Source organism: Akkermansia biwaensis (genome assembly GCF_026072915.1).
GTDB classification, from domain to species: Bacteria; Verrucomicrobiota; Verrucomicrobiia; order Verrucomicrobiales; family Akkermansiaceae; genus Akkermansia; species Akkermansia biwaensis.
The window spans coordinates 634388-749730 of record NZ_AP025943.1 but is presented as its reverse complement, the minus strand read 5'-3'; the positions used below and the strand labels follow the sequence as shown (position 1 = coordinate 749730).

The 115343-nt window shown below is 56.6% G+C and carries 107 protein-coding genes, 4 tRNA genes and 3 rRNA genes (2 of these 114 running past the window's edge); 72 read left to right on the top strand and 42 right to left on the bottom strand.

The features are described from left to right. Positions 1–178 carry the final stretch of a hypothetical protein gene (locus OQH67_RS03035; RefSeq protein ID WP_265145618.1) on the top strand. Its footprint begins 284 nt before the window's first position, so the window shows 178 of its 462 coding nt (coding positions 285–462); its start codon lies off the left edge, out of view; its stop codon occupies positions 176–178. Positions 179–193: 15 nt separating this feature from the next. Here the strand turns inward: OQH67_RS03035 and OQH67_RS03030 are convergent, their stop codons facing one another. Together OQH67_RS03030 and OQH67_RS03025 are read right to left on the bottom strand one after the other, a co-directional pair. Then, complete coding sequence (locus tag OQH67_RS03030) at positions 194–661, bottom strand: deoxycytidylate deaminase (RefSeq protein WP_215435716.1); 468 nt, start codon at positions 659–661, stop codon at positions 194–196. Continuing rightward, positions 654–3293, bottom strand: a complete 2640-nt coding sequence (locus OQH67_RS03025) for an MFS transporter (protein ID WP_067570894.1) — start codon at positions 3291–3293, stop codon at positions 654–656. The genes OQH67_RS03030 and OQH67_RS03025 overlap by 8 nt, the downstream gene beginning before the upstream one ends. 1183 nt (positions 3294–4476) lie before the next feature. Between OQH67_RS03025 and OQH67_RS03020 the strand changes: the two genes are divergently transcribed. The 9 genes from OQH67_RS03020 (at position 4477) to OQH67_RS02980 (ending at position 15560) form a co-directional block, all read left to right on the top strand. Further along, positions 4477–4710 carry a hypothetical protein gene (locus OQH67_RS03020; protein WP_265145617.1) on the top strand — a complete coding sequence of 78 codons (234 nt, stop codon included), beginning with the start codon at positions 4477–4479 and terminating at the stop codon, positions 4708–4710. A 12-nt stretch (positions 4711–4722) separates the two neighbouring features. Continuing rightward, positions 4723–5676: a prephenate dehydrogenase gene (locus OQH67_RS03015; RefSeq protein ID WP_215458890.1), complete on the top strand. Its 954-nt coding sequence runs from the start codon at positions 4723–4725 to the stop codon at positions 5674–5676. A 121-nt stretch (positions 5677–5797) separates the two neighbouring features. Next, complete coding sequence (locus OQH67_RS03010) at positions 5798–8011, top strand: TonB-dependent receptor (RefSeq protein WP_215458891.1); 2214 nt, start codon at positions 5798–5800, stop codon at positions 8009–8011. Between the two features lie 15 nt (positions 8012–8026). After that, a complete protein-coding gene (locus tag OQH67_RS03005) occupies positions 8027–8773 on the top strand; it encodes an ABC transporter ATP-binding protein (protein WP_215435720.1) in 747 nt (248 codons plus the stop codon). Next, on the top strand, positions 8770–11607 hold the full coding sequence (locus OQH67_RS03000) for an ABC transporter permease (RefSeq protein ID WP_215435721.1): 2838 nt from the start codon (positions 8770–8772) through the stop codon (positions 11605–11607). The genes OQH67_RS03005 and OQH67_RS03000 overlap by 4 nt, the downstream gene beginning before the upstream one ends. 492 nt (positions 11608–12099) lie before the next feature. Next, the gene (locus OQH67_RS02995; protein ID WP_215435722.1) at positions 12100–12660 is read left to right on the top strand and encodes a BACON domain-containing protein; all 561 of its coding nucleotides are present in this window, start codon (positions 12100–12102) and stop codon (positions 12658–12660) included. Between the two features lie 86 nt (positions 12661–12746). Then, positions 12747–13538 carry a DUF805 domain-containing protein gene (locus OQH67_RS02990; protein WP_215435723.1) on the top strand — a complete coding sequence of 264 codons (792 nt, stop codon included), beginning with the start codon at positions 12747–12749 and terminating at the stop codon, positions 13536–13538. Between the two features lie 688 nt (positions 13539–14226). Beyond that, positions 14227–14856, top strand: a complete 630-nt coding sequence (locus OQH67_RS02985; protein WP_215435725.1) for a CatA-like O-acetyltransferase — start codon at positions 14227–14229, stop codon at positions 14854–14856. Between the two features lie 11 nt (positions 14857–14867). Further along, complete coding sequence (locus OQH67_RS02980) at positions 14868–15560, top strand: four helix bundle suffix domain-containing protein (protein ID WP_215719980.1); 693 nt, start codon at positions 14868–14870, stop codon at positions 15558–15560. Positions 15561–15594: 34 nt separating this feature from the next. Here the strand turns inward: OQH67_RS02980 and OQH67_RS02975 are convergent, their stop codons facing one another. The 10 genes from OQH67_RS02975 to OQH67_RS02930 form a co-directional block, all read right to left on the bottom strand. After that, positions 15595–16569: an ABC transporter ATP-binding protein gene (locus OQH67_RS02975; RefSeq protein WP_215437088.1), complete on the bottom strand. Its 975-nt coding sequence runs from the start codon at positions 16567–16569 to the stop codon at positions 15595–15597. 18 nt (positions 16570–16587) lie between these two features. Further along, a complete protein-coding gene (gene der, locus OQH67_RS02970; RefSeq protein WP_251828203.1) occupies positions 16588–17991 on the bottom strand; it encodes a ribosome biogenesis GTPase Der in 1404 nt (467 codons plus the stop codon). 66 nt (positions 17992–18057) lie between these two features. Then, positions 18058–19155: an LptF/LptG family permease gene (locus OQH67_RS02965; protein WP_215437085.1), complete on the bottom strand. Its 1098-nt coding sequence runs from the start codon at positions 19153–19155 to the stop codon at positions 18058–18060. Between the two features lie 131 nt (positions 19156–19286). Continuing rightward, complete coding sequence (recO, locus tag OQH67_RS02960) at positions 19287–19832, bottom strand: DNA repair protein RecO (RefSeq protein WP_215437083.1); 546 nt, start codon at positions 19830–19832, stop codon at positions 19287–19289. Beyond that, entirely contained in the window at positions 19829–20608 is a 780-nt protein-coding gene (locus tag OQH67_RS02955) for a tetratricopeptide repeat protein (protein WP_215437080.1), read from the bottom strand. Before OQH67_RS02955 ends, recO begins: the two co-directional genes overlap by 4 nt. A 13-nt stretch (positions 20609–20621) precedes the next feature. Beyond that, positions 20622–22499, bottom strand: a complete 1878-nt coding sequence (gene dxs / locus OQH67_RS02950; RefSeq protein ID WP_265145615.1) for a 1-deoxy-D-xylulose-5-phosphate synthase — start codon at positions 22497–22499, stop codon at positions 20622–20624. Further along, on the bottom strand, positions 22480–22749 hold the full coding sequence (xseB, locus tag OQH67_RS02945; protein WP_067570868.1) for an exodeoxyribonuclease VII small subunit: 270 nt from the start codon (positions 22747–22749) through the stop codon (positions 22480–22482). Before xseB ends, dxs begins: the two co-directional genes overlap by 20 nt. A gap of 9 nt (positions 22750–22758) precedes the next feature. Beyond that, a complete protein-coding gene (locus OQH67_RS02940; protein ID WP_215437074.1) occupies positions 22759–24639 on the bottom strand; it encodes an ArnT family glycosyltransferase in 1881 nt (626 codons plus the stop codon). Then, positions 24636–26039: a sigma-54-dependent transcriptional regulator gene (locus OQH67_RS02935; protein ID WP_215437073.1), complete on the bottom strand. Its 1404-nt coding sequence runs from the start codon at positions 26037–26039 to the stop codon at positions 24636–24638. The genes OQH67_RS02940 and OQH67_RS02935 overlap by 4 nt, the downstream gene beginning before the upstream one ends. Next, positions 26036–27187, bottom strand: coding sequence for a sensor histidine kinase (locus OQH67_RS02930; RefSeq protein WP_067571043.1), 1152 nt, complete (start codon positions 27185–27187; stop codon positions 26036–26038). The genes OQH67_RS02935 and OQH67_RS02930 overlap by 4 nt, the downstream gene beginning before the upstream one ends. A gap of 129 nt (positions 27188–27316) precedes the next feature. On the opposite strand from OQH67_RS02930, the gene OQH67_RS02925 reads away from it, so the two are divergent. The 18 genes from OQH67_RS02925 (at position 27317) to rplN (ending at position 39100) form a co-directional block, all read left to right on the top strand. Next, entirely contained in the window at positions 27317–27748 is a 432-nt protein-coding gene (locus OQH67_RS02925) for an acyl-CoA thioesterase (protein ID WP_215437070.1), read from the top strand. A 5-nt stretch (positions 27749–27753) separates the two neighbouring features. Further along, entirely contained in the window at positions 27754–29295 is a 1542-nt protein-coding gene (gene gpmI / locus OQH67_RS02920) for a 2,3-bisphosphoglycerate-independent phosphoglycerate mutase (protein WP_215437067.1), read from the top strand. Between the two features lie 321 nt (positions 29296–29616). Next, positions 29617–30000, top strand: a complete 384-nt coding sequence (gene rpsL, locus OQH67_RS02915) for a 30S ribosomal protein S12 (protein WP_012419365.1) — start codon at positions 29617–29619, stop codon at positions 29998–30000. Between the two features lie 28 nt (positions 30001–30028). Continuing rightward, positions 30029–30502, top strand: a complete 474-nt coding sequence (gene rpsG / locus OQH67_RS02910) for a 30S ribosomal protein S7 (RefSeq protein WP_067570857.1) — start codon at positions 30029–30031, stop codon at positions 30500–30502. 63 nt (positions 30503–30565) lie between these two features. Further along, positions 30566–32713: an elongation factor G gene (gene fusA, locus OQH67_RS02905; RefSeq protein WP_067570856.1), complete on the top strand. Its 2148-nt coding sequence runs from the start codon at positions 30566–30568 to the stop codon at positions 32711–32713. 36 nt (positions 32714–32749) lie between these two features. Then, positions 32750–33058 carry a 30S ribosomal protein S10 gene (gene rpsJ, locus OQH67_RS02900; RefSeq protein ID WP_022397787.1) on the top strand — a complete coding sequence of 103 codons (309 nt, stop codon included), beginning with the start codon at positions 32750–32752 and terminating at the stop codon, positions 33056–33058. A 45-nt stretch (positions 33059–33103) separates the two neighbouring features. Continuing rightward, positions 33104–33739, top strand: a complete 636-nt coding sequence (gene rplC, locus OQH67_RS02895; RefSeq protein ID WP_067570855.1) for a 50S ribosomal protein L3 — start codon at positions 33104–33106, stop codon at positions 33737–33739. 39 nt (positions 33740–33778) lie between these two features. After that, entirely contained in the window at positions 33779–34387 is a 609-nt protein-coding gene (rplD, locus tag OQH67_RS02890) for a 50S ribosomal protein L4 (RefSeq protein WP_067570854.1), read from the top strand. 6 nt (positions 34388–34393) lie between these two features. Next, on the top strand, positions 34394–34678 hold the full coding sequence (gene rplW / locus OQH67_RS02885) for a 50S ribosomal protein L23 (RefSeq protein WP_022397790.1): 285 nt from the start codon (positions 34394–34396) through the stop codon (positions 34676–34678). Between the two features lie 26 nt (positions 34679–34704). Then, positions 34705–35541, top strand: a complete 837-nt coding sequence (rplB, locus tag OQH67_RS02880) for a 50S ribosomal protein L2 (protein ID WP_067570852.1) — start codon at positions 34705–34707, stop codon at positions 35539–35541. A 35-nt stretch (positions 35542–35576) separates the two neighbouring features. Then, positions 35577–35846 (top strand): 30S ribosomal protein S19, encoded by a 270-nt coding sequence (gene rpsS / locus OQH67_RS02875; protein ID WP_012419357.1) that lies wholly within the window; start codon positions 35577–35579, stop codon positions 35844–35846. A gap of 20 nt (positions 35847–35866) precedes the next feature. Next, positions 35867–36577 carry a hypothetical protein gene (locus tag OQH67_RS02870; protein ID WP_215437064.1) on the top strand — a complete coding sequence of 237 codons (711 nt, stop codon included), beginning with the start codon at positions 35867–35869 and terminating at the stop codon, positions 36575–36577. Between the two features lie 39 nt (positions 36578–36616). Further along, positions 36617–36955, top strand: coding sequence for a 50S ribosomal protein L22 (gene rplV / locus OQH67_RS02865; RefSeq protein WP_215437061.1), 339 nt, complete (start codon positions 36617–36619; stop codon positions 36953–36955). A gap of 40 nt (positions 36956–36995) precedes the next feature. Then, positions 36996–37685 (top strand): 30S ribosomal protein S3, encoded by a 690-nt coding sequence (rpsC, locus tag OQH67_RS02860; RefSeq protein ID WP_012419354.1) that lies wholly within the window; start codon positions 36996–36998, stop codon positions 37683–37685. Between the two features lie 49 nt (positions 37686–37734). Then, complete coding sequence (gene rplP, locus OQH67_RS02855; protein WP_022397796.1) at positions 37735–38157, top strand: 50S ribosomal protein L16; 423 nt, start codon at positions 37735–37737, stop codon at positions 38155–38157. Between the two features lie 14 nt (positions 38158–38171). Beyond that, positions 38172–38375, top strand: a complete 204-nt coding sequence (gene rpmC / locus OQH67_RS02850; RefSeq protein WP_067570843.1) for a 50S ribosomal protein L29 — start codon at positions 38172–38174, stop codon at positions 38373–38375. Positions 38376–38424: 49 nt separating this feature from the next. Continuing rightward, positions 38425–38697 carry a 30S ribosomal protein S17 gene (gene rpsQ / locus OQH67_RS02845; protein WP_067570841.1) on the top strand — a complete coding sequence of 91 codons (273 nt, stop codon included), beginning with the start codon at positions 38425–38427 and terminating at the stop codon, positions 38695–38697. Positions 38698–38734: 37 nt separating this feature from the next. Continuing rightward, positions 38735–39100: a 50S ribosomal protein L14 gene (rplN, locus tag OQH67_RS02840; protein WP_012419350.1), complete on the top strand. Its 366-nt coding sequence runs from the start codon at positions 38735–38737 to the stop codon at positions 39098–39100. 284 nt (positions 39101–39384) lie between these two features. On the opposite strand, the gene OQH67_RS02835 is transcribed toward rplN, so the two are convergent. The 4 genes from OQH67_RS02835 to OQH67_RS02820 form a co-directional block, all read right to left on the bottom strand. Then, complete coding sequence (locus OQH67_RS02835; RefSeq protein ID WP_215437058.1) at positions 39385–40230, bottom strand: hypothetical protein; 846 nt, start codon at positions 40228–40230, stop codon at positions 39385–39387. A gap of 18 nt (positions 40231–40248) precedes the next feature. After that, a complete protein-coding gene (locus OQH67_RS02830) occupies positions 40249–42921 on the bottom strand; it encodes a valine--tRNA ligase (RefSeq protein ID WP_215437055.1) in 2673 nt (890 codons plus the stop codon). Between the two features lie 155 nt (positions 42922–43076). Next, positions 43077–46037 carry a beta-galactosidase GalB gene (gene galB, locus OQH67_RS02825; protein WP_215437045.1) on the bottom strand — a complete coding sequence of 987 codons (2961 nt, stop codon included), beginning with the start codon at positions 46035–46037 and terminating at the stop codon, positions 43077–43079. 299 nt (positions 46038–46336) lie between these two features. Beyond that, entirely contained in the window at positions 46337–47458 is a 1122-nt protein-coding gene (locus OQH67_RS02820; protein ID WP_215437042.1) for a peptidylprolyl isomerase, read from the bottom strand. A gap of 186 nt (positions 47459–47644) precedes the next feature. Here OQH67_RS02820 and OQH67_RS02815 point away from each other — a divergent pair, with 186 nt between their 5' ends. From OQH67_RS02815 to OQH67_RS02795, 5 genes are read left to right on the top strand one after another with little or no spacing between them, the layout of a single operon-like run. Then, entirely contained in the window at positions 47645–48376 is a 732-nt protein-coding gene (locus OQH67_RS02815) for a UbiA family prenyltransferase (protein ID WP_215437031.1), read from the top strand. Positions 48377–48431: 55 nt separating this feature from the next. Further along, on the top strand, positions 48432–49082 hold the full coding sequence (locus tag OQH67_RS02810; RefSeq protein WP_215437028.1) for a MotA/TolQ/ExbB proton channel family protein: 651 nt from the start codon (positions 48432–48434) through the stop codon (positions 49080–49082). A gap of 25 nt (positions 49083–49107) precedes the next feature. Next, a complete protein-coding gene (locus OQH67_RS02805; protein ID WP_215437018.1) occupies positions 49108–49542 on the top strand; it encodes a hypothetical protein in 435 nt (144 codons plus the stop codon). A gap of 19 nt (positions 49543–49561) precedes the next feature. Then, positions 49562–50329 carry a hypothetical protein gene (locus tag OQH67_RS02800; RefSeq protein WP_215437015.1) on the top strand — a complete coding sequence of 256 codons (768 nt, stop codon included), beginning with the start codon at positions 49562–49564 and terminating at the stop codon, positions 50327–50329. Further along, complete coding sequence (locus OQH67_RS02795; RefSeq protein ID WP_215437013.1) at positions 50326–50544, top strand: hypothetical protein; 219 nt, start codon at positions 50326–50328, stop codon at positions 50542–50544. Before OQH67_RS02800 ends, OQH67_RS02795 begins: the two co-directional genes overlap by 4 nt. A 26-nt stretch (positions 50545–50570) precedes the next feature. Here the strand turns inward: OQH67_RS02795 and OQH67_RS02790 are convergent, their stop codons facing one another. The 4 genes from OQH67_RS02790 to OQH67_RS02775 form a co-directional block, all read right to left on the bottom strand. Beyond that, on the bottom strand, positions 50571–51011 hold the full coding sequence (locus OQH67_RS02790) for a hypothetical protein (RefSeq protein WP_215437010.1): 441 nt from the start codon (positions 51009–51011) through the stop codon (positions 50571–50573). Between the two features lie 13 nt (positions 51012–51024). Further along, positions 51025–51288, bottom strand: coding sequence for a hypothetical protein (locus OQH67_RS02785; RefSeq protein ID WP_067570818.1), 264 nt, complete (start codon positions 51286–51288; stop codon positions 51025–51027). A gap of 78 nt (positions 51289–51366) precedes the next feature. Beyond that, positions 51367–51972: a hypothetical protein gene (locus tag OQH67_RS02780; protein WP_215437008.1), complete on the bottom strand. Its 606-nt coding sequence runs from the start codon at positions 51970–51972 to the stop codon at positions 51367–51369. A 106-nt stretch (positions 51973–52078) separates the two neighbouring features. Next, entirely contained in the window at positions 52079–52411 is a 333-nt protein-coding gene (locus OQH67_RS02775; protein ID WP_256150996.1) for an HU family DNA-binding protein, read from the bottom strand. Positions 52412–52578: 167 nt separating this feature from the next. Here OQH67_RS02775 and rnhC point away from each other — a divergent pair, with 167 nt between their 5' ends. Beyond that, a complete protein-coding gene (rnhC, locus tag OQH67_RS02770) occupies positions 52579–53481 on the top strand; it encodes a ribonuclease HIII (protein ID WP_215437005.1) in 903 nt (300 codons plus the stop codon). A 1-nt stretch (position 53482) separates the two neighbouring features. On the opposite strand, the gene OQH67_RS02765 is transcribed toward rnhC, so the two are convergent. Continuing rightward, positions 53483–54001 carry a septal ring lytic transglycosylase RlpA family protein gene (locus tag OQH67_RS02765; RefSeq protein WP_215437002.1) on the bottom strand — a complete coding sequence of 173 codons (519 nt, stop codon included), beginning with the start codon at positions 53999–54001 and terminating at the stop codon, positions 53483–53485. A 214-nt stretch (positions 54002–54215) separates the two neighbouring features. On the opposite strand from OQH67_RS02765, the gene OQH67_RS02760 reads away from it, so the two are divergent. The 8 genes from OQH67_RS02760 to rpsP all read left to right on the top strand — a co-directional run bounded on the left by OQH67_RS02760 (position 54216) and on the right by rpsP (position 60088). Next, positions 54216–54938: an NUDIX hydrolase gene (locus OQH67_RS02760; protein WP_067570813.1), complete on the top strand. Its 723-nt coding sequence runs from the start codon at positions 54216–54218 to the stop codon at positions 54936–54938. A gap of 114 nt (positions 54939–55052) precedes the next feature. Next, a complete protein-coding gene (gene trmB / locus OQH67_RS02755; RefSeq protein ID WP_215436999.1) occupies positions 55053–55643 on the top strand; it encodes a tRNA (guanine(46)-N(7))-methyltransferase TrmB in 591 nt (196 codons plus the stop codon). 11 nt (positions 55644–55654) lie between these two features. Beyond that, positions 55655–56788 carry a tRNA guanosine(34) transglycosylase Tgt gene (tgt, locus tag OQH67_RS02750; RefSeq protein WP_215436994.1) on the top strand — a complete coding sequence of 378 codons (1134 nt, stop codon included), beginning with the start codon at positions 55655–55657 and terminating at the stop codon, positions 56786–56788. Between the two features lie 8 nt (positions 56789–56796). Beyond that, the gene (yajC, locus tag OQH67_RS02745; RefSeq protein ID WP_251828204.1) at positions 56797–57165 is read left to right on the top strand and encodes a preprotein translocase subunit YajC; all 369 of its coding nucleotides are present in this window, start codon (positions 56797–56799) and stop codon (positions 57163–57165) included. Positions 57166–57273: 108 nt separating this feature from the next. Then, positions 57274–58122, top strand: coding sequence for an EF-hand domain-containing protein (locus tag OQH67_RS02740; protein ID WP_215711605.1), 849 nt, complete (start codon positions 57274–57276; stop codon positions 58120–58122). 13 nt (positions 58123–58135) lie between these two features. Next, positions 58136–59035, top strand: coding sequence for a tyrosine recombinase XerC (locus tag OQH67_RS02735; RefSeq protein ID WP_215436985.1), 900 nt, complete (start codon positions 58136–58138; stop codon positions 59033–59035). Positions 59036–59053: 18 nt separating this feature from the next. Further along, on the top strand, positions 59054–59677 hold the full coding sequence (locus OQH67_RS02730; protein ID WP_215436983.1) for a LysE family translocator: 624 nt from the start codon (positions 59054–59056) through the stop codon (positions 59675–59677). Between the two features lie 168 nt (positions 59678–59845). Continuing rightward, positions 59846–60088, top strand: coding sequence for a 30S ribosomal protein S16 (rpsP, locus tag OQH67_RS02725; RefSeq protein ID WP_067570799.1), 243 nt, complete (start codon positions 59846–59848; stop codon positions 60086–60088). A gap of 125 nt (positions 60089–60213) precedes the next feature. Here the strand turns inward: rpsP and OQH67_RS02720 are convergent, their stop codons facing one another. Further along, positions 60214–60762, bottom strand: a complete 549-nt coding sequence (locus OQH67_RS02720) for a shikimate kinase (RefSeq protein ID WP_215436981.1) — start codon at positions 60760–60762, stop codon at positions 60214–60216. A 131-nt stretch (positions 60763–60893) separates the two neighbouring features. Between OQH67_RS02720 and OQH67_RS02715 the strand changes: the two genes are divergently transcribed. The 8 genes from OQH67_RS02715 (at position 60894) to OQH67_RS02680 (ending at position 66743) form a co-directional block, all read left to right on the top strand. Next, positions 60894–61940, top strand: a complete 1047-nt coding sequence (locus OQH67_RS02715) for an L-threonylcarbamoyladenylate synthase (RefSeq protein ID WP_215436979.1) — start codon at positions 60894–60896, stop codon at positions 61938–61940. 55 nt (positions 61941–61995) lie between these two features. After that, positions 61996–62340 (top strand): histidine triad nucleotide-binding protein, encoded by a 345-nt coding sequence (locus OQH67_RS02710; RefSeq protein ID WP_215436977.1) that lies wholly within the window; start codon positions 61996–61998, stop codon positions 62338–62340. Between the two features lie 116 nt (positions 62341–62456). Continuing rightward, a complete protein-coding gene (locus OQH67_RS02705) occupies positions 62457–62948 on the top strand; it encodes a YceD family protein (protein ID WP_215436975.1) in 492 nt (163 codons plus the stop codon). 23 nt (positions 62949–62971) lie between these two features. Next, positions 62972–63163, top strand: a complete 192-nt coding sequence (rpmF, locus tag OQH67_RS02700) for a 50S ribosomal protein L32 (RefSeq protein ID WP_215436972.1) — start codon at positions 62972–62974, stop codon at positions 63161–63163. 147 nt (positions 63164–63310) lie between these two features. Beyond that, positions 63311–64360 (top strand): phosphate acyltransferase PlsX, encoded by a 1050-nt coding sequence (gene plsX / locus OQH67_RS02695; RefSeq protein ID WP_215436969.1) that lies wholly within the window; start codon positions 63311–63313, stop codon positions 64358–64360. Between the two features lie 6 nt (positions 64361–64366). After that, on the top strand, positions 64367–66118 hold the full coding sequence (locus tag OQH67_RS02690; protein WP_215436966.1) for an HD family phosphohydrolase: 1752 nt from the start codon (positions 64367–64369) through the stop codon (positions 66116–66118). After that, positions 66102–66587: an rRNA maturation RNase YbeY gene (gene ybeY / locus OQH67_RS02685; protein ID WP_215436963.1), complete on the top strand. Its 486-nt coding sequence runs from the start codon at positions 66102–66104 to the stop codon at positions 66585–66587. Before OQH67_RS02690 ends, ybeY begins: the two co-directional genes overlap by 17 nt. A 79-nt stretch (positions 66588–66666) precedes the next feature. Further along, positions 66667–66743: transfer RNA gene (locus OQH67_RS02680), tRNA-Arg, on the top strand. Here OQH67_RS02680 and OQH67_RS02675 read toward each other — a convergent pair. Together OQH67_RS02675 and OQH67_RS02670 are read right to left on the bottom strand one after the other, a co-directional pair. Next, positions 66744–67448 carry a helix-turn-helix domain-containing protein gene (locus OQH67_RS02675; RefSeq protein WP_215436957.1) on the bottom strand — a complete coding sequence of 235 codons (705 nt, stop codon included), beginning with the start codon at positions 67446–67448 and terminating at the stop codon, positions 66744–66746. It abuts the tRNA gene before it with no gap. Between the two features lie 103 nt (positions 67449–67551). Next, on the bottom strand, positions 67552–67896 hold the full coding sequence (locus OQH67_RS02670; protein ID WP_215436955.1) for a helix-turn-helix domain-containing protein: 345 nt from the start codon (positions 67894–67896) through the stop codon (positions 67552–67554). Positions 67897–68220: 324 nt separating this feature from the next. Here OQH67_RS02670 and OQH67_RS02665 point away from each other — a divergent pair, with 324 nt between their 5' ends. From OQH67_RS02665 to OQH67_RS02635, 7 genes are all read left to right on the top strand, one after another. Then, positions 68221–70413, top strand: coding sequence for a redoxin domain-containing protein (locus OQH67_RS02665; RefSeq protein ID WP_215436953.1), 2193 nt, complete (start codon positions 68221–68223; stop codon positions 70411–70413). 557 nt (positions 70414–70970) lie between these two features. Beyond that, positions 70971–72482 (top strand): 16S ribosomal RNA (locus OQH67_RS02660). A gap of 174 nt (positions 72483–72656) precedes the next feature. After that, positions 72657–72732: transfer RNA gene (locus OQH67_RS02655), tRNA-Ala, on the top strand. A gap of 106 nt (positions 72733–72838) precedes the next feature. Next, positions 72839–72915: transfer RNA gene (locus OQH67_RS02650), tRNA-Ile, on the top strand. 210 nt (positions 72916–73125) lie between these two features. Beyond that, positions 73126–75961: ribosomal RNA gene (locus OQH67_RS02645) — 23S ribosomal RNA — on the top strand. Between the two features lie 255 nt (positions 75962–76216). Further along, positions 76217–76332 (top strand): 5S ribosomal RNA (gene rrf, locus OQH67_RS02640). Together the 16S, 23S and 5S rRNA genes with 2 tRNA genes alongside form the textbook arrangement of a ribosomal RNA operon. Before the next feature lie 351 nt (positions 76333–76683). After that, positions 76684–79242, top strand: a complete 2559-nt coding sequence (locus OQH67_RS02635) for an alpha-N-acetylglucosaminidase (protein WP_215437477.1) — start codon at positions 76684–76686, stop codon at positions 79240–79242. Positions 79243–79322: 80 nt separating this feature from the next. Here OQH67_RS02635 and OQH67_RS02630 read toward each other — a convergent pair whose 3' ends face one another. After that, complete coding sequence (locus OQH67_RS02630) at positions 79323–81191, bottom strand: OPT family oligopeptide transporter (RefSeq protein WP_215437474.1); 1869 nt, start codon at positions 81189–81191, stop codon at positions 79323–79325. A gap of 118 nt (positions 81192–81309) precedes the next feature. Between OQH67_RS02630 and pyrF the strand changes: the two genes are divergently transcribed. From pyrF to OQH67_RS02615, 3 genes are all read left to right on the top strand, one after another. Continuing rightward, positions 81310–82095, top strand: coding sequence for an orotidine-5'-phosphate decarboxylase (gene pyrF, locus OQH67_RS02625; protein ID WP_215437471.1), 786 nt, complete (start codon positions 81310–81312; stop codon positions 82093–82095). Between the two features lie 129 nt (positions 82096–82224). Next, the gene (locus OQH67_RS02620) at positions 82225–82998 is read left to right on the top strand and encodes a TonB family protein (RefSeq protein WP_215437469.1); all 774 of its coding nucleotides are present in this window, start codon (positions 82225–82227) and stop codon (positions 82996–82998) included. Positions 82999–83018: 20 nt separating this feature from the next. Continuing rightward, positions 83019–84710 carry a putative manganese-dependent inorganic diphosphatase gene (locus tag OQH67_RS02615; RefSeq protein WP_215437467.1) on the top strand — a complete coding sequence of 564 codons (1692 nt, stop codon included), beginning with the start codon at positions 83019–83021 and terminating at the stop codon, positions 84708–84710. 36 nt (positions 84711–84746) lie between these two features. On the opposite strand, the gene OQH67_RS02610 is transcribed toward OQH67_RS02615, so the two are convergent. Genes OQH67_RS02610 through dnaX form a run of 3 tightly spaced genes read right to left on the bottom strand, consistent with a single transcriptional unit; the run spans position 84747 to position 88364 of the window. Beyond that, complete coding sequence (locus OQH67_RS02610; RefSeq protein WP_197483336.1) at positions 84747–85757, bottom strand: endonuclease/exonuclease/phosphatase family protein; 1011 nt, start codon at positions 85755–85757, stop codon at positions 84747–84749. Positions 85758–85796: 39 nt separating this feature from the next. After that, positions 85797–86111, bottom strand: coding sequence for a YbaB/EbfC family nucleoid-associated protein (locus tag OQH67_RS02605; RefSeq protein WP_215437465.1), 315 nt, complete (start codon positions 86109–86111; stop codon positions 85797–85799). A gap of 27 nt (positions 86112–86138) precedes the next feature. Continuing rightward, positions 86139–88364 carry a DNA polymerase III subunit gamma/tau gene (gene dnaX / locus OQH67_RS02600; protein ID WP_215437463.1) on the bottom strand — a complete coding sequence of 742 codons (2226 nt, stop codon included), beginning with the start codon at positions 88362–88364 and terminating at the stop codon, positions 86139–86141. Positions 88365–88637: 273 nt separating this feature from the next. On the opposite strand from dnaX, the gene OQH67_RS02595 reads away from it, so the two are divergent. The 3 genes from OQH67_RS02595 (at position 88638) to OQH67_RS02585 (ending at position 90673) form a co-directional block, all read left to right on the top strand. Then, positions 88638–89360, top strand: a complete 723-nt coding sequence (locus tag OQH67_RS02595) for a hypothetical protein (protein WP_067572680.1) — start codon at positions 88638–88640, stop codon at positions 89358–89360. A gap of 45 nt (positions 89361–89405) precedes the next feature. Further along, on the top strand, positions 89406–90221 hold the full coding sequence (locus tag OQH67_RS02590; RefSeq protein ID WP_215437460.1) for a hypothetical protein: 816 nt from the start codon (positions 89406–89408) through the stop codon (positions 90219–90221). A 359-nt stretch (positions 90222–90580) separates the two neighbouring features. After that, positions 90581–90673: transfer RNA gene (locus OQH67_RS02585), tRNA-Ser, on the top strand. 78 nt (positions 90674–90751) lie between these two features. On the opposite strand, the gene radC is transcribed toward OQH67_RS02585, so the two are convergent. The 3 genes from radC to infA all read right to left on the bottom strand — a co-directional run bounded on the left by radC (position 90752) and on the right by infA (position 93249). Continuing rightward, a complete protein-coding gene (gene radC / locus OQH67_RS02580) occupies positions 90752–91462 on the bottom strand; it encodes a RadC family protein (protein WP_215437458.1) in 711 nt (236 codons plus the stop codon). Further along, a complete protein-coding gene (locus OQH67_RS02575) occupies positions 91462–92952 on the bottom strand; it encodes an NAD(P)H-hydrate dehydratase (RefSeq protein WP_215437454.1) in 1491 nt (496 codons plus the stop codon). The genes radC and OQH67_RS02575 overlap by 1 nt, the downstream gene beginning before the upstream one ends. Before the next feature lie 96 nt (positions 92953–93048). Then, the gene (gene infA / locus OQH67_RS02570) at positions 93049–93249 is read right to left on the bottom strand and encodes a translation initiation factor IF-1 (protein WP_031930865.1); all 201 of its coding nucleotides are present in this window, start codon (positions 93247–93249) and stop codon (positions 93049–93051) included. Between the two features lie 570 nt (positions 93250–93819). Here infA and rplM point away from each other — a divergent pair. Next, positions 93820–94248 (top strand): 50S ribosomal protein L13, encoded by a 429-nt coding sequence (gene rplM / locus OQH67_RS02565; RefSeq protein ID WP_067572668.1) that lies wholly within the window; start codon positions 93820–93822, stop codon positions 94246–94248. 15 nt (positions 94249–94263) lie between these two features. Continuing rightward, positions 94264–94659, top strand: coding sequence for a 30S ribosomal protein S9 (gene rpsI / locus OQH67_RS02560; RefSeq protein WP_067572667.1), 396 nt, complete (start codon positions 94264–94266; stop codon positions 94657–94659). A gap of 233 nt (positions 94660–94892) precedes the next feature. Here the strand turns inward: rpsI and OQH67_RS02555 are convergent, their stop codons facing one another. The 3 genes from OQH67_RS02555 to OQH67_RS02545 are packed head-to-tail and all read right to left on the bottom strand — an operon-like array spanning position 94893 to position 97092. Beyond that, positions 94893–95072, bottom strand: a complete 180-nt coding sequence (locus tag OQH67_RS02555) for a hypothetical protein (protein WP_215437451.1) — start codon at positions 95070–95072, stop codon at positions 94893–94895. 7 nt (positions 95073–95079) lie between these two features. Then, a complete protein-coding gene (locus OQH67_RS02550; protein ID WP_215437448.1) occupies positions 95080–95517 on the bottom strand; it encodes a 23S rRNA (pseudouridine(1915)-N(3))-methyltransferase RlmH in 438 nt (145 codons plus the stop codon). A gap of 6 nt (positions 95518–95523) precedes the next feature. Beyond that, positions 95524–97092, bottom strand: a complete 1569-nt coding sequence (locus OQH67_RS02545; RefSeq protein WP_257227002.1) for an excinuclease ABC subunit UvrC — start codon at positions 97090–97092, stop codon at positions 95524–95526. Positions 97093–97202: 110 nt separating this feature from the next. On the opposite strand from OQH67_RS02545, the gene OQH67_RS02540 reads away from it, so the two are divergent. Genes OQH67_RS02540 through OQH67_RS02510 form a run of 7 tightly spaced genes read left to right on the top strand, consistent with a single transcriptional unit; the run spans position 97203 to position 104849 of the window. Then, a complete protein-coding gene (locus OQH67_RS02540) occupies positions 97203–97994 on the top strand; it encodes a MotA/TolQ/ExbB proton channel family protein (RefSeq protein ID WP_067572662.1) in 792 nt (263 codons plus the stop codon). 33 nt (positions 97995–98027) lie between these two features. Further along, entirely contained in the window at positions 98028–98474 is a 447-nt protein-coding gene (locus OQH67_RS02535) for an ExbD/TolR family protein (RefSeq protein ID WP_067572660.1), read from the top strand. After that, positions 98471–100903, top strand: coding sequence for a tetratricopeptide repeat protein (locus OQH67_RS02530; protein WP_215437445.1), 2433 nt, complete (start codon positions 98471–98473; stop codon positions 100901–100903). Before OQH67_RS02535 ends, OQH67_RS02530 begins: the two co-directional genes overlap by 4 nt. A 24-nt stretch (positions 100904–100927) precedes the next feature. Next, positions 100928–102721: a transglycosylase domain-containing protein gene (locus tag OQH67_RS02525; RefSeq protein ID WP_215437442.1), complete on the top strand. Its 1794-nt coding sequence runs from the start codon at positions 100928–100930 to the stop codon at positions 102719–102721. 24 nt (positions 102722–102745) lie between these two features. Next, a complete protein-coding gene (locus tag OQH67_RS02520; RefSeq protein WP_215437437.1) occupies positions 102746–103510 on the top strand; it encodes an inositol monophosphatase family protein in 765 nt (254 codons plus the stop codon). Positions 103511–103529: 19 nt separating this feature from the next. Beyond that, positions 103530–104039: a 2-C-methyl-D-erythritol 2,4-cyclodiphosphate synthase gene (gene ispF, locus OQH67_RS02515; RefSeq protein WP_067572652.1), complete on the top strand. Its 510-nt coding sequence runs from the start codon at positions 103530–103532 to the stop codon at positions 104037–104039. 6 nt (positions 104040–104045) lie between these two features. Then, positions 104046–104849: an MBL fold metallo-hydrolase gene (locus OQH67_RS02510; RefSeq protein ID WP_215437434.1), complete on the top strand. Its 804-nt coding sequence runs from the start codon at positions 104046–104048 to the stop codon at positions 104847–104849. A 463-nt stretch (positions 104850–105312) separates the two neighbouring features. Here OQH67_RS02510 and yidC read toward each other — a convergent pair whose 3' ends face one another. The 8 genes from yidC to pdxH form a co-directional block, all read right to left on the bottom strand. After that, positions 105313–107208: a membrane protein insertase YidC gene (gene yidC, locus OQH67_RS02505; protein ID WP_215437483.1), complete on the bottom strand. Its 1896-nt coding sequence runs from the start codon at positions 107206–107208 to the stop codon at positions 105313–105315. 55 nt (positions 107209–107263) lie between these two features. Beyond that, positions 107264–107512 (bottom strand): membrane protein insertion efficiency factor YidD, encoded by a 249-nt coding sequence (gene yidD, locus OQH67_RS02500; protein ID WP_251828258.1) that lies wholly within the window; start codon positions 107510–107512, stop codon positions 107264–107266. Continuing rightward, positions 107509–107880 carry a ribonuclease P protein component gene (rnpA, locus tag OQH67_RS02495; protein WP_130084809.1) on the bottom strand — a complete coding sequence of 124 codons (372 nt, stop codon included), beginning with the start codon at positions 107878–107880 and terminating at the stop codon, positions 107509–107511. Before rnpA ends, yidD begins: the two co-directional genes overlap by 4 nt. A 64-nt stretch (positions 107881–107944) precedes the next feature. Further along, positions 107945–108130, bottom strand: coding sequence for a 50S ribosomal protein L34 (gene rpmH, locus OQH67_RS02490; protein WP_012420297.1), 186 nt, complete (start codon positions 108128–108130; stop codon positions 107945–107947). Between the two features lie 210 nt (positions 108131–108340). Further along, positions 108341–110452 (bottom strand): glutamine synthetase III family protein, encoded by a 2112-nt coding sequence (locus OQH67_RS02485; protein ID WP_215437486.1) that lies wholly within the window; start codon positions 110450–110452, stop codon positions 108341–108343. A gap of 656 nt (positions 110453–111108) precedes the next feature. After that, a complete protein-coding gene (locus OQH67_RS02480; RefSeq protein ID WP_215437489.1) occupies positions 111109–114000 on the bottom strand; it encodes an autotransporter family protein in 2892 nt (963 codons plus the stop codon). A gap of 473 nt (positions 114001–114473) precedes the next feature. Then, complete coding sequence (locus OQH67_RS02475; protein ID WP_215437492.1) at positions 114474–115310, bottom strand: D-hexose-6-phosphate mutarotase; 837 nt, start codon at positions 115308–115310, stop codon at positions 114474–114476. Further along, positions 115307–115343, bottom strand: the 3' portion of a protein-coding gene (gene pdxH, locus OQH67_RS02470) for a pyridoxamine 5'-phosphate oxidase (RefSeq protein ID WP_215437496.1). Its footprint extends 602 nt past the window's final position; only the last 37 of its 639 coding nucleotides appear in the window; the start codon falls outside the window, past its right edge; the stop codon is at positions 115307–115309. The genes OQH67_RS02475 and pdxH overlap by 4 nt, the downstream gene beginning before the upstream one ends.

Below are 115343 nucleotides of genomic sequence, written 5' to 3'. Positions count from 1 at the left end.
GGATGGCGATACGTACTGCACCATGAGCGACGTTTCCATTGTTTTTGACGGTACCGAATGCGACAGCGGCAGCATCGTTTCCGGAACGTGCAGGGAGTTCGGCCCCCATTTGGGACCGGCGGTTCAAGGGGAGCCCCAGTCCATGGGAGGATGGAGTTTCAACCTCTCGCAGAGTTAGCGGTTTCCGCCTGCTTCAGCAGTCCACCACCAGGGGAAAGTGCGCGCTGAGCGGATAGTCCGTGACCTGGATCAGTTCCACTCCGTAGAGAGAGGCGATGGCGGGAGCCTCCGATTTGTCGTAGGGCTCGCAGTAGTAGATGGTTTTTACGCCGTGGGCGCACAGGGCCTGCATGCAGGAGGTGCAGGGCATCGTGGTGCATGCCACCACCCTGGCCTCTCCGCGGCGGAACAGGCTGCACAGGTTGATTTCCGCATGGAGCATGTATTTCTGGCGTTCGTCCCGGCTGGCCCAGAAGGAGTCTTCCGCCTTGAATCCGGGGTAGAGCCCGTTGTAGGCGGTACCGATGACGCGGTTGTCCGCATCCAGGGCGGCGGCGCCCACCTTGCGGTACGGGTCTTCCGACCGCAGGGCTGCGGCATGCGCCAGGGTCATGACGTATTGCGGGAAGGGGAGGCGGGGATGGGATGAGTTGCTATTCATGATTGGAAGACTGGAGTTCCGCCAGGAAGCCTGATTCGTCCAGGTACAGGTTGGGGGGCAGGGAGTAGGGCGTGGACAGGGTGGCGCCTGCAATGACGGTGGAGGAAGGCGGGTTGAGGTAGAAGCCCGGCAGAAGGCGTCCCCGCGTTCGGGCGCGCATGCCGAGCTGGACGGTGCCGTCATCCAGCTTGAAGACGCTCCTTTTCATGGACATGGCCAGGATGATGCCGCGGTCCGTGGCAAAGCAGGGCCGCCAGCCGATGTTGGGCAGAACGAGGTCTCCGGAGCCGCTGAAGTCATACAGGGGTGTGCGCGTTTCCGGAACCAGGCTGTAGAGCCTGCGGCGCAGGAAGTCGGAACCTGCTATCTGCCTGATTCCTTCCGGCATGCTGTGGTCTCCGTCCCCAATCAGGTAAACGGGCGTGCCGGTGAGGATGGGCCACAGGACGGCGGCCACCGTTTCATGGACTTCTTCATGTCCCACGCTGGTGAGCAGGAGTTCCCTGGGCTGGAGCGCGTTCACCCGTTCAAGCTGCTGGGCGTTCATCCAGAAGTCGCACAGGCGGCTCTGGGAGCGGGAGCAGTCCAGCAGGGTGGCCAGCCATTTCCGGAGTTCCGGGTTTTCGGCTTCCACGGTGTCGTTCATCAGGCATTCGGCTATCTCGTAGCCGGTAAGGCGCGTGTTTTTGGCTGTGACAAGGGGTTTGTGTCCGATGTGCTCCAGATGGTTCAGAATGGCGTCCCTCCCGATGCTGGCTGCGATTTCCAGGCAGGTGGAGGAGAGTTCCCGCAGTGTGTTGATTACCATCGGCGGATTGACCGCATCCGGCGCGATGGGTTCGCCGACGGCCGCCGTGAAACGGTAGGGGACGTGGAGGGGGGCCTTGGAGAAGAAGCGGTTGCCGGAGTAGGAGAAGATGCTGCCCCACAGCTCGTCCATATAGATGGGAATGATGGGACAGCTGGATTTTTTGGCGAGCATTTCCAGCCCCCTCCGTGCGGCGCACAGGGTGCCCGTGCGGGTGAGCTGTCCTTCCGGGAAGATGCAGATGACTTCCCCGGCCTTGAGGGCCTGGATGGCTTTGGAGAGGGATTCACGGGGATTCCGGGAAGAGATGGGGAGGCAGTTGAATAGTTCCAGTATCCAGCCGAGCCAGCGGATGGCCACGAATTCCTCCGCCACGATGAAGCGGATGGGGCGCGGACAGATGAGGGAGAGGAAGAGAGCGTCTCCGTAGGTAACGTGGTTGGCGACGATGATAGCCCCTCCGTCTTCCGGAATACGGTCCTGGTGGATGATGCGGGAACGGTACACGATCCGCATGATCCAGAGTCCCATCATGCGGATGAATTCGCGGGGGATGAGGCGGAACGCCACGATAGTGATGACCACGCCCAGAATGGCCAGCACCCAGAATTGGTTCTGGACGGAGAAGATGTTTCTCAGCATGAGCTGGAACCCTACGGCCACCAGGCCCATAATGCAGTCCATGAGGTTGCCGGCGGCGATGACCGTGCTCCGGTTGGACGGTTCGCAGTTGTCCTGGAGATGGGCGTTCAGGGGCACCAGGTAGGCCGCCGCAAAGGCGCCCGTGATGCCAAAGCCGATGTTGCTGGCGAGAGAGCCGGGGGGGAAGAAGGACATGGCGATGCAGCCGACCGTGAAGCCGATGGCGCCCAGCGGGATCAGTCCCAGCTCGATTTTCTTGCGGCAGATGATGGAGGCAATGACGCCTCCGACCACGGTACCGCCGCTGAGCCATGCCATCAGAATGGCGGCGGACATGCTGAATCCGGCGTCGCCTATGGGATGCTCCTGGGCAATTTGCAGGGAGATCAGCATCAGCGCCCCGGCCAGGAACCAGAAGTAGGAGATGCCGATTTCACTGAGCCGCAAGTCACGCTGGCTCCACAGGTATTTGAGCTGGACGAAGTGTTCGTAAAAGAGTTTCCATTCAAATTTCCGCGTCTGCTTGGAAGGATACCGGGGCAGGAACAGGGCGGCTATCGCTACGGGGATGGCAATGAAGGTGAGGATCATGGTGGGGAAGGCCGCCGCCTCCCAGCCGTCATTGGAAGATACCTGCAGGATGTCGAACCACACGAAGATGCCGATCTGGGCGGCCAGCATGGAGAGGATGAGGCTCATTTCCATCAGCCCGGAGGCGTACCCGAGCTGCCGGGACCCAACCATGTCCTTGACCACCCCTTTTTTCGCTGGGCTCAGAATGGTTGCCTGGACGGAAAAGACGCAGAACCAGAAAACAGCCATTTCTATGTTTTCATACCTGAAGCACAGGAACATGGCCCCCAGCACCAGGATTTGCAGGAAGGACATGAATTGGATGATGCGCGCCTTGCAGAAGCAGTCCGCCAGCCATCCCACAAAGGGGGAGAACAGGATGTAGGGCAGTACAAAGATACAGCCCAGGATGTATTGGAGGGAGTTGACCCAGGAGTCCGGGCCGTATGCGATGTTGTTCGCGGCCAGCCAGACGCCCAGCGGGATCAGCAGGAATTGGGCCGCCTTTTCATTGAAGGCATTTTGGGCTTGTATGAGAATCAGGGAATAAAAACCCCTCCATTCCTTTTTCGAGGGTGTTTTTTTCTTAGATGTCTGTACGTCATCCATGTGGGGCGGATTGTAGCAGAACGTACCCGCTAGGGAAGGATAATCTGTCTATTGCATCCCTGGCGCCGGAAGTGCGTTTTCCTGAAATTATAAGGCATCTACGAACGTTTTTTCATATGACTTGCAGAGAACCGCCGTCTGTCAGCGTGCCGCCGTGATGTTGTCCGGGAGCGTTGCTGCGGCGGGGAATTCCGGCCGGGGAGGGGATTGTTCCGTGAATTCTCAGCGTGGAGTGTTTCATTTTTGAAAGGATAGAACAATCCTATGAAGTTGTAGTGATTGCGGGGAAACGGCTCCCGTCGGAGTGCGCCTATGGCTTTTTGAGAAGATTGCTGTTTGAGCTCTTTCATCTATTGCGGATGCTTTCATCCTGAGTTTTATTCCGTCCCGGTGAAGATGGAGGGAGGATTACGGCCTGTTCCGGCAGCTTACTGTACAGCGCCGGGCAACCGGTTATGACGGAAGCGCAGCGTTGCTCCATTTGCCTCGATATGTTCCGCAGGGATGTTGTTCGGACGGTATGGCGGTGTTTTTCCCTTTGGAGAGAAAATGCGGCGGCTTCTTTCCGGCGGAAGAACTGGTTAACGCGTCTCGTAAGATATGCTTTAAACGGGAATTAAAGGGCCTTGGATGATTTGAAGAGGGGACGGGGAGACCGTAAAGGCGTTCCTCCCGGAAAGACGGTTTTTCCGGGAAGTCAGCGGAATAAAGCGGGGAGGGATGGGGACGGCCTGTTCCCGAAGCTCAAGAATTCCCTTGTCATGAAGTGTTTCGGCAAACGGGCTTTATGGTTGACAAGAAGGTGGGGGTCGTAGGATGGCTTTGAAATATATAACCTGAAGAGAGATTATATGAACACTTCCCAGACGATTGGCATGCTTTTTGCCGCAGGCGCAGTCCTTTTGCCTTCCTGCGAGACGGAACGCATTAATGAACGTCCCATCGGCATTTATCCTACGGAGAATGTCTATCCGTCCGGACCCAATGCCCTTGGGAGCCAGGGTAACAGCCTGCTGAGCGAAGTTCAGGGAGGAAATCCTCTGGATCCGTCGTCCGCGCAGAATTCCGGTTTCAATCCCGATCCGGCCCGAACCGAGGAAGGAACCATCAACCGTCTTCTGGGCGGGGGAATAATAACGCTTCTTCCCAGCCTGTCGTTCCCAGTCCCACGGTTCCGAATCCAGTGGGCAATCCTCCCGTCACCGGAATCGCCCCGCCCAAACCTGTGGAGCCCGCCGCCAATTCTTCCATTCCCGTCGCCTGGCCTACGGGCGATCCCACCGTGGTGGTCAGTCCGTATGACCGCACCAAGAAGATCAAGATTCTGAACAGGAGCACGAACAAGCCCTATCCTTCCGGAACCGTCCTGCGGGATACCAATTTTCCGAACGAGGTCAAGAAGTTCCGCGTGCCCTGATGCAACGGCGGAATGATGCCGGCCGCGCCCTGGACATGTTCCGTGTTCCGGGGCGTTGATGTTTCCGCCCGCAAGACCATGAAAGACGCCTCCAAGAAACAGCCTTCCTTTTCTTCCGTAGCCATTGCGGGGCCCGGCTTGCTGGGAGGCTCCCTGGCGCTGGCGGTGAGGGCGCGGATGCCCCATGTCCATGTGCGCCTGTGGGGCAGGAGGCCGGAACCGCTGGAATACGCTCTTTCCATCGGTGCGGCGCATGCCGTTTCCACCCGGGTGGAGGAAGTAGTGCAGGGGGCGGATCTTGTTGTTCTGGCTACTCCCGTAGGGGTAATGCTGGATATTGTGACCGCCATGCTGCCGGCCTTGAAGCCGGGCGCCGTCGTGACTGACGTGGGTTCCGTGAAAGGATGCGTGCACCAGTCCGTGGGGGCTGTGCTGACGCGGGCCGGAGTGGCGTTTATCGGTTCCCATCCCATGGCGGGTTCTGAGAAGCAGGGCATGGAGCATGCTTCCGCGGAGTTGTTCCAGGGGGCTACCTGTATTTTGACGAATGACGAACACGTGCATGAGGATGTCCTTCTTCTGCTCCAGAGGTTTTGGGAGCGCGCAGGCTGCCACTGCATCAGGATGCAGGCGGCGGTTCATGATTCCACCGTGGCCCGCATTTCCCATATTCCGCACGCTCTTTCCGCACTATGCGTTCACAGCGCATTGGACGGAGGTGATGTGGAATTGCTGGGACTGGTGTCCGCCGGCGGTTTCCGCGATACCACCCGGGTTTCCATGGGGGAACCGTCCATGTGGGCGGAGATTCTGACGGAGAATTCCCCGGCCGTTCTGGAACGGCTGGATGCGGCCCTGGCCCAGTTGGGCGACGTGCGGAAGTTTTTGGCGGTCGGGGACAAGAAGTCCCTGGCGGAATGGCTGAAAAAAGCCGGCAAGAGCAGGGCGCAGGCTCTGGGGCTGTAGGTTTTCCGGAGATTTTTTCCGTGTATGATACGCCCCGGGTTTGCAGGGATAAAAGGCGGCTGTTATCAAATTGTTAACAAACGGGCATGGACGGAACGGCTTTCCGTTTTATACTTGCCGCATGCGTTTACCTGCCATGAATAACCGCCGTTATCGCCGCCACGGGCGCGGACTGCACCGCGCCGCCGCCATTGGGAGCTTTCTCGTCCTGGGGCCGTCAGCCTATGCCGCCGTGGACAAGCCGGCAGCGGAAGAGAATGTTCAGGAGATGCCGGAACGGGTGATGACCATCCGCTCCAAGTCCCTGCGGGCGGAGACGGTGAGCACGGCCACGCTCACGAACATGAAGACGGAAGAGGTTCCGCAGACGGTAAACGTGATTACGCGGGATTTGATGGAGTCCAAGGGGGCCGATTCCCTGGTGGAGGCCCTGCGCATGGATTCCTCCGTCAATACAGGGGGGGATATGCTGATGTCCCGCACGGCGGACCAGTACACCATCCGCGGTTTTGCGGGCAGTGACGTGCAGATAGGCAATATGCCCCTTCCGCGCGGCATGGGGTACGGCATGGATACGTCCCTGGTTGAGAGTATTGAAATCGTCAAGGGGCCCATCGGCTCCATTGCCGGCGGACAGTCCAGCACGCTGGGGCCTTACGGCGCGGGCGGCTCCATCAACCTGGTTTTGAAGACTCCGGAGTTTGTGGACAGGACGGAGCTGACGGCCTATGCCCGTTTTTCCCACCACGGCCAGAAGTACCGCATGACCATTGACGATACCCGCTACCGGGGCGACGAAACGAACGGTTTCGCCCTGCGCACGGTGGTCGCCGCGGAATACGACCGCCCGTTCTGGCTGAACGGGGGCGCCAACGGCGGCCAGAAGTACACGGTTTCCCCCATTTTCCGCTGGCAGCATGATTCCCGCACCAAGACGGTGCTGACGACCAGTTTCCAGTACCAGAATTCGCCCACCTATATGGGCATTCCCGTTCTGGCCGGCCATTTTGTGGGTCCCTACGACGCTTGGTACGGTTCTCCGAGCGGCCGCCTCAATTCCAAGTCCCTGCTGGCGATGCTTGATTTTGAACGCAAGTTGGAAAAAGTCTGGACGGTGCGCATTGGCGGCGGCCTGGGCTACAGCGACGTGGATTATAATATCTGGGGCGTTTCCTCTTCTCCCGGCCGCGGGGGCGGTATGACCACGCAGGAGTATTACGACCAGATGATCGCGGACGGGAAGGCCAAGTATGAGGCTTCCTGGAGCGACACGCAGAATATCAACTGGAATTTCTATTCCAACGCCGTGGCGGAGTTCAAGACCGGGCAGGTAGCGCATGAAGCGCTCATGGGAGTGTCCTATACGGGGCGCAGTGTGTACGGGGACGGCTCATCCATGAATAACACGAACGATTATTTTTCCCTGTATAATCCGGCCCCCGTCATTCCTTCCCCCCGTGATTATTCCGGCGTGAATTCGGACGATTCCGTTATCCAGCGCGCAGGGTTCCTGTTGCAGGACGTGCTGTCCTACGGGGAATGGCGCTTCCTGGCCGGCGTGCGCGGTGACGCCCATTTCAGCATGGACAACAATTACGCGTTTGCCTGGAGCCCCCGCTTCGGCATCACCCGCATGATCGGGGAGCGCGTGGCCCTGTTCGCCAATGCCGCCCGCACTTCGGCACCCAATTTCGGCTACAAGGATGAGAATAACAAGGAGCTGACCAATTCCTGGAGGACGGACCAGATGGAGTTCGGCTTCCGCGTCAGCCCGGTGGACAAGGTTTGGTTTTCCGCCTCCTGGTTTGATATTATCCAGAATAATACTCCCGTGACTTTGCCAGGCTCCCTTGACAGGTATTATGCGGACGGCTCCAAGCGGGCGGAAGGCGTGGAACTTTCCCTGAACGGGGAGATCACCAAGAACTGGAGTTCCTATCTTTCCTACACCTACACGCGCACCAAGAACCGGACCACCGGGGAAGTGTATCCCACCATTGCGCCCAATGCTCTGGCCATCTGGCAGAAGTACCGGATTGACGGCGGCCTGTTGAACGGTACTGTGCTGGGCTTGGGCTACCGCTGTAAGGATTCCTATTACGCTACGTTCCGCGGCGAGAAGATTGCGGATAATTACACGATTCCCTCCTACAGCGTGTTCGATTTCACTGTGGAAATTCCCCTGCCGGAAACCAAATGGCTGAAGGACGCTACGCTGAGGCTGGCCGTGTACAATATTTTCGACAAGAAGTATGTGCAGTCCACGCGCCACGCCGTTCAGTGCACTGTGGGCGATCCCCGCACGTTTGAAGTAGGACTGAAGACCACATTTTAATCCATCGTTTCCGCCATGAGCTCTCCCGTTATTTCCGTCAGCCGCCTCAAGCGCAGTTTCAAGTCCGGCACCGGGGAGGTAACGGTGCTGAAAGATATCAGCCTGGCTGTTCCCCAGGGAGAGTTCGTTGCCGTCATGGGCGCGAGCGGTTCCGGGAAGAGCACCCTGCTGAATATCCTGGGGGGGCTGCTTTCTCCGGATGAAGGTTCCGTGGTGGTGGATGGCCGGGATATCGGCTCCATGTCCGATGCCGCCTTGACGGTGTACCGGAGGGACCGCGTAGGGTTCATTTTCCAGATGTTCAACCTGGTGGGCACCCTGAGCGTGGAAGAGAATATTCTGCTGCCTTCCCTGGCGGGGGGACGCAGGGTTTCCGCCGCCGCGCTGGACGCCATGATTGAGAAGGTGGGGCTGTCCCACCGCCGTCATGCCATGCCGGATACCCTCAGCGGCGGGGAGCAGCAGCGCGTGGCGATTGCCCGCGCCCTGATTTCCGAACCCGCCCTGGTGTTGGCGGATGAGCCTACGGGTAATCTGGATTCCGAAAACACCCGCCTCATGGGCGATTTGTTCCAGGATTTGCACCGCACGCAGGGCTGCGCCTTCGTGCTGGTGACGCACGCGCCGGACGTGGCGATGTGGGCTGACCGCGTGATCGTGCTCAAGGACGGCCGCATTGTGGACGACAGGCCCACGACGGAGTTTCCCGGTCCCGTGGAACTTTCCTCCTTTTATGAACGCACGCTGAACGACGCCTTATGACGCCGCTGCCCAAACTGATCTGGCGGGATTTGCTGGCCAACCGGGGGCGCGTGGCCGTCAGCGTGTTTGCCATTCTCGTTTCCGTCAGCCTCATCGTCTGGATGATGGGGAGCTATGATACGCTGGTCAAGGAGTTCGACAACGATGCCGAGGCCTACATGGGCAGTTACGACCTTTGCCTGGTGCCGGAAGCGCCCAGGGGACCGTTGCCTCCCGGGGGGCAGCCCCGGTTTGCCGATCCGGAACTGGCCGCGCGCCTGTCGGCCTCTCCGCTGGTGGAGTCCGTCAATGCCGCCTGCCAGGTTCCGCGCCTGCAGATCGGTTGTGCGAATGAACGCGGCAGTTTTGACGAGCAGACGCGCGACCGCATGGGCATTCCGCCCCAAAGTCCCATCCTGGTGGGGAACCTGGCCGCAGAATGTCCTTACGACCTGGAGGAAGGCGTCTGGCCCGACATGGCGGCTTCCACCGCCATGGAAGGGGTGCTGGGAAGCGGAAGCGCCAGGTATTTCCGCGCAGGCATAGGTACTGTCATGAATGTGCGCGTGGGTGCGCATGTGTACGATGTGAAGGTCGTTGGCATCGTGAAGCAGGCAAAGGCAACGCCCGGTGTCATCATGGGGCCGGGCGGCATGGGGGGCGGTCCCGCTTTTTCCTCCCTGTTCGTTCCGGCAAGCGTGTGTGAGAAGATCACGGGGCGGCCTTTTGTTCCCAATCTGATTTATGTGCGCCTGAAGGAGGGGGTGGACAAGAAGGAGTTTGTGGAGAGTTTCCGGGAGGAGCTGTCCAAGGCTTCCGCCTCTGTGGCGGATACGGATTCCATCATCCAGCGGCTTTCCAGCGACCGTTCCGTGCGCCAGCAGAAGGACAGCGCGGAAATGTCCGTGTGGCTCGTTCTTTTTTCCTGCGTTTTTATTATTTTCACTACCTTGAGCATCGGTGTCAGCGAACGCACGCGCAGGCTGGCCCTGTTGCGCGCCCTCGGCATGAGCCGCATGCAGATTGCCCTGCTGATTGTGGGGGAAGGCCTGTTTCTGTGCATTCCGGCCCTGCTGGGCGGCCTGGCCGCCGGGTTCTGCCTGGTGTACCTGCTGGAGGAAGGTTCCTCCACGCTGCCTTCCCTGACCTGGACGACGGCACTGGTCGCGGCCGCGTGCGCCGTAGGCGGCGCTCTGCTGGCCTCCGTGATTCCCGCCTGGCGCGCTTCCCGCCAGTCTCCGCTGGAGGCGGCCGTTCCTTCCGCCGGATTCATGGGGAAGGTGAGCCGTGTTCCCGCGTGGTCCGTCCTAGCGGGCCTTGCGTGCGTGGCGCTCCAGCCCGCCGCCCTGCTTTTTCCGGGACTGGAGGTGGAGACCCGCAAATGGATGTTCGTCTGGCTGGGGTATCCCGGCCTGGTTGCCGGCGCTCTGTTTCTGGCTCCGGCCTTTGTCCGCGCCACGGAATGGGCCGGAGCGTGGCTGACGGGGCTTTTTCTGCGTGTGCCCCATGCTTTCCTGAGAGTCCAGCTCAGCCGCAATCTCAGCCGTTCCGTGGGAACGGCGGTGTCCATGTCCGTGGGGCTTTCCCTGTTTGTGGCCGTGCAGACATGGGGATATTCCATGCTGGTTCCTTTTTCTCCGGATTCTTCCACGCCCGGAACGCTGGTTTCCTTCCTGCACACGGAGTTCCGGCCGGGAGACGTGCCTGAGTTGATGGCGCGGCCCAGCCTGAAGGGTGCCCGGATGTATCCCATTTACGTGGATGAACCGGATATTTCCCCGGAACAGATGAAGAGCCCCGGCTTTTCCGGCATGCGCAACCGTTCCGTGGTGCTGGCGGGCATTCCCGTGGAGAAGATGGCGGAAGGGAAAGATCCTCTGTTCCAGCCCGTGTTTGTCTCCGGCAATCCGGAAGAGGCCTATGCCATGCTGAAGTCCAACCGTTCCCTGCTGATTCCGGATACGTTCGCGCGGACGGTGGGATTGAAGGCGGGGGATGATTTGATGCTGGTGAATCCTTCCTTCCGGGGGAACCGCCCGGGGAATGTGTCTGAGGGCGGTTTGCGCGGGGCGCGGGGCGGCGCTTCTTCCGCCGCCATGAAGGGGGAACCCTGGAAGGTGGCCGGCGTTGTCTCCTTCCCCGGCTGGCACTGGCTGACCAAGACCAGCGGCATGCGCGTGCGCCGTGGCGGTTTTGTGGCCGCCCTAGCTATTGCGGATGAACGCTGGCTCAAGGAGGATTACGGCCACCAGGGGTTCCAGTTCATTTGGGGGGATACGGCTCCCGGCGTGACTAATGTGGCTCTTCAGGATGATTTGGGCGAGTTCGCCCTGATGAAGGCCCGCGAGCGGGCGGGAGGGGAGGAAGGCGTGAAGCCGCTGGTGAAGGCTCTGACCCGGGAGAGCCTGGGCGGCAGCGTCACCAGCCGCGGGGACAGCGTGATTTTTACCATGAGTCAGCTTCCGATCATCATGATGGTGATTGCCGTGCTGGCGGTTTTGAATACCGTGCTGGCCTCTGTTCAATCCCGCCGGAGGGAATTCGGACTGATGAGGGCAGTCGGCGTGCCGGGAGGGATGGTGATGCGCATGCTTTGGGCGGAGACGCTGATGATTTCCCTGTGTGCCGTCATCATGAGTCTGGTGCTGGGCGTTTTGGCGGCCTGGTGTTCCATCCAGATTCTGGAGTACGGTTATCACTTCGGCATTGTTACGCCTCCCATCACGATGCCCTGGGCACATCTGGGGTATGCCGTGCTTCTGGTGCTGACCCTTTCCACATTGGCCTGCCTGGCGCCTGCCTGGCGCATGAAGAGGGCTTCCGTGACGGATTTGCTTTCAGCGGGCGAACGGTAGTTTTTTCAACGGGAGAGCTAGAGGACTGGCCGCTTTTAAAGCGGCTGGGGAAGTGTCTTGCTTTGAGGCAAAAGTAACTGGACCATATTTTTAATATGGTTCTTCCAACAGATTTTACCCCTTTCTGGAACAGGGGATGCCTTGGGTGCCGTCTGTGGCTGGCGGTTGCCGTTCTGGCGACCATGTACTGCTGGCTGGCGTTTACGGGACCGTCGCTTCCGCTGCGCCGGGGGATGATTGGATCAATTCTACAGCGGAGGGAGAGACGTTTGACAGCTTTCCCGCGACGGCTATATCCAGCCTGGATAGACATTATGGTTTCTTTGCTGCTTCTGCCGGAGATGCGGAGATAGTGGACATGAGCAGCCGCGGGTTTGGCCGCAGTTTGAAGATTAACGGAGCAAGTGGAAGTGTGTCTGCCCGCAGCATAACGCTGCATTTTTCTTTTCCCCTGGAAGAGGAGTCTCCCTGTGCGTTCCGTGCGATGCTGGGTTGACGGCTACAAAGAATGCCGATTGGCTGGTCATTGAGTCCGTGGAGGGAACGGATGGGAATGGAACCATTTCCATTTCAGCGCAGGCCAACGGCGGAGTTTCCACGCGTACTGCGGCCTTGACCGTTTCTTCCTTCTTGGCATCCAGAGATGTTCTTGTGGAACAGAGAGGCGGGAAGTTGACGTGGAATGAGTGGAAGAAGGACAAGATCATCGGCAGGGACCCCTCCAATTCCCAGACCGGACCCGGACAGTCTGCCGCAGGTGACGGAGTGCCCAACCTGTTGAAGTATGTTACGGGAATGGATCCCCTGAAGCCGGCCGGCAGTCCGGTCAGTATTTCCGAGAAGGGTAACCGCCTTCTGATGACGTGGCCGGTCAATGAGGAGGCCGTCGGGATTTCCCTGAAAGTGGAAGCTTCCTCCAATCTGAAAGATTGGACAGAGTCTTATGAAGTCACTGTTCCCGGAGAATTCCATGATGTTCCGGAGATAGGCGCAGGCGGAGCGGAACGCAGATTCCTGAGGCTGGCAGTGATGCTGGACGTTCCTGGAGAATAGAGGCGTCCGGGCCGGACGCAGATGTTGGAAGAAAAGTTATTGATAGTTGTTTTTCAGATAAGTATGGTATTTTCATACCTGTGGAAATGAAATATTATTACCATACTTCCGACGGCGAATTGCACGGTCCTGCAGAGTTGGATTTTCTGGTCCGTGAAGTGAAGTGGGGTGGCCTGCCGGATTCTCTAATGGTCCGCTCTGAAAACAGCGGCGAGTGGATTTCTCTCGCGGAGGTCGTTCAAGGGAATACTTCCGCCGGCTGGCCCTTGGATGTCATGTCCGTAACGCCGGAAGAGCTCGCCCGGATGTCGCGCTGGAAACAGTTGTGGTATTATTATCGTCGGTCCTGGAAAATGGCATTCGTGCTTGAAGGCCGGGCTTCGCAGCAGGAATGCCTGCTTGTTTTCCTGTCCATGACGCTGGCGGATTGTCTGGCATTAGTGGCCGCGCCGCTATTGAGCGGATTGATGCTGGCGTTCCTGTTTCCGGGGAAGGTGGGCGAGTCCGTTGTCTTTTTCACCGGAGGGACCATTGGTGTTTTGTTATGTCTGCTGGTTGTCATTCAATCTTTTTCCCTCTGCTGGAGAAGATTGCATGATTTATCGCTGCCCGGGTATTGTGTCTTTGCGCTGCCCGTCGTGTCTTATGCAGGTAATTGGCTGATACCGTGGCTGCTGGAACATGCGGGGATATTGATCCCCAGGACCGGAATGATGCATTATCCGGGCATTTCCCCAGCACTTGCATGTGTGGCTGTTGTTTCAGTCGTGGTCTCCTTAGTCATCATCGTTTTGTCCCTGACCTGGATTGTTGCGCTGCTGGGAATGTTCCGCGGTATGGAGGGGGAAAACAGGTACGGCCCGCGTCCGGAGATGTAAGGCACGGTTGGTTCTATCCTGAAAGGAGGAGGGAATGAATGAAACGGTACTATTACCGTACTTCCGACGGCGAGTCGCACGGCCCTTCAGTACTGGATTTTCCGGTTCGGGAAGTCCGCTATGGGGCGTTGTCTCCGGAGTTGAGGGTTAGAGAGGGCGGAGCGTCGGGAAAGCATTGTGAGTGCATTGGACAATTCAAGTGATTTAAAGCCTTTTGAAAGGCCGGATGTTGGTAGAATAAGCCGTCGGGAAAGTGGAGAAAGCTGTTATATTGCTGGTTCTGTTCCTGACGCTTGACGATATTTTGTTCATATGTTCCTCCCGTAAGGAGACTACCTGAGCGTATCGGTTTTCCACAGGAGTTTTGCCCCGGCTTGGTGGTTTTCTTTCTTATAATTCCTAGGTGGTTTGAGACGCTGCCGTTTGTGGGCTGCCTATTATTTTATGGTTTTATTTTTCTCTGGGATGCAGGCGTTTTCACGATGCCGGGGTGAGCGGCGCGTTGCCGGTAGCGGCATGGTTAGGGGTGATTTTTCCGGTGTGTTGCCATTGGACAGCCTGATGGGGGAGTCGTTTTTGAGCTCGTAGGCGTGGCTGATGTTCTGGACGTTGTCCGTGCTTTTCACCATATTGCTGACGGAGAAGACAGGCAAAAATCAGCATGGGCCTTCGCCTTCACAAAGACGGTATGAAAAAGAAGATTGACGTAGATTCATGGTCTAGAAAGTCACATTACGAGTATTTCCAGACTTTTGACTGCCCGATGTTTTCCATTACGTTTCCCGTCAGGGTGGATGCGCTGTACCGTTATGCGAGGGAGAATGGGCTGTCCTTTTTCGCCGTGTGCCTGTTTGTGCTGCTGAAGGCACTGAATGAGGTGCCCCAGTTTCGGCAGAGGGTGGAGGACGGGGACGTGTGGGAGTATGAGTCCGTGGATGCCCTGGTTCCGGTTCTGGCCGCCGCCGGGGAGTTTTCCCAGATTGTTGTGGAGTACCGGGACAGTCTGTCCGGTTTTCTGGAACATGCCCTTCCGTTGATTCAGGCGGCCAAGGGTGAACCCGCCCGTGCGAATCCCTGCCACCGGACGGATATTGCCGTGTTCAGTTGTCTTCCATGGATGCCGTTTACGCAGGTAGCCAGCGCCTACAGGTCTTTCCGGGGGCAGTACCTGCCTCTGATTCACTGGGGAAAGATGGGACCCGATGCTTCCGGTAGATTGATGATGTCCGTGGCCGTTCAGGCCAATTATGTGTTGGTGGACGGCGTGTGTGTTGGGAATTTTTATAAAAATATTGAGTATTTGTGTTCTCGATTTTAAGATAGGGGCCTATGGCCTCCCTGCTGCGTCCGTCCGGTGATTACCGCTCTCTTCTTTCCTACCAGAAAGCGGAACAGATTTATGATTTGACGTATTATTTTTGCAAAACATATTTGTCGTGCCGCGACAGAACAGTGGATCCGATGGTTCAAGCCGCCCGCTCAGGGAAGCAGAATATTGCAGAAGGCAAGGAGGCGGGGCTGACATCTTTGGAGATGGAGATCAAGTTGATAAATGTCGCCAGAGCCAGTCTGGATGAATTGCTGGTGGATTATGAAGATTTTTTGAGGGTGAGGAAGTTTCTCTTGTGGGAGAAGGATTCCCGGGAAGCGCAGTTTGTCAGGAAAAAAGGAGCGGACAAGACCGTGGACCGGGATTATTTTCTGGATCTGGCACGGACGCGGCCACCGGAAGTGATAGCCAATATGGCGATTTGCCTGATTTTTCAGGCCAAGTTTTTGTTAATGAGGCAGCTTGAGTTTTTGGAGGGGAAGTTTCTCAGAGAAGGAGGGATGAGGGAAAGGATGAGCCGGATGAGGAGGGCGGTGAAGGATAGGGGTGATAGGGGTGATAGGGGTGATAGGGGTGATAGGGGTGATAGGGGTGATAGGGGTGATAGGGGTGATAGGGGTGATAGGGGTGATAGGGGTGATAGGGGTGATAGGGGTGATAGGGGTAGGATGGGAATTCCCCATGATCTCTAAAATTCTCTATAAATTCTTCAATTTTTCCAGAATTTTAATTTCCGGCCAGGCAGCCCGGGCAGTTTTGTACCCAGTGGCCGGGGGATATTTCCGCCAGTTCCGGTTCCTGGTCTTTCAGGCACAGTTCCGGTTTGCCCAAGGTGTTTCTGGGGCGGAAGCTGCATCCGCAGGAGGGGTGCGTCATGTTGGGAGGCAGGCCGGGAATGGTGTAAAGGGGGGCTCCCTTGGCGTGTTGGCCAGGGATGGATTTCATCAGAGCTTTTGTATAGGCGTGCCGGGGATGTTCCAGGAGTTCCCCGGAGGAGGCGCTTTCCACGATGCTGCCCGCGTACATGACGTTGATGCGGTCCGCATACTGGCGCACTACTCCCAGGTCGTGCGTGATGAGGATGACGGCGGTTCCCATGTCCCGCTGGAGTTTTTTGATCAGGTCCAGCACCTGTTTCTGAACGGTAACGTCCAGTGCGGTAGTTGGTTCGTCCGCGATGAGGATTTCCGGCTTGGTGATCAGGGCCATGGCGATCATGACGCGCTGCCGCATGCCTCCGGAGAATTGGTGCGGGTAGGCGTTCATGCGCTGCTCCGGGTCCGGTATGCCGACAAGGGAGAGCTGCTCCAGGGCTCTGGCCCACGCTTCCTTTTTGTTTATTCCTTCATGGATGACGAGCGGTTCCGCGACTTGCTCCCCGACGGTCAGATACGGATTGAGGGAGGTCATGGGGTCCTGGAAGATCATGGAGATGCGTCTGCCCCGGATGAAGCGAAGTTCTTTTTCCGAACATTGGAGCAGGTCCGTTCCGTCCAGCATGGCGGAACCGCTTTCAATGCGGCCCGGGGGCATGGGGATAAGTCCCATCATGGAGTAGCAGGTGACGGATTTTCCGGAGCCGGATTCCCCCACGATGCCGAGCGTTTCCCCGGGCGCTACATCAAAGGATACGTTTCTTACCGCCCTGACGATGCCCGCCCTGGTATGAAAGGAGGCGCTGAGGTTCCTGACGGAAAGCATGCCGGAGAGGGGGAAAGGTTAGTCGTTGCGCACGCGCGAACGGGCGGAGAAGATGACCGGAATGCCGGGGGCCGGGTAGTTTTCCCGGATTTTGTTGCGCAGGTATTGGGAATAGCTGTCCGTAAGCAGGTTTTTGTCATTGACGAAGAGGACGTAGCGCGGTACCGGAATGGTGCTGTATTTGGGGTCCACGGCCGTGGTGACATAGTAGATTTTAAGCCGCTTGGCAGAGCCGCTGGAGGTGCCGGGCGGGTTCATCTGCTGGGCGAGCTGGATGAGGCGGTTGAGCTGTCCCGTGGTGGGGAGCGCCGCGGATTCCCGGCGGATGCGCGTGATGACCTTGAAGATGATTTCAATGCCTTCCGATTTTTTCGCGGAGGTGGTGATGAATGGCGCGTAGTTGATGAAGAAGAGCTCCCTGCGTACTTGTTCCTCTACTTCCGCCATGCGCTCCTTGCGCGGGGCGTTGGGGTGGAAGAGGTCGAATTTGTTGACGATGATGATGCAGGGTTTTCCTTCCTCCGCGATGATACCGGCGATGCGGCGGTCCTGCTGCGTGATGCCCGCCGCGATGTCGATGACCAGCAGGCAGATATCCGCCCGGCGGATGGCTTTTTCACTGCGCATGGCGGAGAATACTTCCACGGATGTGTCCCGCCGGGAGCGCGGGCGCATTCCGGCCGTGTCAATCAGGACGTAGGGCTGGCCGTCGTGGAGGTAGGGAATGTCAATGGCGTCGCGGGTGGTTCCCGCTACGTCGGAGACGATGGTGCGCCTGTCCTGAAGGATGGCGTTGACCAGGGAGGATTTGCCCGCATTGGGACGGCCTACGACGGCCACCTTGATGGGAGGGGCCGTTTCCGCGTCTTCCACCGGAGTTTCCTCCATTTCTTCTTTCAGGGGCGCGCCTGCCTGCTTGAGGAAGGAGTCCAGTCTGGAGGCCAGTTCCGAGAAGCCCCGGCCATGGGCGGCGGAGAGGAAGATGTAGTCATTAAAACCGAGTCCGGAGAATTCACCCAGGTTGAGGTCCTGTTTTTCGTGGTCAGCCTTGTTGAGAAGCAGCATGACCGGTACTTCCGATTTGCGGAGATGGTCCGCGATGCTCTGGTCAATAGGGGTGAGGTGGTCCCGGCTGTCTAGGACGAAGAGGATCAGGTCCGCCGTTTTCATGGCTATGTCCGCCTCTGCGGCTACCTGTTCCGCAAAGCCATCGCTCAGCCGGGCTCCGATGCCGCCGGTGTCCATGAGCTTGCAGGCATGGTCCGTGATTTTGCAGGGTGCGCTGATGCGGTCGCGGGTGACGCCCGGTTCATCATGCACGATGGCAATGCGCCTGCCCGCCATTCTGTTGAATATGGCGGATTTCCCGACGTTGGGCCTGCCTACGATCGCAATGGTGGGGACGTGCTGCATGCGCGCCATGATACGGGAACGTTCCAGGCAGTTAAAGACAATTCCGCGCCAACGGAAGACGGCCCCTTAGAAGCCTTACCCCTTGTGCCTGGCCTTATTGTGAAGGTAGAGGGCGACGGCTATCGTGATGACGTTGGGGAGCCACAGCAGGATATAGGGCAGCACGGTTCCGCTTTTGCGGGACAGGTCCGCGAAGATGAGCGCCACAAAGTAGAGGGAGGCGATCAGGATCCCCATGGCAAATCCCGTGGAAGTGTCTTTCCGCCGGGTGTTGATGGCCAGGGGCACGCCGATGAGGGCAAAGACGATGCAGGCCAGGGAGAAGGAGGCGCGCCTGGGAAGTTCCGTGGCGAATTCCCGCGTTTGCCTTTCATCCAGGTAGCCGGGAGTGTTGAGGGCCTCCCTGATTTCCTCGTTGGTGAATCGGTTGGCCTTGATGCGGCGGCCGGAGCGCCTGTCCGTGCTGATGCTTCTGGGCATTTCATCCACGACCACGCTTCTGGAAATTCCGTTTTTTTCCTGCGTGGTGACAAGGGTGTTGAACAGATGAAGGTCAAATATCTTTTTTTCAGGAGAAAAATGGTAGGTGACGCGTTCCGCATGCATGGCTACGGCCGGGGATTTGTCCGAGGCCTTTTGGTAGATATGCATGCCGTAGATAAGCTTTTCCTCCGGTACATGCTTGTCAATGTAGATTTCCTGGTTATCGAATTTGGTGATGGCCTGGCCTTCCCGGAGCAGTCCCTCCGGGTTGATGGAGGCGGCTTTGATCAGCAGTTCGGAGATGGCCTGCTTGGCACGGGGTGCCAGGTCTATGTTGATCCAGTAGCAGAGGCCGGAAAGGGCAATGCCGATGGCGAGGGCGGGAGCGCTCAAACGCCACAGACTCATGCCCGCCATGCGCATGGAGGTGAGTTCATTGTCTGAGGCCAGCCGTCCGTACACCAGAAGTACCGCAGTGAGGAAGCCCCAGGGAATGGAGAACATCAGGGAGAAGGGAATGACCTGGAAGATGAATTCCATGACGATGGTGAATGGGGCTCCGCTTTCCACCAGGAGGGGACGCAGTTCCTTGAACAAGTTCCCCAGCAGAAGCAGGGCGCTCAGGGACATTACCCCCAGGACCGTCACTCCCAGCAATTGTCGGGCAATGTATCTGTCAAAGATTTTCATGCAGTAAAAACGTGCGGTTTATTCTGCCCGAAGCCTGGAGACAAGTCAATCATGTGGACACCACAATCCATTTCCGCCTGAGGGCGGGCGCATGTCCGGACGGCATGGGATGTGTCCGGAAAGAGGTTGCCTCATTCCGGTCGATCGCTCTGCGGTTCAAGTTCCCTGAGCAGTCTTTCCCGCTGCGGAGGCAGTTTGCCGAAGTGGGATTTCAGAATGACGTGTGCGGGAATTCCGGGATGGGAAATGCCGTGCAGCCGGGCGAGTTCCTGTTCAAAGTGGAGGACCGCCCGCACGGAAGGCACGTTTTTTTCCAGATAGGCGTATGCCCTTTGCAGGAGATCGTAGAATTCCGGAATGGGCGTGTCCGGTTCCAGCATTTGGAGGAACAGGCGCGCGAAGTAGCCTGCCGCGGAGAGCCGGGAGTAGTCTGCACGGAGGGAAAGGCGCGGGGAAATGAGGTCCACGGTGGTCAGCGTGTGCAGGTCGCCCGTTTTCGCCGGAGTCCACTGCATGCGGCACTGGTAAAAGAGGTCCAGCCGTCCGGCAAAGGGGCTGGATTGTTTTCTGGCTCCCTTGGCCGCCGTTCTGATGATGCCTTCTTCGGAGCACCAGACGACGATCAGGCCGTTTTCCCCCAGCGGGTAGAGCTTGAGTACGGTGGCGTCCGTATTCATGAACGGGATTTTTCCAGCCCTGTTTTTTCAGGCTGGTTTGGGACGGTTTGCCCGTAGGGAGAGGGCAGGATGCCGGCCTCTGTCATGGCGTCCGTAAAGGCCTGGAGGGCGCTGGTTCCCTGGTAGATGCGGAAGGCGGAGAGTACCTGTTCTTGGGCTGCATTCTGGTCGCCTCCCAGATATTTCATGACTGCCTGGATGCAGTAGTAGTAAGGGGTGTCGTCCATGGGGCCGTAAAGACCTTCCAGCTCTTTGGCGAGCGGCTGGTTGTCAAGTTTGCGGGCGCAGATGTAGCGCTTGAATTGAAGGAGGGGGATGATGCCGTTTTTGTCCGTATCCTTGAAATGGGGCAGGAGTTCCGTGAAGGCTTTCAGAGCCTTGGCATAGTCGTGGCTCACGTAGAGGGCTTCCGCCAGGTTGAATTGGACAGTGAGGTTTTCCGGGTCCAGTTTCAGCGCCTTTTCAAAGTTTTCCAACGCTTTTTCAATGTTGCGGATTTCAATGTAGCAGGCGCCGCGGAGGTTGTACAATCCGGGGTTGCCGTCAAAGATTTTTTCCAGTTCCAGGAGGGAGAAGAGGCTTTCCAAGGTTCTTTTTTGTGCAAAGAATCGTTCGGCCTCCTGGAATTTTCCGATGTATTGTTTCCTGGTTTCTTCCGGCAGGGTGTTGAATTTCTGAACCCAGGCAGGTGTTGGTGCAGTGGCTTCCGGCTGTTGGGAGGAAGCGTGGGGTACGGCAAATGTCAGGGCTGCGATGAGAAGGATGAAGGCTTTCATTGAGGATTGGGAGTCAAATGAGGAATAATTTTTTGTAGCGCGGCTTCCGCCGTGAGTCCATATTTTTTCTGAGAATGGATTCCGAGCCGTGTTCGATGAATTGGTCCGGCCATGCGATAGCTTCCACGGGAATGGTGATTTCTCCGGCTTCCAGGGATTCCAGGACGGCAGAGTTGAATCCGCCGCGGATGGAGTGGTCTTCAAAGGTGCAGATCACTTTGCTGCGGGAGGCATGGAGCCGGATGCATTCGTCGTCAAGCGGCTTGATGAAACGGGCGTTGACCAGGGTGACGCTGTAGCCGCGTTCTTCCAGGAGCGTGGCCGTGTCTCGGGCGATTCCGATCATGGTGCCCAAGGATACGAGGAGGACGTCGTTTCCTGTTTGAAGCACTTCCGCCTTGCCGATGGGCAGGATTTCCGCCGTGGCGGGAAGGGGTACGCCGGAGCCGCATCCCCGGGGATAGCGGATGACGGTGGGGCCGTTCTGGTAGTGGTTCATGGTGCGGAGCATGTGGACGAATTCCGCTTCATCCTTGGGCTGCATGAAGACGACGTCCGGAATGCTGCGGATCATGGCGATGTCAAACAGGCCGTGGTGGGTGGGGCCGTCGTCCGGAGAGAGTCCGGCCCTGTCCATGCAGAAGCGCACGGGGAGTTTTTGAAGGGCCGCATCATGCTGGATCATGTCCACGCAGCGCTGCATGAAGGTGGAGTAGATGGCTACGTAGGGTTTCATGCCTTCCGCCGCCAGGCCGCAGGCGAACAGGGCGCCGTGTTCTTCCGCGATGCCTACGTCAAAGTAGCGTTTGGGGAAGGCTTCCTTGAACAGGTCCAGCTTGGTTCCGCTGGCCATGGCCGCCGTGATGGCCGTGATGGATTCGTCCTGCTTCGCCATGTCCACCAGCGTGGAGCCGAAGATTTGGGAGAAGGTGGGCGTAGGGGAGCCCTGCGTTTCTCCGTCGTGCACGCAGTAGGAGCCCAGTCCGTGGAATTTGGTGGGGTTGTCCAGGGCGGGCTGGTAGCCCAGTCCTTTCTGGGTGACTATGTGCAGGATGACGGGCTCGTTCAGGTCCTTGATGTAGTTCAGCGTGCGGATCAGCGTGGGGATGTCGTGCCCGTTCAGGGGGCCGAAGTAGCGCAGGCCGAATTTGTTGAACAGCAGGGAGGGGAAGATGAGGTTTTTGGTGGTGTCTTCCAGCTTGAATGCGAATTCCTTGGCCTGGGTTCCTCCCAGTTTTTCAATGAAGGAGGCGGTCTTGTCCCTCAGCCAGGAGAAGGTTTCCGAGGTTTGCAGGGAGTTGAAGTATTTGGCCAGGGCTCCCACGTTTTTGTCAATGGCCCATTCATTGTCGTTCAGAATGGTGATGTAGCGCCTGGTGGTCTGGCTGATGTTGTTGAGAGCTTCCAGTGTGGTGCCGCAGGTGAAGGCTGCGTCTCCGGCGACAGCGACCACGTGGTAGTCTTCCCCTTTGAGGTCGCGGGCCGCGCACATGCCCAGCGCTGCGGAGAGGGCCGTGCCCGCGTGGCCCGCCCCATAGGAGTCATGGGGGGATTCCGACATTTTCGCGAATCCGGACAGGCCCTGGTACTGGCGAATGGTATGAATTTGCTCGGCACGGCCTGTGAGCATTTTGTGGACATAGGCCTGGTGGGAAACGTCAAAGATGATTTTGTCCCGGGGCGTTTCAAAGACGCGGTGGAGGGCGATGCTTAGTTCCACCACTCCCAGGTTGGGGCCCAGATGGCCGCCGGTGACGGCAAGGGACTGGATCAGGGTGGAGCGGATTTCTTCAGCCAGCCGGGGGAGTTCCGCCTCCGGGATTTTCATCAGGTCCGCATGGTTATGTATGCTGCCCAGCAGTTCCGGCAATTCAGGTGAGGGAGAATTCATTAGTGTCTGGGTCGTCTGGTTCTGCACCGTCCTGTTCTTCCTGGGCGGTTTCCGGGTTGCTGAGGGTCTGGATGCGAAGTTCCGCATTGTGAAGAATGCCGCGGCAGTGGCGTATGAGCTTGTTGCCTTCTTCCACGAGGGCGATCATGTCTTCCAGCTCTGTGACGGGGGCTTCCGTCAGCCTGATGATTTCTTCCAGGCGGGCTACGGATTCTTCAAATCCGGGGGAGTTTTTCCGTTGTTTAGCCATATGGATTGGTTAATCTTGATGTGCGGGACCGGGTTGCTGAAGGTCCCTGTAAAGGATCATGTCCGCGCCCATGATGAATTGGCGGGAGTCTGACTGGCCGAAGCGCTCGGCCAGTTTGGAGAGGGCGCCGCTGTGGTTGAATATGTATACGGGGTTTTTGTCCCTCGTCTGGCCGAGGATGGAGCCTTCCAGAACGAGCGGCGCGAATTCCCCGTAATAGCCGGATACGGCCCGTATGTCCCTACCCATGGTGGAAGAAGGAGTGACCAGGATGCTGCCTACCTTGCCGCCGTGGAATGAGAGGACGCGTTCCAGCGTGGTGAAATGGGAGACAAGGCTGGGGATATCAAGGGTTTTTCTGTCCGCGTACCAGCTGACGGCCGCCGGCTGGTCCGTGAGGATGAAGTCCCCGGCCTGGGTTTGGTTGCGCACTTCCTGGCTGATGCCCAGCGGATAGTACGGAGGCCATGCGGGAATGCCCCGGTGGGCCGTCAGGATGCCGACCCGCACAATCTGGGGCAGGTTCAGCAGGAGGGGGAGGGCCGTGACCAGCAGCGCCAGGAGAAGGACGCCGCCGCGCAGGACGGGAGCCGCTTCCTTGGAATGCCTGGCAATCAGATTGAGAACGAATGCCGTACCAAATGCCGTAAAGAAGGGGGAGAAGAGTATCTGGATTTGTCCAATGGAGATTTCCGTCTTGTTGGCCGTGTACAGGGCCATGCCCACCGTAGCCAGGCACCACATGGAGAAGATGCCCCATTTGGCCTGGTTGACGGGTTTCTTTTTGAATGTGTGCAGCAGGGCCAGCAGAAAGACAAGGGCTAGGGGGAGATGCCCCAGGTTTTCATAAAGAATGTTTCCCTGGGTAATGATGTTGTTGATAATGGATATGACGGCCGTTTGTGCGCCGATGGGGATGTCTCCGAAGACGAGCGCCTTCATGGCTGTGCTTTCCGAACCGAGAAGGCCTGTGCAGATGGTATAGAAGGCGGTCCCGAAGATGCTGCCGCTGGTGGTTTTGTTTATATAGACGGGATAGGCCAGGAAGAGCAGCAGGATCACCAGGACGGGAAGACAGTAGAGACCGTGCGGCTTGAAGCGGATGCCCACGAAGAGCAGGAAGCCGGCCATGGGCCAGAGGCCGATCCATCCCGTCAGGCAGACGCAGGAAAAGCAAATGGCGCTGAAGACAATGGGCCACAGGAATTTGCGGTTTTCCTGGTCATTGACCAGTGCGGTGTACAGGAAGTGAACGCCCCATGTGAAGAAGAAGAGCATGAGCATTTGCGGAAGTCCGCTGGTGGCATATTGCAGGAACAGATTGCTGAAGATCATCGTCAGGCAGGTGAAGCCGGCGATGGTGGTGTCAAACATTCTGCGGAGCACGTAGTAGCAGCTCAGGACGGAAAGGATAAAGAAGATGGCGGAGACGGCGGCCACGATGCGGTCCGGCAGGTAGATCATGGAGTCTCCGGTCATTTTCCAGAGTTCGTAGTTGTGTATGCCCGCCAGTTTAAATACGGCCGCTTCCACCAGAATGTTCAGCGGAGCGTAGCGCGTGTCCCGGAGCTTGTAGGGAGAAAAATTTTCCGCATCTACCAGACTTTTCCCCTGACCTGCCAGAATGGCCTCCTGTTCCCGGAGCTGGGCGTCGGAAAGGAGGGGGTTGAGTCCGGATTTGCTGCTGTCCGCAATGAGCTGGATGGGGCGGATTCTGTGGGTGGTCAGGCCCTCTCCCCGCGCTACGTTGCGGGCGATCTGGGCCTGGTCCATGGCGGCGTCCGACGACAGGCCGCGGAAGTTGAAGAAGAATTGAACCCCCGTGATGACCAGCAACAGGATGAGAACAATGAAGAACGGTGCGCGGGAGCCTGTGTTAGGCGGATTCATATGTCTTGGAGTTCTTGTAATTTGCGTTGAAGCGTGCGGCGGCTGATGCCCAGCAGAAGAGCCGCTGCCGTTCTGTTGCCGTTGGATTGGGCAAGCGCCTGCCGGATAGCGTTCCGTTCAAGCAAGGATAAATTCAAAACCCCGTGCGGGACAAGCCCATTCTGTGTGTTGTTCCCATTGTCCGGGGGCGGGTCCCCGGAGGTCTTCCCCGCAACCGGGGGAGACGATGCCGCCTGGAGCTGGGGAGGGAGGTGCTGGAGTTCTATCCGGTCCGAGTTGCACATGACCACGCCGTGCTCCATGGCCGTGCGCAGCTCACGAACGTTACCGGGCCAGAGGTAGTTCCTTACAGCGTGAAGGGCTTCCGGGGAAAGGGGTTTGAGTTCTTTGTTGTTTTCCCGTGCGAATTCCTTGAGGAATGCCGCCGCCAGCAGAGCTACATCTTCCCTGCGGTCACGGAGTGGAGGCATCTGGATGTGAACCACATTCAGGCGGAAGTAGAGGTCTTCCCGGAATTTGCCTTCCTGGACGAGTTGCTTCAGGGATTTGTTCGTGGCGGCGATGACGCGGACATTTACGGGAATGGGCGTGTTGGAGCCTACCCGTTCTATCGTCCGTTCGGAAAGCACCCGCAGCAGCTTGACCTGCGTGCTTGCGTCTATTTCCCCGATTTCATCCAGAAAGATGGTGCCCCCGTCCGCCTGTTCAAAGCGTCCGATGCGCCGTTGGGCGGCGCCGGTGAAGGAGCCTTTTTCATGGCCGAAGAGTTCGCTTTCCAGAAGCTGGGGGGAGAGAGCCGCGCAGTTGACGGCCACGAATTTGTTTTCCGGCCTTCCAGAGAGGGAATGGATGGCCTGGGCCACGAGCTCCTTCCCGGTTCCGCTTTCGCCTTCGATGAGCACCGTCGTTTTGCTGGGGGCTACCTGGCGTATCATGGAGAATACATGCTCCATGGCGGTAGAACGGCCCAACAGTTTTTGCAGTCCGGAGTCAGCCTGGATGCGGGAGGTGAGTTCCTGGTTGGCGGTTTCCAGATTTCGGGTATGCAGGGCGCGTTTGAGCACCATTTCCACGGCGTCCAGATTCAGGGGCTTGGTGACGAAGTCGTAGGCTCCCTGTTTCATGGCTTCCACGGCGGCATCCACGGAGCCGTAGGCCGTCATCATGATGCTTTGGGGAGGATGGGACAGGGCGGCGGCGGATTTGAGCACGTCCATGCCGTTTTCCCCTCCCAGCCTCAGGTCCGTGAGTACCAGGTCCGGAGATTCCTCCCGCATGAGGGTGACGGCCTGGGAGAGGTTGGAGGCGGTGTACACTTCATAATCATCCTGAAACCCCATGCGCAGGGCGTCCCGCGTGGGTTTTTCATCATCGACAATCAGCAGGACGGGCATGTTCATGACGGCACGGAGGGAGGCAGGAGACGGATGGTGCGTTCCACGCGCGGCAGGAATACGGTGAAGGTGGTTCCTTGGCCCGGCTGGCTGGCAAGGGTGATGGAGCCGCCGTGCTCCTTGACGATGCGGCGGACGATGAGCAGGCCCAGGCCGGAACCGGTGGATTTGGTGGTCAGGAAGGGCTCATAAATACTGCCCATGACTTCCGGGGAGATGCCGCAGCCCGTGTCCGCCACGGTGACGAATACGCTGTCATCCGTATAGCCGCTTTTGATCAGGATGGTTCCCCCTGCCGGAGGAATGGCCTGATAGGCATTTTTGATCAGGTTGTAGAATACCTGCTTGATCTGAACGGGGTCCAGGCTGAGGATGGGCAGTCCGGTTTGAAGTTCCGTGTTGATCTGGATGCCGCGCTGCCGGATTTCCGGTTCCAGCAGTTTGAGGACGTCCATGATGATGTCTTCAATGTTGTGGGGCTCCCGGATGGGCTTGGTGGGGCGGATGGCTTGGAGGAATTGTTTCAGTATAACGTCCAGGCGGGTGGTTTCCCCTTCCGCCGTTTTCAGCAGTTCTTCAAAGTCGTTCCGGTATTCCGGCGGCAGTTTTTTTGCTTTCCGCGCGAGGAGCTGGAGATGGAGGCCGATGGAGTTGAGGGGGTTGCCTATTTCATGAGCCACGCCGGCTGCCAGCAGGGTCAGCGCATTGAGCCGTTCCGCCTCAATGTTTTCCGCATTGCGCTTCTGCTGGGGCGTTTCGTCCCGGATGAGGATCAGGTGGCCCTGGTTTTTATTGCCGATGGGGGAAATGAAAATATTCAGGAATTTGTGCTCCGGGTAGAAGATTTCCACATCCCGGGAAACGGCGGTATGGCTTTGCTGGACCGTGTTCCAGGAGCAGTCGCGGCCCAGGAAGATGCAGAAGTCCTCCGGCGTGATGTGTTCGGGCTCCTTGTCGAAGAGCTTGAGCGCCGCCTGGTTGACGAACAGGATTTTTCCCTTGCTGTCCAGCAGGATCAGCCCTTCCTGGATGGATTCGAATACCTGCTGGAAGAAGCCCTGCTGTTCCGCCAGCTTGACGAAGAAGCGCTGGAGGTCCTCCTCCTTGATATGGTCGATGCGGTCGATCAGCTTGTCGATGGTGTCCTTCTTCATGGCGGCGCCGTATCCCTTCCGGGCTTGCATTATGTATAAAGGGAAGTATGTCGCAAATCAAGCGGATGTGACATATTGTCGCACATTTGCGTCTGGACATGTTTCCGGAAACGGGGGCAGGATAACGGCATGAATGAAAATCACCCCTGCATGCCTTTTGTCAGAACGCGCCAAGTAGCCTTTCACGATACGGACGCTTCCGGCGTGGCCCATTTTACCCGGCTGCTATGCCTGGTGGAGGAAGTGGAGCATGAGTACCTGCGTTCCCGCGGGCTGGAGGTGCTTTCCCCGGATTGCGGCTGGCCCCGCGTGCATGTGGAGGTGGATTACTCCAGTTCCGCCGGGCTGGGGGACTGGCTGAGCATTGAGTTGAGCCTGGGTCACGTGGGAAGCAGCTCCCTGGAATGGAAATTTGCGGTGTTTCATTCGGAACGCCCCGTGATGCAGGGAAGGTACGTCGTCGTTCGGGTCGGGCGGGGCGGCAAGCCGCAGGCTATTTCAGAGGCGGAGAAGGAATGCCTGATTTCAGGCTTTTCAAAAGAGGGGAATGCCTGTAAGTAAGGCGCATGTCTAAAAAGCCTGTCGTTCTTGTCATTCGCGACGGCTGGGGCCGCAATCCGTTGGGGCCTGATGTCGCGAAAGAATACGGTGACGCCACTGTTCTGGCTGATACCCCGTTTACTGATTACCTCCTTGCCAACTATCCCCACAGCCTGCTGGGCGCTTCCGGGGAAGACGTGGGCCTTCCCGACGGGCAGATGGGCAATTCCGAAGTAGGTCACCTGAATCTGGGTGCGGGGCGCGTGGTGTATCAGGATCTTTGCCGCGTGGATAATGCCATCAAGGACGGCTCGATGGGTGAGAACGCCGTATTGAAAACCGCATTTTCCCAGGCCGTTTCTTCCCGCCTGCATTTGCTGGGCCTGGTGAGCGACGGCGGCGTGCACAGCCACATCAACCATTTGGCGGGCATCGTCAAGTACGCCTATGAAGCGGGGGTGCGCGATATTTGCATTCATGCCATTACGGACGGGCGCGATTGTTCCCCCACCAGCGGAGCCGGATTTATGCGCCAGCTTGAGGAAGCCGTGAAGCCTTACGGCGCCAAGATAGCTACGGTGATCGGCCGTTTTTACGCGATGGACCGCGACAAGCGCTGGGACCGTAACAAGCTTGCGTGGGACGCCATCGTTCTGGGCCGCGGCGAACAGTGTTCCTGCTCTCCTGCCGAGTATGTGGAACAGTGCTATGCGAAGGGTGAGACGGATGAGTTCCTGAAGCCCGGCATTTTCGCGTATGGCAACGAACAGCGCGTACGTGATAATGACGTGGTGTTCTTTTTCAATTTCCGTGCCGACCGAGCCCGCCAGATGAGCGACGCCTTCCTGTATTCCGATTTTGACGGATTTGACCGCGAAGTGCAGCCGAAGGTGCATTATGTGACCCTGACGGAGTACGACGCCAAGTATCCCTCCCCCATCGTGTTTGAGCAGGAGCAGCTCGACAATATTTTCGGCCAGATCGTTTCGGAAGCCGGGAAGACCCAGCTCCGCATCGCGGAGACGGAAAAATACGCCCACGTCACTTTCTTCTTCAACGGAGGCGTGGAGACGCAGTTCCCCGGTGAGGACCGCATTCTGGTTCCCTCCCCCCGCGAGGTGGCTACCTATGACCTCAAGCCCCAGATGAGCGCGGAGGAAGTGGCGGACAAGTTTGTGGAAGCCGCAGACAAGTACGACGTGATCATCATGAATTTTGCCAACGGAGACATGGTGGGCCACACGGGTTATCTGGAAGCCGGCGTTGCCGCGTGCGAAGCCGTGGACAATGCCCTGGAGAAGTGCGTGAAGAAGATTCTGGAGCTGGGCGGCAAGCTGCTCATCACGGCGGACCACGGCAATGCCGAGCACATGCGCAATGAAGACGGTTCTCCGAATACGGCCCATACCACCAACCTAGTGGACCTTATTTACGTGGCGGAAGACAAGGACGAGGTGAAGTTGTCCGACGGCATTCTGGCGGACGTGGCCCCCACGCTGCTGAGCCTGATGGGGCTGAAGCAGCCCGCCGAAATGTCCGGCCACAGCCTGGTGACGCCCAAGAACTGAGCCGGTCTGCGTTTTTTTCATTTCCCGTTCGTGCGCCGGTTTGCACGGACGGGATTTTTTTTGTCATGGCAGGATTGCGGGAACCGTCCGCTTGAGGGAAAAGCGTGTCTCTGAGAAAAATATTCAGGAAAAGGGAATAAAAGACTTGTCATGGTGTGAAATCACGTTATATTTGCCGTCCCCAAACGCACCGGAAGGTGCAAGAAATACGTTTTCTATCGGGTTTGCCTCCGGAAAAAAGGCGCGCTTCCTGCTTACTGAAAGGGATGTTCGCCTTGAATATCGGTGCAGACCGACGAACCACAACCAAAGCAGGAAAACATGCCGACTATTAATCAGCTCGTCCGCAAGGGACGTATTACTCCGGAAGAGAAGTCCAAGTCACGCGCTCTTCATAGCTGCCCGCAACGCCGCGGTGTTTGTCTCCAGGTGATGACCCGTACGCCCAAGAAGCCGAACTCGGCTCTTCGCAAGGTGGCCAAGGTCCGTCTTACCAATGGTGAAGAAGTGATCGCCTACATTGGCGGTGAAGGTCACAACCTTCAGGAACACTCCATCGTGCTTGTTCGCGGCGGTCGTGTGAAGGACTTGCCCGGTGTTCGCTATCATATCGTCCGCGGCGCTCTTGACTGTCTCGGTGTCGACAAGCGCCGTCAGGGCCGTTCCAAGTATGGCGCCAAGCGCCCGAAGGCTGCTGCCAAGTAAACATTAACAATCTTACCTATTAAATATTATGGCCCGCCGTAAACGCGTCTATAGAAAAATCGAACGTCGTGACCCCCGTTACGACAGCACTCTTGTCGGCAAGCTGATCAGCAAGGTTATGCTGGATGGCAAGCGCTCCCTTGCGGAACGCATTGTTTATGCTGCCATCGACATGGCTAACGAAGGCACGGACAGCATTGATCCCCTGGAAGTGATCACTCGCGCCATTGAAAACGCCAAGCCCCGTGTGGAAGTGAAGAGCCGCCGCGTTGGCGGTGCCACCTACCAGGTTCCGCTTGAAGTGGATCCGGCCCGTTCCGAATCCCTGGCCATGCGCTGGATCGTGAACTATGCCCGCAACCGCAAGGGCGTGCCGATGCACAAGGCGCTCTCCAACGAAATCAAGGAAGCCGCCAACAACCAGGGCGCCGCCGTCCGCAAGCGCGACGACGTGCACAAGATGGCCCAGGCCAACCGCGCCTTTGCCCACTTCCGCTGGTAATCCCTTTCGCGACCGTCAGCAGAATCATTCACTTTCGATCATTACAGATATTTCCCAGACACTATGTCCGATCACGTAAACAATCCCAATCGCAAGGCTCCTCTTGAGCGGTACCGCAACATCGGTATCTCCGCTCACATTGACGCCGGCAAAACCACCTTGTCCGAGCGCATCCTCTTCTACACAGGCATGATCCACAAGATCGGCGAAGTGCACGACGGTGCCGCTACCACCGACTGGATGGAGCAGGAACGCGAACGCGGTATCACCATTACCTCCGCTGCCGTTACCACCAACTGGAAGCAGGTGAAGAATGAAGGCATCAGCAAAGTGTTCGAAGGTGAAAACTTCCAGCTGAACGTTATTGACACTCCCGGGCACGTTGACTTCACCGCTGAAGTGGAACGTTCCCTCCGCGTGCTTGACGGCGCCATCGTGGTATTCTGCGGTGTGGCCGGCGTGCAGCCCCAGACGGAAACCGTGTGGCGTCAAGCCACCAAGTACAGCGTTCCGCGCATGTGCTTTGTGAACAAGATGGACCGCACCGGCGCCAATTTCAACAACGTGTTGGACGACATCCACAACAAACTGGGTGCCAATGCCGCCGCCATCCTGATTCCCATTGGTTCCGAAGACCAGCTCCGCGGCCAGATCGACGTCGTGAACCAGAAGGCCATCATTTACGCCGACAACGACCGCCTCGGCTCCACCTATTCGGTTGAAGAGATTCCCGCCGAACTCAAGGAAGAAGCCGAACTGGCCTACCACGAACTGGTGAGCCGTGTTGCCGACGTGGACGATGAACTTGCTGAGAAGGTTCTCATGGAAGAACCTTTCACGGCTCTCGAACTCAAGCAGGCCATCCGCCGCGCCACCATCGCCAACAAGTTTATTCCCGTTGCCGGCGGTTCCGCTTTCAAGAACAAGGGCGTTCAGTTCCTGCTTGACGCCGTTGTGGATTACCTTCCCTCTCCGGTGGAAACCGTTCCTGCCCACGCTGAAAGCACGCTGGATCCGGAAAAGACCTTTGAAATCACCGCTACGGACGACGCCAAGCCCATGGTGCTGGCGTTCAAGCTCTGGGCTGACAAGTTCGTCGGCAAGCTGGTATTCATCCGCGTGTATGCCGGCGTCCTCAAGAAGGGCGACACCGTATACAATCCCCGCACCCGCAAAACGGAACGCGTGGGCCGCATCATCCAGATCCAGGCTGACCAGCACACGGATATTGACGCCGTGTATTCCGGCGACATCGCCGCCATCGTGGGACTGCGCAATGTGACCACAGGCGACACCATCACCAGCCCGGACAACGATATCTGCCTGGAACCCCCCACCTTCCCGGAAACCGTTATTTCCATGGCCGTGGAACCCAAGACCAAGGCCGACCAGGAAAAAATGTCCAACGCCCTGGGCCGCCTGTCTGAAGAAGACCCGACCTTCCGCGTGAAGACCGACGAAGAAACCGGCCAGACCCTGATTTCCGGCATGGGTGAACTTCACCTGGAAATCATCATTGACCGCCTGATGCGCGAATTCAAGGTGGAAGCCGACATCGGCAAGCCCCAGATCGCCTACCGCGAAACCATCACTGCTCCCGCCCACGGCGACGGCAAGCTGGTGAAGCAGTCCGGCGGCCGCGGCCAGTACGGCCACGTTGTCATCGACGTGAAGCCGAACGAACGGGGCAAAGGCCTCACCATTGAAAACAAGATTGTGGGCGGCGCGATTCCCAAGGAATACATGAACGCCGTTTACGCCGGTCTCAACGAAGCCATGACCACGGGCGTTATCGCCGGTTATCCGGTGGTGGACGTACACGTTGAAGTGGTGGACGGTTCCTATCACGAAGTGGACTCCAACGAAAACGCGTTCAAGATGGCCGCCATCTTCGCCATGAAGGACGCCTTCAAGAAGGCCAAGCCCATCATGCTGGAACCCATCATGTCCGTTGAAGCTTCCACGCCGACCGACTACCAGGGCGACATCATGGGCGACCTGAACCGCCGCCGCGGCCAGATCAGCAACATGGAAAACAAGGCCAATGCTTGCATTCTCAAGGCCATGGTTCCCTTGTCCGAAATGTTCGGTTATTCCACCGCCATCCGTACCCTTTCCAGTGGCCGCGCCTCCTACTCCATGGAGCCCTCCCACTTTGAACAGGTGCCTCAGAACCTCGTTGACCAGATCGTCAGCGACAGGGCCAAATAAACAACCTTTGAAGTATAACCAATAGACCGCACGTCCATGCAAAGTCCAAAAATCCGCATTCGACTCCGCGCTTTCGACTCCCGCGCCATCGACCGCTCCTCCCAGGAGATCGTTGAAACCGCCAAGCGCACCGGAGCCAAAGTTCACGGCCCGATCCCGCTGCCGACCCGCATTGAGAAATTCTCCGTGAACCGTTCCGTTCACGTCAACAAAAAGTCGGCTGAACAATTTGAAATCCGCACCCACAAGCGCCTGCTCGACATCGTCGATCCGACCGCACGCACGATTGATGAGCTCAAGAAGCTCAACCTTCCCGCCGGCGTGGACATCACGATCCGCATCTAGTTTGGTACCCGGATAAGTAATAAAAAAACAGAAAGACACACTACAATGGCTCTAGGACTTATCGGAAAAAAGGTCGGTATGACCCGTCTGTTTGACCAGGAATCCGGCGCTATGGTGCCCGTGACCGTCATTGACGTCAAGGGCAACACCTTCGCCCAGATCAAAACGGAAGACAAAGATGGCTACAATGCCATTCAGGTTGCCTTTGATGCGCAGAAGGAAAGCCGTGTGGCTAAGCCTCAGGCCGGCCACTTCAAGAAACTGGGCATTCAGCCCACCAAGCTCCTCAAGGAATTCCGCGTGGAAGCTTCCGAACTGCCTGCCGAAGGCGCCGAAGATCCCGGCGTGGATCTCTTTTCCGCCGGCCAGTGGGTTGACGTGATCGGCACTTCTAAGGGCAAGGGATTCCAGGGTGCAATGCGCCGCCACAACTTCCACGGCTCTCCCGCCGCCCACGGTTCCATGATGCACCGCCGTACCGGTGGTGTGGGTGGTTGCTCCACCCCCGGCCGCGTCTGGAAGAACCAGAAGATGCCCGGGCAGATGGGCAACGCCAGGCGCACGGTTCAGAACCTGAAGGTTGTGGCTGTTCGTCCGGAAGACAATGTTATCCTCATCTCCGGCGCCGTTCCCGGTGCACGCGGTTCCTACCTCGTGATCCGCCCCGCCAAGAAGAAGTAGGCTTTAGCAACCACACATTGAATATAGGAAAACCTATCTATGTCCGCAAATACCTTTACATTAGAAGCCGCCGCTGCCGCCAACATCCAGGTTGCAGGCAGTGACAAGGGCTCTCAGGCCGTGCACGATCTCATCGTGGCTTATCAGGCAAACCGCCGCACCGGTTCCGCCAACACCAAGACCCGCGGTGAAGTCAGCGGCAACAACAAGAAGATCTTCCGCCAGAAGGGTACGGGCAACGCCCGCCACGGCGACAAGCGCGCTCCCATTTTCGTGGGCGGCGGCGTGGTCTTCGGCCCCCGTCCCTGCGACTATTCCAAGAAGGTGAACAAGAGCACCCGCCGTCTGGCCCTGCGCCGCGTTCTGGGCGATCTGATCGCCGCTTCCAGAATCAGCACCGTTGCCGAATTCTCCGTGGCCGACGGAAAGACCAAGTCTTTCATCAAGGCCGTCAAGGATCTGACAGACGCCAAGAAAGTGCTCATCGTGGCCGCTTCTTTTGATGAAGCCACCTACCTCGCCGGCCGCAACGTTCAGGACGTGCTCCTGATGACCGCCGCTGAAGTGAACATTGAACAGCTCATGAAGGCTGACGCAGTGATCCTCGTTGACAACGCTTTAGAAACCCTCGCCAGCCGTACTGCTTAAGAAGCCATGAAAGACATTTACCAAGTCATTAAGAAGGTGCGCATCAGCGAAAAGGCCACCATGCTCCAGGAAACCACCGGAGAGCTGGTCCTTGAAGTTGACCGCGACGCCAACAAGATCGAAATCAAGAAGGCTGTTGAAGTTGCTTTCGGCAAGAAGGTCGCTTCTGTCCGTACCGCCAACTATGACGGCAAGCTCAAGCGTCAGCGCCGTGCTGACGCAGGTCGCACCGCCCATTGGAAAAAGGCTTACATCAAGCTTGCCAACGGTGAAACCCTTGACCTCGTTTAAAGCCCCTATTAGGAAGGAAAGCTATCATGTCCCTCAAGTCATTCAAGCCAGTTACTCCCTCTAACCGCTACAAGGTGTGGCCGTCCTTTGACGAAATCACTACCTCCACTCCGGAAAAGAGTCTCTGCCGTCCCCTCAAGAAGTCCGGTGGCCGCAACAATAACGGCCGCATCACCACCCGTCACATTGGCGGTGGCCACAAGCGCAAGTACCGCCTGGTGGACTTCAAGCGCAACAAGTTCGATGTGCCTGCCACCGTGCTCACCATCGAATACGATCCCAACCGCACCTGCCGCATCGCCCTGATCGAATACAAGGACGGTGAAAAGTCCTACATCCTGGCCCCCAACGGCCTGCAGGTAGGCATGAAGGTGGAAAGCGGCCAGAAGGTTGCTCCCAAGGTTGGCAATGCCATGCCTTTGAAGAACGTTCCCCTGGGTACCTCCGTTCACAACATTGAAATCCGTCCGGGTTCCGGCGGCAAGGTTGCCCGTGCAGCCGGTCAGCAGGCCATCGTTTCCAACCGTGAAGCAGGTTATGCGCTGATCAAGATGCCCTCCGGTGAAATCCGCCGTTTCAATGAGGATTGCTACTGCACCATCGGTCAGGTCGGCAATACCCAGCACATGAACGAAATGTCCGGCAAGGCCGGCCGCACCCGCTGGCTGGGCGTCCGTCCCACCGTCCGCGGCATGACGATGAACCCCGTCGACCACCCCAACGGCGGTGGTGAAGGCAAGTCCAAGTCCGGTGGCGGCCGCCAGCACCTGAAGTCTCCCTGGGGCCATGTCAAGGGCCAGAAGACCCGCCGTCTCCGCAAGCCCAGCGATTCCGTCATTGTACAGCGCCGCAACTCCAAGTAATCAATACACAATAACTTTAACTAGGATCATATAACATGGGACGTTCTCTCAAAAAAGGCCCTTTTGTCAGTCAAAAGCTTCTCGCCAAGATCGACGCTCAGCTTGAATCCGGCGATCGCAAGCCGATCAAGACCTGGAGCCGTGCATCCATGATTACGCCTGACTTCGTAGGCTTGACCTTCCTGGTGCACGCCGGCAAGAATTTTGCCACCGTGTACGTCACGGAAAACATGGTAGGCCACAAGCTTGGTGAATTTGCCCCGACTCGTGTCTTCAAACAGCACGGCGGTATCGGTAAGAAGTAATCAGTAAGTTAACAATCAACATGTCGAACCCTTCTTCCATCCTTGCCTATTCCCTCTTGGCCATTGTCGGCCTGGGCGGAACCATGCAGGGAGCGGAAGAGGGTACGGCAGCACTGACGCGCAGAATCGAGCACCTCGAAAAGCAAAATGCGGCTCTCAAGGCATCCTACGCCCAAGCCCGCATTGATGCCGACAACGCGAATGCCCAGCTTCTGGACATCCGTTCCCGGCTGGAGGCTTTGGGGGGTGCAGCGCTAGGTAACAGTGAGGAACGCCTGATCCAGGCGATGGCTAACATCGAAGTTCTCAGCGACCGCATTCAGCGGCTGGAACAGGCGTCAGTCAAGCTCTCCGGAGCTATCCTCGCCTACATGAAACAGGCCATATCCGAGGATGCGGACGCCAGAACGGCAGTGGAAAGTTCCCTGCGCCTGCTGGATTCCGTGCTCGGATACAGGCAACAGCCCGTGCGAGATGGCGCGGGAACCCAGGCGGAAGCCAAGGTGCTCAGCATCGACTCCGAGTCCGGAGTGGTGGTGGTCAACGTCGGAAAATCCGCCGGGATGCAAATCGGGATGCCATTGCTGCTGACCCGTGGAGCACAAACCATCGGAGAAGCCGTGGTCACAGACGTTCGCAAGGATGTGTGTGGCGCGCTTGTTCAGAAGCTCATGGCGCCGGCCGATCCGGTGCGCGTCGGAGATTCTGCCTCAGTAAAAACCAACGATTAAATCATCTTCATAAATAACCTGCACTACGAGGAAAAACCCATGGAAGTGAAAGCTGTTTACAAATACGCCCGCATCTCTGCCAAGAAGATGCGCGATGTTGCTCAAGAAATCCAAGGCTTGTCCGTCTCCCAGGCGACCGACATCCTGTCCTACACCCCCAAGAAGGGTGCCTATCTGCTGAATAAGACGCTCAAGTCCGCCGTGGCCAACGCTGAAAACAATGCGGAATTGTCTGTCGATACGCTCGTCGTCAAGTCCGTCATGGTTGATGAAGGTCCCACCATGCGCCGTACCATGCCCCGCGCCCGAGGATCCGCCAACATGATCCGGAAGCGCACATCCCACATCACCGTTGTACTGGCCGATCAAGAAGGCTAAGTTCATCACAATCTAACACACATATAGCTGAACTAACATCATGGGTCAGAAAGTAAATCCAATCGGGTTCCGCCTCGCCGTCAACAAGGACTGGCGCTCCAAGTGGTACGCCACGGGCCAGGATTACGCCACCAAGCTGCATGAAGACTTGGTAATGCGCAAATACATCAAGGAGCAGCTGATGTCCGCCGCCGTTTCCAGCATCGTGATTGAACGTGCTTGGAACAGCGTCCGCATCACCGTTCACACCGCCCGCCCGGGTCTGGTGATCGGCCGCAAGGGTGAAGAAATTGAAAAGATCCGCCAGTACCTTCAGGGGCTTTGCGGCGCTTCCACCCAGGTCAACATTGACATCGTGGAAATCCGCTCCCCTGAAACGGACGCCCAGCTTATCGCTGAGAACGTGGCCGTCCAGCTGGAACGCCGTGTTTCCTTCCGCCGCGCCATGAAGCGCGCCGTGCAGGTGGCCATGGAACGCGGTGCCGACGGTATCCGCATCCGTTGCGCCGGCCGTCTCGGCGGCGCCGACATCGCTCGTGCCGAATGGTACCGCGAAGGCAAAGTGCCGTTGCAGACTCTCCGCACGCCGATCGACTACGGCTTTGCCGAAGCCCGTACCCTGTACGGCATTATCGGCGTGAAGTGCTGGGTGAACAAGCGCGACGAAGTCGTCTCCCAGCAGAATTCCCGTCCGTCCGGTCCTCGCGGTCCCCGTCGTCCGCGCGCCTGAGTCCCGTCATTACACTATTCATCACACTTAACATAAGGAGGAATAAGATATGCCTTTAATGCCCAAAAGAGTGAAGCACCGCAAGATGCACCGCGGCAGCCGTTCCGGCAATGCCACCAGCGGTACCTATGTTGCCTTTGGTGACTTCGGCCTTCAGGTGCTCGACCGCGGTTGGATCACCAACAACCAGATTGAAGCCTGCCGTATTGCGATCAACCGTTACCTGAAACGTAAAGGTAAGGTGTTTATCCGCATTTTCCCGCAGAAGTCCTTTACGTCCCGTCCCCCGGATACACGTATGGGTAAGGGTAAAGGCGCCGTTGAAGGCTGGGTGGCCGTTGTCCGCCCCGGCAACATCCTGTTTGAAGTTGGCGGCGTGACCGAATCCCAGGCCCGTGAAGCCCTTCGTCTGGCTTCCAACAAGCTGGGCGTGCCGACCCGCTTCGTCTATCGTCAAGGCGTTCAACACTAAAGCTACTCATCACCATGTCCGATAAGAACTCCGCCAAAGAACTTCGTGCTATGTCCGCCAAGGAGCTTTCCGCTCTGGTGCGCAGCCTTCGTGAAGAACTCTTCAATCTCCGTCTCCAGCAGGCCACGGGCCAGCTGGAAAACAACCAGAGAATCCGTACCGTCCGCAAGGACCTTGCCCGCGTCCTCACCATTCAGGGTGAAACCGGGGAAGCGTAAGCTGCAGGATTTCCGGTAACAACAGAACATTCTACATTTTTTAGAATCCATGTCCGAACAAACCGAAACAACCAAGAAGCCCGGCCTTCGCAAGACGCGCGTCGGCGTGGTGACCTCCACCAAGATGGACAAGACCATCGTTGTGGAATACGTTGCCCGCGTTCCGCACCCCAAGTTCAAGAAGATCGTCAAGAAGAGCAAGAAGTTTTACGCTCACGACGAGAATTCCATGGCCAAGGTAGGCGATAAGGTACGTATCGTTGAGACCCGCCCGCTTTCCAAGCTCAAGTGCTGGGAACTGGTGGAAGTGCTTACCCACTAATCAGGAATCAACCATTAAATAGAGGAGATTTGATACCATGATCCAGATGGAATCCTTAGTTCAGGTGGCCGACAATACCGGCGCCCGCTCCGCCAAGATGATTGGCGTTATCGGCAAGCGCACGCGTCAGGCCCACATCGGCGACATTATTACCTGCCACATCCGTGAATCCATTCCTACCGCTTCCGTAAAGAAGGGTACCGTGGTGAAGGCTGTTGTGGTGCGTACTGCCGCCCCGATCCGCCGTGACGACGGCTCCGTGCTTCGTTTCGACGGCAACGCCGTAGTGATTATCGACAAGGACAACAACCCGCGCGGCACCCGTATTTTCGGGCCGGTCGCCCGTGAACTCCGTGAAAAGAAGTTCATGAAGATTGTTTCCCTTGCTCCGGAAGTGCTCTAATTGAGACACGCCAGGATGTTGAAATGCCGCCTTCCTTTTTGGGAGGCGGCTTTTTTATGGCGGTTTGAGAAGGGTACGTTGTCATTTTTGCAGCCGGGAGAGCGGATACGGAAGGAAATATGGCATCCGGATGTTTGGAAAGCCGTTGGCAAGGTTTCCGGAGTTGCAGACAAGTGCCATGGAAAATGCTTCTGTGGAGCATTCAGAGGGCGGAGAAGGCTTCCTGATGAATCTGTAGGCTTCCCCCTCTTTTTCGGCAGTTTGCGCCCGTTTTCCGGGGCCTTTTAATGCCGGCCGTTCTCTGCGGGGGATTTACCGCCCAACTGCTGGGCCGAGCCGCAGGCCGGACAGCGGAACCAGTTGAAGAGGAATATATGCAGAGCTGTCGCGAATACATAACCGAACAGCGGAATGTGGTGGGCCGCCTTGTTGCGGTTGTATTTTTTAAAGGAGAAGAGGGGTGCCCGGCATACGCTGCATTTCCGGGGAAGAGCCACGGCAAGGTAAAGAATCAGGGCCAGTATCCAGGGTCCGAAGCAGAGGCAGATGATTTGCCAGCCCCGTTCTCCGTTAAGCAGCATCATGGTTGTCAGGACAATGGCGGAGATACTGCTGGCGAAGAAGAGAAGAACGGCTACGGCTCCGATCCAGGTCCGAAAAGGAGTCAGGTGCTTGATGCCTTTTTTCCGCAGATAGGTTTTGGGCTGTTCCTGCACGGAAGCCGGTTTGGCGGGACGGTAGCTGTATTCTTCCCGGGACTGTGATTTGGAGGCCGCAGGCTTGCCGGCGGGTGCGGATTTTCTCTCCGGGAGAAGTACTTTAGGTGTTTCTTCCGTTTTCTCCGTCGTGTTCACAGGAGTGGCGAGCGGCAGGATGAAGTCTGCGGCCCGGGTAATGCTGTCCGGGCTTGCCGCCCTGGGAGCAGTGAGGGCCTGGGCCACCCATTCCCTGAACACGGGAGCCGCGGGTATTTCCGTCTCCAGTTTCAGTATCCGTTTTGCCTGATGGAGTTCAGGCAAAACGGTGAAGGGATCAATCGCGGAGAATTCCTTCAGCGTACTGATGCCGACCGCTTCCAGCAATTCCACGAATTGCTTCCGGTCTTCAAAGTACTGTTGAAGATCATTCATTCCGGGTAGAATATGCTTTTAGGAGAGGGAATCAAGCATCGCTTTCAGTTGAGCCTGTTTTGCCTTCCAGTCCGCCAGACGCTCCTTTTCCTGGGCAACGACTTCCGCAGGGGCACGTTCTACAAAGCCCGCATTGTCAAGCTTGGCGGATGATTTGACAATTTCCTTGGAGATTTTGTCCAGTTCCCGTCCCAGGCGTTCCCGCTCTGCTTCCACATCAATGAGGCCTTCCAGCGGCAGGAAGAGCTCTCCGAGAGGCGTGAGAGCCGCAGGAGTTCCCTTCGGGGCGGCGTAGGAAGCGTCCCGGGTGACGGATTTGGCGTTCGCCAGGATGGAGAGACGGGAAAGGATGTCCTGAGGAACGTCGTTGGCCGTTTTCAGGACGAAGCTGACGTTTTTGTTTTTGGACAGGTCGTATTCCGCCTTGAGGTTGCGCGCCTTGTTGGCCGTTTCGTAGAGGGCGGCGGCTTGTGCGCAGGCAAGCGTGATGCGTTCCTCGTCCACCCCGGCCAGCAGGCCGTCCGGAGAGGGCAGGGGGGTGAGCATGAGGGGCAGTCCTCCGTTGCCGTCCGCAAAGCCCAGGGAGGACCAGAGTTCTTCCGTGATGTGAGGCATGACGGGATGCAGCAGGGCCAGATAGTGGCGGAGCACCGTGTCCATAACGGTCAGGGTAGCCGCCCGTGCGGAGGCGTCCGCGCCGTCCCTCAGGTCGCCCTTGACGGCTTCCAGGAAGCGGTCGCAGTATTCATTCCAGAAGAATTGGTATAGCACCTGGATCAAGGCATTGAATTCGTAGTCCGCCAGCGCTTTTTCCACGTCCGCGTGGAGCTGCCTGAGCTTGGAAATGATAGCCAGGTGAACGGAGGAGTACTGCGGGGCGGCTTCTTTCCCCACATGGCCCTGCATGAGGCGGAAACGGGTGGCGTTGTAGAGCTTGTTGGCAAAGTTGCGGCCTTCCCCGATCTGGCTTTCATCAAAGCGGACGTCCGTCCCGGTGGGGGCGATGCGCATGAGGCCGAAGCGGAGGCCATCCGCACCGTAGTGGGCGATCAGGTCCAGGGGGTCCGGGGAGTTGCCCAGGGATTTGCTCATCTTGCGCCCTATTTTGTCGCGGATGATGGAGGTGAAGAAGACGTTGCTGAATGGTTTTTCATGCTGGAAGCGGTAACCGGCCATGATCATGCGGGCTACCCAGAAGAAGATGATATCCGGCCCTGTGACCAGGTCCGTAGTGGGGTAGAATTTGGCGCGGGTGGCATCGTCCATCGTAGCGAAGGGCCACAGCCAGGAGGAGAACCACGTGTCCATCACATCGTTGTCCTGAGTCCAGTTTTCCGGATCCGCCGGAGGTTCCGTTCCCACGTAGATGTAGCCGTTTTCCAGGGCGGAGGCATCCAGCGCGGGAGCGTTCCGGAGTTCTTCCGCCTTGTCTTTCCTGTACCAGACGGGGATGCGATGCCCCCACCAGAGCTGGCGGGAGATGCACCAGTCCTGAATGTTTTCCAGCCAGTGGGCATAGGTTTTCGCCCAGCGGGCGGGGCGGAAGGTGATTTCTCCATCCGCGACGGCGTCCGCAGCTTCCTGAACGCAGGGGTATTTGAGGAACCACTGCATGGAGAGGCGCGGTTCGATTGGAACGTTGGCGCGTTCGGAGAAGCCTACCTTGTTGTCGTAGTCTTCAATTTTGATCATGAGGCCGGCGGCTTCCAGCATTTCCACGGATTTATGGCGCGCGTCAAAGCGGTCCATGCCGTGCAGCTCCGGAACGTCCGGGCAGTTGATATGGCCGTCGGGGGTGAGGATGTCGATGATTTCCAGATTGAATTTCTGGCCGATTTCAAAGTCCGCCTTGTCGTGGGCCGGGGTGATTTTGAGGGCGCCGGTGCCGAATTCTATTTCCACATATTCATCCCCGATGATGGGAATGGGCGTGGAGTTGAGCGGGCGCATCACGTTTTTGCCGATGAGATGGGCATAACGCGGGTCCCTGGGATTTACGGCCACGGCCACGTCCGCCATGATGGTTTCCGGACGGGTGGTGGCCACATGAAGGGCGCCCGAGCCGTCTTCCAGCTTGTACAGGACGGTGTAGAGCTTGCTTTTCTGCTCCGTCATGATGACTTCCTCATCGGAAAGGGCCGTGAGGGAGACGGGGCACCAGTTGACCATGCGGCGCCCTCGGTAGATGAGGCCTTCCTTGAAGAGATCGATGAAGACCTGCCCGACGGCCCTGGTGTATTCCTCATCCATCGTGAAGCGTTCGCGGTCCCAGTCGCAGGAGCAGCCCAGCTTGTGAAGCTGGTTGATGATGATGCCGCCGTGCTTTTCCTTCCATTCCCACACTTTTTTCAGAAAGGCTTCACGGCCCACGTCATGGCGGGTCTGGCACGTGGTCTGCCTGAGGTCCTTTTCCACGCGCACCTGCGTGGCGATGCCCGCATGGTCCGTTCCGGGAAGCCACAGGGCTTCATATCCCTTCTGCCGCGCGCGGCGCACCAGGATATCCTGAATGGTGTTGTTCAGCACATGGCCCAGGTGGAGCACTCCCGTGACGTTGGGGGGAGGAATGACGACGGAGTAGGCAGGCTTTTCGGAAGCCGGGTCAGCCTTGAAACAACCTTCTTCAATCCAGAGGGATTGCCACTTTTCTTCCACGAGGGACGGATCATATGCTTTGGGCAGATCAGACATGCGCAAGAGGGTAACATAAAGTTTTTTTCTTTCAATCCCTACATGAGGCGGGGGGAGGGAAGGGACATCAATTTCATTCCTTCCGCGGCGGCATGAAAAAGCCGCCGGCTCCCGTGCGGGAACCGGCGGCTGGTTCACAAAGGTTTTTTCCGTCCTTATTTGACCGTTACGGTCGTCTGGGCAGGTTTGAGACCGTTGGAGATGACCTGGAGGGTCGCCTTGCCGGATTCTCCCTTGCGGGAGCGCAGAATGACCTGGGCAAGGCCGTTAAAGGCCTTGATTTTCAGAATATTCTTGTTTTCCGGATTGGCCATGGTGGTGAAGTCCGTCGGGTCTCCGTTGCAGATGCCGGCAATTTCCACAGGGCCGGTGACCTTGAAGGTGAGCATGTTTTTGCTGCGCGGAACCATGCGGCCCTGGGCGTCCCGGACGGCAACGGTGACATAGGAGAGGTCGTAGCCGTCTCCGTTGATTTCATTGCGGTCCGGCTTCAGGGTAAGGGCCGCCGGTTTTCCGGTGGTGGTTACCGTGTCCGTAGCCCACACCTTGCCGTCCTTTTTGGCGACTACCTTGAGGGTGCCGGGCGTATATTTTACGTCTTCCCACACGAGGCGGTAGCGGTCTTTTTCGCCCTTGCCCTTTTTGCGGACTCCCAGGGATTTGCCGTTCAGGAAGAGTTCCGCTTCATCTCCGCTGGTGTAAACGTGCACGGGCGTGATTTCACCCTTGCGTTCCGGCCAGTTCCAGTGGGGCAGGATGTGGGCCATCTTGACGTCCGGCCTCCATTTTGCCTGGTAGATGTAGAAGCGGTCCTTCTTGAAGCCGCACAAGTCCACAATGCCGAAGTAGGAGCTGCGGGAAGGCGCGCGGTTGCCCAGCTTTTTGAGTTCCGCCATCATTTTTTCCCGTTCGGGTCCTTCAGGCACGTTCAGGGCGTTGGTAGCGTCCAGGTTGTAGGGAGTGGGTTCGCCGAGGTAGTCGAAGCCCGTCCATACGTATTCCCCCGCGCTGTTGGGGTTGTCGTCCTGGGCGGCGAATTCCACGTCCGGACGGTATGCCCAGCCGGGGGCGTACAGGTCGTAGGAGCTGACTTGGTAGAGGAAGAATCCCTTGCTCTTGTTCCAGTCCACGGGGAAGAAGTATTCTCCGCGCGTACTGACACAGGAGGAGGTTTCACTGGCGTAGAAGGGCTGGTCCGGCCGGTCCTTGGAGAAGGCCTTGTATGCCCAGGGCTTGTAGTTGTAGCCGTACACGTCCAGAGTGTCCGCAAACCCGTTCCGGGCGGCGCCTGCGTCATTGCAGCCTGCCGTTACCTTGCGGGTGGGGTCTTCCCGGTGGAAGAGGTCCGTCAGGGTCTGGGAAACGTGGTGCAGGCTCTTGTTGCCCTGTTCCGGCACTTCGTTGCCCGTGCTCCATGCAATGACGCTGGGATGGTTGCGGTCCCGGTGGCAGAAGTTGACCAGATCGCGTTCGTGCCATTCGTCAAAGTAGTTGTGGTAGTCCTGTCCCTTTTTGGCGCTGTGCCACATGTCAAAGAGCTCGTCGATAACCAGTATTCCCATTTTGTCGCACAAGTCCAGAACTTCCGGAGCGGGCGGGTTGTGGGAGGTGCGGATGGAGTTGACGCCCATTTCCTTCAGGATTTCAATCTGGCGTTCATAGCCGCGCGTGTGGGCGGCCCCGCCCAGCGGTCCCAGGTCGTGGTGCTGGCAGACGCCGTTGAGCTGGACGCGCTCGCCATTGAGATAGAATCCGGTGGGCTTCCATTCGATGGTGCGTACGCCGAAGTTCGTGAATTTCTGATCAATGATTTTGTCCCCCACCTTGACGATTGTTTTCATCTTGTAGAGATGGGGAGCCTTGAGCGTCCACAGAGTGGGATTTTTGAGCGTGAGCGTGCTGGTGACCTTGCCTTTTTCTCCGGCGGGAATGGCTTCCCCCTTGGTGGTGACGGAGGCCACTACCTTGTTTCCGTCCAGGATCTCTTCCGTGACGGTGGGGGTGACGGGCTGTTCCGTGGTGTTTTTCACCGTGGTGTCCACTTCCACCTTGGCTGCGGATTTGGTGATTTCCGGAGTTTTGACGAAGACGCCCCAGTGCTCAATGTGAACGGGGTTGGATTCCGTCAGCCATACATGGCGGTGAATGCCCCCGCCCGGATACCAGCGGGAGGAGTTGGGGGGATTGTCCACCCTGACGGCAATGGAATTTTTCTGGCCGAATTTCAGGAAGGGGGTGATGTCCACGCGGAAGGAACCGTAGCCGTATTTCCATTCTCCGGCGAGTTCTCCGTTCACATAGATTTTCGGGCGTGACATTACGCCGTCAAAGTCCAGATAGAATTGGTTGCCCTTGGCGTCTGCGGGAATTTCCAGCGTTTTGCGGTACCAGCCGATGCCTACCCATGGGAGCTTGCCAGTTTCATTGGGAAGGTCCATGCGGTAAGGGCCTTCAATACCCCAGTCATGCGGCAGGTTCAGGGACCGCCAGTTCTTGTCGTTGAAGCCGGGGCTGGAAGGGGTGTCGGCCTTGCCTCCATTAGGGGCCTGGGGACGGATGGTTTCTCCCTTGGCGTCGGTAAAGGTGATTTCACGGATACTGGCCCAGTTGCTCTGGTTGTTGCCTGTAGCGGTAACGCGGAAGTAACGGGCCTTGCCGCTTTTGTTTTCCACCGTGTCGTCCTTGCTGTTGTTCTGGCCGGAGGTTTTGTCCTCAATGGTCGTCCAGCGTTTCCCGTCGCTGGAGCTTTCCAGCTTGAAAAGGTGGTTATTCTGCTTTTCCCACAGAATGTTGATGTTTTTTACATCTACGGGGCGCCCCATGTCTACGGTCAGTTTTTCTCCGCTTTTGCCGCCGTCGGCGCACCAGCGGGTGGACTTGTCTCCATCTACGGCATTGTCGGCCGGGTTGCCGGCTTCTTCACTCGTTGCCGTGGCGAATCCCAGGGCTTTTCCCGGTTCCGGCAGGGTGCTGCCGTCCGGCATTTTGCCGAAGCGGGCGAATTTCCAGTTCCAGTCCAGGCTCTCCGTTTTGGTGGCATCCAGGGGAGCGCCCATCAGGGTGGCGATGCTGAATGCCGTCAGGCAGAGGGTCGTACGTGTAATGTTGGCGAACATATCCCCCTTATTACGACTGTAATTCCGCGATCTTGCAAGAATTTTATTCGGCAAGGCTCCGTTTGTTTGTGCGGAATGCGCATGGAGTTGACGTATCCGGCGGGATGACGGAGGCCGTCCGTTCCGTTATATATAAGGCATCTTTCCGGGAGCGGATGACATGGGAGAGCTTCCGGAAAGTATGAGGAGGCTGCATGAAAAAGGGCCTCTTTACTGAATGAGAAAGAGATAAGAGGACAGAACAGGGGAGGTAGAATGCCGGGCCGGCCGTTGTAGCCGGCCCGGCAAAGGGGAAAAGGTCAGATGTACACCTTGACGATGGCTTTTTTTCTGAGACGGTCCACCCATTTTTTATAGCGCTCATTGCTGCGCTTGTTGCGCGCCATCATGTCGATTTGCTCCTTGATGGCGGAGAGAGGGGGCGGAGGCGCCAGTTCCTTTTTTTCCACCATCACAATGGTAAAGCCGGTGGCGTCCACCAGCGGGCCGATGATTTCCCCGGGCTGGGCTCCAAAGATGATGGCGGCAAATTCAGGAGAAAGGGTGGAACGTTCCGTAATGGGCCAGTCGCCGCCCTTTTCCGCGTACATGTCCTTGGAATAGCGGGTGGCCATTTCCGGGAAGGTCGCTTTTTTGGCCCTTATTTCATTGGCGATGAGGTCGGCCAGATTGAATTGGACTTCCGGCGTGGAGGTGGAGTCGTTGCCGAGCATGGGGATAAAGATTTTCTTGAATTTGACCTTGTCCTTGGTCAGGTCCCGGTACTGTTCCTTGGTAGCTTCATATTCCTTCCGGAGCTCTTCGGGGGTGGGCGGGATTTCCTGGTCGTATTTGGAAGCGCGCATGATTTGGACCTGAAGCTGGTTTTTCGTCATTTCCCGGAAGGATCTGATGGTCATGCCGGACATGCTCAGATTTTTCAAAAAGGCGTCACGGTCTCCATTGAACGTGGTCAGGATGGTACGGTTGATTTCCTGGTCGATCAGGGAATCGCGGATGACGCCGCCCATGCCTTCGAATTCGTTGCGCAGCAGTTCGCGTTCCACCAGGTCTTCAATGATGTTTTTCTTGGCCAGGGCAAGCTGCTTGTAGAATTCCGGCCCCTGCTTGGGATACTGGGCCGCCAGCTGGGCGCCGATGGGCATCAGCCGGACGCTGACCTCGTTGGCCGTGATGGGACGTCCGTTGACCGTAGCGGCTATCCGGTTGACGATGCGCTGGGGCCTGAGGCGGGAAACGGGAGCTTCATCCGGCGAAACGCGCCTGGATTCGTCCGGACGGACGGTTCCCCCACCGCTTTCCCCTCCACGAAGCTGGACGGACCTGGGCAGGGTCGCTCCGGGGTCCACCACGCTTTGGCCTTGGGCGGCCAGGGTCATGGTGCAAATGAGAAGCGTCTGGATATGGGTCCTGATATTCATGAATATGTGGGAAAGGCTTGAATGCGTCCGAATCATAGGAAACAGATATGTGAATACAATACATTTCTGGGTATGTATAGTGGCTGTATCATGGCAGCCGACCGGTTCCAGGCAGCCCCCCCGGCGCGGTCCTTACCTGCTGACTGTGGATATGCTTGGTGGCTGCCTGTTTTCCATATAAAGTAAATGCCGATGCACGAATGCCGTTTATTGAGCGGGGTAGTCCGTTCCGCCCGTCCGGCCAATATTCCCACCCTGTTTACGAATGCGGCGGCGGCATGGGCCGCCGTAGCGGGGGGAGAATGGCCGCCGCCCGTCATTTATCTGGGCGTGGTGTTGACGGGGCTGTTCTTTTATTTGTACGGCATGTGGGAGAATGACCGGGTGGACGCCCGCTGGGATGCCAGCCGGTATCCGGACCGTCCCGTTCCGTGCGGGGCTGTCAGCACGTCCTTTTTAAGGGCGATTGCCTTGATGGCCGGATTGGCCGGTTTGGTGCTGAATATGCTGCTGGGCGGGGAGTTTGCCGTGGGAGCCCTCCTGCTGATCGTTATTTCCCTGTACAATATGTTTCACAAGTTCTGGAGCGGCTCCATCCTGCTGATGGGGCTTTGCCGCGGGTTGTGGGTGACGGCCGCGGGGCTGGTTTTTTCCTATGCGGAGGGCAGCGCCATTCTTCCGAATGCCGTGTTGTGGTATGCTGTGGGGCTGGCCGTGTTCACCTGCGTGATTTCCCTCGTGGCGCGGCGTGAGGCGGGACGGCCGCGTGTTCAGGCCGCCGTGGGGCTGTTGTTGTCAGGCATGTGCCTGTTTGATGCGGCATGGCTGTTTTTCTTCGGTTCCTGGCTGGGAGCAGGGGCTGTCGTATTGTGGGCCGGAACGCGGCTTTTACAGAAACGGGGCGTGCGCGCCACATAGGTTTGGATTGAAATGACAGGAAAAATGTGCATGATTTGACGGGAGAAAGTGGGTTATGAGTGAATTGATCATCAAGATAGGACCGTTGTTCTGGGTATTGAGCCTGCTGGCCGTGTACGGCCTGGCGGTTGTGGCGGAACGCATTTTGTATTTCCACAGGATTCAGATCAATACGGGGGATTTTTTAAGGGGCATTTCCAGGCTGGTGAACGCCGGCAGTGTGGATGAAGCTAGGCATGAAGCGTCCATTCTGCCCGGTCCCGGGGCTCGCGTCGTCTCTTCCGTTCTGGCCCATTCCGGTCTGGAACGCCAGGAACTGCGCACGGTGGCGGAGGATTCCGTGCAGATGGAGGTGTTCCAGATTGAAAAGAATATCCGCGGGCTGCTAGTGGTGGCTACGGTTAGTCCGCTGGTAGGGGTGCTGGGAACCATTCAGGGATTGATCGGATTTTATTCACAGCCCGGATTGCTGGAAGGGAAGGCTCCGACCCTGGCCATGTCTGACGCCGTGTTCCAGGCCTTGCTGAGTTCCGCCCTTGGGCTGAGCATCGCGATTCCCGCCTATTTGTTTTATTGCTATCTGGCTTCCCGCGCCCGTCAGGTGGTCCATTCCCTGGAACGGGCCGGAACAGAGGCCGTCTGCCTGGTATGCGACGCCCGCCAGAGGCGCGAGAACGGGGAACGCATGGGCGGCAGGGAAGCCTGAGAAAGTTTAAAGGAGACGGACAGACGTGCAGATCAAAACCCGTTCAACATTGCCCACCGGGGCGTTTTTCCTGCAGGTGACCGTTCTGCTGGATCTGGTGATCCTTGTGTGCGTGCTGACGGTGATGACCTCCCGCGTGGGGATGGAGTACGGTTATGAGGTGAAGGCTCCTGCCTCCGGGTTCCTGATGAATATCGTAGGGGATGTGGAGTTTATTTCCGTTACGGCCGGAGAGCAGCCGTCCTTTTATCTCGGAAACCGGCTGATTGAAGGAGGATTATCCGGAGTGGCCGCGGAACTGGACCGGATTGCCCGCAGCCACGGAGCGGACGGAAGTGACCGCATGAGCATCGCCCTGCGGCTTGATTCCTCCGTTTCCCACGGTCTGAGGGAGCAGCTTGAGAATATGGTGCTGTCCAGGGGAATGAAATGCTATATTGCCACTGAACCAGCAGACTGACTGCTTTTCTTCCCTCCGCATGAAGCTGAACAAAAAGAGCCGGGCCAAGATTTTCGACCTTCATCTGGGGTTGACATTCGACTGGCGTGAGACCGGCATTCTGCGCTGGCGGATTTTGTTATGGATGCTGTTTTTCGGCGTTTGCCTGTCGGCTGCCGCGGTGTTTGTAGATGTTGACGTTCCCGGCGTCCGGAGGCGTGCGAACCAGACGGCGGCTGTCATTTTGTTCCCTGCGGACAATCCCCGCCTGCATCAGTATGTGCTCCGCAATACTCCTCTGCCTGTAAGAGGGCCGGTGTGGGCTGATCCCGTGACGGCGGGCCCCATTGGGGAAACGGGCGTGACGCTACCCTCTCTCAGCTCGTCGGATACCCCTCTGGAGTTTCTCCCTCCCGTTCCGTTGCCGACCGTGGCGGACCAGGTGTGGCGCATGTGGCAGTATCCGGATTTTCATATTCTTTCCATGATGAATCCGTCTTTGGACGTTTCCGGCACATGCGTTCCTTATTTGTCTTTTTATTCTCCGGGCCTGGATGGCCGGATCGTGACGTCCGGCGCCCTGGACGGCTTTGCCAGAAGCGAAGACCATACCGGTCTGAGAAGCGAGTTTTTTGTGGTTGTAGACGAGTGGGGCGTTCCTTCCCAGGTGCTTTTGCTGGATTCTTCTGGGAGTTCCGGCGCGGATGATTCCGCCATGAGGTTTGTCCGCTCCCTGCGCTGGGTTCCTTCTGCGGAGCCGCGCAGCGGCACCATGTCCATAGAATGGAAGGAGGCGGAAGAGTCATGAACATGTCTGTTCAGGATTTTCTGACGCGCCTGTTTCTGTTCGCCTGCGGCGGTTTTGCCGCCGTGGTGTTTGCATGCCTTGTGACGGGGTATATACGTTCTTTCCTGGAGAGACGCCGCAAGGTTCAGTGCCGCATATGCGGATACCGGTTTTACGCCACGCCGGATAACAGCCATGCGGAATGCCCGCATTGCGGCGCGGCTAACAGGCGCTGAGGGCGTTTGTGTCTGAAAGCGCGGTATTAATAGATCCGCAGGGATTCTTCATCAATGGGCAGGGAATCCATGCCCAGGTCTTCCGCCCCGTGCGTTCCCATTTCCTCCCGCACGTAGATGACGTCCACCCGGCTGCTTTTGCCTTCTCCGGAGCGGTAGCGGATGCGCGGCTCCCTGATGACGACGGTATTGCCGCCCATGGCGGCGGCTTCCTTGGTGAAGTAGTTGATTAACTCCTTGTCATCCATGGAAACATGGACAATGCGGCCGTCCGGGCCGTCAAAGTGCCCCACGTTGGTATATTCCCCCATGGGATATTCGTCAATGACCAGAACCTCGTTCTGGTGAATAGGGGTGCGGGGCGCACCGGATGTTACGGGCGTCCAGGCATTGGGTCCTGTTGAGGGGGAGCAGGCTGTAATCAGACTTGTCAGGCAGAAGCCCAGGCTGAAAAGAGGCGCTTTCATGATTGTCCTGCCGTTAATAATCGGCAGGAGGTACAAAAATGCAACGGTAAACTTCGTTGCCGTCGTGAAAGATTTGCACCATGACACGGTCCGGCGTTCTTTTCACGCAGTAAAAGTCGTGTTCCTCGGGAATAGGCGGCGCATAGCGGCGGGAGGAACGGCGCGCAAAGACATGCTGGCGGAATACTCCCACAACGGCATGATTGCTCATCTTGACAATGGTGTAGTAATCGCTGGTAGGCAGGGTAATGGAAGGCGGAACGTCTTTGGCACTCACGGGAGGGAGTATAGATGGCTGCTGAAAATAAAGTCGAACCTGAAATGTGGCATGGGATCACGTCCTGTACGTTTTCCCCTAGTCCGTCCGTCCCATCATTTCCCTGGTTTCCTGGATAGTGTGCGCCTGCGCTTCCCGGATGCTCATCATGGAAGGCTGTTCAAAACTTTTCCGCCTGGCGTCAATGTCTCTGTTGATTTCATGGCTGAATTGTTTGTCCGCCTCTTTCCAGGTGCGTCCCTGGATTTCCGCTTTGCGCGTGGCGTATTGCTTGGAGGCGTCCTGCCAGGAGCGAGTGTTCACCCCCTTGGCGTGGGCGATGAAGTCCGGGACTTCCGTTTTCCCGTCCATGAAGGATTTGGCGCCATCCCATTTTTTTGTTTCAAATCTGGTTCCCGCACCGTCAAACTGTTTTTTCTCAAATCCGGAGGTTTCAAAGGCTTTTTTCTCAACGGAGGAGATTTCCCCGCCGTATCTGCGGCCTTCAAAAGAGCTTCGTTTCTCGGAAACCATCTTCATTTCTCCGTCTTTATCCTTTTGCACGGAAAAGCCGCCGGCAAACCGGTCCATCAGGTCCATGGATTTTTGATCCCTGGTTTCCAGACTGTTGGTGACGGTGCGCTCGGTAGCGCAGGAGCAAAGCCCTGCAGCAGCAATCAGGCAGAGATGTGTTATCCGGAACATGCTCACGTTCCCATTTTCCTGATTGGGAGGAAAATTGCAAACAAAAAGGCGTCTTCATCGTGAGGATGAAGGCGCCCGGAGTAATTTGTCTTTCCCTGTGCCGGGTTTATTTGGAAGCGGTCAGCTTGGCGACTTGGTCTTTCAATTCCTTGCCAACTTTGAATTTGACGACGGAACGGGCCGGAATCGGTACATCCTGGTCAGGGTTCTTGGGGTTGCGGCCCACTTTGGGCTTTACTTCCTTTACCTGGAAGGTGCCGAAGTTGCGGATCACAACACGGTCTCCTTCTGCAAGAGTGCTGGAGATAATGTCCACGGCACGCTGTACGATGTCGAACACTTCAATCTGAGTGAAGTTCGTTTCGGCGCTGATCTTGTTAACGAGGTCTCGTTTTGTTAATGTTTTAGCCATATGAAGTGCAGAATGATATGAATGTATGAGTTTTATAGTTCACGGGGGCTGATTTGTCTCCTAAAAAATCACAGAATCCGTGGCATGCTTGATTTTTGCGTATTCAACTGCGTGATGCAGGGAATTTGCTTGACCCGCCTTGTTTGCATGCTTCCATTATTGTCCCCCGGATATCCGGAGCAGAGAAAAAGCGTATGCGCACCACCTTTACAACCATGCTGACTGACGTCCAGGCCGGAAAATTGGAAGCCATTCTTGACGCAAAGGGCTTTGAAAGGGGGCAGGTGCCCTATGCCCGTTTTTCCTTTTCCGGTCCTTCCCTCCTGGTGACGGTATATGAAAAAAAGAATAAGCTTCTCGTGCAAGGAAAAGGGACGGATGAGTTTGTCGAATTCATCCTGGAGCCGCAGGTAACGGGGCTACTGTCCGCCCCGGAGGAAGAGGAGGGAGAAGTGTGTCCGGCCCACTTCGGCATTGACGAGAGCGGCAAGGGCGACTATTTCGGCCCGCTGGTGATCGCCGGGGTGTATGCGGACGCGCGCATCGGGGCGGCTTTGCGGAAACTGGGCGTATGCGACAGCAAGCTGGTATCTACTTCTTCCCGGATTCGCTCTCTGGCGGAGGGAATCCGCAAGGTTCCGGACATCCGGTTCCATTTGGTGAGCATCGGGCCGGAACGCTACAATCAGCTTTATCCCGAATTCAAGAATTTAAACCGTTTTCTGGCCTGGGGGCATGCCACTGTCATTGAAGGCCTGGTGGGGAAGGTGCCGGACTGCCCGATGGCGCTGAGCGACCAGTTCGCCAATCCGTTTGTCCTGAAAAGGGCGCTGGCCGCCAAGAAGCTGGCCATCCGGCTGGAACAGCGAACCAAGGCTGAGAGCGACGTTGCGGTGGCCGCCGCTTCCATTCTGGCGCGTGAACGCTTCGTAAACTGGATGGATGCTGCGGGAGAGGCCGCCGGAATGAAGCTGCCGCTCGGCGCATCCGGCCAGGTGGTGAAGGCAGCCCGCCAGCTTGTGGCCACGCATGGGGAAGAGATGCTGCCGAAGGTGGCCAAGATGCATTTCAAGACCACGCAGTCTGTCTTGAAGTGATTCAGGCGGGTGTGGCTAGGGGAGGTGCTTCCCGTTTCCATTTGCCGTCCCCTACGGACAGGACGGTAATTCTTACCTTGTCCAGGCCGTGATGTTTCATGTCCAGGTGCTCGGCGGCTTTCTCACTCAGGTCAATGATGCGGTTCCTGACGAACGGCCCCCGGTCGTTGACGCGGACTTTGACGGATTTTCCGGTGCGCAGGGATTGTACAAGTACTTCGCAGGGCAGGGGGAGGGTGGGATGAGCCGCGTGCAGGTGCCAGGGCCGGACGTTTTCCCCGATGGCCGTCGATCCGCTGACAAGGCCCCACAGGGCGCACTCATTATAGTGGGAGGCGATACCCGTTTGCTCGAATCCCAGGGCCTGTTCCACGCTCATGGGGTGGTAGCGGTGGCCCCGTATGGTGTATGGGCGCGTCATGTAGCCGGGATAGTCCCGGCTTTTGGGAGAGGATGAACAGGCGGCCAGCCATAAGAGCCCCGCCAGCATGGCCGTTCCCCGGATGATGCCCGTGTGCATGGTGTATTTATACGGAAAGAACATTGGGAAATGCAAGCTGCCGCTGTGTTTTTCCCTTTTTTGCAGGCGTTATGCCACCGGAGGGGCGGCTCCGTCTTTCCGGGCCTGGCCCTTGGCTTCGGGATGCTCTTGTTAGTTGATTTGGGTTGACTTGGTTTACATGCTTGCGTAGCTTCGGAGGCGTTGTTGGCAACTTACTACAATAGATTATATAATGAACAGACAAGCATTTTATCCGCATCTCTCAGTGGATTGTGTGTTGATTGGGTTCGACGAGGAAGGGCTGAAAATCCTCCTGGTCGAAAAAACGCATGTTGAATCTGGGCATACGGGAGCCATTTCCAAGCTTCCCGGGGATTTGATTTATGAAGACGAGGAGCTTGACGCGGCTGCCCGCCGCATCCTTTTTGACATGACTGGCATGTCTTCTCCCCATTTGGAGCAATTCCATACGTTCGGATCTCCTTCGCGGATCAAGAACCCGGCGGACAGGGAATGGGTGGAAGCCACGTCCGGACGGAAGATCGGCCGGCTGGTGACGGTGGCCTATATGGCGATGCTGAGGATTTCCACCAAGCTGCGCAAGCTGATGGAGAGCCACAAGACCAGGTGGGTGCCCGTGGATGACCTGCCGGAGCTGGCTTTTGACCACCGTGATATCATTGAACTGGCCCTGGAAAGGATACGTTCCGCCGTGAAGAAGGAGCCGGCTCTGATTTACGACATGCTGCCTTCCAAGTTTACCGCTCTCCAGCTCCGGAGGCTGAATGAGGAGATTCACGGCAAGTCCATGGACGTGCGCAATTTCCATAAGAAAATAGCCGCCAGGCCGTACATTGTGCAGCTGGACGAAAAGGAGGAAGGCGTAGCGCACCGCGCGGCGCGCTATTACCGGTTTGACCGTAAAATTTACAACCGCCTTTACTGCCGGAACTGACGCCGGGCTGTTCGGGCACACTCTTTAGAGCTCCCTTGCGCCATGTTACGGAGGGAGCTCTTCTCATTTGACAGAGTCCGGTTTGTAACGCATCTTATGCGCACGTTGATTCCCATGACAGAGCCTGCATTTATTCCGGAAGACTATTTTAGCGCGCTGGCCCCCTCCGAGATTTTCGGGGAAGACGGTCTGTTCGAGGTGGACTTGGGGTGCGGGGACGGAGGTTTTCTTCTTCAGATGGCGGCACATTATCCGGAACGCCGTTTTCTGGGTATTGAGAGATTGCTGGGACGGGTGCGGGGCGTGTGTTCCAGAGCGGCGTCCCGCGGCCTGGATAACGTGAAGGTATGCCGGGTGGAAAGCCGTTATTTTCTGGAATGGCTGCTACGGCCGGGCTGGATTTCCAGGCTGCATTATTTGTTTCCGGACCCCTGGCCGAAGGAGAGGCACCATAAGAACCGCCTGATACAGGATGATTTCATGCCCGTGCTGCACCGTTCCCTTGCGGACGGCGGGGAGTTCCTGTTCAAGACGGACCATGAGGAATACTTCCTGTGGGTGCTGGACCGCGCGGAACGCAGCGGCCTGTTCCGCCGCGGGAATTGGGAGGAAGGGGATTTCTTTTATCCGAAAACGGATTTTCAGCTTCAATGGGAATCCATGGGCAAGCCTACCTACTTCGCCCGTTTCATCAAACGCCAGTAAGCCTGATTTTCATGCCTTTTACTCTTTATCAGAAAGATTTGTCCACGGACGCGCGCCTGGGTACGCTTGAATTGCCGCATGGCCGGGTGCAGACACCTATTTTCATGCCCGTAGGTACGCAGGGTTCCGTGAAAACGCTGCATCCCCAGGATTTGGAAAGCCTGGGCGCGCAAATTATCCTGGGGAATACGTATCATTTGTCTCTCCGTCCCGGTTCCGGATTGATCAGGGAAATGGGGGGGCTGCATCGTTTTTCTTCCTGGAACCGTCCCATTCTGACGGATTCCGGGGGGTTCCAAGTCTGGTCGCTGGCGAAGCTCCGCAAGATTACGGAGGAGGGCGTGCGTTTCCAGAATCATCTGGACGGCGCGTACATGATGCTTAGTCCGGAACGCTCCATGGAGATACAGGCGGATCTGGGAAGCGATATTGCCATGCTTTTTGACGAATGCCCTCCCTACCCCTGTGACCGGAAGTATGCAGAAAGCTCCCTGGGCTACACGCTCCGCTGGGCGAGGCGATGCAAGACATGGGTGCAGGAACACCAGCCCTGTTCCGGGGAAGGGCGGCAGCACCACTTCGGCATTGTTCAAGGGTCCGTGTACGCGGATTTGAGAAAACGGTGCGCGGAGGAACTGGCGGCCATGGATTTTGACGGCTATGCGATAGGAGGCGTTTCCGTGGGTGAGCCGGAAGAGGAGATGCTCCGGGCTATTGACCATTCCGTCCCCTGGCTGCCGGAGGACAAGCCCCGTTATGCGATGGGGCTGGGCACGCCTCCCCAGCTTCTGGAGATGATTGCCCGCGGCGTGGACATGTTCGACTGCGTGATGCCTACCCGCCTGGCGCGCCACGGCGTGGCCCTGACGCCGGACGGCCCCATGCATATCAAGAACCAGCGCTGGGCCGCGGACATGCGCCCCATCGACCCGAAAGGGCATCCGCATGTCACACAATTCTCACGGGCTTACGTGCGCCATCTCTTCAAAGCGGGGGAGATACTCGCTTTAAGGTTGCTTTCTTTCCAGAATCTGGAATTCTATCTCCGGCTTATGGCTCAAGCGCGTGAGGCCATAGCCGCCGGCACGTTCGGCTCCTTCAAGGATTCATTCATCGCGCGGTATCAAGCAAACGACATTTTATGAGTATCTTTATGTTAGCACAGGCCCAGGATGGTGCGGCAGCTCCTGCCGCGCCCGTCACCACAGCCACGGAAAGCGTTCCCGCCGGTCAGCCGGCGCCGGAACAGCCGAATATTTTCGAGCAGATCTTCGGCGGTCCCATGTTCATGTTCGTGGTCATCATTATTCTGTTCTGGGTGATGCTGATCCGCCCGCAGAGAAAAGCCCAGAAGGAGCAGCAGGCGCGCATCGCATCCCTGCAGCGCGGGGACAAGGTGGTGACGAACGCGGGGCTCCACGGCTTTATTGAAAAGGTCAACGAACGCACTGTTTCCCTCAAGATTGCGGAAGGCGTGATCGTTGAACTGGAAAAGAACGCGATCGTTCACGTTGAGAAGTAATCGCCGCTTCCGCGTTTTCCGCATTTTCAGCATCCGCCTTGTGCCGCCCGCCGGCAGGGGGCGGATGTTTATTTTTGAAACCGTCTTTTCCAGGCGGGGTTAATAAGAATGACCATGAGATTGTTCCAGCCTTTCATCCTATCATGTGCCGCCGCGCTGGCGTGCGGTTTCCTGCCGCAGGCTGCGGCCCGGATTGAGGCTCCTGCCGCGGAGGAACGGAGAGCGGTTCCGCCTGTGCCCAAGCCCGGTTTGGAAAGCCTGCAGGTAACTCTGCTGATCCGCCAGATGGTGCTGGACGAGTATGACAGCACGGGAACGGGCGTCTTGTCCGAAGAGGACAAGGCCCGGCTGGTGAAGGATGCACGCGCCGCGCGCCAGGAGGCCCGGAGGAAATTCATGATGCAGTTTGACAAGGACGGAGACGGAAAACTTTCTCCTACGGAATACAAGGCGTTCCGGGAATATGTGGAAAAACTCCGCAGGGAACGCGGCAGGGACGGAGGACCGGACATGCGCCGTAAGGAAGGGCCTCCACCCCTTCCTCCGCCTCCCGGGATGGAACGGGCCGTACCCATGGTGGAAATCAGAACGCCGGGGAAAAAACGCTTCATGGTGGCGCCGGGCTTGTTTTTGCTGACCAGGAACATGCTGTTGAAAAAGTATGACGCCAATGGAAACGGACGCATTGATCCGGAGGAACATGCTCTTGTGATGAAAGATGCGGCCGCCCTGTACCAGGCCAGGCTGAAGGAAATGATGGACCTTTACGACTTGGACAAGGACGGTACGCTCAGCCCCATGGAAAGGGAACAGGCCCTTGCGAACAGCTACCGGGACAACCCTCTGTACTCTATGGAAGAGCCGGACGACATAGACCTGTTCATCAGGGCGAATATCAGCGAGGTTCTGCTGCTGGAGGCTCCTGTGAACGGAGAGCAGGAGGAAGAATCGGAATAACTCTGGTTTCGCCATGGAACAGCCGCTGGAACCGGAACGGGCCTTTCTCCAGTATTTGGAGGTGGAAAAACAGTCATCCCCGCATACGGTTGAGGTTTATGCCCGCGCCCTGCGCCAGTTCCGGACATGGGCGGGTGCTTCTTTCACGGCGTGGGAGGCCTGCACGGCTGAACAGATGAGGGACTGGCTGTTTCAGGAATTGAAGGATGAGGCTGCTACGGCGTCCATCCGCCTGCGTTTTGCCGCCCTGCGCAGTTTGTATCTGTTCATGATGCGGCGTTGCGGTCTGGAGGCCAGTCCGATGACGGGCGTTTCTCTGCCCAGAAAGAAAAAAAGCCTGCCCGTTTTCCTGACCATCAACCAGATGGTGGAATTGCTGGAATTGCCGTACAAGGTACCGGTGCCTCCCAACGCCCCGGCGTGGCTACCTTACCGGGATGCCGCCATTCTGGAACTCTTCTATTCCTGCGGCATGCGGTTGAGCGAACTTGTCGGCCTGGACGTCAACAGCGTGGACCACCGATTCCGCGGGGTGCGCGTGATGGGGAAGGGGCGCAAGGAGAGGATTCTGCCTGTGGGGGCTCCCGCTCTGTCCGCCTTGGAAACGTATGCTTCCATGGCCGGGCTGCCGAAGAATTCTCCCCTCTTCGTTTCCCGCATAGGCACCCGCCTCAGCGCCCGTGCCGTGCAGATGATGCTGGACAAATACGTAAAGCTTTCCTCCATCCCGTTCCCTATTTCCCCCCATAAAATCCGGCATACCTTCGCCACGCATATTCTGGATGCCGGGGCGGACCTGCGTTCCGTCCAGGAACTGCTGGGCCACGCTTCCCTGTCCACCACGCAGATATACACCCATGTGACGCGCGCCAGAATGGCGGAGGTTTACAGGCAGGCGCATCCCCGGGCATGACTTTCACTTTCCCCGTCCATGGAAGAACTCATCTTTGCAGGAATTCTGCTGCTTTCACAGGCTTCTCCCGGTCCCGACCAGGCTTTCGTCACCAGAAGCACGCTGGCGTACGGATTCGGAGCCGGGGTGATGGCCGCCCTGGGCATCGGCACGGGCGTTGTAGCGCATGCCGCGCTGGCGTGCACGGTGGGGGCTTCCGTTTTTCACAGTCCGCTGGGGCTGGCGCTTTTCTGCCTGGCTTCCTGCTGGATGCTGTATCTGGCCTGGAAAATATGGCCCCGCGGCGGTAAGTCTCCCGTTCCGGCAGACGGAAACATCCCCCCGGCCTCCTCCATTTACCGGGACGCCCTGCTGACTAATCTGATGAATCCCAAGGCCACCTTCTTCTTCGTGGCCTTGGCTGCCCCTTTGCTGGAAAAAAATCATTCCGTCTCCTATGCCTTCTTCATCGGCGTGCTCATCGTGGTTACGGGTACGGTGGGATGGATCCTCTGGGCACTCGTATTCCGCTGGCATCCCATCCGGATTTTTTATGACCGCCATGCCAACTGGGTGGACGCCGCGCTGTCCCTGGCACTTGCCGGATTCGGCATCAGCATGCTGTACTCCTTCGGGCGCATGGTCGTGGAAAGTTTTTCGTAATGAAGGGAAGAAGGGATGAAAAGGTTTTTTTGCCGGAAAACAACTCTGGTGTTGACAATGATCCCATTATATCGCATACATCTGCACCCGCAATGGGAAGCTGACCGTGCACGCATGCGAGCGACAAAACGCGGGAGTTCTCATTAACATCTTTTATTTAAAATTGATATGGCAGTAGCAATCAGACTCAACCGTCAGGGTTCCAAGGACCGTCCTTACTATAAAATCGTAGTTGTAGACAGCCGCGCTCGCCGCGACGGCCGTTACATCGAACAGGTAGGCACCTATGATCCCATGCAGGAAGGCGTCAACTACACCATCGACCTGGAAAAGGTTGACAAGTGGCTTTCCAACGGCGCCCAGCCGTCTGAAACGGTGAACTCCATGATCCGCAAGGCTCGCAAGGCCTGAGTCGCATAACCGTTCAGCTTTCCCTGAAGGCGTTCCTCCTGTGAGGATCGCCTTTTGTTGTTTCTTGCAAAAGGACGGAAAGCCCCTGGGGGAAGCAGCTCACGGAAAAGGAATATGCAGCCGTATCAGCGTGAACGGAACACCCGGGCGGATTCAAGGATGCCGAAGGTGATCTCGTGAATGTGGAGATTGGCCGTATCTATGGTGAGATGGGCCGTTTCCTGATAAAAGGGAAGACGTTCGTCCATAAGACGTGCAAGCACCCCCCTGGGGTCCGGAGCTTGCAGCAGGGGGCGGTTGGAACAGCGGGAAATGCGCTGGTACAGAGTATTCACATCCGTATGAAGCCAGACCACGAACCCCAGTTCCTTCAGCAGTTTCCGGTTCTCCGGGCGGATGGTGATGCCGCCGCCTGTGGAAATGATGCGGCTGTGCCTGCTGCCGGACTGCATTTGGCGCAGGACGCCGGTTTCCAGGTCACGGAAGTGGGATTCCCCGTGAATCTTGAAAATCTGCGGAATGCTCATGCCCGTCTGCTGCTCGATCAGTTGGTCCGTATCTGTAAAGCGCAGATTCGTTTCTCGATGCAATTCCTTCCCGATGGTCGTTTTGCCGCACCCCATCAGCCCGATCAGGATGATGTTAGGCAGGGGGGGGCGCACCGGGTCCTTCATACCCCAAGTGTAACCAATCCGCCCGCTTGAGAAAACAACTTTTTAGCCGTATGCCCTTTTCCGGTCCGTAGGAAGGGCAGGGGATGATGTCTGGCTTGACGCAGGAGCATCCTTCAGGCAAGGATAGGGTCATGCAAACCGACATATTCGAGGTGGATCCCCTGTCAGACAACCGCAAGCTGTATGTCCGCGCGGCTGAAGCGCTGGCGGCGGGTGCTCTGGTGGGGATTCCCACGGAAACCGTTTACGGCCTGGGGGCGGATGCCCTGAATCCCGATGCGGTGGCTAAAATTTTTGAAGTCAAGGGGCGCCCTTCTTTCGACCCGCTCATCATTCATGTGCATCATGGGAAAGAAATTGAGAAATACACGAATATTCCCGAAGAGCTTTGGGAACTGGTGCACACCCTGGCATCCAAATTCTGGCCGGGGCCTTTGACCATGGTTTTGCCGAAGGCTGACATCATTCCGGACATCGTCACCAGCGGACTGCCTACGGTAGCCGTGCGGGTAAGCGCTCATCCGGCGATGCGCGGAGTGGCCAAGGCTTTGGGAAGGCCTGTAGCGGCGCCCAGCGCCAACAGGTTTGGCCACATCAGCCCTACTTCCGCCTCCGCGGTGGAAAAGGAGCTGGGCGGCAGCATTGAAATGATCCTGGATGCCGGGGCCTGTTCCGAAGGGCTGGAAAGTACTATCGTGCGGCCCATAGTGGACGACAAGGGAAAGCCTGCCCTGGAATTGCTCCGAGAAGGTCCCGTCACCAGGGAACAGTTCAGGAACATGGTGAAGGTCATTCGCCGCAAGCCCTCTTCCTGTCCCGTGTCGGAAGCCGCCCCTGCGGATGCCCCCGGCCAGCTCGCCAGTCATTACGCGCCGCGCAAGCCCATGATTTTGCTGGAGCCCGGCATGGAGTTCACGCCTGTGGAGGGCGTGCGCTACGGCCTGCTTTCCTATGAGGGAACGTCCGATCTGGCCCAGGAGGGAAACTGGGCGGAGGTGGTGGCCATGAGCCCCGGCAGCGGCCGTCTGGCGGAAGCCGCCGTACGCCTGTTTGCCCTCATGAGGCAGATGGATGAAAACGGGGCCATTGATGTCATTGTGGCGGAACCCGTTCCGGAAGCGGGGCTGGGCCGTGCCATCATGGACCGCCTGCGCCGGGCCTCCGCCGCCAGGGAATAATCTGTTCAAGTTCCCTGCAAAATGATAAACAACCTGACGACTTCTTTTTGATGCCATGTCTTCCACGCTGTTTGAAAAAATTTGTGCCGGGGAAATTCCTGCGGACATTGTCTATCAGGACGATCAGTGCGTCTGCTTCCGGGACATCGGTCCACAGGCTCCCACGCATCTGCTGCTCGTTCCCCGCAAGCCCATTCCGCGTCTGTCCCTGGCCGATGAAGGGGATGCCGCCCTCTTGGGCCACATGATGCTGGCCGCAGGCAAAATTGCCCGCAGCCTGGGTATTGATGAATCCGGCTTTCGTCTCGTTATCAATAACGGCCCCGATGCCGGAGAGGCCGTCCCGCATCTGCACATGCACATCCTGGCCGGGAGGAAGCTGGAATGGCCTCCCGGCTAGGCCGCAGCGGCTTTCCGTTCTTCCGGCTGCCGGCGCGCGTGTCATTCCTGCTTCTGCGGATGCGGGTGCCGCCCTGTCTGCTTGTCAGGCGCGGAATCAGCCTGTAAGATGCATTTATGAAAAGATTGCTGGTAGAGCTTGAGAATTTGCCGGAAGCGGGGAAAAAATACAGCGGGGAGCTGGATTCGGAAATCTTCGGCATAGATGATGAAGAAGTCACGTCCATCGGGCCGCTTGCCTTTGACTTGCAGGTTCAGAGGTTTGAAAATGAACTGTTCGTGAGAGGAAAAATTTCCGCTCCCTTCAAATTCCGTTGTGTCCGCTGCCTGGGCCGCTTTGACTACGTGGTGGAAGTGGAGGATTTTGCGTCTTCTTTTGAAATTGACAATCAAACGGTTGTGGATGTGTCTGATGCCATGAGGGAAGAAATCGTGCTGGACTTTCCCGCATACCCGAAATGTGCGGACGGCGGCATGGAAAACGACTGTATGGCGAAAACTCCGTATTTTGGAGTGGACAAACAGGGGCAAACGGGTGTAAACAGTCCTGCCCCGATTGAAAACAGCGGCGTGTGGGACGCCCTCGATGAACTGGGGGACCAGCATTAATCACCTTTTTACCAACTAAAATTATGGCAGCACCAAAACGCAGAACGTCCAAGATGAAGCAGCGTACCCGCCTTGCCGCCCAGGCATGGCGTGCTCCGAAGCTTCGCAAATGCCAGAATTGCGGCAGCAGCATCCCCGGTCATACCGCTTGCCCGAGTTGCGGCACCTACACGACCCGCTCCGGCAAGGAAATCGTGGTGAAGGCGGAAGTCTGAGCCTGCGATCCTGAACAACTTTGAAAAATTTTCCGCCGTACCGCGGCGTAATAATTTTGAACCCTCGGCCGCTTTTGCTTCGCAAAGCGGCTGAACTTGCTTGAAGCGGAGTGTTTTTCTGCTAACATATTTCTTCAACAAATACGTATGAAGATTGCACTGGATGTGATGGGCGGCGACAATGCGCCCGATATTAACATGGACGGGGCGAAACGGACCCTGCAGGACTTCCCCCTCATTGAAAAAATTTATCTCGTAGGCAGGGAGGATGTGGTGCGCAATTCCTGCGATCGCTGGGGCCTGTCCGGCCCGCGTGTGGAGATCGTGCCCGCGGCGGAAGTAGTGGAAATGAATGAATCCGGTCTGATGGCCGTCCGGCAGAAGAAAAACTCTTCCATGTCCGTCTCCGTGGATCTTGTCAAATCAGGGGATGCGGACGCTGTTGTCAGTGCCGGCAACACGGGAGCGGCCGTAGCGGCCGCCACCATTAAGCTCCGCCTGCTCAACGGAGTGGAACGCGCCGGAATCGTGACGCAGCTTCCCAATGAATTCGGAGTCTGCAATGTGACGGACACCGGCGCCAACCCGGATGCCAAGCCCCGGCATCTGGTGGGATATGCCGTTATGGCCGGCATTCTGGCACGCACCGTTTATGGCAAGCCCGTGCCGAAAGTGGGTATCATGAGCAACGGGTCCGAGGACGAAAAAGGAACGGATTTCACCAAAGGCACTTTTGCATTGCTGAAGCATCTGGAGGAGCGCGGCGTGCTCCCCTTTGAATTTGTGGGCAATGTGGAAGGCCACGATCTCTTTGAGCACGAAATAGACGTAGTGCTGACGGACGGATTTACCGGCAATGTTCTGCTGAAAACCTGTGAAGCCACGGCCAAGGCATTTGGCAAATGGCTTAAAATGGAACTCCAGGCGAATCCCCTCCGGATGATGGGAGCGGCCTGTGCGTCCGGTGCGTTCCGGGCCATGAAGACGCGCCTCTCTGCGGATGCCGTAGGCGGCAGCCCCCTGCTGGGAGTGAAGGGCGTCACCATCATCGCGCACGGCAGTTCCTCCCCCGTAGCCATCCGCAATGCCTTGCGCGTTTCCATGGAAATGGTGCATACGGGTGTCAATCCCCTCATTGAAGAGGAGATGGCCAAACTGGGTACCATTCCGGAAATCTCGGAAGTGTACCCCAAATAATCAATCATGTTTCATCTTTTGAAAAAACACGCCGCGGCGGAAGAAGGCAAGGGACCGGAAACGGTTGTCGGAGTTCAGCATACCCCGGGCGACCGCCTGGATTCCAATCCTGTGGTTTCCGTTGCCTTGTGCATCCTGGTTTTCATCATCCTGCAATGGATGGGCAGTTACAGCCCGCACTGGGGCAAGTCCGTATGGCATCATGTCTCCGAGGCCTTCCTGCTCTTCTCCGTGACACTGGCGCTGATGCCGATGTACTGGCTCTGCGCCGGTTCCCAGCGCAAAAAAAACAAAACCTTTGTAGTTACCTGGGGCACTGTTCTGGTGCAATTGCTCTTCTTCGGCCTTATTCGCCACGTGACGGCGGACATTACGTCGGATATCGGCAACGAGCTTCTCTACCTGCCTTACATGATGGCTCCTCTGATCGTGACGGTGCTTCTGGGGCCGCTGCTGGGGATGTTTGCCACCATCTGCATCTGCATGCTCGGCGGCTTCTTCGTGCTTCCTGAGCAATACATGCCGGAAAAGCAGGTCCAGTTCTGGATTTTGAGCTCCCTGTCCGGCATGCTCACGGTGCTTCTTACGCACAACCTCAGAAATCGTGCCCAATTGTTGCGGGCGGGATTCTTCGTGGGGCTGCTCATCATGGTGCTGAGCTGCATCATGGGAGTCGTCAATCTCCAGGCGTGGGACTCCGACCTGGTGGGAGTGCTGCTATGCGTAGCGGTATCCTTCGGCATCAGCATGCTCACCAGCGTACTGATCAGCGGGGTACTTCCCATCATCGAGGGCGTCTTTAAAATCATCACTCCCATCTCCTGGCTGGAAATGGCGGACATGAACCGTCCCCTCATGAAGCGTCTGCAAATGGAGGCGCCGGGAACCTTCCACCATTGCCTGATGGTTGCCCAGCTTGCGGAAGCTGCGGCCGAGGCCATCGGCGCCAATCCCATCGAATGCCGGGTGGCGGCCTACTACCATGACATCGGCAAGGTGCAGAATCCCCTTTATTTCATTGAAAACATCATGGACGGCCCCAATCCCCATGATGAACTCACGCCCAGCATGAGCGCCCGCATCATCATTGACCATGTCAGCGACGGCGTGGAAATGGCCAGGGCCAACAACCTGCCGCGGCCTCTGGTGGATGCCATCGAACAGCACCACGGCACATCCCTGGCATACTTCTTCTACCGGAAAGCCCTTCAATACCGTGATGAAATCCTGAGCAGGGTGGAAAGCGGTCTGGCTTCCCCGGATGATGTTCCGGAAGTGGTGGAATCCAACTTCCGCTACAAGGGGCCGAATCCGCAGAGCAAGGAGACGGGCATCGTCAGCCTGGCGGACATTGTGGAAAGCGCTACGCGTTCCATGGGCAGGGTTTCCTGCGAGGAAATGCAGAAAAAGGTGGATGAATTGCTCAAGCAAAGAGTGGTGGACGGTCATTTGGATGACAGCGGACTCACCTTTGGAGACCTCAAGAAAATCCGGAACAGTTTTATTCAAACGCTGAAAAGCATCCATCACAACCGCATTGCGTATCCTTCCCCAGCCCACAGTCCGGAAGCAAAAATAGAAAAAAACGCGGAAGCGTCCGAGCAGGAAAATAGCGGGAAGCAGGAAGGAAAGGCGCAGGACGGCAAATCCTCTCCCGGCATTATGGAACTGCCGGATGACGCTTCCGGCGGGAAAAATGCAGGAAAACCGGAAGAAGAAAATCCGGAGGGAGAGGAAAAGGATGAAACCGCATCTTGAACTTTACAGCCATTTGGAGGAAGGGCGCATTCCGTCTGCCGTCATGGGATCCCTGTCTTTGGCCGTGAATAACTGCCTGCCTGCCGTACTGGCCTTGCCCGAAGGCCCTGTTCCCGTCCTCTCCGGTCTGGAGGAAGTGGAAATAAGTATCGTGGATGATGACTCCATCCGGGATGTGCATGCCCGTTTTCTGGATGATCCCTCTGAAACGGACGTTATCACCTTCCCTCATGGAGACGGATTGGGGGAAATCGTCGTCAGCTATGATACCGCCGTTCGCCAGGCGGTGGAATACAACGAACCCGTTTGCCGGGAACTCTTCCGGTACATGGTGCATGGCCTGTTGCATCTGCACGGTTACATCGACACGGAGCCAGAGGAAAGAGAGCGGATGTTCTCCCATCAGGAACCTCTGGTGGGAAAATTCGGACAGGAACTTGCGGGCATGTCTTTTCCGGATAATGCCTGAACGGTAGCCGGAACGCCGTTTTTTACAGATACGGGCTTGCCAAGCCGAGAGCATCTTTGCTACTCTCCTTCCACGCCATGCGTCCATAGCTCAGTTGGATAGAGCAACTGCCTTCTAAGCAGTGGGTCACTGGTTCGAATCCAGTTGGACGTGCCATTATGAACCTCGTAAGCCGCAAGCTTGCGGGGTTTGCCTTTTATGGAGCATGCCCGCGTTCTGTCTCCCTGCAGGAAAAGGTCTTTCAGCCGTTTGAGGGCAATTTCCCGGAATGCTGGGAGAGGCCGGCACGAATTCGGGGCGGCTGTGTTCGTCCTGTAAAAGCGTGTGGATACACAATTCCAGAATCTTGTACATGCCGTACGTGTTCAAGTCTATGCTGGGATGAAGTTTCTGGAATTTATGGATGATGGACATCTCCGCCTCGGAAAAATTGACGGAAAACGCATGCGGGGGCATAGGTCGTGAAACATTTTCCTGCATCAGCTTCTCAATAAACAGGGACTGCGTGGCTGGAATTCTTCCGCGGGCTGAAAACCAGGTATGCACGGTCCGAACGGAAACCCGGCATTGTTTCGCCAGCCACTGCCGCGTTTTACCATGAGCTTTGAGCCACTCCTTGACTTTGAGGCGTTCGGGGTCGTTTCTATCCGGAAAAGACGGCAGGCGCAAATCGGGCTCAGACATCAGCGCTGGAATAATCCGGGCGAGCGCTCTTTTGGTATTATCGGATATTTTGCGTACGCTCATCTGGGCGTAAAACGTCTGAGGGCGGATTCCTATTTTCCCGGCCAGTTGATAGGACTTACAATGCTGGCATTGAAGCCATTCTCTGACTGTGGCGCGTATTTCGTCGTCTGACATGAAATTACTGGGGATTTGGTAATTGCGTGCAGGTTGGGCACTGAATATTCAGCTCTCCATTCTTCCTTTCCATATGATTGGGTTGAGCGTCCGGGCCGGCTTCCTACCTTTTGCACTTGATGTTGGAAAGTGCGTCCAAAGCTTCACTGGCCCATTCCGGGACGGTTAATCCATGTCTTTCCGCTTCCGATCTGAACTTTTCATATCGCTGTGGAGTTACCGGAACATGGATGCTGTTTGGATTTTTGATCTGAGCTGCACGAGCGTGTTTGGCGTACTCTTCCTTCATGATTCTGGCAATGAGGCGTTGTCGTGCAGCAGGGATGGGTACGGTGGATAGCCACTTGTCAACCTGACTTTTGCTTACGCCGCAAAGATCGGCGAATTCATCCCTAGTCATTTTTGTGAGGGTCAGAAACTTCCTGATGCTGGACTTCATATCATCCATGCGCGCATTTTTCGCATTCAGAAAAATCTGGCAAGACCTTTCTAATGTGTTTTCTCTTTTGGAAAATAATATTGTCTTTGATTATCCTAAAAGGTAAATTTTTTTTCTTAAAACCAATGAAATTCAAAAAAATGTGGATGCGGGGAATTGACATTTTCTGCCCTCAGGGGAAAAAGCTCATACTTAGCATTTTTTCTCTTCTCCAGTACTCCGGCGCCGCATGAATTTTCCTGCCGCGGGGAGAAATGAATCTTGTTTTGCCATCCGACTGGAAATCCTCTTCTATAATCTTGACGCGGCTGGTTCCGGGAGTATGGTTTTACCATGTTGAATTTTAATCTGCTTGTTTTGGGCTGTTCCGCAGTTTTTGCGATGACTGCGGGTATGCCTTCAATGGCTGGCTCTTCTGAAAAAAAAGAAGATAAAACTGCCGCCGCGGGGGAAGCTTTGCCTGAAATGTTTCTGGATGGAATTCCGGAGGTGTGGCTCCAAGGTGATCCCGTGAAAAAATGGGAAAAGGACAAAGTGTATATTTTTGAATTCTGGGCAACCTGGTGCGGTCCCTGTCTTGCTGCCATGCCTCATATGGAACATCTGCACCAGGTACTCAAGGAAAATCCAAACCTGCAGATCATCGGGGTAAACGTGATGGATCGCAAATCTCCGGAAAACCTGAAGGAATTTCTGAAAAACAGGCCGACTCCCCTCACTTATACCATGGCCGTGGACGTGGATGGAAAGCGCACCAAGGCAAAATGGCTGGATCCTCTGGAAGTAAATGGAATTCCACATGTTTTTGCCATTAAAAACGGAAAACTCATCTGGCGGGGACATCCCTTAAAGCTTTCGGAAGAAATGCTGACGGCTATGTTGAAGCCGGACTTCTCAGTGGCCTCCCTGCCGGTCGAAACAGCGGATGCGAGAGACAAGGAAAACAAGATTTTCCTGCAGACGAGGCAGATGGTCAACCAGCTTGTCCAAAAAAATGGCAGACAGGGAGCTGCTCCCCTTTTAAAGCAGATTCAGGAATCGAATCAATTTTCACAGGACAGGCTGATTTATTTGAAAACCATACCTTTCAATGTTCTGCTGCAACAGGGAAAATATGATGAAGCACAATTGGTCCTGAATGACCTGACGGAAGAATATTCAGATAATTACCGTGTGCAGATCAATGTGGCCGGTAGCTTGCTGCAAGCAGACACCATGCCGTCTGATAAACTGGATGCCGCGCTGGTAGAACGGTGCTTGCGCCGCTGCATTGAAATCTCGAAAAAGGGAAACAAGGAGGCATCTCTTCCGTGGCGCATGATGGCGGAATTACGGGAAAAGCAGGGCAAGAGAAAGGAGGCTCTGGAGTATATGGAAAAAGCCATTACGCTTTCATCTTTGGGAAAAGCATGGGCAAAGTTGCAGGAACAGACGGGAGATAAGGAAACGCTCCAGTCCTTGCTGGACCGTGCGACGGAGGGGATCAGGCCGCAACCGCCCCGTAAGATGCAGGAAATAGAAGCGGTTCAGGAAGATTCCTTTTATACGCCTCTCTTGAAAAAGCAAACCTGGTTCAGTCATCCGGGCCTGGCGGGGCTTCCTGCCGGGAAAACTGTTTTTATTGACTTCTGGCGAGCCTTTTCGAAGGATGGAAAGCTGGTAGGGGATATTCCCGCCAATACGCTGGACATTGTCTTGAAGAAATACGGGCTTTTGGATCACCCTAATGTCAAAGTACTGGTACTGTCGGTGAGGCCTTTGAACAAAGAACAAGTGAAGGAGTGCCTGGAACGTCCCGGCATGTGGTCTCCCTATCCTGTTGGGGTTCCTTCCGATGACTCTGTAATGGACCTTTTTAACTCTCTTAAACTTCAATACTTTCCGTCGTCTGCCGCCATTCGTGACGGTGTGGTTGTATGGGCTGGAGAAATCAAGAGAATGCCTTCCTGGGTAGCGGACTTGGCGGCCAGGGATACGCTTGACAAAGATAAACTGACTGAAGAGCTTGCCAAACGCCAGGCATACGACCAGGAGCTTGAGGGTGTGTACAAAAAGTCCTTTGAGCTCCGCAAACAGAAAAAATATGAGGATTACATCAAATTGCTGGAAGAAAATGCAGAGCGTTTTTCCGACAATCCCTCCTTCTCTTCCACAGTAGCTGAAATGCGTGCCGGACAGGCAGTCAAGGAAAAGGATTACCGTAAGGCGGTTGATATTCTGGACAAGATGCTTTCGCGCTTTCCCCAGGAAGACGCCCTGGCCTCCTACATGTTGAAAGTCTATAGAAGTTCGGATGAAATGCAGGAAAACAGTTATGATGCCTCCCGGCGTGCCTTGCAAATCATGCGGGATGCCAATACTCGCGGCGATGGCGGCTACAATGCCGCTTGTTATCAAGTCATGATGGAAATGGCCATGGAGAAAAAAGACTACGTACAGGCAAAAGAGGATGCCCTGAAAGCATTCCACGAATTGCCGCTGGTCCATCAATATGCCGCCATGAAGAAAAAACAGAAGGAAGCTTAAGCCTGCCGAAATATTCTGCCCCCTTTCCTTGTGAAAGGGGGCTTTTTTGTGGAAAAATACGATTTTTTAAAATGCCTATAATCAATGAGTTTTAAAATTGTAGAAAAAATCTGTCGAAAAATAGCCAAACGATATTGACAAATAAGTATGTTTTGGTAGACTTCTCGGCACGCCAACACGGCGGCAGCACGAAAGGCCAACGGCCCTGAGGGACCCGGAGAGGGGATCGATGGGAAGGGAAGCCGGCCGTCTGCAGGAAGCTTTTTTAGATAGAGAGCGCCGATAAGAAGATTTTCAAGGGAATGACTACCGAACCCTACGCAGGGCCGTCCTTTGAGCGATGAGAATCGCCCGGAGGAGTACCGGCTTGAAGGAGCGACCTAGCTCTGAGAGGGTAGGGTTGGTAGAAGCAAGGGAAGGAAAAAAGGTCGTGACGCGCGCCGTGCTGGTATAAGCGAAGAGGCATGAGGGAGACAAACCCGAGTGAAGAGCTTGCGAAGCATGGCGCAAATGAAATCGAGAGATTCCATTTGGTCCAGCAATTTCAAAAATTATATTTGATGGAGAGTTTGATTCTGGCTCAGAACGAACGCTGGCGGCGTGGATAAGACATGCAAGTCGAACGGGAGAATTGCTAGCTTGCTAATAATTCTCTAGTGGCGCACGGGTGAGTAACACGTGAGTAACCTGCCTCTTAGTGGGGGATAGCCCTGGGAAACCGGGATTAATACCGCATACGATTGAAAGATCAAAGCAGCAATGCGCTAGGAGATGGGCTCGCGGCCTATTAGTTAGTTGGTGAGGTAACGGCTCACCAAGGCGATGACGGGTAGCCGGTCTGAGAGGATGTCCGGCCACACTGGAACTGAGACACGGTCCAGACACCTACGGGTGGCAGCAGTCGAGAATCATTCACAATGGGGGCAACCCTGATGGTGCGACGCCGCGTGGGGGAATGAAGGTCTTCGGATTGTAAACCCCTGTCATGTGGGAGCAAATTAAAAAGATAGTACCACAAGAGGAAGAGACGGCTAACTCTGTGCCAGCAGCCGCGGTAATACAGAGGTCTCAAGCGTTGTTCGGAATCACTGGGCGTAAAGCGTGCGTAGGCTGTTTCGTAAGTCGTGTGTGAAAGGCAGGGGCTCAACCCCTGGATTGCACATGATACTGCGAGACTAGAGTAATGGAGGGGGAACCGGAATTCTCGGTGTAGCAGTGAAATGCGTAGATATCGAGAGGAACACTCGTGGCGAAGGCGGGTTCCTGGACATTAACTGACGCTGAGGCACGAAGGCCAGGGGAGCGAAAGGGATTAGATACCCCTGTAGTCCTGGCAGTAAACGGTGCACGCTTGGTGTGCGGGGAATCGACCCCCTGCGTGCCGGAGCTAACGCGTTAAGCGTGCCGCCTGGGGAGTACGGTCGCAAGATTAAAACTCAAAGAAATTGACGGGGACCCGCACAAGCGGTGGAGTATGTGGCTTAATTCGATGCAACGCGAAGAACCTTACCTGGGCTTGACATGTAATGAACAACATGTGAAAGCATGCGACTCTTCGGAGGCGTTACACAGGTGCTGCATGGCCGTCGTCAGCTCGTGTCGTGAGATGTTTGGTTAAGTCCAGCAACGAGCGCAACCCCTGTTGCCAGTTACCATCGAGTAATGTCGGGGACTCTGGCGAGACTGCCCAGATCAACTGGGAGGAAGGTGGGGACGACGTCAGGTCAGTATGGCCCTTATGCCCAGGGCTGCACACGTACTACAATGCCCAGTACAGAGGGGGCCGAAGCCGCGAGGCGGAGGAAATCCTGAAAACTGGGCCCAGTTCGGACTGTAGGCTGCAACCCGCCTACACGAAGCCGGAATCGCTAGTAATGGCGCATCAGCTACGGCGCCGTGAATACGTTCCCGGGTCTTGTACACACCGCCCGTCACATCATGGAAGCCGGTCGCACCCGAAGTATCTGAAGCCAACCGCAAGGAGGCAGGGTCCTAAGGTGAGACTGGTAACTGGGATGAAGTCGTAACAAGGTAGCCGTAGGGGAACCTGCGGCTGGATCACCTCCTTTCTATGGAGTAAGTGCAGCATTGACTGCATAGGTCGGCTCTCGTCCCGAGGGATGAGAAAGCGTATCTCGCGAGGGAGCGCAACGAACTACAACAAGATGTGTAAAGCAGGCTCGCCTTTGAGCGGAGCCGGTACGACGTGCGTCACGGCCTTTTTTTCAGAAAGAACCGCAACTGGGGGTATAGCTCAGTTGGTAGAGCGCCAGCTTTGCAAGCTGGATGTCCGGGGTTCGAGTCCCCGTGCCTCCACCAGTTTCGGTAAGCGGGTTGAAAGAGGAAAAGAACTGTTAACTATTAACCATTACTTGTTAACTATTAACTGTTACCTATTCCCTATCAACTGCAAGAGACCCAAGCCGGGCCTGTAGCTCAGTTGGTTAGAGCACGCGCTTGATAAGCGCGGGGTCACAGGTTCAAGTCCTGTCAGGCCCACCAAGAAATTGCTTATTGGAAGGAAGACGAAAATTGACATCTGCGTGGCAAAGAAAACGATTGCTGAGAAGCAATCGCTTTCCAACAAGTGGGTAGTTGAATAACAACAACTACAACAACACAAAAACATGCATACCAAGATAAAAAGACAATACAGTAAGTCACGAAAGGGCTTTGTGGTATTGTAGGAGTGGTAAAAAACTTTTGCAATATGATGAAGTAAGTAAGGGCGTACGGTGAATGCCTTGGTGCCAACAGGCGAAGAAGGACGCGGCAAGCTGCGAAAAACCTCGGGAAGCTGCAAGCAAGCGATGATCCGGGGGTGTCCGAATGGGGTAACCTGACTGGGGTAATACCTGGTCGTTCATACCTGAATACATAGGGTATGAAACGCAATACCCGCTGAAGTGAAACATCTCAGTAAGCGGAGGAAAAGAAAGAGAAATCGATTCCGTAAGTAGTGGCGAGCGAAAGCGGATGGAGCCCAAACCGAAGGTACTCCTTCGGGGTTGTAGGACCACGACATATTCGACCATAGTGGATAGTAGAACAGTCTGGAAAGGCTGGCCATAGAAGGTGAAAGCCCTGTAGACGAAATCCAGAGTGGGAATTAGTGGTATCCTGAGTAATACATCACACGTGGAACGATGTATGAATCAGCGCGGACCACCGCGCAAGGCTAAATACTAGTTGGCGACCGATAGTGAACAAGTACCGCGAGGGAAAGGTGAAAAGAACCGCTGTGAGCGGAGTGAAATAGAACCTGAAACCGTATGTCTACAAAGTGTCAGAGCAGAGCAATCTGCGATGGCGTGCCTTTTGTTTAATGAGTCTGCGAGTCAGTGTTTGTGGCAAGACTAAGGGCTTCCGGCCCGGAGTCGCAGCGAAAGCAAGTCCGAATAGGGCGCATTAAGTCGCAGGTACTGGACCCGAAGCGGAGGTGACCTACCCTTGGCCAGGTTGAAGCATGGGTAAAACCATGTGGAGGACCGAACAGGTGAACGTTGAAAAGTTCTCTGATGAGCTGAGGGTAGGAGTGAAAGGCTAATCAAACCCCGTGATAGCTGGTTCTCTTCGAAATGCATTTAGGTGCAGCGTCACGTGCTGATGCGCGGGGGTAGAGCACTGACAAGGCTAGGGGGCACACCCGCTTACCAAACCTTATCAAACTCCGAATACCGTGCAATGGAACGTGGCAGTGAGACAGTGGGGGATAAGCTTCATTGTCGAGAGGGAAACAACCCAGACCAGCAGCTAAGGTGCCTAAATAACGCTGAGTGGAAAGGATGTGGGATTACACAGACAGTGAGGATGTTGGCTTAGAAGCAGCCACCATTTAAAAAATGCGTAATAGCTTACTCATCGAGTGATCCTGCGCCGAAAATGATTGGCGATCAAGCGTTATACCGAAGCTCTGGACTTTGCCGCAAGGCAGAGTGGTAGAAGAGCGTTGCATGCGCATTGAAGGGTGATGGCGACTGACCCTGGAGCGCATGCAAGTGAGTATGCAGACATGAGTAACGTAAAGCCGGGTGAAATCCCCGGCCGCCGTAAACCCGAGGTTTCCAGGGCAACGTGTTTCGTCCCTGGGTTAGCCGGGACCTAAGCCGAGGCCGAGAGGCGTAGGCGATGGATATCAGGTTAATAATCCTGAGCTCGCGACCCTTAAACTGGGGGGACGCATGAGAAGAGATGACCAGGTTATTGAATTCCGAGCTGGGTCCACGGACCCAGCGCATCATCAAATCGAGTGCCAAGAAAAGCCCCAGCGTATGCTAAGCGACCCGTACCGCAAACCGACACAGGTGGGTGGGTAGAATATACCAAGGCGTAAGAGTGAAACCTGGTTAAGGAACTCGGCAAATTAGCCCCGTAACTTCGGAAGAAGGGGTGCCTGCAGCGATGCAGGCCGCAGAGAAATGGCCCAACCGACTGTTTATCAAAAACACAGCACTCTGCAAAGACGCAAGTCGAAGTATAGGGTGTGACACGTGACCAATGCCGAAAGATTAAGGCAAGGGGTTAGCCGCAAGGCGAAGCTCTGAACCCAAGTCCCGGTGAATGTCGGCCGTAACTATAACGGTCCTAAGGTAGCGAAATTCCTTGTCGGGTAAGTTCCGACCTGCACGAATCGTGAAACGAGTTGGGCACTGTCTCAACCAGGCGCTCAGTGAAATTGTAGTGGCGGTGAAGATGCCGCCTACCCGCAGAAGGACGGAAAGACCCTATAGACCTTAACTGTAAGCTGTCATTGTTTCTTCGGTTTTAATGCTCAGAGTAAGTGGGAGACGCTGAAGATGCCCTTTAGGGGGCATCCGAGTCATCAATGAGACACCACCCTTTGAAACTGGAGGATCTAACCCTGAGCCGTGAATCCGGCCAGAGGACCGTGTCAGCCGGTCAGTTTTACTGGGGCGGTATCCTCCCAAAGAGTAACGGAGGAGCGCGAAGGTGGGCTCAGCCCGGTTGGCAACCGGGTGTCGAGTGCATGGGCATAAGCCCGCCTAACTGTGAGACCAACAAGTCGAGCAGATGCGAAAGCAGGCCCAAGTGATCCGGCGGTAGAAAGTGGAATTGCCGTCGCTCAACGGATAAAAGGTACCTTAGGGATAACAGGCTGATCACGCCCAAGAGTTCATATCGACGGCGTGGTTTGGCACCTCGATGTCGGCTCGTCGCATCCTGGGGCTGGAGAAGGTCCCAAGGGTCCGGCTGTTCGCCGGTTAAAGCGGCACGCGAGCTGGGTTCAGAACGTCGCGAGACAGTTCGGTCCTCTATCCTCTGTGGGCGTTGGAAAATTGAGGGGTTCAGACCTTAGTACGAGAGGACCGGGTCTGACGCACCACTGGTGCATCGGTTGTACTGTCAAGTGCATGGCCGAGTAGCTAAGTGCGGAAGGGATAAGCGCTGAAAGCATCTAAGCGCCAAGCCCATCCCAAGATGAGTTTTCCCTATAGGTTCGTGGAAGACCACCACGTCGATAGGTCGCAGGTGTAAGTGCAGCAATGTATTGAGCCAAGCGATACTAATCACCGATAGACTTCATCATATTACATCACACTCCCAATCGTGAATACAACTTACCAAATGTCCTATTCACCATATGCATGAAATAACACCACCAGCCACGCAGATGTCAGTTTACGCTGACCCCCTTCCCAATAACACATTCACCTTAAACAGGAAGAAAATCTCCTTGCCACACAACAAACACTAAAAAAATCCCCCCCAAAAAAGCACCCCTAACAAGGGCGCCGGGCAGGCAGGATGAAGCCCCTCCCAACAGAGAAGCTCCCCCCTGAAGCCCGGTGGCCAGAGCGCAGTGGTCCCACCCGGTCCCGTTCCGAACCCGGAAGTGAAACGCTGCCGCGCCAATGGTAGTCGGACGATAGGTCCCGCAAGAGTAGGTCGCCGCCGGGATTTTTTACCATCAAGCCCCTGGAGTTTAAACAACTCCAGGGGCTTGTTCTTTTTCTTGAAAACAACCCATTTAAACATGCCATTAAGATATTAATGGACTCAATGGACCTAAGGGACACGGTAAACTTAAGGGACAGAGGGGGCTCCGGAAACTTAAGGGACAAAGAGAGTTTGATGTCGGCACCATTACGGCCAATATGTCCACTAAAAAATTGTAACGAACACTTGAAAAGAACCACGGAACTTAAGGACCACTGGAAAACAAGATAAAGTAAAAGATGTCGGGATTTTCCTCATGGCGGGGATTGTTTTTGAAAGACGGGGCAGGGTACTGAATGTATAATCATTGCCATGATTTCACGCTATGCTTCCGTTTGTTCCGTTTTAGGATTGACTGCCGCTCCTGTAGTTTTGGCGGTTCCGGCGGATGTTTCTCCGGTAGAGGCGGCGGAAGGAGTGGTGGAGCGTGTGACTCCCTCCGCCAAAGGTGCTGTGTCATTCAAGCTCAATCCCGCCTTACAAAACAGGATCACGATTTCTGGGATCCCAGGCTCCATTCGGGTGGAGGCTTCCGACGTGCGGCACCTGATAGCCGGCTATGGTTGGTATTTGAAAAATATTGCCAAGGTTCATTTGTCGTGGAACGGCAACCGGCTTGCCCTGCCTTCCCCATTGCCGGCTCCTGCAAGACCTGTTACGATTGAGTCTCCCTGGAAGACTGTTTTTGCCTACAATTATTGCACCTTGTCTTACACGACGGCTTTCTGGGACTGGAAGAGGTGGCAGCAGGAAATTGATTTTCTGGCTTTGAACGGTTTCACCCATGCCCTGGTGACGGCCGGATTGGAGAAGACCTGGGAAGATTTTTTGATCGGCCTGGGATATCCCAGGGACAAGGCCATCCGCTTTATTCCCAATCCGGCGTTTGCCGCCTGGTGGAACATGGGTAATCTGGAGGGACACGGCGGTCCGCTCTCCCAGCGCCAGATCGATAGGATGGCACAGTTGGGGAAACGGATCGTGTCCCGCATGGAGCAACTGGGCATGACTCCCGTCCTCCAGGGGTATGTGGGGTTTGTTCCCGCAGATTTTGCGGAGAATGTCCGAATGAAAGGATTGAAGTTAATTCCGCAGGGGGAATGGGTCAATTTCAAGCGTCCCTGGATTGTCGACCCGACGTGCGAGGCATTTCCCAAGCTGGCGGAGGATTGGTATCGTTCCCTTCGCAAGGTGTACGGTATTTCCGGAAAAATGTTCGGCGGCGATCTGTTTCACGAAGGGGGGAGCAAGGGGAATATCAATGTGACACAGGCGGCGGAGGCCGTCCAGAAGGCCATGCAGAAGGCTTCTCCCGGTTCTACGTGGGTGATTCAGGCATGGGGAGGTAATCCTTCCCGCGAATTGTTGAATGGCATGGATCCGAAGCATGCGCTGGTTTTGCAGTTGACCAAGGATATGGCCGACGGAGGAAAGAATTTAAGGACCTTTGACGGCATTCCCTGGGTCTGGTGCGAGTTGTCCAATTTCGGCGGCAATACGGGAATGTACGGAGGCATTCCCCTGTTGTCGCGGTTGGGAAGCGATTTATCCGCACACATGGACAAGGGATTGACGGGCATGGGAGTTTTGTCCGAAGGTCTTGAAACAAATCCTCTTCATTATGCCCTGTTTTGCGACCGCCTGTGGACCCTGGAGGATATCCCCGTCAAGGAATGGCTCCGGCAATATGCTCTTCAGCGCTACGGCAAGGCTCCGGAATCAGTTGTCCATGCCTTGGGAGTCCTCTCTTCCTCCATTTACAGTCCCGTCCGTTCCCAGGAGGGATGCACGGAGTCCATTGTCTGCGCCCGTCCGGCCTGGAATGTCCGCAAGGCTTCCACCTGGTCCAGCGGGGAAAGATATTATCGTCTGGGGGATATCGTCAGCGCGGCGCGCGATTATTTGAAGGCAGCCAATGAACAGCCGTCGCTGGTGAAAGAAGAGACGTTCCGCTATGATCTGGTGGACCTGGTCCGCCAAGTGCTTGCCGATGCCGCCTTTTACCAGCTTCAGCGGGTTCGGGCCGCTTTTGATGCGAGGGATGTTACCGGCTACAAAAAACAGGTACAGGTTTTTCTGTCCCTGATCACGGATATGGATGCGGTTCTGGCGACGGACAGGCAGTTCCTGCTGGGGACTTGGCAAGAAAAGGCGCTGAATTGGGGGGAAACCCGCCAGGAGAAAGCCCTGATGGATCGTTCCGCCAAGATGCTGCTGACAACGTGGATCGACCAGGCGCCCAGGGCACTGAACGATTACTCGAACAGGCAGTGGGCCGGATTGGTGGCCGATTTTTATCTGCCCCGGTGGAAGAATTTTTTTGAGTCCCAGTTGGAAGTGCTGACCGGGAAGAAGGACCGTGCTGCCGCGGATGCCTCTTTTTTGGATAAAACAGTTCGGGAGGAATTGTCATTCGCCGGCAATGGCAAGGTGTATCCGGTTGTTCCGTTCGGAGATGTTCTGGCGGTAGCCAACCGGGTGATGAAAGCTCGGCAGAAAGTGCTCGACTCGCTGTGTCGGGACGAGAAGCATTCATCGGGACTCGCCTGGGATTTGAAACAGGGTTCCCCGTTGCAGTTTGATGTAACGGACCGGGTGGATGCTCCGGGCACTTACACAGCCACGTTCCAGTGGAAGGGAGGCTCCAGTGCCTTGAAGATTCATTCCGTCAAATTGTACGAAGGCGACTGGGAAGTGGCCGCAGATGTTCACGAAGGGTGGACCGGCGTGGAGAATAACAGGAATTCCTATACGCTTGTTTTGAAGAAGTACCGCACCAATCTGGATTCCTATACGCTGAAAGCGGAGGTGAGCGGCGCGTCCGGAGCGGATTCCCAGGGAGAAATGATTCTGAAGAAGAACGAGAATTGAATGCCGGTTTAAGGTTTGTTTGATTCAGGTTCCGGGAAATGTTTTTCCCGGAATCCGATGCATGGGGCTGGAAGGATGTATCAGCGCGCGGACTGGTAGATGCTGAACATCAGGATGGCCATGCCTGTCAGGGCCGCCCCGGCAATGATGCCGGAAGCGGTGGGGATTTTATATTCCCTGGATTTGGACCGGAAGAGATGGTCTGCCGCCCAGCCGAGGACGGCCCCGGCAAAGAAGAGGAACGAGTCGTTCCATTGAATGGCCCACGCAAGGCCGAAGCCGATGGGGGTAGGCAGCCATTTCCCCACAGCGGGAAAGTAGCGGGGAACAAGCACAAGAACCAGACCGAGAATGCCGCCTGCAATGATGGAGAGAACCTTGATGCTGTGCAGATGGCTGAATCCCATGCCGAGGGCTTCCGCCGTTGCCGCCCATGTCCTGGCCCCCGGTGCATTGAAAGCCTGGAGGGCATCCACGTCCGGCACCAGGGAGCGGAACGCCAGCACGGAGACGAGCGTTCCCAGAAAGATGCCGGAGAATTGAGCAATGAATTGCTTGCGGGGGTTGGCTCCCAGCAGATATCCTACCTTGAGGTCCACGAGCAGGTCGGCCGAAGAGCTGGAGGCTCCGGAAGTAATATTGGCCGCCATAAGGTTAGCCGTAACGTGGCCGGGCGCAATTCCTCCGAAGATCAACTGAGTGACTTTTCCCATGGCTCCGGTGGGTGTGATGTTGGCTTCCCCTGTAATCCGGCATACGACAAGCGCCAGAAAGAAGGAGATGAAAACGGCGAAACAGCTCATCCAGTAGGGAACGTCAAAGGTAGTGTAGGCCAGGTAGCTGAGCGCGATGAGGGAGATGATCTGCCCGGCCAGGAACCAGCTCATGGGCGTTTCTATTTTTTCCACATCCGTCAGATGGCGCTTTTTGTTCATGGAGAACATGGCTCCCAGGGAAGAGAAGGAGCGTGCAATGCTTTTCCATTGGAAGAGGAAGGCCACGATGCTGGCTACGACCATGCATGCGGTGCCTCCCCACAGCGTCCATCCAACGCTGTCGCGGTAGCCGGCTCCAGCGGCAAGAAGGCCCTGGCTGGAAAGCCAGGGAACGTACAGAGCCCAGCAGACGGTGCCCCCAATGAAAAGGCTGAGGGAGGTTTTCATGCCCACCAGTGCGCCTGCCCCCACAAACATGAGGTCCCATTTGAAGAAAATGGTTCTCTGGTACCAGTTTCCCAGGATATGCTGTTGGACGGTTCCCAGCCATTTTTCCCCGCCCAGGGCCATGGCGATGGCATTGGCGGAGGCGAACAGCGCGGAGTAAAGCAGGGCCTTGGCCTGTCCGGCCGCCTTTTTCCCTTCCGAATAGAGAACTTTGAGCGTTTCCGCCGTGGCGATGCTGTCCGGGAATTTGATTTGCTCGATGTTGATCATCTGGCGTTTCATTGGAATGGCCATCGTGACGCCCAATATGGCGATAAAGAATATCCAGGCAAAAGTGACTCCCAGGGGCATGTGCTGTCCGGTGAGCAGGAGAAGGGCGGCTACGGCCGATGTAAGCGTGCCGCCCGTGGAGTAACCTGCGGAGCTGGCGGCGGACTGCATGCAGGTGTTTTCCAGAATGGTCATGGGAGATTTGGAAATTCCCAGGCGGACAAAGGCGTTCCAGAGAGCAAATGAAATGATGCCCGCCGTCAGGGCTACGCCGAAGGACCAGCCCATCTTGAGGTTGGCGTACAGATTGGTGAGGGAGAGGATGGAGCCCAGAAGCATTCCGACGATGACGGCTCTCCAGGTAAGCTGCTTGATTCTGTCTCCGGAACCCAGATAGACCTGGTCGTACCATTGCTGTTCTATTTCTTCCGGGGTTCCCCGGAATCCGTCCAAGGGCAGAGGCTTTTCCAGGCAGGAGAGGGTTGGCTGTCCGGCGGGAACGTCAGTGTGCGGCATATGGCCGGAACATAGCATGGGAGAACGGCCTGGAAAAGCCGTATCTGCCGTTCTTCTGCGTTTGGCAGGAGTTCCGTTGGGGCTTGCCTGCCTGTGGTTGCCGTGATTTAATTCGCCCATGAGCATTTCTTTTACGGATAAACTCGCCGCCCGCATTGAAAAGACCGGTTCCGCGTTGTGCGTGGGCCTGGATCCGCGCCCTGTTATGGATGATTTGCAGGCCGTTCCGGTCCTGCTGCGGAAAGTGGTGGAGGAAACCGCTCCTTATGCGGCCGCGTTCAAGCCGAATATCGCCTATTTCGAGGCCATGGGACTGCGCGGTCTGGAAATGCTGGAAGAATTGCTGCCTGATATGCCGGATGACGTTCCCGTGGTGCTGGACGTCAAGCGCGGCGACATCGGAGAGACCCAGAAGTATTATGCACAGGCCTATTTTGAACGCCTGGGTGTGGATGCTGTTACGTTGAGCCCCTTCATGGGGTATGATACTTTGGAACCTTTTCTGGAGTATGAAGGCAAGGGCGTTTATTTGCTGACGGTTACGTCCAATCCCGGTTCTTCCGACATCGAACGCCGGGAGCTGTCGGACGGCCGCAAGGTGTATGAGCTGGTGGGAGACATGGTGCGGCGGTCCATGCAGGAACACCGCAAAACGTCCGTAGGCATGGTGGTGGGGCTGACCAATGCCGATTCCGACATTTTGGCGCGCATCCCGGACGCTCCTCTGTTGATTCCCGGACTGGGCGCCCAGGGAGGCGATCTTTCCAGCCTGAGCGGTTCCGGCCATGCGGCGCCTCCCCTGATCAACGTGTCCCGCGGTATCATGTACCAGAATCCGGAACTGGGCTTTGCAGAAAAGGCGCAGACGTTTGCCGCCCGCATCCGTGAGGCTTTGGGCTATTGATTCCCGTGCGTATGTTCATTTTTCATGGAGATAACAAAATAGTAACGTCCTGCGTATGGCTGGGCTGCTGCTTGTCAAAGGGGGTGTGTCTGTTATATTGAAAAGGCACTTGCCCTTTGCCCACTGCTTATGGATGAAAAGCCCCGGATTGTGAGGCTCAAGCCTCGTTCCTCCTCCAAATCTGCAATATTGATTGCTCTGGGGGTAGCTGTGGGCGTTCAGGTGGCCTTGTGCGCCGTGCTGGTGGCCATCCATTATCAGGAATGGTGGCTTCCTTCCATCCAGAAGGGAGAGATTGTCATGGAGTTCGTGGCTCCATCCGATGAGGTGCTTGAAGAAGTGAATGAGGTGAGCCCCGTTCCCGTGGATCCTGCGGTTGCTCCGCCAACCGTCAGTTCCGTTCCGGCCATCGCCACGGATGAAGACCTTCTCGCCGTGGAACTGCCGGACCATGAACATTCGCCGGATGTGGAGGATATTCGTCCAGATGTCCCGGAAAGCGAATTTCTGCCGGAGGAACTGGTCGCCATGCAGATCAACATGAGGGAGGTAAAACCCCGGCCTGCCGTGAAAAAACCGGTGGTTCCCGTTGCCGGACACGCCGTGCCGGATGAGAATGTCACTCCGGACAAAAAGGTGCGTTATAAACATGCTCCGTCCTTGCCCGGTTCCGTAAATTCCTCTAGGGTGGGCAAGGTGAATGCCGTGGTGAAAGTCGTGGTGGGGGTAAATGCCCGTGGCGAACCTACATCCGTCAATCTCCTCCAGTCTACCGGAAAGGCGGAATTGGACCGCCTTTTCATGCGCTGGGTGAAGGAGAATTGGACTTTTTATCCGGCAGAAAAGGATGGCGTGCCCATAGCTTCCAAGGTGGTGGTGCCCGTCCGGCTGAACATCGATTAACCTGCAAGAGGAAACGAAAAATGATTCCGGAGCAAACAGAGAAAAGGCCCATTTACGTGATCGGGCATCAGAATCCGGATACGGACGCCATCTGCTCCGCCATAGGAAATGCGGAGTTTTTGAGAACTCACGGAGAACCTGATGCCATAGCCGCCCGGTGCGGAGAGATGACGCTGAGGACTTCATGGGTGTTGGAGAAGGCCGGAGTGCCGGAACCTGTGCTGATTCACGACGTGACGCCCACTGCCGGGACGATTTGCCGACGGGATGTGATCAGCGTGAGTCCGGATGATACGTTTTTGACGGCATACCGCAGAATGACGGAGAATTCCCTCCAGACCATTCCGGTGATTGATGCGGACCGCAATCTGCATGGCCTGCTGCGTTATTTTGACTTGTTGAGCCTCCTGATGCCGCTGAACATGACGGAGATGAATGTGCGGTCCGTTTTTTCCAGCCTGAGCAACATTGCCGGAACCATTGACGGCAAGTGCCTGACCGGAGAGACGCTGAGCGAGGAAGAGACCCAGAATATCCTGCTGGTGGGCGCTTCCAGCGAACCGAGCGTGCGGACGAGGCTGGCCAATTACAAGCGGAAGGGAATCGTGCAGGACCTGGTGGTGATTTGCGGAGACCGTCCGAATGTGCAGTTGTACGCGGTGGAACACGGAGTGCGCGCCCTGGTGACGACGGCGGGTTCCTCTCCCTCCCTGGATATTATTGAAACCGCCCAGGCTACTGGGACCTGCATTCTGAGCACGCCCTGGGATACGGCCAGTGTGGGCCAGTTGATCCGCTGTTCCCGGAAGGTCAGGGAACAGGTTCACACGGATTATGCGGTGTTTCCCGAGAATATGCCTCTCCCGGAACTGCGGCAGGCCGCCGTCAAGCGCAAGCAGGCCCTGTTCCCGGTGATGAGCGTGAAGACGAACAAGATGATAGGCGTCCTGAGCAAGACAGATCTTGTCGATCCGCCTCGTACGCGGGTGGCCCTGGTGGACCATAACGAGTTTTCCCAGGCCGTCAAGGGCGTGGAAGAGGCTGAAATCGTGGAGGTGATGGACCATCACCGCCTGGGGACCCAGCTTTCCACGCGCGATCCCATCCGTTTCCTGAATGAGCCGGTGGGTTCCACCTCCACCCTGGTGGCGCGAAGGTTCTATCATCGCGATGCGGAGCCTTCCCGGTCCACGGCTATCTGTTTGTGCGCCGGCATTCTATCGGATACGCTGAACCTGACTTCCCCCACTACCGCGCGGGCAGACCGGGAGATGCTGGAGTGGCTCACCGGGATTGCCAAGATAGACGCCAAGAAGTTTACGGAAGAGTTTTTTGCCACCGGTTCCCTGCTGCGTTCCAAAACGGCTCCCTCCGCCATTGTGCAGGCGGACCGCAAGACATTTACCGAGTATGGCCACAAGATCAGCATTTCCCAGATTGAGGAAATTGGCATGTACGGCTTGAAGGAGGTTCAGGAGGATTTGCTGGAGGAACTCCGGAAGCTGGAGAAGGAAGAGGATTTGAAGCTGGCCTGCCTGTTGGTGACGGACATCGTCACGCATGATTCCATGCTGCTGGCCGTAGGGGATGAGGAAGTGCTGGAGCACATAGAGTACGAGCGCCTGGACCCCAACCTGTTTGCCGCCAAGGACGTAGTCAGCCGAAAGAAGCAGTTGTTCCCGGCCATTTCCCGCGCCTTGAAGGTATTATAGGGATTTTCTCTCCTTTTCCGGAGCATGGAGCGGGGATTAAGGCATGGATATATCCGCCAGAATGGAACGCCTGAGCGTGTCTGGAACAAGGACGGTGCAGGCCCGTTCCGGACGGAGGGGATGCGTACAGAAGACGCGGTCCAGCCGGAGCAGGGGAAAATCCACGGGCTGTGTGGCGCCGTATCCGGCCCCTTTGAGTTTGAAACAATCCTGAAAGTCCTTGTTGAATTTTACAAAGATGGGGGATTGAGGCGCCGCATTGAAGTTCCCCGCCAGAATGATGGGCAGTTCCCCTCCCTGGACTCCCACTTCCCGGAGAGTGTCGAACAAGTACTGGATTTGTTTGCGGTGGACAAACCGGAGGGTATGGAAGTATTTCCAACAGGCGGGGGAGTACAGGTCAAAACGGTGTTCAAAGGGATCCAGGCTGAGATTGATCAGCCGTATCGCCAGGGATGAGCTTTCCGGAATCCAGTCCACGATGAGCCCAGCCGTGTCCGTGATGCTGTGTACCGGCCCCATTTGCCCGTGGCGGACGATGATGGCGCAACTCCCTATCTGCTTGATATGGGCGGTGCGTCCGAAGATGCTGTAGGCGAATTTGAGCGTGCGGTTGTGGTTGCTGCAGCCCTGGAGAAAGATGACATCCGCCCGGAGCTTGGATATCTGTTCAATGGGCGGGTTTTCTCCGCATGCGCCATACAGGGTGAGAATTCTTATATGGCGGTTGTCTGGGGATGGGGGCATTTTGTAATACTCCATGCCAGTTCTGGAGATCGGCTGGAGAAAATCCGTGGTCATGATGCCGTAGGCAACCCAGACAATAACGCCCAGAAGGCCGATGCGCGAGCCGAAGACCAGCCACGCAATAAGCGCCGGGAAGGCGAACATGAGGCAGCATGCCCAGAGGGGCAGGGAAGTCATGAACGCCATCGTGTCCGATCCGGACCAGAAGATGGTAGCGATGATGACCCACAGGCACAGGGAGACGCAACCCAAAGCTTTCCCGAGCTGGTTGACTCCGGATAGCGCGGGCTGTTCCGCCAAGTGTTTGCGTCTTCTGAGCCGGTGCACCTTGATGATGGGTTAAAAGCCCATGCCGGGAGGCAGGTCCAGCCCTCCGGTCAGTTTCTTCATTTCCGTAGCGGCAGTTTCCTTGCCTTTGACGATGGCGTCATTAATGGTTTTCAACACAAGCTCCTGAAGGAATTCCGCGTCTGAGGGATCAATAATGGAGGGATCAATGAACAGCTCCGTAATGTTGCCGTCACAGGTGGCGGTGACTTTGACCTTGTCGCCCGCACCTTCTGCGGTGACCGTCTGGGAGGCCAGTTTTTCCTGGGCGGCGGCAAGTCCGGACTGCATTTGCTGGACCTGCTTCATCATCTTCATAATATTCATGGCGTATATGGATATAGGTGTTCTTGTTTATTGGGAAATGATGCGGGCACGGAATATTTCCATGGCGGCGTCAATCAGGGGATCCGTATAATAGGAGTCTTCTGCGTCGCTCTCCTGAGAGGACGCCTCTTGAACGGGAGCAGCGGACTTTCTTTGCGGTTCCTGGGATTTGGGCGCGGGCGCCGGGTTTGACGGGGGGGGAGGAGCAGGCAGCGGTTCCAGTTGTTCCTGAACAGGTTCGGGAACGGAAGCGTCTGCACGGACGGAGAGGGCCACCGGAGCACCTGAACGACGGGACAGATCCGCTTCCAGCGCGGCCCGGAGAGGTCCGGATGCCAGGCTGTCCATGCCCTGGCGGTCAGAGGGATGGAAGGCCACCGTGACGAATGTTCCGTCATGGCCGGAGAAGACGCTTCCGGCCAGGAAATCCGCCTGGAGGGGGAAATTGACGGCCGCTTGTTCCAGCGCGGCTTTCCAGTCCTCTTCCGTAATGGTTTTGGTAGCGGGGCGCGGCTGTTCTTCCCGTTTTTCTTCTTGGTTTGCGGAAACAGGACGGGCAGGGGCGCTTTCCATGCCGAAGAGGTTATCGAAGAAACTGCTGGTGCGCTTTTCCGGCGGGAGCCCTTCTTCCGGGTCCATGAAGGTCGGTTCCGTGGTGTCCGGGGGAGCTACGGGAGCGTCTGAAAGAGCGGACGTAATCCGCGGCATTTCTTCTGGTTGTATTTGCTCTGGCTGAGGTGCGGGGGCGGGAGGCGTTTCCGTTTCCAGGAATGGCGGCTCTTCATCTGGGATGGAGGGAAGGGGCTCTTCCTCTGCCGCAGTTGCGGAAACTTCCGGTTCTGGTTCCGGAGAGGGCAATACAGGGGAGGCGGAAGGTTTTTCTTCCGCGGGAGCCGGCGTTCCGTATTCCGCTTCACGTTCCTGGACGATGGCTGTTGTGTCCTTGCTGGATGCGGAGAATTGCGGAACCGGATCCATAAGGTCCTTGCTCTCATTGATGTCGGGGGCCGCAGGTACGGGAGACGGAGTATCAGCAGGGGCCGGCTGAATGGGCTGGCTGCCGAATACCTGCGGAACGGAAGAGACGGATACTGGAGCAACCGTATTTGTGGAGGCGGGTAGCGGAGCACCTTCCAGCGCCATGATAATATCGCTGATGCTTGCTTCCGCCAGGGCGTGAACGGCTTTGATCAGGCCCATTTCCAGATGCAGTCTTTTATTGGTGGACCAGCGCATTTTGTCTTCCGTCTCCGCCAGAACTTCCACCAGGCGCAGTATCTTGTCCGTCTGGGTGCGCTTGACGAGTTCGGTAAGTTCCTCCTTGGACGCCTCCGGCAGGGAATCGAAATTTGCTTCCGGGTCCACCTTGGCGACGAGGATTTCCCGAACGGCGGAAATAATTTCGGAAAGGAACTGTCCCATGTCCCTTCCCGCTTCCGCCTGTTCATGGAGAAGGTGGAGAAGGCTGGGCAGTTCCTTCTTGAGAATCAGCGCCAGCGCCTGGGCTACGGTTTCCCGTGAGGTGATGCCGAAAATGTGAAGGACCTGTTGTTCTTCAATATGGTCGCCGCAGAAGGAAACCAGCTGGTCCAGCATGGACTGGGCATCCCGCATCCCGCCGTCCGCCACTTTCGCCACGGCGAACGCCGCCTCACTGCTCAGGGAGACTCCCTCGGCGGAGGCGATGTGCAGCAGATGGTTGGCAATGATTTCAGAAGGGATGGGACGCAGGTCGAAACGCTGGCAGCGGGAAAGAATGGTCGGCAGGATTTTGTGCGGTTCCGTGGTTGCGAAGATGAATTTGACGTGCTGGGGCGGCTCTTCCAGCGTTTTCAGAAGTGCGTTGAAGGATTCCTTCGTAAGCATGTGCACCTCGTCTATATAAACAATGCGGAAGTTGCCTCTGCTGGGGGCAAAGCGCACATTGTCCCTCAAATCCCGGATGTGGTCGATACCTCGGTTGGAAGCGCCGTCGATTTCCAAAACATCCAGGCTGCGGCCTTCCGCAATCTCCTCGCAAATATCTTCGTGCGGGTCGAAGTCCACCTTCGGGCCGCCGGTACAATTTAGGGCTTTTGCGAAAATTCTGGCAGTGGATGTTTTTCCTGTGCCGCGGGGGCCTACGAAAAGATACGCATGTGCGAGGCGATTGTGTTCAATGGCATTTTTCAGCGTCTGGACGACGTGATCCTGTCCAAGGACGTCATTGAATGTCAGAGGACGATATTTTCTGGCAAAGACCTGGTAACTCACGGTTCAGGAAGACTAAAAGATGCGGCTCTATTTGAAAAGAAAATAGAGTGTAATTGTTTTAAGGCGCTGACAGGATTACGCTTTTGACCTCTTCTTACGTAAGCGCCCTGAAAAAAATATCAAGAAAACGATGAGGATGTCATTTTGATGTTGAAATCTGAAAATGTTCGTGCCAATCTCACAAAAGTAACAGGAACCTTCTCATCTCTATTATTTCCTATGTGGGTTAAAATATCAATCGCAGCCTTGGTCATCGCTCTTCTCGGTGGAGCCATGTATTATCTTGATAACGAGGAAGCTCTCACCAAGGAGCGCAAGGAATGCGGCTCTCGTTATAAAAATTTGAACGCTCTACGGGAGGAATTTACGAGTGAAAAGACCAAATACGTGGAGTTCCTCGTCAAAAATGAAGGCCTTACGGCCGACATCAATGCCCTGACCAAGCAGAAGGATGAACTGGAAGCCGCGAACCAGGAACTGGCCTCCGCCAATGAAGCCAAGAAATCCGAGCTGCAAACCCAGCAGACCGCTCTGGCAGAACTCCAGTCCAAGAGCAAGGACATGGAAAGCATCCAGGCTATTGCCGACAGGATCAAAGGACTTGAAGAAGAATCCAAGCAGCTGCAGGTTGTCAAGCAGGGTGAGCAATCCAAGCATGATGCCATTGTTGCGGAAACGGAACAGCTTGTTGTCAACAACAATGCGTTGCGCCAGCTCAAGGCCGACCAGGACGCCCACCTTTCCCCTCCCAATTTGAAGACCAGGGTTTCCCAGGTGATTGATGATTTCAATGTAGTCGTGATTGAAGGCGGCGCTTCCGACCTGGGCGTGGTGCCCGGTTCCAAGCTGGCCGTGATGAGAGACGGCAACAAGATTGCCGAACTTGACGTGAATGCCGTTGAATCCCGTGTTTCCACAGCAACCGTTCTTCCCAGCACCGTTGCCGCTGGTGAACGTGTTGAGGCCGGAGACGTCGTCGTATCCGTCCGTCCGTAATTTTCCCGGTTCAAAACTCATCATACACTCTCATCTATATACATAATGAAAACTGTCTTAGTAGTTTTATTGATTCTTGCCGCAGGAGCAGGTGCCTGGTTCTCCGGTCTCAGCGGTGTTTTCGGCATCAATGGCCAATATCAGGACTTCAAGGAAATGATTGCCTACCGCAAGGTCTTGGACAAGGAAATCCGGGATTGGACGGGATTGCGCAATGACATGATCAAGAACCGCGGCCGTGCTGCGGAAGAAAACCTGAGTCTGATTTCCAACAAGGCTTCCGTGACCCAGCAGCGCGATGAACAGCTTTCCAAGTCCTCGGAATTGAAAGAGGAGGAAGTCAAGCTGAATGCCGATCTGTCCAAGATCAACCAGCAGGTACAGGAACTCAAGGCTCAGTTGAGTGAATTCGGCGTTTCCAGCGTTGAAGAAATCCAGGCCAGGATGGAAGCCACGGAAAACGCCAACAAGAAGCTTCAGGAAGAAATCGACCAAATCAAGGGAGCGACGGAAGTTGCCGCCAAAAAGCGCACGGAGCAGGCTACCGAACTGGCCAATCGCCAGAAGGAACAGGCCGAATACCGCGCCGCGCTTGCCAAGAACAGCGGGGAATACCCTGTGCTGTCCGTGGATCCCCAGTGGGGCTTTGTGGTCATTGGCGCCGGGCAGGGTAGCAACATTGACCAGAATACAGTTCTGCTTGTCACCCGTGACGGTCGCAGTATCGGCAAGCTGAAAGTGACCTCCCTGGAAAAGAATCAGACAGTGGCCGACATCGTCAAGGACAGCGTTCCTGCCGGCATGAGCATCCAGCCCGGCGACATGGTACAGCTTCTGCGTCCGGTCCAATCCGCCAGATAAGGTTCTGTCACGCATTTTTCTTGAACCCCTCTGTGCTTCCGGCATAGTGGGGTTCAACTTTTACACGGAATGATGAAACAATTCACAGGAAACCTACTGCTTGCGTTTTTTTCCCTTTTGCTTGTCTCTTCCTGTTCCTGGCTGATGGAGCCCAAGGAACATGAGCGCGTGCCCCAGCCGCCGCCTGGTCCTGAAAAGAGCGCTCTTCCTCATAACAAATCCCAGAGGTTTGAGGCGGAAGCTACGCTTGGGCCTTTGGCCACTCCCAGACGCTAAAAGCGTTTGAATTAAGGGACGGCAGTGATTCTGTGCTTTACACCTTCCTGCAAACCCTATACAAAAAGCTTCGATTTCCAAGCGGAGAGATGGCTGAGCTGGTCTAAGGCACTCGACTCGAAATCGAACGTGGGACGCAAATCTCACCGTGGGTTCGAATCCCACTCTCTCCGCCAGTTTTCATCAATTGAGCCCGTCTTCATAGACGGGCTTTTTTCATGTTGAAAAGTCCGGAGGGAACAAGGCGTATTCGCTCAGACCGGTTTTTTCATACCGTAGCTGTTGTAGCTGTAATAATTTCTCTGTACCGTTGCCGTCGGCTTTCCGATGATGATATGGTCCAGAAAACGGACCCCCAGCAGTTTGGCGGATTCCCGGATGCGTCCGGTCAGGGTATCGTCCGCTTGGCTGGGGGCCGGGTTGCCGCTGGGATGGTTGTGCGCCAGAATAAATCCGTAAGCATTATGAATGATGGCCGGGCGCAGGATGTCGCGCGGGTGGGCGATGGATTCATTCAGGGTCCCCGTGGAAATTTCCACGGGCTTGATGAGGCGGCACTGGGCGTCCAGAAGAAGGACGAGCACTGTCTCCTTGTCTTTCCAGCGCATGGCCGTGGTCAGGTAGTCGTAAATGTCCTCCGGCGTGTTGAGGGGACGTCTTGCCAGAGTCTCTCGCAGGGCTCTGGCCCCCAGTTCAAAGGCGGCGCATAGGGTGGAAGCTTTCGCCATTCCTATCCCCTTGCAGATTTCCGTTATTTCCGTAGCTTCCATATGAGCCAGAGCATCCAGGGAGCCTGCCGCCTGGATCAGGTCGGAAGACATGTCCAGCACGTTTTTTCCCTTGATGCCCATCCTGAGGAAGATGGCAAGAAGTTCCGCGTTGCTGAGGCTGTGCCTGCCCTGGCGGATGAGTTTTTCACGGGGCAGGGATTGTGAGGGAAGATCCTGAAGTTTGCGGGAGATCATTAGTAGCAGAGGCGTGCGGTGGAAAGAAGTGCGGCAGGCAGATGGCGGAGGGTGTCTCCGGCGGTCAGGCTTTGCTGGGTGGCCGCTCCGCTGGAGATGGCCAGTTCCGAAGCCCTGCCGCACAGATAGGTTCCCAGCACAGCGGACACCAGGAGGGATTCTCCCTGCGCGATGAATCCTCCGCAGACTCCGGCGAGCACGTCGCCCTGTCCCGCCGTCGCCATGGCCGGGCCTCCCGTAATGTTGTAGAATAAAGGCTTGCCCCTTTGCGTAACAATGCTGCGGGCTCCCTTGTAGATGAGAGCCGCCTCATGCTCCGCGAGGAAGCAGTCCGCAATGTCTGCCCGGATGGCGCAGTCGTCCGCTTCCGGCAGCAATCGGCGGATTTCTCCGTGATGGGGAGTCGCCAGAATGTGTTTTCCCAGTTTCCACTGCATGGCGGCGGCCAGATTGAGGCCGTCGGCATCCAGCAGGACGGGAGTGCCGGTTTCCAGAATGATGCGTATGGCCTCAGCGTCTTCTTCCGATACGGAGCCTATTCCTGGGCCCAGGAGAAAGGCGCTGAAGGGACGGATGGAAATGTCCGCATAACTGTCCACGGGTTTGACCATGATTTCCGGAGGCATGCACGCCGCCGCCACGGGATAGGCGGTACGGTGGACATGCAGCGTGACCAGGCCCGCTCCGGCCCGCAGGGCGGCTTCACAGCAGAGCCGGGCGGCTCCCAGCATGCCTTCCGAGCCGGCAATGACGCCCAGGTGGCCGCGCTTGTTCTTGTAGTCCGTATAAGGCCGTGCGGAGAGAAATTTGGTGAGCCGGGAAGAGGTGATAATTTCCGTGGCGGGAAGGGCCTGTACATGGAGTCCGGGGAGCTCAATGCATACCAGGCGTCCCACATGCAGCGTGGCGTCGTCATCCAGAAGGCCCTGTTTAACGGCTCCTATGCACATGGTGAAGTCCGCTTCCACGGCATGTTCCTGGGGCATGCCCGTATCCGCGTCTATCCCGGTGGGGATGTCCACCGCCACGGTGCGGACGGCTCCGCAACGGTCGCGCAGATAGTTCATTTCCGCGCAAAGACCCGCTATTTCCTTGTTCAGCAGGCCGGAGGTTCCAATGCCCAGCAGGCCGTCCAGAAGGACCATCGGCCTTCCCGTAACGGGAAGGGGCGCTTCCTGGTATTCCAGCAGGGGAGGCGATATTTCCGCAAATTGTCTGAGGGGGAGTTCCCTCCATTCGGAACGCGGGTAGGCGGCGCGGAATCCCGTATCCCATCCGTGCCGCTGGAGAATGTTGAGAACGGTGATGGCGTCCCCCGCATTATTGCCCTTGCCCAGATAGGCCACGCAGAGGCCGGGAACGGGAAAGAACTGCATGATGGCTTCCGCGATGCCGGCGGACGCCTGCTGCATGAGGGTTCTGGCCGGCGTTCCGCTGACGATGAGCTCTCGTTCTGCGATCCGCATGTTTTCCGTGGAGCAAATTTTCATGGCGCGTTAGTGGAATCAGCCTGCACTATACGCAAAAAAACCTTCTCGTGCAAGTCGGAGAAGGTTTTTTACGAAAGGAGTCAATCCGGAAAACGGCTAACCGATGCGGAATGTGATGCGCGCCTTGGTCATGTCGTAAGGGGACATTTCCATGCGGACCTTGTCGCCAACCACGATTTTGATGAAACGCTTGCGCATCTTACCGGAAATGTGGGCCAGAACTTCATGGCCGTTGGGCAGGCGCACCTTGAACATGGTGCCTGCAAGGACGGCGCAAATAGTGCCTTCCACTTCCACCTGGCTTTCGGAGCTTTCTTCCTTGGGAGCGGATTTGCTGAAATGCTTTCTGCCCCTGGTCTGCCGTCCTGCACCTGTGCCGCCTTGCGGGCGTGGCCGTCCGGGTCCTCCCGGACCTCCGCCCGTTCTCGGGCCTGCTGTTCCGCCGGTTTGTCCTGCCGGGCGCGGCTGGCCGGGTCTGGCCGGGCCTGCGGGTCTGCTGCCGTTGCCGGCCGGTCTTGCACTGCTTCCGCCTGCCGGGCGTGCGCCGGGGCGGGAATTCTGTCCGCCGGAGGGGCGGCTGCTGGGTCTTGGATTCGGGCTGATATGATTCTCCTTGTTAGGTTAGCAAACGCGCGGGTACGAATTTTTGCGCAGGCGCATGATAGGCGATATTTGCGTGAGAGCAAGCCCTGAGTGTGGAAACGTCACAATTAAGCAACAATTCCGCAGACAGAAGGGAAAAAAGGGGCTAAAAGCGGTGTAAAAGAGAAAAAGTATTTGACATTTACGTGAATAATCATTAGGAATGCGCCCCCGAATTGGAAGATTACGGCAGGATGCCGAAAAACGAGAACGAAGAATTGAACCATGAAGACCTTCTCAGCCAAACCGCAAGAAGTAGAGCGCAAATGGTATGTTATAGACGCTGCCGACAAGGTGCTCGGCCGTGTTGCCGTTGAAGCGGCCAACATTTTGCGTGGCAAGAACAAGACGATTTTCACCCCGCACGTTGATTGTGGCGACTTTGTCATCATCGTGAACGCGGACAAGGTGGTGCTGACCGGCAACAAGGAAAATGCCAAAATTTACACCCGTTTCTCCGGCTACGTCGGCGGCAAGCAGGTGGAAACGCCCCGGAAAATCCGCGCCCGTCGTCCCGAACTTCTTCTGGAGCTGGCTGTAAAGGGCATGGTTCCCCATACCCGCCTGGGCCGTCAGCAGATGACCAAGCTGAAGGTTTACGCCGGCGCCAGCCACCCGCACGAAGCACAGCAGCCTACCGCCGTTACCCTCTAACCGATTTTCCCAGACATGAGTCAGACAACCCCATACAACGCCACCGGCCGTCGCAAGACCGCCATTGCACACGCTTGGCTTACTGAAGGTTCCGGCCGCATCACGATCAATCGCCGCGGTTTTGAAGAATACCTTCCCACCATTCAGTTGCAGAACGCCGTTCTCCAACCTTTCCAGGTCACCAACACCATGAACAAATTTGACGTGAATGTCGTCACCAAGGGCGGTGGCATTCATGGCCAGGTCGGCGCCATCCGCATGGCGATCGCCCGCGCTCTGGTGATGGTTGATGAAGCTTCCCGCGCCCAGCTGCGTGAATTCGGTCTTTTGACCCGTGATTCCCGCATGAAGGAACGCAAGAAGGCTGGCCGTCCCGGCGCCCGCAAGCGTTACCAGTTCTCCAAGCGCTAAGCCTGGGCTGGTTGCGAAGGAACTGGCATTTACCATTTCTTTCTCGGAAAAAGAGCTGTTTCACTTTTCGGTGGAACAGCTCTTTTACGTTGCCAATATCCAGTTTGCGTCCTGGCAACCCGGCCATGGAAACACTGTTTTCGATGTATTGCGGGCTTTCAATATGCGGGAGCCTGCCACTCCTTCATTGGGACTCCAGGGGGCCTGATTGTACTGTCCTTCAGGTGCCGTCGTTAAGTTTGTTTTTCCTTTTGATTGTTCAAAAAACCGGTTGCAACTGCGCCGGGTATTTTTTTGTATGCGGCGGCATTGCCATTCCCAGTCTCTGCCGCTGCTCCGGAGAAGTTCTTCTCCATGGTGTGGAAAAGAAATCCGTTTCCGGCTAATCCTGTTCCGGAAAGAGGAAGAGGCACAAGAGAATTACCGGTGGTACGGCGTCCCCGCCAGAATGGTATGGCAGCGGTAAAGCTGTTCCAGCAGGACGACGAGCGCCAGTTCATGCTGCAAGGTAAATTTGCTCAGGGCCAGGACATGGTTGCACCGGGAGCGCAGTTCTTCCGTGTGGCCGTCCGATGCCCCGATGAGAAAAGCGATGCGGCGCACGGAGCGCATTTGCCAGTTCCGCGCCAGTGTAACCAATTTGTCCGTGGTCCAGAGCTCGCCCCTCTCGTCCATGGCGATGCGCAAACAGCCTTCGCTGGCTGTCAGCAACCGTTCGGAAACGTCTCTGGAGTTGCCGTCCTTGACGAGTTTCAGTTCCGCTTTGCCGAACGGCTTGAGACGGCTGAGGTAAAGTTCCACGCCTTCCCGGGCATAGTTCAGGGCAGGCTTTCCTGCGGCCAATATGAGAAATTGCATGTGGGGTCAGGATTTGGATGGAGTGTTGAGATAGTCCAGCAGCGTACGGGCCCAGGTTTCCGAAATGCCGCGAATGGTGGCGATGGAGGCCGGGTCCGCCTTTTTGATGGCAGCTACGGATTTGAATTTTTCCAGCAGCAGCCGTTTTTTCGCCGCGCTCATGCCGGGGGCGTCGTCCAGGGCGCTTTCCTTCATGCGTTTCCGGTATAACAGTTCGTTGTATCCGTTGGCGAAGCGGTGGGCTTCGTCCCGTATGCGCTGCATGAGCTTGAGGGCTCCCGTGCTGTGGGGCAGGCGGAGCGGTTCCGGCTGGTGCGGGAAGAAGATTTCCTCCCTTTGTTTGGCGAGGCCCACGATGGGCATGTCTCCCAGGCCGATGGCCTCCAGGTCCGCCAGGGCGGAGGAAAGCTGTCCCTTGCCGCCGTCCACCACGACGAGGTCCGGAACCTTGATGGGGGCCTTCCCCTCCGCACTGAGTTTCTTGAGCCACTGGTACAGCGTCATGTCCGGCGGCCGGGAGGCCACGGCGTCGCTTTCCATCAGGATGCGGGAATAGCGGCGCCTGATGACTTCCGACATGGAGGCGAAGTCGTTCTGGCCGTCCACCGTGCGGATGCGGTAGCGGCGGTAGGCCTTGTTGTCCGGTTTGCCGTTGGTGAAGCGCACCATGGAGGCCACAATATGGTTGGAAGAAACGTTGGAGATGTCAAAACATTCCATGATGGAGGGCGGTTCGTCCAGTCCCAGCGCCTCGCCCAGTTCCTTCATGTCTTCCTCCGGGTGTACGGTGCCGGGCAGGTTGGGGGTCCCTTTCTGGAACCGGCGCGCCGGTTCCAGCGTTTTGATCAGGTTGTCCCTGATGTCCCTTAGGTATGCGGCGCGTTCAAAGTCCAGACTGTCGGCGGCCTGCATCATTTCTTCGGTCAGCGCGTCCAGCGCGTTCTTTTTCCCCACTCCTTCCAGCAAACGCACGGCCTGGTCAAAATTCCTGTTGTAGTTTTCCACGGAGATGCGGCCTACGCACGGCGCGGAACAGTTGCGGATGACGTCCGCATGGCAGTGCTTGAAGTCGTTCAGGCCGGGATTTTTCACCTTGCAGGTGCGGAGCCGGAAATGCCTGTTGAGCCATTCCTGGGTGGCGTACAGGGCCTGGGAATGGACAAAGGGGCCGAAGTAGCGCGCGCCGTCCTCCTTGCGCACCCGGGAGAGCTGGAAGCGTGGCAGGCGTTCCCCCTTGGGAATTTTCAGGAGGGGATAACGCTTGTCGTCCTTGAGCTGGATGTTGTAATGGGGCCGGTACTGCTTGATGAGCTTGCTCTCCAGCAGGAAGGCCTCATGGTCGTTGCGGGTTTCAAAATAGTCAAAGGAGGCGATGGCGTTGATGAGCGCGCGGGTCTTGTGATTGGCCAGCGTGGCCCCGGTAGGGGAAAAATAGCTTGCCAGGCGGCGGTGAAGGTCCTTCGCCTTTCCTACGTAAATGGTATTGCCCTGGGCGTCCTTCATGATATAGACTCCCGGTTTGTGGGGAGTCTGCCTCCAGAGCTCCTTCAATGTTGGTGTTTCATGATCTGCCACGCAGCCATTATGCCATAGGCGGCAAGAAAGGGAACTGCGGAAACGTACTGCATTACGGGCAGTTGACTTGCCTAGGAAGGCTTCTTCTGTATAATCACTATGTCTTTTGTATGAATCCTGTATCATTTTCCACCCTGGCCAACGCCATGGACTTTGTCGTGGGCGATAGAAATTACCCTCTTTCCGAGCTGTTCATGAAAGGGGGCTTCATCATGTGGCCGCTTCTTCTGCTGTCCATAGGGGGCGTAGTCGTGCTGGTCATGTGCTGTTTTTCCACCCGTGCCGCCGCCGTGCTTCCCCCCAAGCTGGTGGAACAGGCGGAATCCTTTATCCGCAAGAGGGATTACACGGGACTTGCCATCCTCTGCAAAAACGGGGATTCCTGCTACGCCCGCGTGATGCTGACGGTAGCCAACTTCATGCAGCGCAACCCTTCCGCCCAATTTGAGGAAGTGAGGGAAATCGCCGCCGCGGAAGGCGGACGCCAGGCCGGCTTCATGAGCCGCCAGATTTCCTGGCTGTCGGACATCGGCGCACTGGCGCCCATGCTGGGTCTGCTGGGTACGGTCGTGGGGATGATGAAAACCTTTTTCGAGATCGCCAACGGGGACTTCTCCGGCGGCAAGCAGCGCATCGACATGGCCGGAGGCGTGGCGGAAGCCCTGATTACTACGGCCGGAGGCCTCTTGCTGGGGATTCCCGCCATTCTGGCGTATGTGTATTTCCGCAGCCAGGTGCACAAGCGCGTGGGAGACCTGGAGGCCGCCGTGACGCACAGCGTTTCCGTAGTGGCCACCCAGCTCCACAAGCCCCGTTCCGGTCCTGCCGGAGCCTTTCATGAGGAAGAGCTTCCCCGGGTCCCCGTGGATCCTACCTCCCTGCGCGACGTACGCGGACTCTAACCGACATCCGAGCCAGCAACACCGGAAGACCATATGAAGTTTCGTTACAAGATGCCCAATCCCATCGGGTTCCAGCTAGCGCCCATGCTGGATATCGTGTTTCTGCTGCTGGTGTTCTTCGTCGTGACGCAGACTTTTGAGGACGACGAACCGGACCTTTCCATCACCCTTCCGTCTGCGGAGACACCCAAACCCGGGGAAAACGCCTCCAATGAGATTATCGTGAACATCCGCAAGGACGGCACGGTGATGATCAACCGCCAGCCGTACACGATGCCGGAACTGGAGGAGAAGCTGCTTTCCGTCGCGCGCCTGGACAAAACCATGCTCGTCCGCATCCGTGTGGATGAAAAGGCGGAATCCGGCACGGTCGTGCACGTGATGGACGCCTGCCTGAAAGCCGGGCTCAACAATGTATCTTTCTCCACGAGGCCTCCGGCTCCGTCTTCCGTCAACGTTTCCACCCCTCAATCTTCATGAAAGCCCTTTTTCCCATCAGCGTCGGACTGGCGGTCCTGGCAGTATGCGCCGCCGCCCAGGAGCATATCCCGGACGCCGCCCCGGTGGACGACGGTCCGCTGGTAGCCAATCCGGAACAGGACAGCCTGGATATGGCGGACATGCTGTACAAGCAGTCCCAGGAGCCTCAGACGAAGGCGAACCCGCAGGAATATGCGCGACTGCTTGATCTGAGCCTGCGCAAGTACCTTGAATTTTCCCAGCGTTTCCCCCGTTCCACACAGGCTCCTCTGGCGGAATACCGTGCGGCCATGTGCCTGGCGGAACTCGGAAGGAAAGAGGATGCCCATGCGCTGTTCCAGAGGCTGACGCAGACGGGAACCCCGGCCCTGGTTGCCGCCTCCGCCTACCGTCTGGCCACGGATGCCTCCGCCGCCGGAGAGACGGACAAGGCCATCCAGTATTACCAGCTTGTTATCCGCAGTGCGGAGCAGAATGACTTGAAGGTGGATGCCCAGTACCGCCTGGGGCGCCTGTTCCTCGCCAGCGGCAATCCGGAAGCCGCCGCCAACATGTTCTGCGCGGTGATCGGCAATCCCCAGGCGGATAAAAGATTCGTCCTGGTGGCCCGGATGGGGTATGCCGCCCTGTGTGCCGATTCCAGCCGGCTGGGAGAGGCGTACACCGAGTACCGCAAGGTGCTGGACACGCCCGGTGTGGATGCCAGAAACCGCGGCATCGCCATTCTGCAGGCGGCAACGCTGGCCACCAAGCTGAAGAAGAACGCGGAGGCGCACAGCCTTTATGAACAAATACTGAAGGATGAAACCCTGAAGGAAATGGCGCCAGAGGCCCGCATGGGCCTGCTTCTGGGGCTGTACCACATGGGCAAGTACAAGGAGGTCATGGCCCAGTACGAGCAGCAGAAGGACATGAAGATGCCGACCAAGGAAGGCCAGGCGCGCCTGCTGATGCTGATGGGCCAGACCGCCTACAAGCTGAAGGAGTACCAGAAGGGGGCGGATTTCTTCCTGGAGGCGGAAAAAGCCGTCCCTTACACGCAGGAAGCCATGCAGGCTTCCTTCTACCGTCTTCTGTGCTACAAGGAGCTCAAGCAGAAGGACCTGCCCCAGCGTGCCCAGAGTTTCCTGAATCATTATGCCAAGGCGTTCCCCACCAGCGAGCTCCACGACATGGTGCGTCTGATGGCGGCGGAAAGCCTGTTCAGCTCCAGCCCCGCGGATGCGGCCAAATTTTACGGGAGCATCAATTTTGACAAGCTTCCGGCCAAGATGCGCCCGGATATTCTGTACAAGAGCGCCTGGGCCGTTGCCCAGGCGGGCGACCGGGAAACGGCCGCCAAGCTGCTGACCACCTTCATTGACGGGTATCCCCGCGATCCCCGCATCTGCGAAGCCCTGACCCTGCGGGGGGACATGTACGCCAAAACCAAAAAGGAAACGGAGGCCCTGCAGGATTTTGACCGGGTGATTGCGCGCTGGCCGAAGGAGGAATCCGCGGCCGCCGCCTGGCAGCGGGCCGCGCAGATTTACGCCGGCCGCCAGGATTTGGCGAACATGGCGAAGTACTACGAAGGGCTGATCAAGAATTTCCCGAAGACCTCTCCCGCCGCCCTGGCGGAAGCCCATTTCCTGCTGGGCCGTGCGGCGTTTGACCAGGGGGATTTCCAATCCTCCATCAGCCACATGTCGGAGGCCAAGACACTGGACCCCCAGAAATATGGGGAACAGGTCAACGTCCTCACCGTTCTTTCCTACCACAAGCTCCAGGACGTAAACAAATTGAAGGAGGCCCTGGAAACCCTCCAGAAGGAGAACCCGGCGGCCGTGTCCCGCGTGCCGGACGTGATTCCCGCATGGCTGGGCCTTCAGGCTTACGGAATGAAGGATTTGGAGACGGCGGACAAGTACATGACCTGGGCCACCCAGAACGACCAGCTCCAGAACGTGAAGAAAGTAATCTGGCGCAATCTGGCGAAAGTGCGCCTGGCCTTGAAAAAGTATGACCGCGCCCTCGTGGCTTCCAACAACTTCCTGAAGGTGGAGGACCAGCCCTACCGCCGTGCGGACGGCATGCTGGACAAGGCCTCCATCCTGCTGGGCCTGGGCAAGTATGCGGAAGCCCGGAAAACGGCGGAAGAAGCGCTTGCCCTGGGGGTGGAAGGCCCCCTGATGGCCTCCCTGAAAATCGTGCTGGGGGACATCTCCTATGCGGAAAAGAAATTTGATGAGGCGGCCAAGCATTACGGCGTTACGGCGGAGTTGTTCGTCAACGACGCGGAGCTGAAACCCAAGGCCCTGTTCAAGGCGGCGGAAGCTCTGGACAAGGCCGGCCGCAAGTCGGAGGCTTCCCAGTACCGCGCCCGCCTGCAGAAGGAATTCCCGGACTGGAAGCAGGAAGGGGAGTCACTGCCGCCGGATGCCCGCTAGACGTCTGGAACGATTGGAAACGGAATGGAGAACAGGCGGAAAAGATGGTATGATCTGTTCGGATTGCTGCCCCGCAATCTGGGGCGCGTCCTGCTGTGGCTGAGCATCATCCCTATCTCGTTCATCGTCATCCTGATCATTTACGCGTGGCGGGCGGACCAGTATAATCTGGACGAAGTTCTGGCTCCCCTGGAAAACTGCGCCGCCTATGACCGGAACGGCCAGTGGATAGGCACCCTGACGGACCACGACCGCGTTTACGTAGCGCGCCATGAATTGCCGGATAATCTGGTGAACGCCTTCATCGCACGGGAGGACGAAGCCTTTTTCGACCACGGCGGCATTGTTTACACATCCATCATCCGCTCCATCTGCCGGAACCTGACCACCCTCTCCTATGCCCAAGGGGCTTCCACCATCACCATGCAGCTTGCACGGAACTGTTATGAACTGGGGGGAAAGACGCTGGACCGGAAGATCCTGGAAATGGCCGTAGCCCGCCGCATAGAGGGAAAATACTCCAAGGATGAAATATTGACGGCCTACTTGAACCGGATTTACTTCGGTCAGCAATGCTACGGCATCGCCCAGGCCGCGGATCTGTATTTCGGCAAAAAAGTGGGAGACCTGACTTTGGCGGAATGCGCCACGCTGGCCGGGCTGGTGCGCGGCCCTTCCATATACAACCCCGTTTCCAGCCCGGAGGCCGCCGTCAAGGTGCGCAATGCCACGCTGGAACGCATGCTTGAATGCGAATTTATCACCCAAGAGCAAATGTGGAAGGCATCCTCAGAACCGATGACCGTGGCGGGAGAAAAGGAGGCCAGCCCCGCGTCCTATCCCATTCTGGTGATTTCCCGTGAATTGGGCAGTCTTGCCTGCTGTGACCAGCAGGAAGAGACTTCCAGCATTTTTGTGATGACTACGCTGAACCTGGATTTTCAGAGAATGGTGGAGGAGGTGAGTGAGCCGGCCCTCATTGCTTTGGAGAATTCCCCTGTATGGAGCGGCCTTCCGAAGAGGGTGGACAACCATCTGAAAGGCTGCGTCCAGGCCGCCGTGCTGTGCGTGGATTCCCGCAAGGGCGACATACTGGCCATTACGGGAGGCCGCTCCGCCCTGGACGGCGTGGACAGATGGCAGGCAAAGATAATGCCCGGTGAATTGTTCACTCCTGTCGTCAACCTGTGCGCCGTGGACCAGCGCCGGACCGTCATCCGCAGCAACCCGGAAGTGACGGGGCGGGGCGTGGGATTCAACACTGTCATTGAGACGGCGGGAAAAGCCGGGTACAAGGGGGATTTGCCGCGTTCCCCGGATCTGTATGCCGGGAAGTTTCGCACGTCCCTGGCGGATGCCGTCAACGCGCTGTACATGATCGGCAACGGCGGACTCAACGTGCAGCTTTCCGCAGTTCGCCAGGTGGGAACAACCAAAAAAAACCTAGTGATGGTGAATGCTCCTTCTTCCGAGGAAACCCACCGTGAAATCCTTCCGCGGGAATCCGTCCATCTGGTGGCGGGGCTTCCCCCCTTCCGCTATGACGAACGTACCAGAAGGACGGTCGTGAATGTGGCGTTGCCTGAATATAGCGGGCATTTCTCCTCTGTCAGAGGCCGTTATTATACCGTGTACGTCTGGGTTGGATTCGATGCTCCGGATGAAGCCGTATACAAGAAAAGGGGTGTTTCCGCCGCCCTGGCGAAAACATGTTCCACACTGGCGGAGGACGTGTACACCCGAGCGGAAGCGGCCAGAAAGGCTGCCGCCACCGAGCGCCGCGAGCAGGAAACTCCGCAGGAGCAGACCTCCCTTTAAACGATTTTTTTATTCAAACATATCATGAACCACTCGCCTGAAATGACCGTAGCCATCCGGGCGGCCAAGTCCGCCGGAGCCTTCCTGAAAAAGCATTTTTATGACCGGAAGAAGGTGGATGAAGCCAGCCAGAACGACATCAAGCTGGAACTGGACAAGCTGTCCCAGAAACTGATCACGGAGGAAATCCTCTCCGCTTTCCCTACTCACGCTGTACTGGGGGAGGAAGGTTACACCGGAGACCGGAACGGCGAAAACGAATGGATCGTGGACCCCATTGACGGCACGGTGAATTATTTCTATACCATTCCGTGGTTTTGCGTGTCCATCGCCCTCCGCCGCGGCGGGGAAGTGGTGCTGGGCGTGATTTACGATCCCATGATGGACGAATGCTGGCATGTGGAAAAAGGCGGCGTTCCGTACATGAACGGCGTACCGATGCATTGCAGCCTCCGGAAGCGCATGGCGGAGGCCGTCGTATTCGTGGGGCACGGGAAGACGGACGGTTCCAAGGAAAAGGGAATTGAACGCTTTGCTAAAATCGCCTGGCAGGTGCGCAAGGTGCGCAACAACGGTTCCGCCGCCCTCGCCCTCGCCTACATTGCCTGCGGCAGGTTTGACGCCTATGTGGAAAGCGTCATTTCCATCTGGGACATTGCCGCCGGCGTCCTGCTGGTGAAAGCCGCCGGAGGAAAAGTGATTCTGGAACCGAAGAAGGACAATCCGGAACAGTTCGCCATTGTTGCCTGGAACGGATGCATCCCGATTGTGGAAGCCCTCGGAGAATAAACCCCAGCCCTGTTGACGGATGAACACCATGATTGCACTGACCGGGCTGGGTTACGACATTCACCGTTTTGCGGAAGCCCCCCGCCCGCTGATGCTGGGCGGCGTACACATTCCCTCCGCCAGGGGACTGGACGGCCATTCCGATGCGGATGTCCTGTGCCATGCCGTTGCGGACGCCCTGCTGGGCGCCGCCGGACTGCCGGACATCGGCTTCTGGTTCCCTCCGGGCGATCCCGCCTGCAAGGACATTTCCTCCCTGGACATTGTGGCCAAGGCCGTTTCCCTGATCCGGGAACGCGGAGGCCGCGTGGTCAACGTGGATTCCTCCCTGATTGCGGAAGCACCGCGCATTTCTCCGTATCTGGAGCAGATGAAAAACGCTCTGGGTTCCGCACTGGGCATTTCAGCCGCCCGTGTAGGGGTGAAGGCCACCACGAATGAGCAGCTTGGCGCGCTGGGGCGCCGGGAAGGGATCGCCGCCTTTGCCGTGGCGTCCATCCTGATGCCGGAGGAAGAGCCGCAGCCGTAACTGTTTATGGACCGTCTTCTGGTTTTCGGCACGGGGAACGCCACCGTTACGGAATGCTACAATACCTGCTTTTCCCTGACGGACGGCAAGGAATTCCTGCTGGTGGACGCCGGCGGAGGCAACGGCATTCTGGGCATTCTGAAATATATGAAGGTTCCGGTGGAAAGGATGCATCACGCTTTTCTTTCCCACCGGCACACGGACCACATGCTGGGCATGGTATGGGTGATCCGCCTCATCGGGACCATGATGACCCAGGACCGCTATGAAGGAACGTTTACGGTTTACTGCCACCGGGAACTGGCGGCGGACCTGGAATGCCTGGTACGCATGACGCTGGACAAAAGGGTTGTGCGCCTGGTCGGGGAACGCATCCTCGTGGTTCCGGTGGAAGATGGAGAGGAAGTGGACGCCGGACCGTACCGGCTGACCTGTTTTGACATTCATTCGGACAAGACGCGCCAGTTCGGCTTTTCCACGCTGCTGAACGGGGGAGGCAGGCTTGTTTTCCTGGGAGACGAACCGTACCGCGATGCCTGCGAGCCTTATGTCCGCGGCGCCCGCTGGCTGCTTAGCGAAGCCTTTTGCCTGCATTCTCAGGCCGACGTGTTCAAGCCCTATGAAAAATACCACAGCACGGTCAAGGATGCCTGCGAACTGGCGGAAAGAATGAACATTCCCAATCTGCTGCTTTGGCATACGGAAGACAGTAACCTTGCCTGCCGCCGTTCCTTATATTCCCGGGAAGGGCGGATGTATTATTCCGGCAACCTGGTCATTCCGGATGACGCTGATATTATCGACCTTTAATTTGGCGAAATAGAGGCGGATTAAGAATCCGCGGTCAATGACAATTTTTGGCGTTTAAGGGATTTGATCATAAGATCATGTTTGCTGAGCAAACAACACAAAAGAGCACTAGAATTTGGTGATTTTATAATATACTGCTGACTAGCGGATTGTATTATTTCATAACAATAATGTTTCCAACCGCGGATTCTTAATCCGCTAGTTTGCCATCGAGTGGATGCGGTAATGTTTTCAGCAACAAACCGCTCCCATGAACAATTACATGATATAGACGAGAGAAACCGGACTTCTTGAAAAGGAAGTCCGGTTTTTTAGAGGGTGGCGTTCCGGTACTTATACCTTTCTTTTCTCCGCGTCCCGGATCTGGTCTTTCCGTGAGGGTATGTTCCTCCGTGAACGCAAAAAAAGTGCGCCCGCATGATCGGGCGCACTGTGAAAGGGAAGGAGGAATAAAAGCGTCTGTTTATTTCTTCGGCGTCACATTGCGCATGTTGCGTCCCTTGGCTTTGCGCTGCTGCTCTTCCAGGGCCACGCGCTGCTGTTCCATCATCCGCTGGAAGAAGCCGGGCTTTTTCTTCTTCTGGGACGGAGCCAGCACGGGCATGGGCAGGCGGCGAATCAGCGCCGTCTGGCCGATGGAAATGAGGTTCTGCGTGGTCCAGTACAGGGCCAGGGCGGAAGCGAAGTTGTAACAGAACAGGAAGAACATCAGAGGCATCAGATTCATGATGATGCGCTGGGAACGTTCGCCCGCCTGCGGTGTCATCCGCATTTGCACGATCATCGTGACGGCCATGATGAGCGGCAGGATGTTGATCGGGATGCCAAACAGGTGGCCGACGGTATCGGGCAGGGACAAGTCCGTCATCCACAGGCAGAAGGGCTGTCCCCGCAATTCCGCGGAATATTGAAGCACGCGGTAGAAGGCGAAGAAGATGGGAATCTGGATGAGCATGGGTACGCAACCGCTGGCCGGATTGATGCCGTATTTCTGGTACAGCTTCATCATTTCCATGTTCACCTTCTGGGGATCGTCCGGATATTTTTCCTTGAGTTTCGCCATTTCAGGCTGAACCAGGGACATGCGCTTCATCGCCAGATAGGATTTCTTGTGCAGCGGCCAGATGAGAGCGCGGACGACGATGGTCATGCAGATGATGGCTACGCCCCAGTTGCCGAACCAGCCGTGGAACAGGTTGAGCAGCCAGTTCATCGGCACGCTCAGGAAGACCAGCCAGCCGTAGGCCATGATGTCGCTGATGGCGGGGTAGGTAAGGTTCAGGTCGCGCAGGTAGGCGTTGAATTTGGGGCCCGTGTAAATGTCGTAGGTGAGCGTTTTGATCTCGTTGGGCGCCATGGCCAGGTTGGGAATGCCCATGGCCAGGGTTACGCCGGGCACCAGGGTATTGTTTTCATGGGCCAGGGGGAATTCCTGGCGCGTGGCGTACACGGTGGAGCCTGCGGACTGTTCCTGCGGAATGAGGATGGTGGCGTAGTACTGGCTCATTACCCCGGCGTAGGTCAGGTCCTTCAGCGGGCCTTCCAGCACGCGGGGCTTGGCGGTGCTGAAAAAGCCGCCCGTGAAGTGGGAGGGGGCCTCCTGTTCCAGGGAGCCGTCCGCATGGTAGAAAAGGTGGGTGTAGGTATCCTTGGGTTCGCTCTTGGCGATGGGGTAGGCACTGCCTGCAAAGATGCCCAGATAGCGCAAATCCTGGACATTGGGGGCTTTGTTGAGAAGGGAGACGGTCAGGCGGATGATGTATTTGCTGCCGGGGAGCACTTTTCCGGAAGAGTCCGTGACGGGGTGGAGCGTGTAGGTCTTGGAAATGAAAAGCTGGCGCGCGGCGTCATAGCCTTCCAGGGTGACGGAGTCCGCCGTGCGCTTGACTTCCTTGTACACCGTGTTGTCGTAGGAAGGGTCCTGCGTGGCGTCCATGTTGAAGACGAGTTCTCCAATCCCCCGGTTCTGGGCCTCGTTGATGGTGATATTGTGGTCCGTAACCTTCTGGGTGTCCACAATATCGTTGTGGAGAGTGACGCCACCGATGGAGCCGCCGACGCGGTTGAAGGTGTAAGTGATGAAGGGCTTCTGCTTGCCGTCCACTTCTTCCGTGGCCACAAGGGTGATCGGGTTCTCCTTGTCTTCCGCCATGGCCTGGTTGACGGAAAGCTGTCCCGGAGTGGCGGGTTCGGCAGCTGTTGAAGTTCCCGGTGCGGCAGTGCTTGCGGGGGAGACCGATTGCTGGACGGCGGCGGGGGGCGCCGTAACGGGTGTTTCCTTTTTATTGTTGCCGAGGTAAACGTTCAGGCCCAGAAGGGCGGCGCAGACGCCGACAATGATCCATGAAGTGCGATCCATAATGTGATATAGCTTGGTTGGAAAAGAGTTTTACAGGGAGAGGGAGAAAAGTGAGTTAGCGGGAAGGGCGGGGAGGCGGCACGGGATCATACCCTGAACCGCCCCAGGGGTTGCATCTTAAAATGCGCCATGTTCCAAGAATAAAACCGCGCCAGGCTCCGTGGACCTGGACGGCCCGGATGAAGTATTGGGAACAGGTGGGAGTGTAACGGCAGCCGCAGCCGGGCCCCCCCAGCGCGTGAAGAGGGGCGCTGATGAAGAGTTGGTAACCCCGAACCAGGGTGATAAGCAGCCATTTCATCATGCCGTGTCTTGTTGTCCGGAAAGCAGTTGCAGTTTTAATTTGCGGGCGGCTTTCTGCCAGTCCCGTTCCAGGTCGGAATAGCTGGCTTCCACCGCCCGCCATCTGAGCACGCACACCATGTGCACGCCCTGTTGAAAAGGCTCTCCGTGTGCCCGGAGTATTTCCCGCACCCGGCGTCTGAGCTTGTTGCGGACGACGGCGCAGCCTATTTTTTTCGTGCAGATGATGCCGAATTTGGAAGGCTCCTCCGGATCTGCCAGCGGGGCTGCGCTTAAAACAATAAGCCGACCTGCTACGGATGGTCCCTCGTTGCGTACCCGGGCAAATTGAAATGCCCTGGTCATGCTTTGTTGACGAGTAAGACGCATCTCCCGCGGGTCGGCCCGTGAAAAGAATGTTCCAAGGAGGCGTTAACCAAGTCCTGACGGCGAATTAACGGCCGTGCTGGATGGTATGGCGCTTGTACTGGATTTCGGCTCCCTTGGGAAGAAGGCGCTTGCGGCCTTTGGCGCGGCGGCGGCGGATGATATCGGCCCCGTTCTTGGTCGCCATGCGTGCACGGAATCCGAACTGGCGCTTGCGGCAGCGCTTGGATGGTTGATAAGTCCTCTTGCTCATGATATTGAAAGATGCTTCTTGTGAATTACTAGATTCAGTGCCGTCCGTCTAAGCGGCCTATGCACAACCGGACGAAAAGGATAACTATTTTGGCCGTTTTGTCAATCCGTCAGGCGATTATTTGGCGCTTTTCTTGGGTGCAGCTGTGTTGTTTTTTGTTATTAATGATTGATAATAAATATATTTTATGATTTGGAAAGCGCCCCGTTTTTACAGGAAGAGCAATTCCGCATAGGTCGGAACGGGCCACAAATCTGCATCCGTCAGCCCTTCCAGGGTGTCGATGGTCTTTCTCAAGTCATTCATTCCAGTCAGGATATCCTTGGTGCTTTCCTTGTCCACCGCCAGCCGCAGTGCCTCGACCTGGGCGGGCAGGAGGTCCAGCAGTTCTCCGATCCGGTTGGCGCGGTCTGTCGTGGCTTTCATCCCCGCCTTGATTCCGGAAGCCTTCATCTGCGCAATGGCGGAGGTGAGCTGCGTGAGCTGTTCCGTGACGGCCGGAATATACAGGGTTTCCACCATCAGGAGGGCCGTTTCCGCCTCAATATTGATTTCCTTATGGAAGATTTCCGACTGGATTTCATGGCGCGCGTGGAGTTCCACCGGGCTGACCACCTTGTATTTTTCAAAAAGCGCTCTGGCCTTGGGCGTTTCCAGTGCCGCCAGCGCCTCGATGGTGCCGGGCGTATTGGCCAGCTTGCGGCGTTCGGCCTCCTTGATCCAGGCTTCTCCGTAGCCGTCCCCGCTGAAGAGGATGCGCTTGTGCTTCTTGATGATGTCTTGAAGCAGCTTGTTGAGCGTCGTGTGGAATTCCTCCGGCTTGTCCTTGACGGGTTCCAGGATGGTGCAGATTTCATCCAGGCTTTCCGCGACGATGGTGTTGAGCACCGTCATTGGCCACGCGCAGGTTTGGGAAGAACCCACGGCCCGGAATTCAAACTTGTTGCCGGTGAAGGCGAAGGGGCTGGTGCGGTTCCGGTCGGAAGTGTCCAGCGGGAACATCGGCAGCGTATCTACGCCGATGCTCATGGTTTTCACCGTGCATGCCTTCTTGGTGCCGCCTTTTTCAATCTGCTCAATGATTTCGTCCAGCAGGTCCCCCAGGAAAATGGAAATGATGGCCGGAGGAGCTTCATGGGCTCCCAGGCGGTGTTCGTTGCCGGATTTGGCGACGGAGGCGCGCAGCAGGTCTGCGTGTTCGTCCACGGCCTTGATCGTGGCGCAGAGCAGGGTGAGGAAGATGGCGTTTTCCTGCGGGCTGGAGCCGGGATTGAGAAGGCTGCCGTAGCCGGGGGCGGAAAGGGACCAGTTGTTGTGCTTGCCGGAGCCGTTCATTCCCGCGAAGGGCTTTTCATGGAGCAGGCAGACCAGGTCGTGCTTATTGGCGGTTTTTCGGAGCACTTCCATGACCAGCATGTTGTGGTCCACGGCCAGGTTCTGGCTCTCGAAAATGGGCGCGATTTCAAACTGTCCGGGAGCCACCTCGTTATGGCGCGTCTTGGAGGGGATGCCGAGCTTCCACAGGGCTTCGTCCACGTCAACCATGAATTCCAGCACGCGGTCCTTGATGGAGCCGAAGTAATGGTCTTCCATCTGCTGGTGCTTGGGCGGCACATTGCCGAAGAGAGTGCGGCCGCACATCATCAGGTCCGGGCGCAGGGCATAAAGCTGCTTGTCCACCAGGAAGTATTCCTGTTCCGCGCCCAGGTTGGCGGTGACGCGGATATTTTCCGGACCGCCGAAGCAGGCCAGAAGGCGCTGGGCCTGGCGGCAGACGGCGGTCATGGAGCGCAGCAGGGGAGTCTTTTTGTCCAGTGCCTGCCCCTTGTAGGAACAGAAGGCGGTGGGGATGCACAGGGTGGCTCCATTGTCCGTGCGCTTGATGAAAGCGGGGCTGGTGGGGTCCCATGCCGTGTAGCCGCGGGCCTCAAACGTGGCGCGGAGACCGCCGGAGGGGAAGCTGGAGGCGTCCGGTTCCCCCTGGACCAGGCTTTTGCCGGAGAATTTGAGTTCCAGGTTGCCTTCCGGGTCCACTTCCACAAAGGAATCGTGCTTTTCAGCCGTACTGCCGTTGAGGGGCTGGAACCAGTGCGTGTAATGGCTGGCGCCCTTTTCCAGGGCCCAGGTCATCATGGCCTGGGCCACTTCATTGGCAATATCCGGGTCCAGCTTTTCATCCTTGCGGATTGTCGCCAGCAATTTCTTGTAAACGGGGCGGGGTAGGTAGCCGCGCATGGTCTCCATGTTGAAGACGTCCTGGCCGTAGATTTCCGCAATAAAGGTTGCGGCGTTGCCAACATCGGAAGGTGTGTTTGTGTGCATCTTGGTAGGGAACGCGCCAAAAGGCTCGAAATCTACCAAACCTTAAAAGAGCGTTTTTTGCAAGCCGAATCCTGCCAGTCCGTTATTTTCACCGGGAATGCCTTTCACGGCGGCGGAAAACCGTTTTTCCTCCTGCCTCTTTTCCTGTTCGGGATGAATCAGATCGGGCTCCCAATGAATTGGAAGCCCGATCCTTCTCGTCACATATCCATTGTGAATTGGGAGGAAGCAGCATGAAAAATGGCCGCCCGCCTACCTTCGTGAATATAGCGAATTTGGAATCCGTTTGATAAAAATCATATTTTAAAATAAATGTATGTAATTATAAATCATCATGATATTGCTATTTGAAGAGGTTTGTTTTTTACATCTGTGTTTCCGATGATGCAGGCATTTTTATTACAAACGCTTTTAATACCAAAAATTATCATTGATGCCGGATTCCAAAGCCGTCTTTTTTCCGGAAGCAGGGCCAATCGCTTGTTCCCGACACAGGGGCGCAGCAGACCGTCTTTTCTCCGCGGGATGATTTCCACCTGTTGCGAACGTTGTTTCCGGGACTTTCCTTCCGACAATTCGGGGTTGCATCCGGCACATAAAAAACCGGGCTCCCCTTTTCAAGGAAGCCCGGCTGCGTCTGCATCCGCTCTTGTTGATTAGAACGAATAACCTACCCCCAGCATCACACGCTGGTTTACCAAACTGTCGCGCGCCTCCACCTGATAACTGCCATACGCACTCCAATTGGCCGTTACCTGCAGCCGCCCGGAAATCCCCGCCCTCATTCCCTGCCGCGCCGGCTTGCTACCCTCCACTCCCCACCCATAGCCGTTGCCGACCAGGCGTGCATAGGTTCCCGCATTGCTCCGGTACACGTCCGGGAGATACTCCACGCTAACCGTATGGCTCCAGGGCATGCCGCCCAGCGTCAGCCCCTGAGTCAGGGAAAGGCCCACGGGAAGAGCCAGATTGCGGTAATGACCACGGTCAAACCGACGCGCCATCTCTCCGCTTTCCGTAAACGCCTCCTGCACCACATCCGTGTATTCCACGCCGATATGGGGCGTGAGAACCAGGTTCCTGCCCACGGGCAAATCCCAGGCGGCCCTCACTGTACCCTCCCATGCCCGGTTGGTCCATGAACCCGACGAGTTCTGGCCGCCGGAGGTCACGGAGGAAAGGCGGTTGTCGCTGCTGCTGAAGCCGGCGGCGGCAGTGATGGTCAGAGCCTGCCCCTTGTTCATGGGGAGTCTCCAGCCGGTGTAGATAAGGCCCATATTGGTGTTCTGCCGGTTGGTGGCCCGGTATTCCCGGCTGATGTTTTTGCCGGAAGTATAGCCGTAGGCAATACCGCCCAGCCAATGTTGGCCGAGCCTGTAGTCTCCCCCCACGGCAAAGCCGCCGCCCTGGTAGTCGAACCCTTCAATGCCGCCCTTGGTTCTCTGCATCTGGAAATCGCCCAGTCCGCTGGTCCAGACATTGCTCTTGAGGGGTGAGAGGAAACGCGCCGTATCCAGGTGTTCCAGTCCCGTACCGGTGAAGGAGCGCAGGGTGGCGGCGGAGGAAAGCATGGAGTTGGCGATGTTGCTGCCCTGAAGCTCCGCAATGACGCCTTCCTGAAGGATATTGCCGGTGGTAAAGACAAGGGAGCCTTCGTCGTTGAGCTCCCAGTTCATTTCCAGAAGGAAGTTCATGCCCTGGTCATCCCGCATGGCAACCCTGTGGTCTCCGATTTCTTGAAGAATGCCTCCGAAAGAGTCCGCTGTGATGGTCAGAACGGTTTCTCCCGGGGCCACAGCGGAAGAAGGTGCATAGACAGTCACTTGATTGGCGGAGACGGAACCAGCGGCGGTGATGGAGGCGGGTTCTCCGCTCAGACTGAGATCAAGCGTCAGGGTTTTCAGGGAAACGTTGCCGGAAGCGGTGAGGGAGGTTTGGCGTCCCATGGCCAGCGTTCCGCCTTCCTGGACGTAGTTGACCAGTTGCAGAGCGGCCCTCTGGTCCAGGCGGACAGTGCCGTTGTACTGGAAGGCGTCCCCGGTGAGGGTGGAGGTGTAATTGGCGGCATTGTCCGAGTCTGCATAATCCCTGCCGGAGAAGAGGATTTCCCCCTGGCAGTCCTCCCCCTGGTTGAGATGGAGGGAGGAAGCGTTATCCTGCTCATCCTGCATGACGATGGGGTCGTAAAAGGCAATGGTGCGTCCGGCCGCGGCGCCCAGTTCCATGGTGTGTTTTCCATCCGTGAGGATGGCGTTGGCGATGGGGTCTGTCCCGCCTGCATACATGACGTTGTTCTGGAAAGTTATATCGCCTCCATCAGCCAATAACATGATCCGGGCATTCGCAGGATCGGTGGGGCGACCATATTCATCCTCTGTGGGGGCGGAACTGCAGATGGCGCCTCCAAAATATGTTGCCGAATTGTTTTCAAACAGGACATCTCCCTGCACGTGCTGAATGGATAATACATTATTTTCAGAGACGGAACCCGTTTCAAAATAGATGGCGCCGCCGAAAGTATCCGCGCGATTTCCGGTGAATGATACATTGCCCTTCACACCGGAAATGGAAAGCATGCTTTCCGTGCCATTGACAAAAATGGCGGATCCGGCATAGGAACTGTTGTTATGGAAAAGGATGTCTCCCTGAATGTTGGAAAGCTGAATAGCTGCATGTCCGCTGAATAATTCGTCGCCCCAGTTGACTTTGCAGCCTGCTGTCAGGCAGGCGCCGAAGGCATTATCCCCGGCATCGTTGTTCACGAAGCGAATGCCGCCGGCGATGTTGTTCATGATGATGGTGGCTTGTCCGGTTTTCACATCATTGAAAATACTGATGACGCCCTGGCCGCCTGCAAAAGTATTGTTCCGGACATCAATCCCTCCCCGCACATTGGTGATTTGGATCAAACTATTGGAACTGTTTTCCGTCTTGTTATAGCTGTAAATAAGCAATCCCAGTCCGGATTGTGTCGCTCCGGAAGTTTTTGTGTTATTGCTGATGGACAAGGTGCCTCCGATGTCGTCAATGAAAATGGTATTGTTCCCGGAAGAGTGCAGGGACACCAGGGCATCCGCCGCGTTTCCGCTGCGTTCAATCGTGTTGTTATCCAGAGACACGTTTCCACCGATATCGGTGATGGAAAATACGGAATCTCCCTGATTGTTGCTTAATTCAACGGCTCCATATGTCCCGCCGAGATGAAGGTTGTCCAATTGCGAAATGGACAGGGTGAACGTGTCAATACGGGGATCAGTGTTTTCCGGACGGAAAAGGAATTGGGCGGTTTTTTCTGTGGTATCTTTCTTGTCCAGAGTAAGACTCTGCTGGCCGTCCCCTTCAAACGAGACTCCAAATTGTGCCTGGGGAGTGGAAGGATCTGCCTGGAATACGGTTGTGTTATACTCCATGTCGGTATCAAGTATGTAACGGACACTTTCCGTGATGGAGATATTTCCCCCATCCGCCGGAGCAGCGGCTTCATTGGCAATAGAGGGAAGAGTTGCAAAAATATAGGCCAGCAGAGTCAGGGGAAGTTTAATTCTCATGATAATGATACTTTATGCGGATTTCTAATCCGGAGTATCCTGTTTGGGTAACGGCGCAGCTTTTTTGCAGTTGGATCAGAACTTCTTATTCCTGAGAGTTAACAAGTTCTTCCCAGTTTGAGATGATGATACAATATGAAGGAGGTAAGTGTTTTTTGGCTTTTTCAAAGTCCTGAAAAGATGAGGAGCAGGAAAGATTCCCCCTCTTTCCGTGCTTCGGAAATGATTTAACCGCGAAAGCCGGGTGGCTTCAGTTTCCCGGCAGCATTTTCCAATTAAATGAAAAGGGATTTCAATCCAAACGCTTTCCCCTTAAAAATATGGATTGACTCCGGATTAGAAATTCGCAGTTCCTTTTTCCTGATAAGGTAAGTTTATTAAAATAAACGTTTAAAACAGAGTGCCGCCGGGAAAAACTGCCAGATAAATACAGACTCGGAAGCCTTCTGGAATAGTTTCCGGAAATTATTTGATCAAGCGAGAGGAGCTACTGAAATCTTCTGGCACACGGTATGGGACTGTCCCGGAGCAAGATGAAGGGCACAGGGTGAGGCATTCCCCGTTTCCACACAAAGGAATTTGTTCCAGGAATCCGCTCCCAGGTCCGCCATGTCCGCCGCGCCCTGTTGGCCAGGGTTCCAGACGATGACGGAAGAGGCATGTTCCCTCTCCACCGTGATGGAACGGTTCATGACCGGATCTTCCAGAATGATTTTTCCCGTGTGGTCCGGACAGTCGTACACGCGGTCCAGGCAGCCCAGAGGCGCCAGGGGGCGTTCCCCGTGTTTCATGGGCTGGGCGGCATATTCCCGGAAGGAAATATTTTCCAGGCCCAGAACGCGGCATTTGGTCAGGTTGCCGACGGCAAAATAGTTGTGGAAGGCTTCCGTGAGCTTGCAGGGGAGCCTGCGGACGGTGGTTTCCAGCTTCATGGCCAGGGATGAACCCAGCGTCAGGCGCAGAATGGCGGCGGGCTGTCCAGCGTCATCCGGATACAGGGCCAGGGAAAGAAGAAGATTGCCCCGCATATCCGTTTCCTGATGATGGAGGCGCCACTCGGAGGTGCGGGCAATGCCGTGGGCAGGGCCGTTTTCCGCGGCTCCGAACCAGGGCCAGCAGACGGGAATACCGCCACGAATGGCTTTTCCGCGGGAAAAGACCGCCTTTGGGGAAAGAAACAGGCATTCCTGCTGGCCCGCAGGCTTCCAGGAAACGAGGTGGGCTCCCTGCATGCAGAGGGATGCCGTACAGAACGGCGTTTCCACGTCCAGGAAGGTCAGCCCCTGGTCTGTAACGCGTTCGGAAATCATGGCTGCAGTCGTTCAATCGTCCATGACCCGTCT

Coding starts and splice junctions, on each gene's coding strand:
- OQH67_RS03030 (WP_215435716.1), bottom strand. CDS start 661: ATGAATAGCAACTCATCCCATCCCCGCCTCCCCTTCCCGCAATACGTC.
- OQH67_RS03025 (WP_067570894.1), bottom strand. CDS start 3,293: ATGGATGACGTACAGACATCTAAGAAAAAAACACCCTCGAAAAAGGAA.
- OQH67_RS03015 (WP_215458890.1), top strand. CDS start 4,723: ATGATGCCGGCCGCGCCCTGGACATGTTCCGTGTTCCGGGGCGTTGAT.
- OQH67_RS03010 (WP_215458891.1), top strand. CDS start 5,798: ATGCGTTTACCTGCCATGAATAACCGCCGTTATCGCCGCCACGGGCGC.
- OQH67_RS03005 (WP_215435720.1), top strand. CDS start 8,027: ATGAGCTCTCCCGTTATTTCCGTCAGCCGCCTCAAGCGCAGTTTCAAG.
- OQH67_RS03000 (WP_215435721.1), top strand. CDS start 8,770: ATGACGCCGCTGCCCAAACTGATCTGGCGGGATTTGCTGGCCAACCGG.
- OQH67_RS02990 (WP_215435723.1), top strand. CDS start 12,747: ATGAAATATTATTACCATACTTCCGACGGCGAATTGCACGGTCCTGCA.
- OQH67_RS02985 (WP_215435725.1), top strand. CDS start 14,227: ATGAAAAAGAAGATTGACGTAGATTCATGGTCTAGAAAGTCACATTAC.
- OQH67_RS02980 (WP_215719980.1), top strand. CDS start 14,868: ATGGCCTCCCTGCTGCGTCCGTCCGGTGATTACCGCTCTCTTCTTTCC.
- OQH67_RS02975 (WP_215437088.1), bottom strand. CDS start 16,569: ATGCTTTCCGTCAGGAACCTCAGCGCCTCCTTTCATACCAGGGCGGGC.
- der (WP_251828203.1), bottom strand. CDS start 17,991: ATGGCGCGCATGCAGCACGTCCCCACCATTGCGATCGTAGGCAGGCCC.
- OQH67_RS02965 (WP_215437085.1), bottom strand. CDS start 19,155: ATGAAAATCTTTGACAGATACATTGCCCGACAATTGCTGGGAGTGACG.
- recO (WP_215437083.1), bottom strand. CDS start 19,832: ATGAATACGGACGCCACCGTACTCAAGCTCTACCCGCTGGGGGAAAAC.
- OQH67_RS02955 (WP_215437080.1), bottom strand. CDS start 20,608: ATGAAAGCCTTCATCCTTCTCATCGCAGCCCTGACATTTGCCGTACCC.
- dxs (WP_265145615.1), bottom strand. CDS start 22,499: ATGAATTCTCCCTCACCTGAATTGCCGGAACTGCTGGGCAGCATACAT.
- xseB (WP_067570868.1), bottom strand. CDS start 22,749: ATGGCTAAACAACGGAAAAACTCCCCCGGATTTGAAGAATCCGTAGCC.
- OQH67_RS02940 (WP_215437074.1), bottom strand. CDS start 24,639: ATGAATCCGCCTAACACAGGCTCCCGCGCACCGTTCTTCATTGTTCTC.
- OQH67_RS02935 (WP_215437073.1), bottom strand. CDS start 26,039: ATGAACATGCCCGTCCTGCTGATTGTCGATGATGAAAAACCCACGCGG.
- OQH67_RS02930 (WP_067571043.1), bottom strand. CDS start 27,187: ATGAAGAAGGACACCATCGACAAGCTGATCGACCGCATCGACCATATC.
- OQH67_RS02925 (WP_215437070.1), top strand. CDS start 27,317: ATGAATGAAAATCACCCCTGCATGCCTTTTGTCAGAACGCGCCAAGTA.
- gpmI (WP_215437067.1), top strand. CDS start 27,754: ATGTCTAAAAAGCCTGTCGTTCTTGTCATTCGCGACGGCTGGGGCCGC.
- rpsL (WP_012419365.1), top strand. CDS start 29,617: ATGCCGACTATTAATCAGCTCGTCCGCAAGGGACGTATTACTCCGGAA.
- rpsG (WP_067570857.1), top strand. CDS start 30,029: ATGGCCCGCCGTAAACGCGTCTATAGAAAAATCGAACGTCGTGACCCC.
- fusA (WP_067570856.1), top strand. CDS start 30,566: ATGTCCGATCACGTAAACAATCCCAATCGCAAGGCTCCTCTTGAGCGG.
- rpsJ (WP_022397787.1), top strand. CDS start 32,750: ATGCAAAGTCCAAAAATCCGCATTCGACTCCGCGCTTTCGACTCCCGC.
- rplC (WP_067570855.1), top strand. CDS start 33,104: ATGGCTCTAGGACTTATCGGAAAAAAGGTCGGTATGACCCGTCTGTTT.
- rplD (WP_067570854.1), top strand. CDS start 33,779: ATGTCCGCAAATACCTTTACATTAGAAGCCGCCGCTGCCGCCAACATC.
- rplW (WP_022397790.1), top strand. CDS start 34,394: ATGAAAGACATTTACCAAGTCATTAAGAAGGTGCGCATCAGCGAAAAG.
- rplB (WP_067570852.1), top strand. CDS start 34,705: ATGTCCCTCAAGTCATTCAAGCCAGTTACTCCCTCTAACCGCTACAAG.
- rpsS (WP_012419357.1), top strand. CDS start 35,577: ATGGGACGTTCTCTCAAAAAAGGCCCTTTTGTCAGTCAAAAGCTTCTC.
- OQH67_RS02870 (WP_215437064.1), top strand. CDS start 35,867: ATGTCGAACCCTTCTTCCATCCTTGCCTATTCCCTCTTGGCCATTGTC.
- rplV (WP_215437061.1), top strand. CDS start 36,617: ATGGAAGTGAAAGCTGTTTACAAATACGCCCGCATCTCTGCCAAGAAG.
- rpsC (WP_012419354.1), top strand. CDS start 36,996: ATGGGTCAGAAAGTAAATCCAATCGGGTTCCGCCTCGCCGTCAACAAG.
- rplP (WP_022397796.1), top strand. CDS start 37,735: ATGCCTTTAATGCCCAAAAGAGTGAAGCACCGCAAGATGCACCGCGGC.
- rpmC (WP_067570843.1), top strand. CDS start 38,172: ATGTCCGATAAGAACTCCGCCAAAGAACTTCGTGCTATGTCCGCCAAG.
- rpsQ (WP_067570841.1), top strand. CDS start 38,425: ATGTCCGAACAAACCGAAACAACCAAGAAGCCCGGCCTTCGCAAGACG.
- rplN (WP_012419350.1), top strand. CDS start 38,735: ATGATCCAGATGGAATCCTTAGTTCAGGTGGCCGACAATACCGGCGCC.
- OQH67_RS02835 (WP_215437058.1), bottom strand. CDS start 40,230: ATGAATGATCTTCAACAGTACTTTGAAGACCGGAAGCAATTCGTGGAA.
- OQH67_RS02830 (WP_215437055.1), bottom strand. CDS start 42,921: ATGTCTGATCTGCCCAAAGCATATGATCCGTCCCTCGTGGAAGAAAAG.
- galB (WP_215437045.1), bottom strand. CDS start 46,037: ATGTTCGCCAACATTACACGTACGACCCTCTGCCTGACGGCATTCAGC.
- OQH67_RS02820 (WP_215437042.1), bottom strand. CDS start 47,458: ATGAATATCAGGACCCATATCCAGACGCTTCTCATTTGCACCATGACC.
- OQH67_RS02815 (WP_215437031.1), top strand. CDS start 47,645: ATGCCGATGCACGAATGCCGTTTATTGAGCGGGGTAGTCCGTTCCGCC.
- OQH67_RS02810 (WP_215437028.1), top strand. CDS start 48,432: ATGAGTGAATTGATCATCAAGATAGGACCGTTGTTCTGGGTATTGAGC.
- OQH67_RS02800 (WP_215437015.1), top strand. CDS start 49,562: ATGAAGCTGAACAAAAAGAGCCGGGCCAAGATTTTCGACCTTCATCTG.
- OQH67_RS02795 (WP_215437013.1), top strand. CDS start 50,326: ATGAACATGTCTGTTCAGGATTTTCTGACGCGCCTGTTTCTGTTCGCC.
- OQH67_RS02790 (WP_215437010.1), bottom strand. CDS start 51,011: ATGAAAGCGCCTCTTTTCAGCCTGGGCTTCTGCCTGACAAGTCTGATT.
- OQH67_RS02780 (WP_215437008.1), bottom strand. CDS start 51,972: ATGTTCCGGATAACACATCTCTGCCTGATTGCTGCTGCAGGGCTTTGC.
- rnhC (WP_215437005.1), top strand. CDS start 52,579: ATGCGCACCACCTTTACAACCATGCTGACTGACGTCCAGGCCGGAAAA.
- OQH67_RS02765 (WP_215437002.1), bottom strand. CDS start 54,001: ATGCACACGGGCATCATCCGGGGAACGGCCATGCTGGCGGGGCTCTTA.
- OQH67_RS02760 (WP_067570813.1), top strand. CDS start 54,216: ATGAACAGACAAGCATTTTATCCGCATCTCTCAGTGGATTGTGTGTTG.
- trmB (WP_215436999.1), top strand. CDS start 55,053: ATGACAGAGCCTGCATTTATTCCGGAAGACTATTTTAGCGCGCTGGCC.
- tgt (WP_215436994.1), top strand. CDS start 55,655: ATGCCTTTTACTCTTTATCAGAAAGATTTGTCCACGGACGCGCGCCTG.
- yajC (WP_251828204.1), top strand. CDS start 56,797: ATGTTAGCACAGGCCCAGGATGGTGCGGCAGCTCCTGCCGCGCCCGTC.
- OQH67_RS02740 (WP_215711605.1), top strand. CDS start 57,274: ATGACCATGAGATTGTTCCAGCCTTTCATCCTATCATGTGCCGCCGCG.
- OQH67_RS02735 (WP_215436985.1), top strand. CDS start 58,136: ATGGAACAGCCGCTGGAACCGGAACGGGCCTTTCTCCAGTATTTGGAG.
- OQH67_RS02730 (WP_215436983.1), top strand. CDS start 59,054: ATGGAAGAACTCATCTTTGCAGGAATTCTGCTGCTTTCACAGGCTTCT.
- rpsP (WP_067570799.1), top strand. CDS start 59,846: ATGGCAGTAGCAATCAGACTCAACCGTCAGGGTTCCAAGGACCGTCCT.
- OQH67_RS02720 (WP_215436981.1), bottom strand. CDS start 60,762: ATGAAGGACCCGGTGCGCCCCCCCCTGCCTAACATCATCCTGATCGGG.
- OQH67_RS02715 (WP_215436979.1), top strand. CDS start 60,894: ATGCAAACCGACATATTCGAGGTGGATCCCCTGTCAGACAACCGCAAG.
- OQH67_RS02710 (WP_215436977.1), top strand. CDS start 61,996: ATGTCTTCCACGCTGTTTGAAAAAATTTGTGCCGGGGAAATTCCTGCG.
- OQH67_RS02705 (WP_215436975.1), top strand. CDS start 62,457: ATGAAAAGATTGCTGGTAGAGCTTGAGAATTTGCCGGAAGCGGGGAAA.
- rpmF (WP_215436972.1), top strand. CDS start 62,972: ATGGCAGCACCAAAACGCAGAACGTCCAAGATGAAGCAGCGTACCCGC.
- plsX (WP_215436969.1), top strand. CDS start 63,311: ATGAAGATTGCACTGGATGTGATGGGCGGCGACAATGCGCCCGATATT.
- OQH67_RS02690 (WP_215436966.1), top strand. CDS start 64,367: ATGTTTCATCTTTTGAAAAAACACGCCGCGGCGGAAGAAGGCAAGGGA.
- ybeY (WP_215436963.1), top strand. CDS start 66,102: ATGAAACCGCATCTTGAACTTTACAGCCATTTGGAGGAAGGGCGCATT.
- OQH67_RS02675 (WP_215436957.1), bottom strand. CDS start 67,448: ATGTCAGACGACGAAATACGCGCCACAGTCAGAGAATGGCTTCAATGC.
- OQH67_RS02670 (WP_215436955.1), bottom strand. CDS start 67,896: ATGGATGATATGAAGTCCAGCATCAGGAAGTTTCTGACCCTCACAAAA.
- OQH67_RS02665 (WP_215436953.1), top strand. CDS start 68,221: ATGTTGAATTTTAATCTGCTTGTTTTGGGCTGTTCCGCAGTTTTTGCG.
- OQH67_RS02635 (WP_215437477.1), top strand. CDS start 76,684: ATGATTTCACGCTATGCTTCCGTTTGTTCCGTTTTAGGATTGACTGCC.
- OQH67_RS02630 (WP_215437474.1), bottom strand. CDS start 81,191: ATGCCGCACACTGACGTTCCCGCCGGACAGCCAACCCTCTCCTGCCTG.
- pyrF (WP_215437471.1), top strand. CDS start 81,310: ATGAGCATTTCTTTTACGGATAAACTCGCCGCCCGCATTGAAAAGACC.
- OQH67_RS02620 (WP_215437469.1), top strand. CDS start 82,225: ATGGATGAAAAGCCCCGGATTGTGAGGCTCAAGCCTCGTTCCTCCTCC.
- OQH67_RS02615 (WP_215437467.1), top strand. CDS start 83,019: ATGATTCCGGAGCAAACAGAGAAAAGGCCCATTTACGTGATCGGGCAT.
- OQH67_RS02605 (WP_215437465.1), bottom strand. CDS start 86,111: ATGAATATTATGAAGATGATGAAGCAGGTCCAGCAAATGCAGTCCGGA.
- OQH67_RS02595 (WP_067572680.1), top strand. CDS start 88,638: ATGTATTATCTTGATAACGAGGAAGCTCTCACCAAGGAGCGCAAGGAA.
- OQH67_RS02590 (WP_215437460.1), top strand. CDS start 89,406: ATGAAAACTGTCTTAGTAGTTTTATTGATTCTTGCCGCAGGAGCAGGT.
- radC (WP_215437458.1), bottom strand. CDS start 91,462: ATGATCTCCCGCAAACTTCAGGATCTTCCCTCACAATCCCTGCCCCGT.
- OQH67_RS02575 (WP_215437454.1), bottom strand. CDS start 92,952: ATGAAAATTTGCTCCACGGAAAACATGCGGATCGCAGAACGAGAGCTC.
- rplM (WP_067572668.1), top strand. CDS start 93,820: ATGAAGACCTTCTCAGCCAAACCGCAAGAAGTAGAGCGCAAATGGTAT.
- rpsI (WP_067572667.1), top strand. CDS start 94,264: ATGAGTCAGACAACCCCATACAACGCCACCGGCCGTCGCAAGACCGCC.
- OQH67_RS02550 (WP_215437448.1), bottom strand. CDS start 95,517: ATGCAATTTCTCATATTGGCCGCAGGAAAGCCTGCCCTGAACTATGCC.
- OQH67_RS02540 (WP_067572662.1), top strand. CDS start 97,203: ATGAATCCTGTATCATTTTCCACCCTGGCCAACGCCATGGACTTTGTC.
- OQH67_RS02535 (WP_067572660.1), top strand. CDS start 98,028: ATGAAGTTTCGTTACAAGATGCCCAATCCCATCGGGTTCCAGCTAGCG.
- OQH67_RS02530 (WP_215437445.1), top strand. CDS start 98,471: ATGAAAGCCCTTTTTCCCATCAGCGTCGGACTGGCGGTCCTGGCAGTA.
- OQH67_RS02525 (WP_215437442.1), top strand. CDS start 100,928: ATGGAGAACAGGCGGAAAAGATGGTATGATCTGTTCGGATTGCTGCCC.
- OQH67_RS02520 (WP_215437437.1), top strand. CDS start 102,746: ATGAACCACTCGCCTGAAATGACCGTAGCCATCCGGGCGGCCAAGTCC.
- ispF (WP_067572652.1), top strand. CDS start 103,530: ATGAACACCATGATTGCACTGACCGGGCTGGGTTACGACATTCACCGT.
- OQH67_RS02510 (WP_215437434.1), top strand. CDS start 104,046: ATGGACCGTCTTCTGGTTTTCGGCACGGGGAACGCCACCGTTACGGAA.
- yidC (WP_215437483.1), bottom strand. CDS start 107,208: ATGGATCGCACTTCATGGATCATTGTCGGCGTCTGCGCCGCCCTTCTG.
- yidD (WP_251828258.1), bottom strand. CDS start 107,512: ATGATGAAATGGCTGCTTATCACCCTGGTTCGGGGTTACCAACTCTTC.
- rnpA (WP_130084809.1), bottom strand. CDS start 107,880: ATGCGTCTTACTCGTCAACAAAGCATGACCAGGGCATTTCAATTTGCC.
- rpmH (WP_012420297.1), bottom strand. CDS start 108,130: ATGAGCAAGAGGACTTATCAACCATCCAAGCGCTGCCGCAAGCGCCAG.
- OQH67_RS02485 (WP_215437486.1), bottom strand. CDS start 110,452: ATGCACACAAACACACCTTCCGATGTTGGCAACGCCGCAACCTTTATT.
- OQH67_RS02480 (WP_215437489.1), bottom strand. CDS start 114,000: ATGAGAATTAAACTTCCCCTGACTCTGCTGGCCTATATTTTTGCAACT.
- OQH67_RS02475 (WP_215437492.1), bottom strand. CDS start 115,310: ATGATTTCCGAACGCGTTACAGACCAGGGGCTGACCTTCCTGGACGTG.